Raw genomic sequence first — 84,180 nt, forward strand, 5'->3', positions numbered from 1 at the left:
GTTTTGCTATTCGTGAAGGTGGTCGTACTGTTGGTGCCGGTATCGTCTCTAAGATCATTGAATAAATAATGCTTGTTGAGTGCTTTGATTATTGAAGGCACTTTGTATAACAGGGAAATAAAGAGCATGAACAGTCAGAATATTCGCATTCGCTTGAAAGCGTTTGATCATAGAATTCTTGATACGTCGACGCGTGAGATCGTATCGACTGCTAAACGTACCGGTGCAAATGTCCGTGGTCCCATTCCGCTTCCGACGCGGATTGAGAAGTTTACGGTCAATCGTGGACCGCATATCGATAAGAAAAGTCGTGAGCAGTTTGAGATGCGAACACATAAGCGTCTTCTTGACATTGTTGATCCAACGCCGCAAACAGTGGATGCGCTTATGAAGCTCGATCTTTCTGCTGGTGTGGATGTAGAAATTAAGCTCTGAGGTTTGAGGACAGAAGGAACAGACCCGATGCGTTCAGGTGTAATAGCACAGAAGCTGGGCATGACCCGTATTTATAATGATGCTGGTGAGCATGTGCCGGTGACGGTACTTCGTTTGGAGAATTGTCAAGTCGTTGCTCAGCGTACAGTTGAAAAGAATGGTTATACTGCTGTTCAATTAGGTGTAGGCTTTGCTAAGGTTAAGAATACTTCACAAGCTCTTCGTGGACATTTTGCTAAGGCTTCTGTTGAGCCTAAAGCCAAAATAGCAGAGTTTCGTGTGAGTCCCGACAATCTTCTTGATGTTGGTACTGAGATTACAGTGGAACATTTTGTTCCAGGACAAAGAGTTGATGTGACTGGTACCAGTATTGGTAAGGGGTTTGCTGGTGTTATGAAACGACATAACTTTGGTGGACATCGTGCTTCTCATGGTAATTCGATTACACATCGTGCTCATGGTTCTACAGGGCAGTGCCAAGATCCTGGTAAAGTTTTTAAAGGTAAAAAAATGGCTGGCCATATGGGGCAAGTGCGTGTAACAACACAGAATATTGAAGTTATTTCCACTGATAGTGAGCGTGGTTTAATTTTAGTGCGTGGTGCTGTTTCTGGTTCTAAAGGTTCTTGGATTTTGATACGGGATGCTGTGAAGAAGCGTCTTCCTGATAATGCTCCAAAGCCTGCTGGTATTCGCCGTCTTGTGAAGGAGAAAGCGGAAATGGTTACTCCGGTGACGGAAACCTCTGAGGTTGAGGGAGCCTAATAATGGATCTTGTAATTAAAACTCTTGATGGTAATGAAGCTGGCAAATTAAAGGTTTCTGAAGCTATTTTTGATCTTGTTCCGCGTGAGGATATTTTGCAACGTGTTGTTCGTTGGCAGCTTGCACGTCGTCAGCAGGGAAGTCATCAATCCCAAGGTCGTTCTGATGTGTCGCGAACAGGGGCAAAAATGTTTAAACAGAAAGGAACTGGGCGTGCTCGACATTCATCTGCACGTGCACCGCAGTTTAGGGGTGGGGGTAAGGCACATGGACCGGTGGTTCGTAGCCATGCGCATGATCTTCCTAAAAAGATTCGTGCTCTTGGGTTACGTCTTGCTTTATCTGCAAAATTAAAAGCAAAAGATTTAATTATTGTGGATGAGTTGACTGTTAAGGATGCTAAAACGAAAATGCTTGTTTCTCATTTTTCTAAGCTTGGATTTAATAACGCTCTCTTGATTGATGGTAAAGAGATTGATATTAACTTTTTTCGTGCAGCCTCTAATATCCCTAATATTGACATTTTGCCTATTCAGGGAATTAATGTTTATGATATTTTGCGTCGCAGCAAACTTGTTTTATCAAAAGCAGCTGTTGAGGCTCTTGAGGAGCGTTTTAAATGACAGATCTTCGCCATTATGATATAATTATTAGTCCAGTTATTACTGAAAAGGCGACTATGATTTCTGAATATAATCAAGTTGCTTTTAATGTCGCGCCGAAAGCGACGAAGCCTGAGATTAAGGCTGCTATTGAAGCGCTTTTTAGCGTAAAAGTTAAAGCAGTTAACACGATAGTCCGTAAGGGTAAAGTGAAGCGTTTCAAAGGTATAGTTGGTCGGCAGAGTGATGTCAAAAAAGCGATCGTAACTCTGGCCAGTGGTCAGACTATCGACGTTTCGACAGGTCTTTAAGAGGCTCGGAGATAGGAATAATGGCACTTAAGCAGTTTAATCCAACGACACCTGGGCAGCGTCAGCTTGTTATTGTGGAACGTTCTTGTCTTTATAAGGGAAAACCTGTAAAGATGTTAACTGAAGGTTTGTCTTCAAAGGGTGGACGTAATAATCGCGGTCGTGTTACTGCTCGTTTTCAGGGTGGTGGACATAAACGTAGTTATCGGTTTGTCGACTTTAAGCGTCTTAAACGTGATGTTTCAGCAAAGGTTGAGCGTTTAGAATACGATCCTAATCGTACCGCTTTTATTGCTTTAATCCGCTATGAGGATGGGCAATTGAGTTATATTCTTGCACCACAGCGTCTTGGTGTTGGTGATTCTGTTATGGCTGGTTTAAATGTGGATGTTAAACCAGGTAATGCTATGCCTCTTGCTAATATGCCTGTAGGTACAATTATTCATAATGTTGAGATGAAGCCAGGGAAAGGCGGACAGATTGCACGTTCAGCAGGTGCTTATGCGCAGTTGGTTGGACGAGATCATGGTATGGCTATTCTTCGTTTAAATTCTGGTGAGCAGCGTTTGGTTCCGAGTAGCTGTTTTGCAACTGTTGGCGCTGTTTCAAATCCTGATCATGGGAATATTAATGATGGTAAGGCGGGGCGGTCACGTTGGCGTGGTAAACGTCCACATGTTCGTGGTGTTGCTATGAACCCCGTTGATCACCCACACGGTGGTGGTGAAGGTCGTACATCGGGGGGGCGCCATCCAGTTTCTCCCTGGGGTAAACCTACGAAAGGTAAGCGTACGCGCTCCAATAAAGCCACTGATAAATTTATTATGCGTACGCGTCATCAACGCAAGAAATGAGAAAGGTAGTCTGAGGTGGTTCGTTCAGTGTGGAAAGGTCCGTTTGTTGACGGCTATCTTCTTGGTAAAGCAGAGAAGGTACGTGCAAGTGGGCGCAACGAAGTTATAAAAATATGGAGTCGTCGCTCTACTATTTTACCGCAATTTGTTGGTTTAACTTTTGGTGTTTACAACGGTAATAAGCATATTCCTGTTTCTGTTTCTGAAGAGATGGTTGGGCATAAGTTTGGTGAGTTCGCTCCTACCCGGACTTATTATGGTCATGGTGCCGATAAGAAAGCGAAGAGGAAGTAGGAATGGGAAAAGCTAAAGTTTCGCGCCAGCTTAAAGATAATGAAGCAAGAGCTGTCACGCGGACAATTCGTGTTAGTCCGCAGAAGCTTAATTTAGTTGCTGCAATGATTCGTGGTAAAAGAGTTAATGTAGCGCTCGCTGATTTGATGTTTTCACGCAAGCGAATTGCTGCTACTGTGAAAAAAACGCTTGAATCAGCAATTGCAAATGCAGAAAATAACCACGATCTTGATATTGATTCGCTTGTTGTGGCGGAAGCTTATGTTGGTAAGTCGATAGTGATGAAGCGCTTTCATGTTCGTGGTCGAGGGCGTGCTAGTAGAATTGAACGTCCATTTTCGCATCTTACTGTTATTGTTCGTGAAGTTACCGAAAAAGTGGAGGCCGCGTAATGGGGCAGAAGATCAATCCAATAGGACTTCGTCTTGGTGTTAATCGGACTTGGGACTCTCGTTGGTATGCTGATAGTGGTGAATATGGGCGCCTTCTTCATGAAGATTTGAAAATTCGTTCATATGTGCTTGAGGAACTTAAACAGGCGGCTATTTCTAAGGTTGTTATTGAGCGTCCTCATAAAAAGTGTCGTATTACAATTCATTCTGCACGTCCTGGTTTGATTATTGGTAAAAAGGGTGCTGATATCGAAAAGCTTCGTCGTAAACTCTCAGAAATGACGGATGCTGAAACTTCATTGAATATTGTGGAGATTCGTAAACCGGAGATTGATGCGACAATTATTGCGCAATCAATTGCTCAACAGTTAGAGCGTCGTGTTGCTTTTCGTCGTGCAATGAAGCGTGCTGTTCAGTCTGCTATGCGTCTTGGTGCGGAAGGTATTCGTATCAATTGTTCTGGCCGTCTTGGTGGTGCTGAAATTGCTCGTATGGAATGGTATCGTGAAGGTCGTGTTCCACTTCATACCTTGCGTTCTGATGTTGATTACGGTACAGCAGAAGCTAAGACCGCTTATGGTATTTGTGGTATTAAAGTTTGGGTCTTTAAGGGTGAGATTCTTGAGCATGATCCGATGGCTTCAGAACGTCGTGCTACGGAAGCTGATCAATCTGGTTCTTCATCGAATCGTCGCCGCGAAAATGCTTAGTTTTTGAGATTGAACTAAAATTTGGAGTAGAGAACAATGTTGCAGCCAAAGCGCACAAAGTTCCGTAAACAGTTCAAAGGCCGTATTCACGGTTTTGCGAAGGGTGGTACGGATTTGAATTTCGGTGCCTACGGTTTGAAGGCTGTTGAGCCGGAGCGGGTTACTGCTCGTCAAATTGAAGCGGCGCGTCGTGCGATTACACGTTATATGAAGCGTTCTGGTCGTGTGTGGATTCGCATTTTTCCAGATCTTCCGGTTACATCTAAACCGACTGAAGTTCGTATGGGTAAAGGTAAGGGAAGTGTTGATTATTGGGCTGCACGTGTTGCTCCTGGGCGCGTCATGTTTGAGCTTGATGGAGTTCCGGAGGATGTTGCACGTGAAGCACTAAGATTGGGTGCTGCAAAGTTGCCTATAAAAACGCGTTTCATCCAGCGTATTGCTGAATAATGAGGTTATAAGCGATGAGAGCCACAGAATTACGGGCGCAAACGCTCGACCAAATGAAAGATGAATTGGCTAAGTTAAAGAAAGAGCAATTTAATTTGCGTTTTCAAAAAGCAACAGGTCAATTAGAAAAGACTGCGCGCGTTAGACAAGTTCGTCGTGATATTGCGCGTATTAAAACTTTTCTTCGTCAAAAGATAACTGAAAGTAAGTTTTAAGGAAATAAGAGATGCCTAAACGCGTTTTGCAGGGTGTTGTTATTAGCGACAAAAGTGATAAGACTGTTGTTGTCAAAGTTGAACGCCGTTATTCTCATCCGCTTCTTAAGAAGACTGTTCGGCAGTCTAAAAATTATAAAGCGCATGACGAAAACAACCAATTCAAGATTGGGGATCAAGTTTCTATTCAAGAATCTAGACCAATTTCGAAAGATAAATGTTGGATTGTTGTAAAAGACAATGTAGCGTAATGAGTTAAGCTTATTGTTTTAGAATTTAACAGTGTGGTTATCATTGATAAATTTGAAGGCGATAACTTTATCGTTATTTGGCAGGCAAATCCGAGTGTGTAAAAGATACAATCGGATATATGTGTTAAGAGAAGGTGGCCAGTCATGATTCAGATGCAAACAAACCTCGACGTTGCTGATAATTCTGGAGCGCGTCGTGTCATGTGCATCAAAGTGTTAGGCGGTTCAAAGCGGAAATATGCTTCGGTCGGTGACATTATTGTTGTTTCGGTTAAGGATGCAATTCCTCGTGGCCGTGTTAAAAAAGGTGATGTTATGAAAGCTGTTGTGGTTCGTACTGCTAAGGATATTCGTCGCGCAGATGGTAGTGTCATTCGTTTTGATAGTAATGCTGCGGTTTTAGTAGATAATAAAAAAGAGCCGATCGGTACTCGTATCTTTGGACCTGTTCCCCGTGAATTGCGTGGTAGGAATCATATGAAGATCATCTCGCTTGCTCCTGAAGTTCTGTAAGGAGTAAATGTTATGCAAAAGATTCGAAAAGGTGATAAAGTTGTTGTTTTGTCCGGTAAGGATAAAGGATGTAGTGGTGAAGTAATTAAGGTTAGTCCAAAAGAGAATAAGGCTTTTGTTCGTGGGATTAATATGATTAAACGTCATCAACGTCAAACGCAGAAGCAAGAAGCTGGAATTATTTCTAAAGAAGCTCCGATTCATCTGTCTAATTTGGCGATTGCTGATCCTAAAGATGGTAAGCCTACACGTGTAGGCTTTCGTATGAATGCAGATGGTAATAAAGTTCGTTTTGCCAAGCGTTCGGGAGAGTTGATTAATGGCTGAGGAAAGACAAATACCGCGTATGAAAGCGCATTATTTTGAAGTGATTCGTAAAGTGCTTCAAGAGAAGTTTAATTACAGAAATGTGATGCAAATTCCGCGGATTGATAAAGTTGTAATAAATATGGGGATAGGTGAAGCAACTGCTGATTCGAAGAAACCTTCCCTTGCCGCTGAGGATTTAGGGCTAATAACGGGTCAGAAGGCTGTTGTTACGCGTGCGCGTAATTCTATTGCGACCTTTAAGGTTCGTGAAGGAATGCCTCTTGGGGCTAAAGTTACATTGCGTAAAGATCGTATGTTTGAGTTTTTAGATCGTCTTGTGACGATTGCTCTTCCGCGGGTTCGTGACTTTCGTGGTTTAAATCCAAAGAGTTTTGATGGTCGTGGCAATTTTGCTATGGGTATTAAAGAACACATTGTGTTTCCAGAAATCAACTATGATAAAGTTGATCAAATTTGGGGTATGGATATTATCGTTTGTACGACAGCAAAAACGGATGATGAAGCTCGTGAGTTATTGCGTGCTTTTAATTTTCCTTTTCGTTCGTAACGGCAAACGTAGTGAGGTGAAATTATGGCCAAAGTAAGTGCCGTTGAAAAAAATAAGCGTCGTGAGGTGATGGTAAAGCGCTATGCTGCCCGTCGTGCACGTTTGAAAGCAATAGTTATGGATCAGAAGGTTTCTCTTGAAGAACGTTTTAAAGCTTCTGTTCAGTTGGCAGAGTTGCCGCGTAATTCTTCGAAAGTTCGTATTCGTAATCGCTGTGAGGTTTCAGGTCGTCCGAGGGCTTATTATCGTAAATTAAAAATGTCGCGAATTGCGTTGCGTGAGCTTGGCTCTATTGGCTATATTCCTGGTATTGTAAAGTCTAGTTGGTAAGAGGAGATTATTTAATGTCTATGTCAGATCCTCTTGGTGATATGCTAACACGTATTCGTAATGCACTTGGTCGTAAAAAAGGTAAAGTAGTTACTCCAGCTTCGAAGCTTCGTGCGCACGTTCTTGATGTTCTTCAGTCGGAAGGTTATATTCGCGGATATAATCGAATTGATTTAGGTGATGGGAAAGCTGAAATTGAAATCGAATTGAAGTATTTTGAAGGGCTGGCTGCTATTCGTGAGATTTCACGTGTATCAAAGCCAGGGCGTCGTGTGTATGTTTCTGCTAAGTCACTTCCTCAGGTGGCAAATGGCCTTGGTATTTCGATTTTATCGACTCCTAAAGGCGTCATGGCAGATCATGAGGCGCGTGAACAGAATGTTGGTGGAGAACTCCTTTGTCGTGTTTTCTAAGTTATGTCAAGAAAACGGAAGAAAAAGTAGGTTAGAACAATGTCTCGTATTGGAAAGAAACCCATTTCAATTCCTTCTGGAGTTACTGCTACTGTTGAAGGACAGCTGGTTAAGGCAAAAGGTCCAAAAGGTGAGCTGAGTTACGTCGTCAATGATGAAGTCTTAGTCAAACTTGAGGAGAATATCATATCAGTTATGCCGCGGGATCAGTCAAAAGATGCGCGTTCTAAATGGGGTATGTCGCGCTCAATGATTGAGAACATTTTTTGTGGTGTGAAAGATGGTTTTGAAAAGAGGTTGGAGATTAATGGAGTTGGTTATCGTGCTGCTTTGCAGGGTAAGGATGTTCAACTATCTCTGGGCTTTTCGCATGATGTGGTTTATAAAGTTCCGTCGGGTGTTACTGTGACTGTTCCTAAGCCAACGGAAATTGTTGTTTCTGGAATTGATAAACAGCAAGTTGGACAAGTTGCAGCGGAGATTCGTGAGTATCGTAAGCCTGAGCCTTATAAAGGTAAAGGTGTTAAGCATGCAGATGAACGTATCTTCCGTAAAGAAGGTAAAAAGAAATAAGGATTTTGTATTATGGTTTCATCTAAGGACATTATCCAACGTCGTGCAAGGCGTGTTCGTCGTAGAATTAAAATGGTTTCTCATGATCGTCCTCGGCTTAGTGTTTATCGTTCAAATCAGAACATTTATGCTCAAGTTATCGATGATTTGCGGGGATGTACACTTGTTTCAGCCTCTACTCTTGAAAGTGATTTGAAAAAATCGTTAAAGAGTGGTGCTGATAAAAAGGCGGCCTTTGCTGTTGGTAAGTTAATTGCTGAGCGTGCGAAGAAAGCGGGTGTTAATGAGGTGGTTTTTGATCGTGGAGCGTATGTGTACCATGGTCGCGTCAAAGCTTTAGCTGAAGCTGCTCGTGAAGGTGGTTTGAATTTCTAAAATTTCTTATTTATGAATGAGTAAGGAGAGTTTAGAGTATTTCGTTTAAGTTCTTCCAGTTTGATGAGGGACTTTGTTATCGTGCTTCCGGAAAAGAAAAAGGAATGAGGAATGGCACAAAAAGAACGTGGTGAGAGAGAAGAACGCGATAATGAATTTGTCGATAGGCTCGTTCATATCAATCGTGTTGCTAAAGTTGTAAAGGGTGGTCGGCGTTTTGGTTTTGCTGCTCTTGTTGTCGTTGGAGATCAAAAAGGGCGTGTGGGTTTTGGACATGGTAAAGCCCGTGAAGTTCCAGAAGCCGTTCGTAAAGCAACGGAATCTGCGAAACGTGGGATGATTTATGTTCCGCTTCGGTCTGGGCGTACATTGCATCATGATCTTGAAGGTCGTCACGGAGCTGGGCGTGTTTTGCTACGTTCGGCTTCTGCTGGTACTGGTATTATTGCTGGGGGACCGATGCGTGCTATTTTTGAAGCTCTTGGTATGCAGGATGTCGTTGCAAAATCACTAGGGTCGTCGAATCCTTATAACATGGTTCGTGCAACATTTGATGCATTGAAACATCAAATGCATCCTAGAGATATTGCTGCTCAACGTGGTATAAAGTATTCGACTTTGCAGGCGCGTCGTCGCCATTTAGTCGACCTAGAAGGGTAGTTTCTGAGATTATCAGAAAAGGAATTAGGAAATGGTTCAGAAAAAATCTCAGAGTGGTAAAACTGTGACGGTGGAACAAATTGGAAGCCCTATTCGAAACTCACAGATTCAGCGTGCAACCTTAAAGGGGCTTGGACTAAATAAAATGCGTCGTCGGCGCGTTTTAGATGATACACTTTGTGTGCGGGGTATGATTGCTCGGGTTCGGCATCTTGTTCGCGTTATAGATGAAGGTTAAGGGTTGCGGGAGTATTAGATATGAAACTCAATGAACTGCGTGATTGCGAAGGCGCAACAAAAAATCGTAAGCGTGTTGGGCGTGGTATTGGTTCCGGTACGGGTAAGACTGGTGGTCGTGGTGTAAAAGGGCAAAAGTCACGTTCTGGTGTTTCCCTTAATGGTTTTGAAGGTGGGCAAATGCCCATCTATCGTCGTTTGCCAAAACGTGGATTTAGGAATTTCTTTGCTAAAACCTACAATGAAGTTTCACTAGGACGTATTCAGTTGGCAGTTGATGCAGGTAAGTTGAATATTGAAAAGCCTGTTGATATGGTTTCTTTGAAAGAGGCTGGTATTATTCGTCGTGAAAAAGATGGGGTTCGTCTTCTTTCTGATGGTGATTTGAAGGCTAAGATTACCTTTCATGTTTCTGGTGCTTCACAAGCTGCTCGTGTTAAGATTGAAAAAGTGGGTGGCCAGGTTATTCTTCCTGATATTGCTCGATAATTTTTTGATATGAATAGAGACCTAAAGAAGAATAATATCTGTTTTGTGGGATCTTTTGTGGAGAATTGTTTAAGTTCTGCATTTGTTTGTGTATGCATATATGAATTTTAGGATTATACTTCTGTGATTTGAAGAACTGGAGTGTAAAGTGGAGACGTTTTATGGCATCAGCAGCAGAGCAATTTGCTTCCAATATAAATTTCGGCACCTTTTCGCGTGCAACTGAATTAAAGAAACGCATCTGGTTTACTCTGTTGGCGCTTCTTGTATATCGTTTTGGCACTTACATCTCTCTTCCAGGTATCAATATCGATGCTTTGCGGCAAACATTTGAACATCACGCGTCGGGTGTATTAGGACTCTTTAATATGTTTGCTGGAGGTGCCGTTGGGCGTATGGCTATTTTTGCGCTGGGTATCATGCCTTATATATCGGCATCTATTATTGTGCAATTGTTAACATCTATTATTCCTTCTTTGGAAACTCTTAAAAAAGAAGGGGATTTAGGTCGTAAGATTATCAATCAATATACGCGTTATGTAACAGTCGTATTGGCAATTCTACAAGCTTTTGGTATTGCGGTTGCGCTTGAAAGCGGTATAGGGTCGGGGCTTCAAATTGTTTTAGAACCAGGTCTTATGTTTCGTATTTCTTCTGTTATTACGCTTGTTGGCGGAACGATGTTTCTTATGTGGCTTGGCGAGCAAATTACGTCACGTGGTATTGGTAATGGGGTTTCTCTTATCATTTTTACAGGGATTGTAGCCAACTTTCCTTCTACTTTTGCTCAGCTTTTGACAGCTCATAGTCAGGCTGATTTATCAACTTTTCTTTTAATAGGAATCGTTCTTATTGCTGTTTTGGTTATTGGGCTTATTGTTTTTATAGAGCGTGCGCAACGGCGAATTCTTATCCAATACCCGAAACGTCAGGTCGGTAATCAAATGTTTCAAGGAGATATGTCGCATCTTCCTTTAAAATTGAATACTGCTGGTGTTATTCCACCTATTTTTGCTTCATCTTTATTATTATTACCTGCCACTATTAATAATTTTTCTGATAAAATGCCACAATGGGTTCAGGAGATTTCTTATGCTCTTGGTCATGGACAGCCACTTTATATGATTGTTTATGCATTTTTAATGGCGTTTTTTTGCTTTTTTTATACAGCTATTGTGTTTAATCCAAGTGATACTGCAGATCAGTTGAAAAAACATTCTGGTTTTATTCCAGGGATTCGTCCAGGTGAGCGTACAGCCGAATATATTGATTACGTTTTGACGCGTATTACTGTTGTGGGCGCTATTTATATTATCTTGGTTTGTTTGTTACCTGAATTTATGATATCTGCATTACAGGTTCCTTTTTATCTTGGGGGAACATCCTTGTTGATTGTTGTTACTGTTACACTTGATACGGTTGCTCAAATTCAGGGGCATCTTGTTGCCCACCAATATGAAGGGTTGATAAAAAAATCAAAACTTCGTGGAGGTAGAAGGAATCGATGAGAGTTATTCTTTTAGGTCCTCCTGGAGCGGGAAAAGGTACGCAAGCAAAAATGTTGACTGAGGAATATAACATTCCTCATTTATCAACAGGGGATATGTTGCGTGAGGTGATTGCCAAAGAAACGGAGATTGGTAAAAAAGCTAAAGCTATTATAAGTTCTGGTGCTTTGGTACCTGATAGTATTGTTAATCAAATCGTATCAGATCGGATTGATGAAGCTGATTGTGTAAACGGTTTTGTTTTGGATGGATATCCGCGAACTGTGGGGCAAGCAGAAGCGTTGCAACAGATACTGGATTTAAAAAATATGCGGCTTAATGCTGTTATTGAATTGTGTGTTGATGAAGACGTGTTGATTGAACGTATGAAGAAGCGCGTTGAGGAAACAATAGCGACTGGTGGACAGGTTCGTTTAGATGACAATCCTGTTGCTTTTGCAAAAAGATTAGTAGAATATCGTGAAAAAACAGCTCCCTTATCAAAATTTTATTCAGAGAGGGGAATGTTGAAGGTTATTGATGGAATGATTGGTGTTGCTGAAGTGACACGTATGATTAGAGGGTTTCTTTCATGAGATTTTTTTTTAGAAATAAATGAAAAGAGTTGACTTTTGAGATGAAATCTATCAAAAGTGAATTTAATTTATTTTAGTGAAATAATAGGATTCGGAAGAATTTTTTTTCTGAGTCTATTTTTTTCTGTAAAGTATATCAGGTATTTTATAACAATTTGTCAAAATAACTAAGGAGAGTAGGCGTGGCTCGTATTGCTGGCGTCAATATCCCGACAAATAAGCGTGTAATTATTGCGCTTCAATATATCCACGGGATTGGACCAAAATTTGCTCAAGAAATTATTGAAAGAGTTGGCATTCCTTTGGGGCGTCGTGTGCATGAGCTTTCAGATGCTGAGGTGCTGCAGATTCGTGAGGCAATAGATCAGGGGTATCAAGTTGAAGGTGATCTTCGTCGTGAGGTTGCTATGAATGTTAAGCGTTTGATGGATCTTGGTTGTTATCGAGGATTGCGTCATCGCCGGTCTTTGCCTGTCCGAGGACAGCGTACACATACGAATGCCCGTACACGTAAAGGTCCGGCTAAGGCAATCGCCGGTAAGAAGAAATAAGGGCCTTTGTGGGAGGTTTTTTATATATTCTTTTTCTTGTTTGATTTTTTTTGACAAGGAAAAAAGGTGGAGCTGCTGATGTTACGGCAGTGATGAGATCGTTGAAAGGGAAATTATGGCCAAGGAAGCCACACGTGTTCGTCGTCGCGAACGTAAAAATATTTCATCGGGTGTTGTGCATATTAATTCAACATTTAATAACACAATGATTACTATTACTGATGCTCAGGGTAATGCAATTGCTTGGTCATCTGCGGGAGCTCAGGGGTTTAAAGGTGCGCGTAAATCGACACCTTTTGCTGCTCAAGTTGCTGCGGAGGATTGTGCAAGAAAAGCGCAAGAGCATGGTATGCGTTCTTTGGAAGTTGAAGTTTGTGGACCTGGATCAGGGCGTGAATCTGCTTTACGTGCATTGCAATCTGTTGGTTTTGTCATTACTTCTATTCGCGATGTAACACCAATTCCTCATAATGGATGTCGTCCGCGGAAAAGGCGGCGTGTTTAATTGGGTGTTGTTTTTTGTTGTCGGAGATTTCTCTGATGTTCACATTGGTCGTTACGATTGAATGGTAACGGAACTAAAGAACGGGAATAAAAATATGATCCAGAAAAACTGGCAGGAACTTATTAAACCCAATAAGGTTGAATCATGTGCACATGATAATCCAAATATTATAAGTGTGATTGCTGAACCTCTTGAGCGTGGTTTTGGTTTAACGTTAGGAAATGCGCTTCGTCGCGTTTTGTTATCTTCGCTTCGTGGTGCTGCTATTACTGCTGTGCAGATTGACGGTGTTTTGCACGAATTTTCATCGATTCCAGGTGTGCGTGAGGATGTTACGGATATTATTCTGAATATAAAAGAAATTGCGCTTCGTATGGAAGAAGAAGGGCCTAAACGTGTCGTCGTTTATAAAGAGGGGCCTGGTGTCGTGAAAGCGGGAGATATCAGTACAGTTGGGGATATGGAAATTCTAAATCCAGATCATGTTATTTGTACTCTTGATGAAGAAGCTGAAATTCGTATGGAATTTATTGTCAACACAGGAAAGGGGTATGTGCCATCTGATCGTAATTGTGTTGATGATGCACGTATAGGGCTTATTCCAATTGATAGTCTTTATTCACCTATCCGTAAGGTATCTTATAAAGTAGAAAATACACGCGAAGGTCAAGTTCTCGATTATGATAAATTAACGCTCACGATTGAAACAAACGGTGCTGTTAATGGTGAGGATGCTGTTGCTTTTGCAGCACGCATTCTTCAGGATCAATTATCGTTATTTATTAACTTTGAAGAGCCACAGAAGGAGCCTGTTGAAGAGGCTGATTCTGAGCTTTCTTTTAATCCTGCACTTCTCAAAAAAGTGGATGAATTAGAACTTTCAGTTCGTTCGGCAAACTGTCTTAAGAATGATAATATTGTTTATATTGGTGATCTGATTCAAAAAACAGAATCTGAAATGCTTCGGACACCGAATTTTGGTCGCAAATCGTTGAATGAGATTAAAGAAGTTTTGGCGTGTATGGGTTTACATCTTGGGATGGAGATTCCTGCGTGGCCGCCTGAAAACATTGATGATCTTGCAAAACGTTATGAAGATCAATATTAAAATTAGAATTTAAGGAGAGGGCTTATGCGCCATAGTAAGTCAGGACGCAAGTTGAACCGTACTGCCAGTCACCGTAAAGCGATGTTTGCAAATATGGCAACTTCGTTGATCGAGCATGAGCAGATTGTGACAACGCTTCCAAAGGCTAAAGAAATTCGTCCTATTGTTGAAAAACTCGTTACTCTTGGTAAGCGTGGTGGTTTGCATGCGCGTCGGCAAGCTATTGCAGCACTTCGTGATGCAGGAAAGGTTGCAAAATTATTTGATACGCTTGCGCCACGTTATGCATCACGCAACGGTGGGTATTTGCGTATTATGAAAGCGGGGTTTCGTACCGGTGATAATGCGCCCATGGCTGTTATAGAATTTGTTGATCGTGATGTTGAAGCGAAGGGTGCTGGGGATCGTGCTCGCATGGAAGCTTCTGAGAATGAAAAGGGAACATCTTCGTAGAGTTTTTTATTCTGTTGGATTTTTAAAGGCCGCCTTGTCTTGGGCGGTTTTTTTGTGAGCATTTTTAAGTTTGTTTTAGTTGAGAAATAGGTGCAGAGAGAAAATTATAGAATATTGAATTATCTTATTTTTATAATATTTATCGTTCAAATAGGTTGTTTTTATTCTCTATTATGAAATATTAATAGAGGTCCTTAATTTGCGGGGATACGTTTTTTTATTCTATTAATCTTCAACAGAATGTGCTGATTTTATAAGGAGTGGATTATGAGGTATTCTTTTTGGGTGCGGATTTTTTTTGCAATTATGATGCAGATATCATTTGATCATGTATATGCTCATGTTCCTCAAACACAAACAGAAATCACTCTTTCATTTGCTCCTTTAGTTAAAAAGACAGTTCCATCTGTTGTAAATATTTATGCAGCTCGACAAATTAGAGCTCGATCACCTTTTGAAGGCGATCCATTTTTTGAGCAATTTTTTGGTCGTTTTCAAAATAAATTTCCTGTTCGTAAGCAATCGTCATTAGGATCAGGGGTGATTGTTGATGCACGTGGTTTGATCGTTACAAATTACCACGTCATTAAAGATGCAAGCGAAATTAAAGTGGCTTTTTCTGATGGACGGGAGTTTGAGAGTAAGGTCGTGCTCAAAGATGAAGCAACTGATATTGCAATTCTTGAAGTTAAGGAAAAAGATGCTCAATTTCCGGTTCTTTCTTTGGGAAATTCTGATACTGTTGAAGTTGGTGATCTTGTTCTTGCTATTGGTAATCCCTTTGGTGTTGGTCAAACAGTTACAAGTGGTATTGTTTCAGCGCAAGCGCGTACACGTGTTGGGATTTCTGATTTTGACTTTTTTATTCAAACAGACGCAGCCATTAATCCAGGGAATTCTGGTGGCGCTTTAATTGATATGAAAGGTCAGTTAATCGGAATTAATACGGCTATTTATTCGCGTTCCGGTGGTTCTGTAGGGATTGGTTTTGCTATTCCAGTTAATCTTGTAAAAGTGATGCTTGATACTGTTAAACGCGGTGGAAAATATTTTGTGCCGCCTTATATTGGGGCTTCTTTTCAAAATGTTACAGCTGATATTGCTGGTGGTTTAGGTTTAGAACGTCCCTATGGTGCTCTTATTGTTGAAGTTATCAAAGATAGTCCTGCTGAAAAAGCTGGATTGAAAGTAGGTGATGTTATTTTGAGTGTGCAGGGGGTACGCGTTGACAGTCCAGATAGTCTTGGTTATCGTTTGATGACAGCTGACGTTGAGCATAGTCTTGCCTTGGAATATTTACGAAGTGGAAAAACTTTAAAAACACAAATAACAGTTTCATCAATATCAGAAACTGCATTTTTAAAATCTGAAAAAATTACGGGTGACAGTCCTCTTGCTGGTGCTGAGGTGTTAGATTTAACACCGCAAAATAGTCGACGTTTTCATCTTCCTATATCTGCAAAAGGGGTTGTGATTACCAATCTTGAGGAAATGAGCAATGCAGCTGGAATTTTTCAGTCAGGAGATATTCTACGTGTTGTAAATGGCCATAAAATTCAAACAGTTCATCAGTTGAAAAAGGTTCTTATGCAAGGTCGCTCAAATATGTGGCAATTGGAATATGAACGTGATGGTATGTATATTCGCCAATTTATTCGTTGAGGTTTTTTTTGAAGAAAGATTTTTTTACTTCGTCGTTTGATTTTCAAGTTAATAAAAATCAGCCACTTGCAGAAAGAATGCGCCCTTGTTCTCTCAATGATGTTGTGGGACAAAAGCATTTGATTGGAGAGGATGGTTTGCTTTCACGTATGGCGGCAACAGGCTCAATTGGATCGATGATTTTTTGGGGACCTCCAGGGACGGGAAAAACGACCGTTGCACGTTTGTTAGCCCTTGAAACAAATTTCGCGTTTGAACAGGTTTCTGCTATTTTTACAGGAGTTTCTGAACTTAAAAAGATTTTTGAAGTTGCGCAGAGGCGTTTTATATCTGGGGATAAAACACTTCTCTTTGTTGATGAAATTCATCGGTTTAATCGTGCACAGCAGGATAGTTTTCTTTCTGTGATGGAAGAGGGTACTGTGGTACTTATAGGTGCAACAACCGAAAATCCTTCTTTTGAACTGAATGCTGCCCTTCTTTCGCGTGCACGTGTTTTAACATTTCTTTCTCATGATCATGAAAGTTTGGACATGCTTTTGAGGCGTGCTGAAGAAGTGGAGGGAAAAACTCTTCCCTTGGATAATGATGCCAGAGACGTTTTGATAGAGATGTCTGATGGTGATGCGCGGGTTGCGTTAACATTGGCAGAGGAAGTTTGGTCTATTGCGCCATTGGGAGAGATTCTTGATGTTGTTGCTTTGCAAAAAGTTATTCAGCGTCGTGCGCCTATTTATGATAAAGGACGAGATGGGCATTATAATCTCATTTCAGCGTTGCATAAATCCGTTCGTGGATCTGATCCTGATGCTGCGCTTTATTATTTGGCACGTATGTTGGATGCTGGTGAAGATCCTCTCTATATTGGGCGAAGATTGGTTCGTATGGCCGTTGAAGATATTGGTTTGGCGGATCCTCAAGCTCTTGTCATTTGTAATGCAGCAAAAGATGCCTATGATTATTTAGGATCACCAGAAGGAGAGTTGGCCTTGGCGCAAGCATGTCTTTATGTTGCAACTGCGCCAAAGTCAAATGCAGCATATCTTGCGTATAAAGCAGCACTGCGTTGTGCACGCAAAAATGGCTCTTTACCACCTCCTAAGCATATTCTTAATGCTCCTACGAAATTTATGAAGGAAGAAGGGTATGGAAGTGGTTATTGTTATGACCATGATGAACCAGATGCTTTTTCAGGACAAGAATATTTTCCCGAAAAACTTGGACGTCAGAGTTATTATAAACCAGTTGAGCGTGGTTTTGAGCGTGAAATTGTGAAACGTCTTGAGTGGTGGCAACAGTTGCGCAAAAAACGTAAAGATCAAAATAAAATTTGAGTTGAAATACGTTTTTTATTGATCTCTTATGTTATTGTATGAGAAATTTAGCTTATATTTTAAACAATTTATTGCATTGCTTGTAGAGATTTTTTTGATATCTTCAAAAGTGCATATTTTTTCAAATTTAAATATATCATTCAACTTTTAAGCTGCTTTATTTTTTTTGGTTTTATTAAATAATATATTGACTTATAATGATAATTGACTGTTTCGTAAGTTGAATGAAAGTTTCAAATACCGTAAATTTCTCTCATCCCAAGTCTGTTATTTGTTGAAGCAATCAAGTTATTCGCTTGCATGTTACAAGCAGGATTAGCGTGTGATAAAAACTGTACAAGAAAGGACTAAAAATCCCTCCTATGAATTGTCTCAAGTGCCGAGAGCTGTTGCAATATTGGAGGATGATAAATAGTGTGATGGTGCCGGCTTTCTCCTTCCATAGAGTAAAGATGGTGGCGCTTAAAGGGTTTTGTAGTATACCACATTCATAGGTGTTGTCACAAAATGAGCTTGGAAGTTTTGAGAGATGTTTCTTAAATCAAGTGCATGAATATGCAACACAATAGCGTTTTGTTCTTCGATGCAATAGGGTATGAGGTTGATTGATGATGCGTTTTTTGTGTGATCAATAGCGGGAGAATTCTTAGTCTCTCAAGTATTTAATCAAAGGGATAAGCAGAAGGGTTGTAGAACATTGTGTTTAAAATTAAATTGTTCCTTTTCTAGAGAGATATAAATATGTTAACTATGCTCCCATAGAGATATTACTTTATTGGAGTTTATTATGTGTCATAAGATAAGCAATGCCAATTCTTTATTGTGATGGTCATGAATGTTTATGGACATAATGTGGAGATAGGAATGGAAATAGTCTGTGAAACTCTAAACTCAAGCCTTTAGTTAAATTAAAAGTACAGTGTACACTAAAGTTTTAGGTTATTATGAATTCGGTCAAGGATATAATCGTGGATAAAACAAAAGCTCTCGATGCTGCTCTCTCACAAATTGAACGTTCTTTTGGTAAAGGCTCGATTATGCGTCTTGGGCAAAAAGAGCAGGTTGTTGAAATTGAAACAATTCCAACAGGGTCGTTATCCTTGGATATTGCTTTAGGGATTGGTGGATTACCGAAGGGGCGTATTGTTGAGATTTATGGACCAGAAAGTTCTGGGAAAACAACATTGGCTCTCCATGCTATTGCTGAGGCACAGAAAGGTGGTGGGATTTGTGCTTTTATTGATGCAGAGCATGCGCTTGATCCTATTTATGCGCGTAAGCTTGGTGTTGATTTAGAAAACTTGTTCATTTCTCAGCCAGATACCGGTGAACAGGCATTGGAAATTACAGAAACGTTGGTTCGTTCTGGTGCCGTTGATGTGCTTGTTGTGGATTCTGTCGCAGCTTTAACACCGCGAGCAGAAATTGACGGTGAAATGGGTGATGCTTTGCCCGGATTGCAAGCTCGGTTAATGAGTAAAGCGTTACGAAAATTAACCGCAGCAATTTTTCGCTCTAACTGTATGGTTGTTTTTATTAATCAAATTCGCATGAAAATTGGTGTGATGTTTGGTTCTCCTGAAACGACAACGGGTGGAAACGCTTTAAAGTTTTATGCTTCTGTTCGTTTAGATATTCGTCGCATTGGATCCATTAAAGATAGGGATTCAATCGTTGGTAATCAGACGCGCGTTAAAGTGGTGAAAAATAAATTGGCACCTCCATTCAAACAGGTTGAGTTTGATATTATTTATGGTGAAGGTATTTCCAAAGTAGGTGAATTGATTGATTTGGGTGTCAAGGTTGGTGTTGTGGAAAAATCTGGTGCATGGTTTTCTTATAATTCTCAGCGTTTAGGGCAGGGGCGTGAGAATGCAAAGCAGTTTTTACGTGAACATGTGGAAATAGCTACAGAGATTGAAGCAGCTTTGCGCCAAAATGCTGGTTTGATTGCGATTGAATTGTTAGAAAATGCAGGGTCAGAAAATATAGAAAGTGATGAAGCCATTTGATGGGGCGTTTTTTTCGTCTATAATTTTTTTCTTTAAGATTTTTCTGTTTTTTTGTTTGAGTTTTTAAATACGCAGTCATTTTTTTCTCAATTTTTTAAAACAAATATTCCATTTTTGATTAAATTGACTCCATGCGTGGCGAAGAGGATTTAATGAGGGGGGATTTTTCTTTTATGGTTTTGTGCTGTATTGAGCAGGTGTCAACATGAATAGTGTTAATAATATTCGGTCAACATTTTTGGATTATTTTCATCGTAATGGGCATAAAGTTCTTTCTTCTAGTCCGCTTGTTCCGCGGAATGATCCTACACTTATGTTTACAAATGCAGGGATGGTGCAGTTTAAAAATGTTTTTACTGGACTTGAACAACCTTCTTATACGCAGGCAACAACGGCACAAAAATGTGTTCGTGCGGGTGGAAAGCATAATGATCTTGATAATGTTGGTTATACGGCGCGCCATCATACATTTTTTGAAATGCTGGGTAATTTTTCTTTCGGTGATTATTTCAAAGAAGAAGCTATTTTTTTATCATGGAATCTTTTAACAAAGGAATTTTGCCTGCCAAAAGATAAATTGTTGGTGACAGTTTATCAGAGTGATGATGTTGCTGCTGAACTGTGGCGTAAAATTTCAGGTCTTCCAGATGAAAAAATTGTTCGTATTGCGACGGCTGATAATTTTTGGTCGATGGGAGAAACAGGTCCTTGTGGGCCTTGTTCGGAGATTTTTTATGATCATGGTGATGAAATATGGGGCGGTCCTCCTGGAAGTGCTAATGAAGATGGGGATCGCTTTATTGAGATTTGGAATCTTGTTTTTATGCAGTATGAGCAAGTTTCCAAGGAAGAACGTGTTAACTTACCTCACCCTTCTATTGATACAGGCATGGGATTAGAGCGTATTGCTGCTGTTTTACAGGGCGTTCATGATAATTATGACATTGATCTTTTTCGTGCATTAATTGCTGCATCAGAAGAAATTACAGGGATTGAGGCAAAGGGTGATTTTATTGCCAGCCATCGTGTCATTGCTGATCATCTTCGCTCATCTGCATTTTTGATTGCTGATGGTGTGCTTCCTTCTAATGAAGGAAGAGGATATGTTTTACGTCGTATTATGCGTCGTGCTATGCGTCATGCGCATCTTCTTGGTGCTAAAGAGCCCTTAATGTGGCGACTTTTGACTGCTTTAATTCGCGAAATGGGACAAGCTTATCCTGAGTTGACACGTGCTGAATCTTTGATTTCAGAAACTTTAAGGTTAGAAGAAATACGTTTTCGTAAAACGCTTGAACGAGGACTTGGTTTGTTGAACGAAGCAAGTACCGATCTTAAAGAAGGAGACTATTTGAATGGTGAAGTTGCTTTCAAACTTTATGATACCTATGGTTTTCCGCTTGATTTGACGCAAGATGTTCTTCGTCGTCGCGGAATATCTGTTGACGTTGGTGCTTTTGATAAAGCGATGGAACGCCAAAAAGAGGAAGCACGTGCCAATTGGTCTGGTTCTGGAGAAGCTGTAACAGAGAAAATCTGGTTTTCTGTTCGTGATCAAGTGGGGGCCACAGAGTTTTTAGGTTATGAAACTGAGACAGCGAAAGGTATTCTTACAGCTCTTGTATGTGATGGTAAAATTGTTGATCATATTTCTTCAGATCAGAAAGCTATGCTTGTTGTTAATCAGACACCTTTTTATGGTGAATCTGGTGGGCAAATTGGTGATAGCGGTATCATTTCTGGTGAAAATTTTATTTTTAAGGTGCATGATACCCAAAGAAAGGGTGATGGTGTTTTTATCCATATTGGGGAGGTGAAATCTGGTCAGGCATCGAGGTCTGATTGTGTAGAATTAACGGTTGATATTGTTCGTCGTAAGAAAATTCGTGCGAATCACTCTGCTACTCATTTGTTACACGAAGCTTTACGCCAAACATTGGGGGACCATGTTACACAAAAGGGTTCTCTTGTATCGCCAGATCGGTTGCGTTTTGATTTTTCCCATCCAAAATCCGTTTCACCAAAAGAGTTGAAAAAAATAGAAGATTTAGCCAATGAGATTATTTTGCAAAATAGTAAAGTAATAACGCGCCTCATGGCTGTAGATGATGCCATTTCTGAAGGAGCCATGGCATTGTTTGGTGAAAAATATGGTGATGAAGTTCGCGTTGTTTCTATGGGGGAGCCACTTGAACAGGAAAGATTAAAAAAGCGTTGGTCAATTGAGCTTTGTGGAGGGACACATGTGGAGCGAACAGGTGATATTGGTTTAATTCATATTGTTTCTGAAAGTTCTGTTTCAGCTGGAGTGCGGCGTATTGAAGCTTTAACAGGCAAAGAAGCACGTCTTTATCTTAGCCGCCAAGATGAACGTATTCATGAAATCGCTGATCTTTTAAAAACTTCTTCTGCTGGTGTGGAAGAACGGGTGCGAATTTTGCTTGATGATCGTCGTAAACTTGAAAAAGAATTGAATGATGTACGCAAGAAAATGATGTTGAGTGGTGGAATCACAGAAAGGAGCCAAGATGATATTATCATCATCAATGGGTTTTCTTTTACTGGACGCATTGTTAAAAATATTTTACCACGGGATCTTAAGGCGCTCGTCGATTCTGAGAAAAAACAAATTGGATCTGGAGTGGTTGCTTTTATTAGTGTCTCGGAGGATGGAAAAGGGAGTGCTGTTGTCGGCGTTACGGATGATTTAACGGATAAGTTAAATGCTGTAGATCTCGTTCGTATTCTTTCAGCGATGCTTGGTGGTAAAGGTGGAGGTGGCCGTTCTGATATGGCACAGGCTGGTGGTCCTGAGGGGAACAAAGCTGATGAGGCATTTGCGGCACTAAAAGATTTTCTTGAAAAAAATTAAATTAAATCATTCTGCATAGGTGTTTTTTACATTGTTATATTGGGTTGGCATCTATGTATCATGAATATCTGTCTGGTGTATTTCTGAAATGCAGATACAGCGTAATTGGGGGAAATACAATTGTAAAGATAAAGACAGTGTTTGTCTTTATCACCACTGTATCATTTGGCTTTATAGCTTCCAAGCGTTTTAGGAATCACCTTTTTAAGATAAGATAGACTATGCAGCACTTCATGCTTTGCTGTGTATTCTTTTACTAGGGAGACTAGTTATTGTGTTGCTCTTATAGATTTTTTGAAGAAACATCTCTTTTTATGAAAGGAATAGTACAAGATTTATTGCATACGATTATCCTTATAAAGTTAAAAGCTGTCATTATTCTATTAGTTTTCAAATGAATAAAATCTCTTTTCTTGAAAAGGCTTATAAAGAGTTGTTGTATCTTAGAGCTATTGTGTTGTTTTTATTTTGCTTGTTATGTACAAGAAAACAGTTTTTTGGTTTATTATTAAAAGGTTTTGAAAAGAATATTCTCCTATCTTTATAAATCTTTATTTCAAGTTATAAAGTAATGAATTATCAATATAAATCAAATGAATATCACATAAATCTAAAGATTTAGATTAATATCTAATTTATTTATGATAAAATTGCTTTAATGTATTGAATTATAATGATAATTTATCGTTTTATCTTTTGAATAAGAGCTACGAATATTCGTAGGGTTTTATTATTTCAAATTCTGTGTATGTTAAATTAATCAAAACCACTCATGAATGTCGTTGTGAAATGGGCTTAAGAGCATTGAAAAATGTTTCTTAAAAAAGTCATATGAATGTGCAAAACAATGATGTTCTGTTCTTTATGAGAGGACTATAAAGAACGTGATAAACAAAAGTGCAAAGCAATACATAATATTCATTATTTAAAAGATATTACTTTAGTTCGTTTTGAAATTCGTAAAGCTGAGTTAAAAGAAGACGGTAAAACTGGAAATTGTTTTTACCTTTACATTTTCCCTAAATGAGAATGTATACTCGTCAGTATGCACAGATATAGGAAAATATTTTTGTTCTAATCTAGTAAAATTGCAATAGCAGAGAAAATACTAAACTGTTTTAATATTTTTCTTAAATACCTAAAATGGATTGTGGCATTTTTAGAAATCTTTTTACTTGTATCATATATAAGAACTCTTATTGTATTGAAGAGGATTTTTTGGCTTGAAAAAGAGTATTAATTTTATGATGCTATGGCTTCATGTAAGGGGATAACATTTTCTCCTTCTCTTTCTGGTGGTTTGATTGTTAAACCACTTGCCTTTAAAAAATTAGAGAAACGTCCCCCTTTATCGATCAATTCTTGAAAGTTTCCTTTTTCCATTAAGTGACCATGATCCAGAAAGAGTATCACATCAGCATTGCGTACTGTTGAGAGGCGATGTGCTATAATAAAAGTAGTGCGGTTATGGCTTATGCAATCGAGAGCATCTTTGACACGTGCCTCTGTTTCAACATCAAGAGCGCTTGTTGCTTCATCTAGAATGAGAATAGGGGCATTTTTTAAAACAGCGCGTGCAATTGCTAGTCGTTGTTTTTCTCCACCTGATAATTGAGATCCTCGTTCGCCCACCATTGTGTTATAACAATCAGCTTTTTTTAGAATAAAATCGTGAGCTTCTGCTATTTTTGCTGCTTCATAAAGTTCTTCATTCGTTGCGCTCGCTTTTCCTATTGAAATATTGTCATGAATAGTACGGTTGAAAAGACCCGAGTCTTGAAATACTGTTGCTAGAGATTTGCGTAAAGATTCGCGATTGATTGAGCATATATTTATTCCATCAATGGAGATATGCCCAAGGGTAGGGTCGTATACGCGCTGCAACAGATTGATCAATGTTGTTTTTCCAGCCCCTGTTGGTCCTACAATCGCAACAGTTTGTCCTGCTTTAACTTCAAAGGAAATATCAAAAACACCTTGAGAAGAATTTGGGAATTGATAGGTCACGTGATGAAATTGTATGGCGCCTTTAACATTTTGGAGGGAAGGAAGATTTTGCGGTTCGTTAACATGAAAGGTTGAGTCTTCCATTTCAAAAAATTCTTGCAGTTTTGCTTGTGAGGATATTGCACAATTAATAAAATTGCTCATTTGGTCTAGGCGGCTAATCATGAGTTGTGCAAATCCAACAAAAGCAACGACTTCACCTACTCGTAATTGATCTTTTGCAACAAAAAAAGCTCCAAGGAGAAGAACACAAACGATTGAAATTGTTGAAGCCATTCGATTTAAGCCACTGGCGAGCGCCCACCAATTGAGAACAGGATTTTGTGCTTTAAGAAGAGCATTTGTATGTTGATGCAGTATGGAAGTTTCTTCTTTTATTCGGTTATAACTTTGTACAATGGAAACATTAGAGATTGAGTCACTGACATGTTTAAAAAGGTTATGATGATAGCATTCTACAGCGGCTTGTCCGTCTTTTGTTTTTCGCATCACTAAACGTGCAATTAATACATAAATGATGGCAAGCACAACCAAGACTATTGAAAGACGCCAATTCATATTAAACGCTATGGGGATGAGAACCAATAAGGCGACAAGCGTTGAGAGATGTTGGCGCATAAAATCAAGCCATATGGTTGACATGGAATCTATTGCGCGCAAAAGTGTATGGAGTGCGTTGGAAGTTCCACGTTGTTGATGCCAAATTAAAGGCATGGCAATGATACGTTCGAAAGATTCCGTTAAAACCGTTAAGCGGCGTCTATGGGCTAAGCGGTCAGCACCGCGAGCAACAAGGACATAAGCAATAATATGTGAAAGTCCAAAACAAACCCAAATGGCAAGAGTAGGGATGATAGCTGTTTTGTCTGTAATAGAATCAATAACTTGTCCAAATAAAATAGGTTCTGCAATAGTGATAATAGCTAATATAACATTAGCGGTACAGATTAAAAGGGATGCATTTTTTTCTCTATTTAGGTAAGTGAGAACACGTGCATAGGTTTTGAATAAGGACACGGTTAATTATCTCCATTCGCTATTAAGCGTAAAGGCTGTTGATTTTTACAACGCTTAGTTTTTAGCTAATAAAATTTGGACGTTAAGAAAAGGAAATTTTGGATACTAACTGTAATATGGTGTGATAAAACCAACTAAAATATGAATTTTTGTGTTTATAAAGGCGCAAAAATAGATCAATAAAATTATCAGGTAAGGGAATTTTCATGGCAGGCATAGAAATAAAAAAAGTTGAGGCAGATGAAAATGGAATGCGCTTAGATCGCTGGTTTAAAGTGCATTATCCAGGACTTGGTTTTGGAGCTTTGCAAAAATTGTTGCGTTCTGGTCAGATACGGGTTGATAGTGGACGTGTTAAAGCTGATACGCGTCTTTGTATAGGGCAAGCTGTTCGTATTCCACCTCTCCCTATTAATGACAAGGAGAGTCTTTCAATAACGGATAAAACACTTCGTGGGCAGGATGATGGGACCGTTTTGAAAAAAATGCTGCTTTATGAAGATCCAAAGGTATTTGTTTTTAATAAACCAGCTGGATTGGCTGTACAAGGAGGCTCTGGTTTAACACGTCATATGGATAGTATGCTTGAGGTATGGCGCAATAAAAAAGGTGAAAAGCCGCGTTTGGTTCATCGTCTTGATCGTGAGACGTCGGGTGTGCTTATTGTTGCGCGATCAAGGGGAGCTGCTCAGTCCTTAACTGCTGCTTTTAGAGCGCGAGAAACAAAAAAGACTTATTGGGCGTTGGTTCGGGGCGTGCCTAAAAAAAAGCAGGACAAAATTTCAACGTGGATGGTTAAGGAAATGACAGCACAAGGTGACAAAATGCGTGTTTGTGAACATGGGGAACCAGATTCATATCATGCGGTTTCTTACTATCGCGTTTTAGATACGCGAGGGCGGGCTCTTTCGTGGCTTGAAATGGAACCCTATACAGGGAGAACACATCAGCTTCGTGTGCATGCAGCCCATATGGATCATCCTATCATTGGCGATACAAAGTATTTTTTTTCTGATAGTAATTGGACATTACCAGGAGGAATTCAAAATCGTCTTCATCTTCATGCACGTCGTATTCGTATTCCGCATCCTTCAGGAGGAATATTGGACATTGTTGCACCTTTACCACCTCATATGGTCCAAAGTTTTAATCTTTTATCTTTTAATGAGAGTGATGCTGAAACCGACTAAACAAACTTCATTTGTTCTTTTTGATTGATACAAATTTTATCTATAAATTTGATAAGATGAATAGGGCATCATTTGAAGAAAGTTTTTGATAAGTCGATCGCTATGAGAAAATTGTGTTTTTGAGTGATGAAATTTTCGAATATCATGGCTTTCTTTCTACAGCTCTTTATCCATATTGATTGTATTGTTATTTTGGATATGATGTATCGTTTAATAATCTGAGTTTATGAAGCTGCTCCTTTGAATTATCTACAGAGGTCATATATTGGGGAGGCGTGTCTGTTGAGGGAGATGAGTTAGATAAAATCTGAAAGATATTTACTAAAATAGTGAAAGCAATTTTAGTTTTTTCATGGGGAATAATGGAGGCATTTTATAGTAATGCTGAGGGAAAGTAGCCTCTCAAAAAATTCCTGTTGTCAAGGATTTTTGTTTTGTTATCAATGTGGTTTGATATGCTTATAGTATAGACTTATGCTTTGTATCTTTGCTTACACAATGAAGCCTTCTTAGCAAAGCTCTCCTTTCAATGACCAATTATTTTTCTACTTACTTAGTTTATCCAAAAGATTATCTTTCATAAAAGAAGAAATAAGTTTTTAGTATCTTAATGCTTCATTGAAGTGAACTCATCACATTGAAAAAATATCTAGACAAAAAATTGGAGATAAAACGTCAGGCGCGTTTTATTGCTCTAAGGAGGGCTTGAACACTTTTGTTTTTTCTAGTGAACAAAAACAGATATTTATTATGGAAACATTCAAAGGGGGGATAAGTTGAAATGAGGAGTGACTGATGGGATCATTATTGATTGACGTTAATAACGTCTCAAAAATATATCGCAACATTGACAGAGGAATTGGTTTTAAAAACAAGGTCTTTTCTCTCTTCAAGCCGGTTTATACAAATCATCATGTGTTAAAAGACATGAGTTTCACCCTCTTTTCAGGGCAATCGTTAGCAATTCTTGGCCCTAACGGAGCGGGTAAATCGACACTGATTAAAATACTTTCTGGTATACAATACGCTGATGAGGGATGTGTTAAAGTCCTTGGTGTTGATCCTTATAAAGCGAAGAAAAATCTGTTCAAGTCTTTGGGTGTGGTCTTTGGTCATAAGAATTGTTTATGGTGGGATTTGCCCTTACGCTACAGTCTGGATATGGTTCAACCATTATATGGTCTTGAACGCGCCTCTTTTACCCGTGATCTTAAAGAGATCGCTGAGTTACTGGGCCTTGAGCATATTATGGATAAGCCAGTGCGGATGCTTAGTCTGGGTGAGAGAGTGAAAAGTGAATTGGCATTTAATCTCTCCTTTAGACCTAAACTGTTGTTTCTCGATGAGCCAAGTATTGGTCTTGATATTACATCTAAGCATGAAATCAGGGAGCTTCTTAAAAAACTGAAAAAGGAGCGTGGCACTGGATATATCATCACAAGTCATGATATGGGAGATATTGATGGATACGTCGATGATATTATTCTTTTGCATAAAGGAAAGAAACAGTTTCATGGTAATCTTCATGCGCTTAAAAATGTCATTCCTTCTTTGGTGAGAATGACGTTTTTTTGTGAACACATGGCTGTACCTTCAGCTGTTGTAGAAAAAATTGATGAGATTGCGTTGAAATTATCTACTTCTTTAAAAGATAAGCACTTTAACGCTGAAGAATGCTCGCTGGAGGTTTCGCTGCCCCGTGAGGATTTTGCGCGTTTTGTACGCGAAATTACAACCAAATTGAACTGTACGTTCTCTGTATCCACTCCCTCGCTTGAAGAGATGCTCCGTGTTAAATTTAAAGAATTTATCTAACCACTGCTTTGGTATGTTTCTTTTTGCCAAGAATGGATTACTCACTGTTCTAAGTGATAGAGCAATGTTTTTTACCGATATTATCATTGGGACACTTTCGCCATTTGTTATTCAACTTCTATTATGGAATGCACTTTTCTCTGATACGGGCAACACCATAAATGGCTTTAGCTTTTATGATATGATGTATTATTATGCTTTTGCTTTAGTCCTAGGTCGCTTAAATAATGGTTATAATGTGATTAAGTTTTTCTCTCATCATGTTAAAGAAGGCCAATTAGAAGTATATCTTACAAAGCCCTTTAGTTATATGACACAAATGCTTTTTACTTTTTTAGGGGAGAGTGTATTATATAGCATCCCATTATTGGCTCTTTTTATTGTTAAGCTTGTTTTATCCTATGAAAATATTCTGGGATTGGTCATCGCTTTTCTGTTCTTTTTTCTGGTTGTTATTCTATCACAATTGCTTTGTTTTTTACTCTCTTTTGGAATTGCCTTATTAAGCTTTTGGGTGATTGAGTACAATATATTACTCTCTTTCAGTATTCTCAGTTCAACGCTTCTAGGGGGTGTTCTTTTACCACCATCTTTTTGGCCGGTGTGGCTTATTCCACTTATGCAATTTAATCCTTATCGTTTCATGATATCAGCTCCTGCCGAGTTTTTTGCGACGCAAAATTTAGCGTTGTTTCAGCAGTTTATTTTCGGAAGTTTTACTTATATTTTGTGTTTTTTATGCTTAATTCATATTGCTTGGAATAAAGGGATGAAAGCATATAATGGAGCGGGTGGTTGAGATGAAAATAATCCTTCATTTTATCAGTCTGAATATTCGCCGACAGATTGTTTATGGTAAGAATTTGGCTGGGGAGTTTATTCTTTCTCTATGCTATTATTTTATTCAATTCGTATTTATTGATAGAATATCTTCTTTTTCAGGAAAGATCGGTAACTATAGCAGAGATGAAATCCATTTTATCTTTGTTGTCTTTGTTTTACTTGGAATATTTTTGAATATTTTTACTAATTCTATTGAAACGTTTTTTGAAAAAGTAGCGGATGGTAAAATTGAACCATACTTGATAAAGCCCGTTTCAATCTGGTTGTTGATGTTATTTGGTTGGTGTAAACCTCTTAATCTGATCAAGCTCTTTGTTCTTTATGTTAGTGCCTATTTATTTGTATCATTACCGAATATATCCGATCTTAAGCTAAGATGGATCTCTTTTATTGTTGCAATATTTTGTGTTTTTATCGTCAATATTTGTTTTTTCATGATGTTTAATTTTGTAACATTTATTATTAGCCGTAAGATGCCTGTCGAATATTTTCATGAAATGATTTACGAGCTTTCATTTGTACCAATAGGAATTTATCCTTTAAGCATCGTAAAATGGCTTTTGTTTATGCTTCCTATGGCTTTTTCTGCTTCCTTGCCTGTGTCATTGTTGCTTGGTAAAGGCGAATGGAATATTGGATATCTTCTGTTGAGCGCTTTTCTTTCCATGGTCATGACTTTCATAAGTTATAAGAAAACAATGCGTAAATTTAATGGATTAGGGGGATGAGATGAAAGTCAGCATGATTATAAAAATAAAAAATTGAGTGAAAATTCTATCGTACTGTAAAATATCGTTATTTATGCTGGCGGTATAAGGCATGTAAAATTTACACATGAGGATTTTTTATTAGACATATTCATGCATAAAATCGGTTGTATTTCTATAGCTATGAGCAAAGAATTTACAATAAAAATCAGAGAATTAAATTTCTTGGTTTTAGATTAGTTTGAGTTTAGATGGCTGCTTGATGACACAAGCCAATGGTAAGATGGTGTACAATATTAGTAGTGCTTTCTCATCCGAGCAAAATTTATTTTTGTTGCGTTTATAGTGCTAAAAAATTGTCAAAGATGGGTAATTTTTATATGTGCAAAATGTGGTTATTCGTGCGGATTTTGTTGGTACATTCAATATATTATTACGTGGATGAGTTTTTGCTTAAACAATAAGAAAATTGACAGAATAAAGCTTTTAAGTTGCCCGATAGAAAGCTAAGAGCTTCGCCAAACAACATAATAGCAATTATCAAGACAACAATCACATAGAGATTTTTCAGCATGCTGAGCAGTCAAAATTCAGTTAATAATTGCTTGGAAATAAAAGGATTCACCAATCCAAGCAGGCAAAAACGATGGTAACGCAACTGAGTTCAATAACATAATTAAATATATTTCTTTGTTGTACTTGTTAACTAATGGAATTATACCTAATTTTATTGTGAATTTCTTATTTTATGTTATGATTTTATTTAATATAAAGATAATTATTATGTAATATTTTAGTGTTATTATAAATATTATTATTTAATTAAATATATACAATATAAACATAATATATTTATATTATTTTAAAAAGTAATTAAATAAGATATTATTTTTTAAAAAATTATTTTCTATTTTTTTAATATTAATAAGCTCATTTTTCAATTTTTCTTAACAATGATAAGAGAAAAATGGAGTTTTACATCCTCTTTACAATAAATAAAAATGATACTTTAATCTGGTTTTGCTCTCTAAGCTTAGAGCTATACAAATGTTATTGCTTATCATTAATAAAACTAATGTGATTGATGGCGTAGAGATTACAAAGGGCTAATTTTTTTTGCATGTAATTCATATCTTTTACAAGACTTTAAAAATAACACAGAAAAAATGAGAGAGGAAGGAATAGTGAACAAGAGTGATAAGCTTTTTCATTTTCTAGTGTTATGATTACTTTTGTATTTTACGGTTCATTCATTGTATGTATGATCAATTCCAAAATTTTTATTTTAAGCTTATAGTGAATCTATATTTTAGTCTGTTATTGAAGTGTTGTCGTGATTGAGATTACAATATCACAGTAGTGAACACTCTGATTTAATAGAGAAGATTGTTTGCTAGCAAATAATCTATCCATATCAACGTTATTTAAATTTTTTTCCAAAATATATATCTATGTTAATTTTCGTGATTGATATCTTTTCTAAGATGAAAAGGGGCATGAGCTGATTTGAATATCCATAAATTTTTCGTATTAACTCAAAAAATATACGATCACATCATTTTACGGCTATTCTAGATTATCATTTTGATAAACTGAATAAGTATAGCGATGCGTCTTACAAATATTTGCAAAAATGCTTTTATTGGACATTATTAAATTTTTTATGATTTATATTTTTAATCATTTTATCTTGGTTAGAAAGAAGGTGTATTCATTTTTATTTCTCTATTTTATCTTAAAGTCGTGGAATTATATTAATGTTAGAAATTTATAATTGTGGAAGACAATGAACTTTATTAAAATTATTCCACGTTCTTGTAGAAACGCATGGCTGTGAAATCGTTGAAATGTGTAATAGCTTATGGCATTAGATTTGGCGCATTCACCAAAGTTATCCCTTATCTTACCTAATTTAGCTTTTTCAATCAAAGAGTTAAGCTGGTGCTTACGCTAATTGTAGCTGGGGCAAATATTTTTTCTCAATCTATCCTAAGGAAAAATTATTTTATAAAAATATTTATTTTACTATATTATACAAAAAAAATAAAAACATTATGTGTAACTAAAAAACAACATATTGATATTTTTATATATTATAAAATCATAATAATATTTATGATAATAAAGCTAAATTTATAATAAAAACAATAAAATAATTTTATTTTAATATATTTTTATCATTAAACTACATAATGTAAAGTACAAATAAAATAATTGACAATTATTAAATAAACATGTAACGGATATATTGTAAGTGTAATATAATATAAAAATAACAATTAAAATAAAATTATTAATTAAATTTTGTATTATATTTTTATTGTCAGAAGATAAATATACTTTATCGATAGATAACGGAATGTTTTCTATTTAGAGGGGGCGGTAAAGAAAATTTATTTTACTAAATATTGTAATTAGGTGGTTATGATGAAAATATTCAAGCATTGTATAGTATGTTTTGTTGCAGTAGCGATTTTCTTTTCACAGATTTTAAGAGCCAATGCTGATTCTTTAAATGGCAGATTTCAAAATGCTGGTTTTATTTCCGTAATGACACAGGAAAATAGAGTTATTAAAGCTGTTGATATGATTATTAGCCAGTTTGGAGGACAAGGGGCTGAGAAAAATGTCCAAAAAGTTGCGGGTTTAATGGGGTTGGAGACAGCGATTTTTGGTCTCATCGCATATCTTGTATATTTCTTTACTAGAAAGCCACCGAGTCCTAACAGAGAGACAGGTGGAAGAACATTCGATGCTTTTGCTCATAGTTCATGGGCTTTGAATTAAAAGATATTATCCTTGATAAACTTTGAATTATGCTGTTATTGAATGTTTTATATTAAATAAACCGTGATATTTAATCACGGTTTATTTATTTTTTTTAATCTTAATGACCTTGATAAGTTTATCCTTTTATATCATTAAGATATTGTTTTGTGGATGCCAGTATATGGTGCATTAAATTCAGCTAATCAGTTGCTTTTTAAATTTACTTAAATTTTTTTCTCTTCAAAATGCGCATTTGAGCTAAGTTTGTGGTTGATATTTTTTTTATGATGAAAACGCGAATGCATTAATTGAGATATCCATAAACTTTGTATATCAACTCAAAAAATACAAGGTCACACAATCTTACGACTATTTGTGGGTTTTATGTTGATGAACTGAATAAGTATAGCGATGCGTCTTACAAATATTTGCAAAAATGCTTTTATTGGAATCTTTTAATCTCTTTGTGGTTTACAATTCATTTTATCATTTTATCTTAAGCAAAGAGAATGTGGATTCATTTCTATTTCTCTATTTTATCTGAGAAGGGTGGAGTTATACGAATGTCAAAAAAAGTCATGATCGTGGAAGATAATGAGCTTAATATGAAGTTATTTCGCGATCTTGTAGAAGCGAGTGGTTATGAAACCGTTGAAACACGTAATGGTCTTATGGCATTAGATTTGGCGCGTTCATCAATGCCATCTCTTATCCTTGTGGATATCCAGTTGCCAGAGGTCTCTGGAATAGATGTTATTAAACAATTAAAAGAAGATGAAGAACTTCGATCAATCCCCGTTGTTGCTGTAACAGCTTTTGCTATGAAAGGCGATGAGGAGCGAATTCGTGCCAGTGGATGTGAAGAATATATGTCAAAGCCTATTTCTGTCCCTCATTTTATTACAATGGTAAAGCATTTCTTGGACTAAAGCTTGTTAAGTGATGATAGAAAAAATATTGAAAAGCTTATAAGATTGCTAAAGTTGTCGCGTAAATATTTTTGTGCTTTAGCACGTCGATATATTACAAGTTAGTAAAACAGATTTAAAAAATTGAAACTGAAGTTTTGAATTTTTTCGGTCTATTTTTCTTGCCTTTTATCTTAAGAGAAGAGGTTGTTTTGCATTCTTGTTTTTTCTAATCGGTATAGATTTGTTCCTACATTCATCTAAAAGTCTGTTTTAGCAGTTTAAAAAAGCCCCGTTTTTGTCCGAGGCTTTATGCATTGCAAAAATTGAAATTAACGCTTTGAGAATTGGAAAGAACGACGTGCTTTTGCTTTACCGTATTTTTTACGTTCAACAACACGACTATCACGGGTAAGAAACCCACCTTTTTTCAAGATTGAGCGAAGTTCTGGTTCGTAATAGGTTAAAGCTTTGGAAATGCCATGGCGCACTGCACCGGCTTGTCCAGAAAGACCACCGCCTGCAACGGTTGCAATAATATCAAACTGGGTATCCCTATTTGTTGCAACAATTGGTTGACGAAGAATCATTCTAAGAACAGGACGAGCAAAATATTTGTCAAATTCCTTATTGTTGATCGTGATTTTTCCAGAACCTGGTTTAATCCATACACGCGCAACAGCGTCTTTACGCTTTCCTGTTGCGTAAGCACGTCCTTGTGAATCAAGCTTCTGCACGTGAACAGGAACAACATTTTCATGTGTTTCTGTAATACTTGTTACTATGCTAAGCTCAGAAAGAGAATTAATTTCAGCCATAATCAAGCAATCCTTTTGTTTTTGCGGTTTAAAGCACCAACGTCAAGAGATTCAGGCTGTTGTGCTTCATGTGGATGTTGGCTTCCAGCGTAAACACGTAGATTCTTCAATTGACGGCGACCAAGGGGCCCTCGAGGAATCATGCGCTCTACTGCTTTTTCAATAACGCGTTCGGGAAAACGCCCCTCAAGAAGTTGACGTGCTGTACGTTGTTTGATTCCACCAATATAGCCGGTATGCCAATAATATTTTTTATCCGTATATTTTTTGCCAGTGAGAGCTATTTTATCTGCATTAATGACAATAACGTTGTCACCATCATCAACATGTGGGGTAAATGTAGCTTTATGTTTGCCACGTAAGCGGTTAGCAACAAATGTGGCAAGACGACCCAAAACAAGGTTTTCTGCGTCAATAATAACCCATTTTTTCACCACTTCAGTTGGCTTTTGTGAAAAAGTTGCCATAGAAGTATCCTTTATTAGAACCCTTTTAATATAAGGGAATTTTTACTGTTTTGCGTTGAAAATTGTTACCATAGCGAAATATTTAACGCATACTACTTGCTCTGATATAATGTCTTTTGATTGACGTCAAGAGAAAATAAAAACTTTATAAAACAACATGTTACAAGAAAGGTATTATAATACCCCATTAAAAGAAGTTTGTAGACCATTTAAACTTAAAATGAATGTTGCAAAAGACTATTTTATCTTTAACGCATGATTGTATTTTATCGTTCTTCATTATAAAATAAGAAATAATGCAGTGGTCTCGTTATTTTCTCAATGTTGAATCTTCTGCTTGTGGTCAAGCTTGGTTAGATGCCCTTGATATTCAAGGGATAAATAACGCGCGCGCTATTTCTCAAAAATTTGGCTTTCCAGATCAGTTAGCTCGAGTACTTTCAGCAAGAGATGTGGATGAAGCTGAGGCTGTTGCTTTTATTAATCCAACATTGCGTACGCTTATGCCTGATCCAGAAAGTTTTAGGGATATGCAATGCGCTGCAGAGCGCATTGTTAAGGCTCTTCTCAATCAAGAACAGGTTGCTGTGTTTGGTGATTATGATGTTGATGGTGCTTGTTCATCGGCACTCATAGCACGTTTTTTTCGTTATTTTGGTATTGAAGTCAAAATTTATATTCCTGATCGTATTGTTGAAGGCTATGGTCCGAATGAACAAGCAATGAGAATGCTTGTGCAAGAAGGCGCTCGGTTAATTATCACTGTTGATTGTGGCGCAAACAGTCCTGATGCCGTAAAAGCAGCGAGGCTTGCTGGTGCTGATGTTGTGATTTTAGATCATCATCAAATGTCAGAGATTCATCAAGAAGCTGTTGCTCTTGTCAATCCTAATCGTCCTGATGATTTTTCTAAACAGGGGCATTTATGTGCAGCTGGCGTTGTTTTTGTTACGTTAGCTTGGGTTCATCATTTGCTGCGGAAAAAACAATTCCAAGGACCGCTGCCTGATCTTTTAAGTATGCTTGATCTTGTTGCATTGGCAACCATATGTGATGTCGTTCCATTACAGGGGGTTAACCGTGCTTTTGTGTTAAAAGGGCTTCAAGTTGCTCGTTCTATGCATAATCTAGGAATAACAGCTTTAACAAAGGTTGCACGAATAGGGGAGCCGCTTAATAGTTTTCATTTAGGTTTTTTATTAGGTCCTAGAATTAATGCAGGAGGGCGCATTGGTGATCAAGCTTTGGGAGCACGTTTGCTTAGCTGTGAGAATAAAGATGAAGCGGACAGAATAGCAGAACAATTAGATCGGCTTAATCAAGAACGCCAAGAAATGGAGAATATTCAATTGGCACAAGCGGAATCCTATATTGCTTCTCTTTATCAAGGTCAAGAAACACCATTGTCACTTGTCATTTCTCATAAAGAATGGCATCCGGGGATTATTGGTATTCTTGCTTCCCGCCTCAAAGAGCGTTTTTTTTGTCCTGTTTTTGCTATTGCTTTGAAAGAAGATGGAAATGGCGTAGGGTCGGGACGCTCAATTAATGGTATAGATTTAGGAGCAATCGTTCGTGAAGCTGTTACACTCAATTTATTAGAAAAAGGAGGGGGGCATAGTATGGCAGCAGGAATTACAATTCAATCAACAAAAATTGAAATTTTTCGAAAATGGCTAGAAGAAAAAGTTTCTTTAATGGTTTCACAGTTGCGTGCAAAAAAATCTCTTAGTATAGATGGTTCTCTTTCTGCTTCTGGTGTTAATGAAGCGCTGTTTGAATTGCTTGAAAAAGCAGGGCCATTTGGGGCAGGGAATGCAACACCTGTTTTTGTTCTTCCCTCTCATAGACTGGTGAATCTATCTGAAGTTGGTAAAGGACATCTTCGCCTCATTGTATCTAATGTTGAAGGAAAAAAACTACAAGGAATAGCTTTTCGTGCTGTAGGGACATCGCTAGGTGATTTTCTTTTTGAAAATATTGGTGAAATGATTCATTTAGCTGGTCATCTTAGTTTGAATTATTGGAATGGAACGATCAATCCGCAACTGCGCGTGATTGACGCAGCTGCAGTGGTTTGAAAGGGATATTTTTTACATTAGATGTCTAGATTAGAAGCAAAAGTAGAATTTTCTTGTATGAAACGAAATCGTGCTTCTGGTTTTGTTCCCATGAGACTTTCTACAGTCTTTTTCGTTTCTTGCATTTCCACGGCATCAATAGAAACACGAAGCAATGTACGTTTTTGAGGATGCATAGTCGTTTCTTTAAGTTGTTCTGCGCGCATTTCACCCAGCCCTTTAAAACGCCCGATTTCGATTTTAGCTTTTCCAGTAAATTCAGTTTTGAGCAATTCATCCTTATGAATATCGTCACGAGCATAAGCAACTTTTCCTCCTTGCGATATTCTATAAAGGGGAGGGACGGCAAGATATAAATGTCCCTGATGAATAAGGTCAGGCATTTCTTGAAAGAAGAAGGTAATGAGCAGTGACGCAATATGAGCACCATCAACATCAGCATCTGTCATGATGATAATACGTTCATATCTGAGATCTTTTTCACGATACTTGGAGCGTGTTCCACATCCAAGAGCAAGGATCAGATCGCTAATTGTTTGGCTTGAGTTCATTTTTTCATGTGCAGCACTGGCGACATTTAAGATTTTACCACGAAGAGGTAAAATTGCTTGGTTTGCTCTATTTCTTGCTTGTTTAGCAGATCCTCCTGCAGAATCCCCTTCAACAATGAATAGTTCAGCACCCAAAGCATGGTTCTGGCTACAATCTGCAAGTTTACCGGGCAGACGTAATTTACGGACAGCAGTTTTTCGACTTATTTCTCTATCTTGGCGTCGTCTAACACGTTCTTCAGCACGTTCAATAACCCAATCGAGAAGTTTTGTTGCTTCTTGTGGGGAATTTGCTAACCAATGATCAAAAGGATCGCGGATTGCATTCTCAACGATACGCTGTGCTTCAATGGTTGCTAATCGATCTTTTGTTTGTCCAACAAATTCAGGGTTACTGATAAAGACTGAAAGTATTGCGGCTGTTGAAATCATAATATCGTCAGACGTAATAATCGTTGCGCGCTTGTTTCCTATTAACTCAGCGTAGGATTTCAATCCACGCAAAAGAGCTTGACGTAATCCTATTTCATGTGTTCCGCCTTCTCCTGTAGGAATCGTATTGCAATAAGATTGCACACAAGAATCACCACCATGCCAAGCGATAGCCCACTCAACGGAGCCATGGCCATTATTGTGTTGTGTTTTGCCAGAAAAAATTTCTGACGTTACTCGATATTCATCTTTTAGTGACGAAAGTAAATAGTCTTTAAGCCCATCGGGAAAATGAAAAACAGCTTTTTCAGGAATATTTTTTGCGCCTTCAAGTATGACGGGATCACAAGACCAGCGAATTTTTACGCCACCAAAAAGATAGGCTTTGGAGCATGTCATCTTATAGATTTTTTCTGGATCAAAAGCTGCTTTTTCACCAAAAATTTCATGATCAGGATGAAAACGAACGCGCGTACCACGACGATTATAAACATCTCCCAGATCTTCCAATCCAGATTGAGGAATACCGCGTGAGAAACGTTGGCGGTAAAGTTTTCGTTCTCGTGCAACTTCAACTTCCATATCATCAGAAAGAGCATTGACGACAGAAATTCCTACTCCATGAAGTCCACCTGCAGTTTGATAAGCCTTTCCATCAAATTTTCCCCCTGAGTGGAGTTGTGTCATAATAACTTCAAGAGTCGATTTCTCAGGCATTTGAGGATGATTTTCAACAGGAATACCGCGTCCATTATCTGTAACGGTTATATAACTGTTCCTATCTAATGAGACCTCAATAGAATCTGCATAACCCGCAACAGCTTCATCCATCGCGTTATCAATAATTTCGGCAAATAAATGATGAAGCGCTTTACTGTCTGTTCCACCAATATACATTCCAGGGCGTAAACGTACCGGCTCTAAACCCTCAAGAACTCGAATAGAGAGGGCATTATAGTCATCTTCTTGCGTATCTTTTGCACTTTTTCTTGAAATCATCGCGTTTGATTTCATTGGAGATTGCAGAGTGTTTTCTTTTGTATTTACCCGAGATTGGGCTTTATTTAAAACACTAAAAAGATCCTTTTTGTTATCGCTCATAGCGTTTAACTATCCACCTCATAAAATCAAATATTTATTAAAATAATTTTATGCCTGTTTTTTATTTAAAAATCAATGCACTTAGGAAACATCGATTGTTGGACCAAAAATTTTTTCAAAAGCGTGTTTGAGAGCAATATCAATATCATGCATTGCTACAGGGCAACCTAGATCAAGAAAGCTTGTTACACCGTGGTTTGTAATTCCACAAGGAACAATTCCTGAATAATGGGCTAAATTAGGATTAACATTGATAGAAACTCCATGAAAACTTATCCATTTGCGCACTCGAATGCCAATAGCTGCAATTTTATCTTCGGAAGAAAGATCATTTTGTTTTGATGGGCAATGAGACTGTTTAACCCAGACACCAACGCGATCTTCTCTGCGTTCGCCTTTAATATTAAAGTTGGCAAGCATCTGTATGATCCATTCTTCTAATGCACTAATGAAAGCACGAATGTCTTGTTTCCGGCGTTTAAGATCAAGCATGATATAAGCAATACGCTGTCCTGGACCGTGATATGTAAATTCACCTCCACGTCCTGCTTCATAAACAGGGAATAAATTAGGCGCCAAAAGATCTTTTTTATTTGCACTCGTTCCCGCTGTATAAAGGGAAGGGTGTTCGAGAAGCCAAACTTGTTCATGCGCAGTTTTTGCAAGAATTTTTTCTACACGTTCTTGCATATAACGCAGAGCTTCAGGATACTCAACTAGATGATCGCTTATTTTCCATTCGACGGGTGGATTTTCTAGAATTGCATTAAAATGATGTGATAAGTGATTACGATCTGTATGTTTCAATTCACATGTCATGGGTAATATTTATCTTGATGTTTGAGTTTGTATTGTAATCAATAAAAGTGATTACAGAGTAAGGTATAGAATTGTTGAATAAAAGAGAATACGTTCATAAAATTTTATCTTAAGAAGATTTGCTACGCTTAAAAATCCACGTTCCTTTTACCATCTTCCTGTTGCACCACCACCACCTGATGATCCACCACCACCCCTAAATCCCCCTCCACCTCGAGGACCACCGAACCTTCCACCAGGATATCTGCCACCGGCACTTAAGTTAAGAAACCAAGGTGTGAAGATGATCCCCAGCCAGAGATACTTTTGTGGACCCACTTTTTTACCAAAAATCATTGCAAGAATGGGCAAACCAACGACTATAAAGAGAATGAGAAACATAATTGCATTGATTACCATTTCTTCTTTTTCAGCTTGTTTACGTTGTTCTTCAACGATTTTAGCTTTTTCTTTGATGCGAAAAGTAAAATCAGAATCACTTTCTGTAATAACTTTGATAATTGTATCAACTGCTTCAGCAATTCCTTTTTGATAATTTCCTTCGCGAAAATTAGGAATCATGAAGCTATTAATAATGACAGAGGAAAGAGCATCTGTTAGCTCTCCTTCCAAACCATATCCAACTTCGATACGTGCTGTGCGTTCATTCGGTGCAATGACCAGTAATACACCATTATTGATCTTCTTTTGGCCTAATCCCCATGTACGAAAAAGAGAATTGCTGTACGTTTCTATATCGTTGCCCGAAAGAGTAGGGAGTGTTACAAGAACAATTTGATCTCCCGTTTTCTCTTCGAGTGCTGCCAGTTTTTTTGTCAAGTCTTCCTTGGTTGCATTATCGAGCAAATGAGCCACATCATTAACATAACCTGTTAAATGAGGAAATTTTATTTGCGAACAAGCGATACTTCCCAATGCAGCAACTAAATACAGAGAGCAGATAAAAGCCCATAATTTTGGAAATACAATACGTTGCAAAGAGTATCGAAATGATTTCATTAATTAAAATTAACCTTTGGTGTTTGTTGGCTATCAGTATCGGTGGTAAAAGTTGGCATAGGTTTAGCATCACGAAACCATAATTTTGCCCAAATCATCGTCGGCATTGTTTTGAGTGCAGTATTGTAGGCACGTACTGTTTCAATATAATCGCGGCGCGCAACGGAAATACGGTTTTCTGTTCCTTCTAATTGTGATTGAAGAGCAAGAAAGTTCTGGTTTGCTTTAAGATCCGGATAGTTTTCAACAACAGCCATAAGTCGCGAAAGTGCACTTGATAAATTTGCTTGATTTTTGAGATATTGCTGCATAACTTCTGGATTATTCAACATATCTGCATTAATGTTGACTTGCGTTGCTTTAGCACGTGCTTCAATTACATTTGTGAAAACGCTTTGTTCATGAGCTGCGTAAGCTTTAACTGTTTCTACAAGATTGGGGATGAGATCTGTACGACGTTGATATTGATTGAGCACTTCACTCCATGCTGCATGTGCTTTTTCTTCATTTGTTGGTATCGTATTAAATCCGCACCCACTTAAAAATGGCACTAACCATGCCAAAAAAATCACGATTGGAAATTTTTTTAATATTTTAAACATTGAAGAAGTTTGTACATTTAACATAAAGATGTCTCCACAGATATTTTATGTATTATATAGGGTTTATTTTATTGGTGGAAAGTATTTTGAACTTTATAAACAGGCGTATTTATCAATAAATTGATATCTCTATGCGTTTTAGGTACGCTTAAGTGACTTGTTGATATTAAAATAATCATAGTAATATAGATGTCATCTTATAAAAGTTCAATAATATTTATATCAATTATTATTACAGAAAATTATATTATTTTCGTAGGAGTTTTGGGTTTTGCAACGTGCAGATAAAAATTGGAAAAGAGAAAAATGTAAGTATTAATCTTATGGAAAGATAGAAGGTCAGGGCAGTTCTTATTTTCCTCCTTTAGAAGTTATGTTTAATACATTGGATAAAAAAGGCTTTTTAATTATGTATGGTAGTAATTGAGAAGGAGGGTGAAAGTCCTATGATAGAAAGTGTTCAGCGGCAAAGTGAAAAGTTTGATGGATTGGCTAATGATTATGATCGTCCTCGCTATCCCCTTACTTTATTTAAAACCATGCTCCATCCTTTTAAGAACAAAAAGCATTTGTCCATTGTGGATGTGGGTGCTGGGACAGGCATCGCATTAGAGGGAATTGTTAAATTTTTAGGAAATGAGCACCAATATCATGCTATCGATGTATCGGCAGATATGATTAAGCAGGGGCGAAAAAAATTTCCTACGGTGCAGTGGTATCAGGGCCGTGCCGAAGACCTATTGCCTCAAATTGGCGAGGTTGATCTTGTCATTGCAGCGCAAGCGTTTCAGTGGATGGATCGTCCCAAGTTGCTTTGTCTTGTGTCAGATCAACTTCGAGTCAATGGTGTCATGGCGGTTATTCAAAATAATCGTGATTTCAGGCATAGCGAATTTCTAGAGTCTTATGAGACATTGTTAGAGAAAATGAGTCCGAACTATTCTCGGTATTATCGTAATTTTGATTTTTTACAGGAAATGAGTGGTGGCTTTGGGGTAGATCCAGAAAAGATTTTTTTTCATACGCACAATTGGACGATGATGATCCCATCTGAAGCTTTTATTGGAATGAGCCGCTCTTCAACGCAAGTGCAACGCGCTATTGCTTGCTATGGGGAAGAATATTTGCGGCAATTAGTCGCATTGATAAAGAAATATGAAGTGCAAGGCAATTTGGAGCTTTTGTATCGAAGTGAGCTCTATATGTATGCAGGATAATCCGATATCGATGATTGCTTTTGCTTTTTTAGCACATCAGAGTAGGCGGTATTCAGGAAATTAACGCCTTATTAAGGCAGATTTTGAGGGGGATGCTTTTTCTTCAGCACTCAAATTGACATCTTATTATATCTGATTTTCATTGTTCACTTGATATGAGAGAGTTTAAATAGAAAATTTATGCAGTGCATTATAGTATCGAAGCGCTTTTTTTACTGCAGTTTAACAACAGATTATTTTATAAAATAAGAAGAGGTAGATTGAATAGAAATATTTGATAATTCTTTGTTTTTATGATTGTTTTTTGTTATTAAATGAGAGTGTTTTTAATAAATTTTGACAAAAACAACTGAAAAAGTACAAAAAATTATCATAATCAGAAATTTGTAGTAAAAAAGGTAATGGCTTGGAAGCACCTTTAAAAAACAACTCATTTTGAAATTATCTCTAAATTCAGATTCAATATAACAAAAAAGTAAAATATAAATATGTTATATGGAGCATTTCTCTTTTTTGAAGATATAATATAAAAACAATATGTTAATTAAAATTTTTGATATAAGAAAACTTCTTTTATTTTTATTTTAAATAACGAGTTAGGGCGAGTCTTGTGTGGTTTTATTGAAGATGTGTTTTTCAAGGTTTAATCTGGCGCTTTAAATACAATTTTAGAAGTCGCAAATAAGCTCAATTTCTTCTCTGTTGTGATGTGTTGAATAAGTTTTTTAATTTTCTATAGAGTTTGATTTTTGCAATCATGATAGATTGTGACAGCTATCTATTTAAGGTTTTTATAAGTTTAGTAAGAATAGCTTGATAATAAATCCATTGATTTTTTCATCTTTACGCTTCATAAAAGAATAAGCCTGCACCATCCACACTTTCATCTCCCAATGTTGCGACAGCTCTTGACACGGCTCATAAGAGGAGTAGTCCTTTTTTGTACAGTTTATCCATACGCCAATTTCGCTTATGACGTGCAAGCGAATGGTTTTGATTGATTCAACATACACAGATTTGGAATGAGAGAGTTTTAAGATATTCCGCTCTCTCATTCAATATGAATCATGCTAGATTATGATTATAAATTAAAGCTTTATCTATTTTTGAAATCCATGACTTGGTTGTGTTTGTCAATATTTCATTTTCATTTATCGTAAACTATTCTACTTTTGGATAATAACTCCATTGTAAGGAATACCTTTAAGAAAGCATTCTCGCTTTAAAGAGTCGTTATAGTTTTTTTTGTTTTATAGAAGGATCAATAATGCTAAACGTTATACTTTGATAAAAAAAGAAAGTAAATTATGACTATTATACTGAAACCGAGCGAGGTGACGCTTAGTGAGCTTGCAGCTATTTATTTTAATGGTGAAGTGAGTAAACTTCATAATGACACGCATTTAGCTATCGAGAAAGGGGCTCAACGCATTGCTGAAATTGCTGCTGGAAGTGAGCCTGTGTACGGTATTAATACTGGTTTTGGGAAGTTGGCTTCCATTAAAATTGATGCGGACGATGTCGCTGTTTTACAGAGAAACCTTATTTTGTCCCATTGTTGTGGGGTAGGAGAGCCTTTAGCTGAAAATATTGTGCGTTTGATAATGAGCTTAAAGCTTATCTCTTTAGGAAGAGGGGCTTCAGGAGTTCGTCTAGAATTGGTAAATTTGCTGGAAAATATGCTTGCAAAGGGCGTCATTCCTGTCATCCCTGAAAAAGGGTCTGTTGGTGCTTCAGGTGATCTAGCTCCACTTGCTCACATGGCGGCTGTTATGATGGGAGAAGGAGAAGCATTTTTTCAAAATATTCGTATGAGTGGGGCGGTTGCATTAGAGAAAGCGGGATTGTCCCCTATTATTTTAGAGGCAAAGGAAGGTCTAGCTCTTATTAATGGAACTCAAACATCAACAGCCCTTGCACTTGCTGGTCTTTTTCGAGGTTATCGGGCATTGTGTGGTGGATTGTTGGCAGGGGCTTTGACGACAGATGCTATCATGGGATCAACGGCGCCATTTCATCCTGATATCCATATTTTACGAGGACATTATGGGCAGATTGCTGTATCGAAAACATTAGAAAAGCTTGTAGAGGATTCAGAAATTCGTGCAGCACATTTACGGGGGGATGAGCGTGTACAAGATCCTTATTGTATACGTTGCCAGCCACAGGTCATGGGGGCATGTTTTGATATTTTGCTGGCAGCAGCAAAAACACTGATTATTGAAGCAAATGCTGTTACAGATAATCCATTGATTTTAAGGAATGGTGAAGTTGTATCAGGTGGGAATTTTCATGCTGAACCTGTAGCGTTTGCTGCTGATCAGATTGCTCTTGCTTTATGTGAAATAGGATCTATTTCTCAACGGCGTATTGCTCTTATGGTTGATCCAGCAGTTTCTTATGGACTTCCAGCTTTTTTAGCGCATAATGCGGGTCTTAATTCAGGTTTTATGATTGCTGAAGTAACAGCGGCAGCTTTAATGTCTGAAAATAAGCAAATGGCCCATCCTGCTTCCGTTGATTCAACCCCAACTTCTGCCAATCAAGAAGATCATGTTTCAATGGCTTGCCATGGAGCGCGTCGGTTATTGGTAATGAGCGAAAATCTTTTTACACTTATTGGCATTGAAACGCTTGTTGCAGCACAAGGAATTGAATATCGTGCACCTTTAAAAACAAGTACTTTTTTGCAATCCGTTATGGAATGTCTACGAAAAAATGTTGCTTCTCTTAAGGAAGATCGATATCTGGCTCCAGATCTTCATCAAGCACATATACTTGTGCGTGAAGGGCACTTATTATCTGTTTTACCAGAAACAATTTTTCCTTCATTAAGTTTTCAATAGTATTTGTTTGAAGGTCAATGCTGAAGGGCGGATATTGAATTTTAAAACTTTCTCATATGAAAATATAGAGGAGCGATACAATATTTGAATTATTTAATAAATCATATATTTATTACTGTATATATCTGATTTTTGTAGTTAACTAGATATTATGTTATTTTATAGAAACTATAAACTTAAAGCACCTATATTTTCTGATTTATATCAGAAATTTTAATATAAGTTAAATAATATCCACGAATTATATATTCGTGATATTATATTTCTATAAATATAAATATAAATATAAATATAAATTATAATATATGTATTGTATCGAGTAAAAATAAAAGTTTTATTTTATATTATTCTTATTTGTTAATACTTTATGAATTTTATAGTTCATTTTTGATATTTAAAATAAAAAAGGAGAAAGGAATGTTTAAAAGTGCTAAATTATGTGTTTCAATAACAGTTCTTTTTTTCTCTCAAATTCTTGAGATTCATGCAAATTTTAGGAGAGGTAGCTTTCCAGAGGAAGTTTTCATTATGATAGTGGCCCAAGAGAAAGAGCCTCTTATTTCAGCGAAAAACAAAGATTTTATTGCTATATCAGGGCAAATTCCCAGAGGTAAGGAGAACGCTATCATCGGACCAACAATCAAAGATGCTCTTTTTACCGTATATTTTTTTTTCATTGGAAAGCTTGTCGTTAAGGCAGCTGGAGTCCTTAAAAGATGGGTTGTAGATACACTTTCTCATACTTTTGAAAACTTGCGAGATTCGTATTATCATTAATTGAGCTATTCAATTGGCGTAAAAAGTTTTTTTATAAGCTCAAAGAGAGTTGGCTTAAAGTAACAAAAAATTAATTGTATGCATAGTTAATGTGTTTGTTATGAATTTTTAGGCTTCTATTTCAGTGCACTGAAATAGAAGCCTAAAAGTTTAGATTACATTAAGGTTAATTTTCTCTGTAAAAAACTAGAGAATACGAAATGAATTAAATGACAATTATGAAAAAATTCATTATCACTTTATTTGAATAAAATAATACGAAATTGTAGGCTATAAAAGCTGAATAATTCGCAATAAAAGTATTTTTTCATTGTTTAGAGCAAAGTGTTGGACTGGCTGGTCTTCGATGTTTTTTGAAATATATTTGTGAAAGAAACATGAGGCTTTATTTCTCATAGAGCTGTTATCGTGGTGTGGATTGTCAGCATTTCAAAAAGTAAGGAAAGAAATGGCAATAAATGAACTGAAAAGAGGGATGAGTAAGCGCCAAGTTATTTTTTTAGCTCTTGGTTCTGCTATTGGAACAGGTCTTTTTTATGGGTCTGCACAGGCAATTAAGCTTGCGGGTCCCAGTGTTTTGATTGCCTATTGTATTGCTGGTTTAGCTATTTTTATGGTTATGCGGGCTCTAGGAGAGATGATACTTCATAATCCATTGCCTGGTTCTTTTGCTCGTTATGCGGCAAATTACATATCACCATTAGCAGGTTTTTTAACGGGATGGACATATGTATTTGAGATGATTCTTGTTGGTTTGGCTGATATTACAGCTTTTGCGACTTATATGGGGTTTTGGTATCCTGATGTTGCTCCTTGGGTATGGGCACTGAGTATTACATTAATCATCACAGGTATTAATTTAGCGGCTGTAGAAGTCTATGGTGAACTAGAGTTTTGGCTATCTTCTATTAAAGTTATCGCTATCATTGCGATGATTATTTTAGGAATAGCAATTATTTTTTGGGGGTGGGGTGAAGGTGCAGATTTTTCTACCGTTACTGTTCATAATTTATGGAAAAATGGTGGACTTTTTCCCAATGGTTGGTTTGGTTTTTTAGCTTGCTTTAGTGTTGTTGTTTTTGCTTTTGGTGGCATAGAAATCATTGGCATGGCAGTTATGGAAGTTCAAAACCCTCATCAAACGATTTCAAAGGCAATTAATTCTACTCCAGTTCGTATTTTGCTTTTTTACGTCATGACGTTAGCTATTTTAATGTCTCTTTATCCTTGGAATGAGATTGGTCTCATGGATAGCCCTTTTGTATCCATTTTTGAAAATCTTGGGATTTCATATGCAGCAAATATTTTAAATATTGTTGTTGTTACAGCGGCTATTTCAGCAATGAATAGTGGAATGTATGGTGCTTGTCGTATGATCCATGGTTTATCGCAGGAAGGTTATGCTTTAAAAAAGTTTCAATATTTATCAAAAAACGGTATACCAGTTTTTGTTATTTTGATGATCTTCGGTATTTTTCTTCTTGGTGCTGTCCTTAATTATTTTTATCATGAAAAGCTTTTTTTTCTTATTGCTGCAATGGCAACATTTGCGACAGTTTTTGTTTGGATGATGATTCTACTTTCACAATTTTTTATGCGAATTAAGATGCCTAAAGAAGCTCAGAATGGTTTAAAATTTCCCATTCCATTTTGGCCAATAGGATCGATTTTTTCTATTTTATTTATGGTTTTTATTTTTATTCTCCTATGGTATTTTGATGAGACACGACCAGTTTTAATTATAGGTGTTATTTGGATTGCTTGGCTTGTTATTTGTTTCTATGCACTTAAACTTTATAATTTTAAGCAAAAGAAGCTGAATAAAATGTGAATAGAGAAAAAACTCAAAACAAATAGCTGATGTCATCAGGAGAACAGGTGTTTGATTGTTTTCTCTAAAGGTTAGAACAATCTAGATTGAAAAAATCTGCTCGTTATTATTTTGCTTTGGAAGTTTTTGTGAGCCATTGTTTACGGTAACGACAAAATCATATAAATATTAGGCGTTTTTTTGATGGTGAGCTGTGCCATCAATATAAGTCTTTCAGGTTAAAATGCCTAACAGTGCAAATAGATTTTACCAGATACATGATTATAGGCAGATATCTTTTTCTAAACGTATTAATGAAGTTCTGTTTCACGAAAGAAGTTATTGTAAGAATTGTTTTTTAGCTCTTTAAAAAATTGGTTGTTTAAATTTTGTTGTTTAGAAAATTACTATTGCTTTTAGAAGCGAAGATAAAGTTCTTTATGTATTTTTTCTCAAAGAGGATTGGCGTTGGTAGAAAATAGTGGATAACAAAGTTACATGAGGCATTGTATCATTGTTTTTACAAAAACTTTAATAAACAGCAGCAAGGTATTACAATAAAATCTCATAGAAGAGTAAATTAAAGAGAACAATGAACGTGTGACAGTTTTACGATTCTTATTGCTCTCACAAGAGGAAGGATCAAACTTATTTTTTTAATATTGATACAAGAGTAATTTTTATCACAAGTGGAGGCGGACAAAATGCACTCCGCAACTGTATTTCGGTGCAAAATTATTCGATATTACCATAAAAGGCGCTCAAGAACACTACAACCAGCAAAAAAATCATCGAAAAGTGGCTTTTTACACGAGAAATCTTCCAATAGCTCTGAACACACACAACAACAATTCTCTCTATCCTTGAGGCAACAGGCAATGTTGATATGGATGTACAATGAGATGTTACGATTATTGCTTCTCATCTGATTTCTGGTCAAGATATCAATGTAATGGGGGAAAGTATGACGATTGTTGGCATGACAGACCATCATAGCAGCCATTCACAGACGCATGAAACAGGTTTTGATGGGAATAAATTTGACTTTGTAAGCAGAATTATTGGCGGTAATGGCTATACCTACGAAACGATACCTGCTGGCAGTAACGTTTGGATAGAATGGTAGAGAGTGGCTACAAATCCCATAAATCCCCATACCTGTCTTGGAGATGCGGGTCCAAAATGCCAAAAATTTTATGGCACATCTCATTTAGAACAAAAGCCTTGAATTAGATCATGGAGTAAAAAATGAAACACATCGTAAAATTATTAAGTGCTGTAACTTTGTTAAGTATAGCTGGATGTCAGTTTAATAAGCCTCCTTCAGGATATTTGACTGCTTGGGAAAAACCAGGAGCAGATTTTACAGAGATAGGAAAAGGCTTGTTAGAATGTGGTATGCCAACTCCTTATGATGTCGATCCAGAAAACAGAAAGCAGAGCATCAATGCAAAAGCAACAACTTATGCTTGCATGCTTCAATCAGGTTTCCGCTATAAAGATGAAGAGGTAGCAAGAGCGGGTGGACCATGTTATACTTTTAGAGCTGAAAACTTGCCGATTTGTCGTTCAGGCGCTGTCATCCCGAGGCGCAGTGTCAAGAAGCGCTTGAACAGCCCTTTTTGTAAAAAATATAAAAATGCACCTGAATGCAAACCTTAAGTCTTGCTGTTTGTGACGATCACAATCCCTACCTTCATGTTTCTCATACCCGTACGCGGGGGGCTTAATTCAGCATGTCAATGCTATTTATTTATGGGTACCACAACTGTTGGCGCAATAATATAAAATATCTATTTTGGTTATAATCAAAATATTGATAATAATTATAAGCATATCGTTGATAGATAGATGATTTTAGTAATAATTTTACCGTATTTTTGATATAATAATTATGGCATAATCTTCGGAAAGATAAAAATAATATAGGTTGATAATGTTCATCATTGTTTTGGAAATAAAAAACAGCATGTAAAATAATTTATAGATTGTTTCGTAATATCAAAATTACTCAAGGATAGGAAAATGAAGCAGATTTTAAAATTATTAAGCGGGATAACCTTATTTGTTATGGCTGGATGCTACCCTGAGCAGCCTTCTCGAACAGCTGTAGATGCATGGGAAAAATCCGGTGCTGATCAGCTTGAGATCAAAAAAGCTCTGTTAGAATGTGGAATACAGCATCTTGATGGTCGTCTTGATACAGAAATAAGTACTGATGAGAAATTCAATGCTGAGGAGTCTGTGAATGCATGTATGATCCAAGCAGGTTTCCAAGATAAATTGGGAAGAATGAAGTGGTGTGAGAAATATAAAAATCTTCCAATTTGTCAGCCTGATGCAGTTATTCCTCAGCGAAGTGTCGAGAGGCGTTTGAATAGTCCTCATTGTGAAGAGCATAAAGAACAACCTGAATGTCAACCTTAAGTATTGAGGCTGCTGTAATCAAAAATCCTTCCATTCTTGTTTTTGTATGGGGGGTGGGATTGTTTCTTCAATATCTATATGCTAACAAAAGTCATCTTGCGTGTGAGTAAATATTAGAAGACTTATCAGTCTTTCTATCGTAAATATTGACGGAGGGGGAAATGAAAAAAACATTGAAATTATTGAGTGCTATAATTTTATTAAGCTCTGCTGGGTGTATTAGCAAACCTCCCCCATCGACGTTAGAATTATGGGAAAAGTCCGGTGTCAGTAAGTCTATGGTCCAACAAGCACTGTCAAAATGTGGTTGGAAACCAATCTACGCTTCTTCTGAAAATATGGATTCGCGTGCAAGTGATTTTGCAGCAGTTTATGAGTGCATGACTAAAGCAGGTTATCGGTACAAATTACAAGATTCAAAGGGAATCTATTTTTCATCAACGCCGCGAAGTGATTCATTTTTAGTCAATTTAATGGTAGCAGGGTATCAGCAGGTTATGGACAATGATACTTTTGGTGTAACCAATTCGACACAACAAGAGCGAGATTTGATGTTACGTTTTGAAAATGATAAAAAGCGCCAGAAAATAAAAAAAGCTTTGCACAAGTGATCATCAACAGTAGAACGTTAATTTTTAAAGCAATAATTAAATAAAAATATTAAACGGGAGAAGAGAGAAATATAGCTCTTTTGTCTCTAATGTAGTTATATTCATCAGCTACGAGATTGGCAATAGTGTTGTTGTCAGATGATGCTAGCGGAGGATAGTGAGTTGTTGTTTAGAGAAATTTATTCAATATAAAGAATGGCAAATAATAGCTTTGCTAAAATATCTTCTTTAACGATAATAAACAGATAGCTTTCATAGAGCTAATTTTGATGAAATTTTATTTTGGTGTTTTTTAAGTTCAGAATGGTGAGTGTTTTACTGTATTTTAGATTTTATCAAAAGATCTAAAATATTACATTTATTAATTCAAATCATTGATGATAGGGTATTAGGAGAAGTTTTTTATTTATTCAAATTTCTTTGTTAGATATCTAGCATTTTTAATATAGAAATTGTGTACATTAGCTTATACATTAGTGTGCAATTTCTTGTTTTTTTGTTGTAGTTGAAGAGATGATGCGGTTATAGATTTCGTATACTGTATCTTTTTGTGCTGTGTTTTATTAAAACGTTTTAATCGTTTAATCTTAAAAGTTATTCTCATTTTGTTGTATTTTTATTTTTTGGTGGTGAGATAAATTGAATATTATATCTCTTCAAAATTCGCATTTTTTCACGTTTTTTTAAGATTGGTTTTTTGGCCTTTTGTAATTGCAGTTTCCAGCGGTTTTTGAGATGCATTCTTTAAAGGGATTTTCATCCTAAATGGTATTTTTAAACTTTTTGTTCTTTCTTTACATAAAACACAAAACATATTATTGAATGCTGTAATTTATCATAAAAAATAAAATAATTTTGTTTGTTTTATTCTTGTTGTGTTTAATTTGTGGTTTATTTTTTTGCCAGCATTTTTTGTTTTTGTTGAAAAAAGAAAGTTTTGAAAAACAATGATAATCAAGGTATCTAACAATCACTTGTATTCGTGCGTTTTTACAGCAGCTATTTTTTCTTTTTTGTTAAATATAAATATTGAGGCACATTCTCATTCATATACATCACTGTCATGTGACAAAAACAAATTACCTTATGAATGCAGTGATGGTTCAAAGCATACAATTAGTGATAAAGTATATAAATTCACGGCGCCTGTTAAAGAAACGAATGGGGAGGATCGTTCTCTCATGTTACCTGCTGCTATAGTAGTGCAGGAGCCAAATACAGTTATTCAGGCAACGCGTGTAGAGGTTGAAGGGACTGCGGGTATAGAAGATATTTATGGTGTTTTTGTATCACGAGGGGGAAAAATTGTTTTGAGCGATTCAGCTTTTAAAAATGTATCAATAGGTCTTAAAGCTGATAATGGAATGATTGAGGTTGATCGTGGAACAATTGAGGCTTTTCAGATTGCTGCTTATGCAGAGAAGCGAGGAGCATCTATTACGTTAACGAATACAAAAATTAAAGTGGAAGGTTTGGGTATCGGTCAAGAGAGTGCTCTTTTCGTTAGGGCTGATGCGGGTATTCAGATGAAAAGTGGATTTATTGATGTGAATGATGCTGCTGCGCTTTATGTGGGGAGAGGGGGGAGTGCGACTTTAGATGGTGTTACCATTGCTTCAAAATATCAAAAAACAGAAGACAAAGAAAATACAAATGAAAAAATTACACCTACAGTTTTCAATGTAAAACATCAGGGTTCTGTTTATGTAAAAAATACGAATATTATTTCTACGGATGTTCATGTTTTAACAGTTGGACAAGATTCTAACACACCATCCAATAATGGCAGGGAAGGAAATATTTTAATTTCACGGGTTAATATTGAAGATTCAACAATTAAAGCAATAGGTAACAAACATGGTATGTATTTTGAGAGGGATGAGGAAAATGATGCGTATGAACAGGGGCTTGTCTTTTTGAAAAGGACGATTTTTGAGGTTCCAGATGGGACAGCTGTTCATAGCCATAACAGTCGTATTTATATTGGAGTAACAGAAGGTACAAAAATTTTTGGTGACTTATTATTAACAGCTGAAAAGGGGGGAAGTGTAGCGATTTTGGCTAATTCTTCTTCATTGATAGGAGGGACTCGTGTTGCCGATGATTCTATTGCTGAGCTTTATTTAACAGGGGGATCAAAATGGTTTTTGACAAAAAGAAGAGAGATCGATTTGCAAGTTGCAAACCGTACAAGTTCGTCTATTTCATTTGTGAAAGTTTCTGATAGTTTTATTGCTTTTGAGACTCCAATGTTTCAGGAGTATCAGACACTTCATATTGGGAAGGGAGAAAAAGAAGTTTATAGTGCGCAAGATAGGGCAGATATTTATCTCAATACGCATCTCAGTAGTGATGGTTTGCTCGATAATACAAAAACTGATCGGCTTTTAATACATGGTGATGTTTCTGGAAAAACAACAGTTTATGTGCAATTTGTTGCAGAAAATCAGGGTGAGATAGCAACCGGTGAAAATGCTCATAGTATTTCACTTATTCAGGTTTCTGGAAAAGCGGCAGAGGATTCTTTTCAGTTAAATCGTGCTTATATCGCATTAGAGGGTTTGCCTTACCAATATTATCTTCATGCTTATGGTCCAGCTTCTGCTCTTGGAAATGCACAAACTTCTCAAAGATTGGTTGAAGGAGATGGAGATTTTTGGGATTTCCGCCTTGAAAGTAAATATATTCAGCCTGCTTTAGAGGTGTCTGCTATTCCCCCTTCTGAGTTAAAGGTCAGAGAGGTTGTTCCACAAGTTCCGACCTATCTTTTGTTACCAAATGCGTTGTTTCATGTTGGGCTCATGGATATTAGTCATCAACAAAAGCAGTTGCAAGTTAGGCGGTCTATTCCTCGTAAATTATTAAAAGTTGAAGGGAACTTTGCTTTATCTGTCCACGGTTATGGTGGGAGTTATCGTTATGTCTCAGATCTTTCTACACTTAAATATGGGTACGATGGTCATGTTGATTATAACGCTATAAAAACAGATCTTTTGCTCAAAACAATAGAGCGTGCATATAGTACGACATCTTTTGGGATTATGGGAACCTATGGAAAACTTTCCTTACAACCTCATAATGTGGAACAAAGTCAAAAGAGTACATTTAATAAATGGTCATTTACGGCATATGCTAGTGTGAAACATTACACTGATTTTTACGTAGACGGTCTTTTATCTTATGGTTTGTTTAAAGGGGATGTGCTTACCTATGCTTGGGGTAAGACGGCGACATTAAAAGCAAAACCTCTCAACGTTTCTTTTTCTGCTGGTAAAGTGTCTATGATAGGACGTGAAGGTCTTATTTTTGATCCGCAATTTCAGCTTATTTATCAACATCTTCAATTTGATAAGTTTCGTGATATTGACGGATTTGATGTTGAGATGAAAAAAATAGATCAATGGTTTATGCGTGTTGGTGGGCGTTTAAGTAAAACATTTACAGCCTCTGAAAAGGATCGTATCATTTCTTTTTATGGCACTATTCATCTTGCTCATTGTTTTGATAAAGAACAATTTGTTCATTTTAAAGATGTTTTTCAGTTGAGTTCTTTTGGTTCTTCCTTAGAAGTTGGCTTGGGTGTCAATTCACAGTTTTCTTCTAAAGTTACACTTCACAGTGATCTTAGCTATCAGCATAGGTTAACCAAGGCTGGTTTTTCTGGAGTTCGTTTTTCTGGTGGATTGCGCTATCATTTTTAAGCAATCTTTTTAAAAATAATAAATGTGATTTTCGAAGTCTTGTTCTACTATCGGAATTAAAACCATTGTTTGTGCAGAATTTTTTAATAATGGTACCATGTGCTTTAATAAATATGAAAATATCATGTTGATTTATTTTTATCTACTATAGCATTTCTCAAATGTTTTAAAAAATTTGTCCATCTGATAAACAGATTAAAATGAGAAAATCCTACAATATCGGGGTTCTTATTCAATATGAATAAAGATAAATTATCATTATAAATCAATGTTTTGCCATATGATGCTTAAGGTGTCATCGAGCCATTTGTGGTAATTGCGTGCTTCTTCGTTTGAGTTATGAACAGAGAAAATAAAACCAGGATATCCACCAAATGCTGGTGGAGGTGGTGAAAGATGATTGGTTTCAAAGAAAATGATAGTTCTGGCGGTTTGAGGATGCTGTGCAACCTTATCTAGACCTAAAAATCCAGAAAACCGTCCATGACCACGAAGAGGAATAATATAATTTGCCGCCACTTTTTCAGCTGGGAGTATATCGGGAAGGTCTGGGGTTTGTTCAGCTAAAGCGGCATTCATACATAGTTTTGCAAATGAAATCCCTGTACCTTGCTCAACAATAAAATGGGAGACACCCGATCCACCTATACGAGCGCCAATCTCAATGATATAAGGTAAATTATGAGCATCTAGGCGTAGCTCTACATGGGCAGCACCTATATTTATACCAAGAGCTTTAACTCCAGAGCATGCAGCCTCACATAAAGCAATAATTAAAGGATCATCTATATCACAGCGTTGACGATAAATTGTTTCTTCAAACCATGGTCCCTCAGGCTGTCCCTTGTCTCCAATGGCCAGAACGTGTACACCTGCTGTATCAACAAAGCATTCTACGACAAACTCTTTTCCTGGCAAATACTGTTCTACTACTAAACCTACAGGTTTATTTTTATCATTAAAACGTGCCATGTCTTTATGCTGAACATTCCATACGGCTTTAATGAGATCAGGAAGTTCGGCGGAATTTTTAGCTAACATTACGCCTGTACTTGCCCATCCAGAGACGGGTTTAATAACGAGTGGATAATCCAAGGCTTGTGTTTGTGATAGGTCTTCTGGATGATCTATATAAAAGAATCCTGGTGTTCTTAAGCCTGCTTTAGCGAAAGCTTGACGCATGAGATATTTATTTCTGGTTAATGCTGCTACTTCTGGTTCAATACTTGGAGTATTGATTTTTTTTGCAGCCAAAGCTGTCCATAGGATGGCTTCTTCGCGAAGGGTCATAACCCCAGAAATATTGCGTTCTTTTGCTTCCGTTGCAAAAGTGTCTAGAGCTGCCTCTGGGTTATCAAAAACAGGAAGTTGCCAAGTTGAAGTTACTGCTGCGGGGTGTTGAGAGGGAACGCTTTCAGCGGTATCATAGATCATTACTAATTCGATATTAGCTGCTTGTGCTGCTTCAAATATAAATGGTAATTTTGCATTGCGCTGGCAAACTAACGCGAGTTTTTTCATTTTGTTTCCTCATTAAATTTGGAGTTTTGAGAATGGCGTTTATGTTGCCATGTAGATACCTTTGATGCATCTATAAATAAGAGTGTCATCCCTATAACAACTACAATCATAGCAATTATTTTGATCATATTGAGAGAAGGGCTCGAGCCGATTATCCATTCACATGCAATCACTGCAAAAGGGGATAATACGCCGATAGTGTTGGCGTATAATACGCCTCCTTCGGCTAAAACTTTTTGATATAATACGTAAACTGGTGCCGAGCAAACAGTTCCTAAAATCAATATTTTAAATATATCTTCTAACTTAAGATAGAAGAGTGGGGCAGGATCAAAAATAAATAATGGCATAAATGATGCTGCAGAAATTGTCGTGATCCAAGCCAGTGAGGTGAGCAAAGGTAGATTTTTAAGATAACGTTTAGACAATAAGCCATAAGCAGAATAAGAAAGTGCTGCTGTTAAAGCAAGAGCTATTCCTATTAGGTTGTATCCACCTTCTCCACTGTTTATATTGAATGCCACAGCTGCTACACTGACAATTATCACTCCACTAAACTTCAGCCATGAGAATTTAAGGACATTTGTCAATGCACCTAATATATAAGTAATTCCTGGAATAGTAGCGAGCACCATGGTTAAATCACTGGCTTTGAGCGATTTTAATGCACCAAAGCTGCATACAAAATACAGCGAAAATCCTAACACTGAGAGAATTAAAAAAGAAGGTATCATGGAAAGCAATGGTAGGGATCTGAAAACAGCTTTCTCACGAAATATTGCAATCAGCCATAAGGCAGCAGCGGTGGAAAACAACCTAAGTCCAACCGCATGCATGACGGGTATATTGCTAACCAAATTCTTAGATAATAACCAACTTATGGAAAACAATGCTAGAATGGCAAAAGTAAATAATAATAATCGTCCTTTTATAAAACTCAATGATTTAATCCTCTAATCACTCGCTGTGCATAATATGATGTTGAAAAATTAAATCGTGACTGTGAAGTTTGCGGCTTACCAAGATTATTTTGGATATAATCTTTAGCTCCTGCCAAATAAGCGTCATCATCTAATGCTTCAAGTGCTTCTATATCTGCTATCATCAATATTATTACTTTTTCAAGACGCTCCAAATCAAATTGAAGATAACCTTGATTTGTTTCAATCAATGCTTTGTTCCGCATCAATATTTCAAAAAGCAAGATCCCTGTACCAGCATCGAATGTCATATGCTGATCAGAATCTTTTGGATAACGAAATATGCGTTCTAATAGGATAAATTCAGTTATTTCTTTCCAAAATTTTGGATGATTTTGTAGCATAATACGCACTGTAATTAAATCAACTTTAGTTTCTTCTAGAAGACCTGTAAACCAATTTAATTTTATATACAGATTTTTATCCAATGGCCGCGGTCCGGTATGATGTGCATAGTCATGATAATAGCCCCACAAACAGCGAGCATCGTAAATGTCTTCTTTAGATAAGTTACGACTATGCAATTGACCGAACAGGAATTTACTATCTCGACCGAGTAAACGTTCAGCTTCCACAATTGTTTGCTTGTTGTAAATATCAAAGAATTTACTGAAAAAAAAACAAAGCAAATGCTTGCTTATCAATTTTTTGAGCAGCTGCTACAGATTCTGGGAATAGAACAATGCAATTGCCTTCTAAAAAACCTCTTGATGCTATTCCCATTTTTATACATTGAAAAGGTGATAGATAATTATTTGTATATTTTGAGGCGTCAGCAAGATAGGCCGTTTCATGACGATATCCTGTAACTAATTCCAGCCGGAATCCTTCTGGATCAGGTCCATTTGTTGCACGCATTGGAGCCAAGAAAAACAAGGGAGCATCTGGTAATGGGGCTTTGAAAGCAGCCAAAGTATTATCAAATTTAGGAGGGGTCGTTAAACCGCTGATTATCCACTGAAGAAGATCATCAGAAATGGTCGCTAAAAGTTTTGGAGATAATCCGTCAAGAATATTGGCATGGTGGTTCAGCAGAGTGATCAATTCATTGATCATATTATTATCTGCTGAAGTTGGTTCTTTAATGCTCCCATTTCGTTCTTGGCGCATACGGAATTTGTCTGCTAAGTTAACAATGGAAAGAAGCACTTCAGATTTTTTCATGATTAGTTGACTTTAGTGAGTGGAGCAAAAAGGCCATTGGCATTTGTTCAAAATTTTCGATAATATTCAGCTTATAGCGATTTGCCGCAACCGATGTTGTGATACAAGCATCTGCTTTTTCAGCCTTACAAAGAACGGCTGCATCAGCATTGCTGTTGGCAAATACTTTGTCATATTGATGAGCTACCAGAGATTGTGGGGCAGGATGAGTCGCTACGGTTTTAATTTCATCAGCGTTATTGCGTTTAGCTAAAACCATAGAGTGAGTAGGCATGATAAAGCTGTCAAATAATTGCATATCACCTAAACGGGTAAATATGAGTGTATGCAAATCAGGGTAAGCAGCACAGCTTAAGAGATATCCATCCTTTTTCTGAGCAAGTTCATTAAATGCTTCTTCAAGAGTTGCGTATAAGATAATACGGGATCTCGAGTCAGTGGACAAAATATTTTGATTGTGATTATCAAGCCACCACTGTGCTGCTGCTGCACAGTTAGTATCTGCAGGGCCAAGTGTATAGATAAAAGTATTATTTTCAGATTGCATGATCTCTATTCTTTTAATTATGCGACTAAATTTAAATTAGTGTGATATGATAGAGTATATCAAGAACAATGCGTTAAGTAATTTAGTGCTTTATAAAATAATGTATATATGAAAGAAAATTTACAATTATAATTTTGTCTGTTCATTATTCTATCATGCCGTAAAACAGCGTCTTTTAGGGGAGTAATTGAGCAGAAAAATTCTATGCAGGGTATTTATTGGATATGTTAGAGAATTATTGAAATGGTTAAGCGAAGGTGAATGACACGTAAACCGTACTGCTCTATCATTTTTTGGATGAGCAGCGTTTTTGAATCTGTTCATATTGATAATACTACTGTAGGTGAATAATAAGCAAATTGGTAAGGCGTGGACATCTTTGCCATAAAACTCAATATGTTTAGTTTCTTAATTAAGATAATACTTTTAGAAATTGTTTTACTATTATGATTGTATTAAATATATAAAAGGCAATCATCATTGTCTTGTTTGTAAAAGAAACATGAAATATAACTCTTAAGTTAGATTGAGATTGGCAAGATTTTTTTCTTCTTTGGAATCGTTAAGAAGGTCAGATTAAACCTTATTCAAGCTACAGAACCTAAAGAAACAGTCGTTTTTTTTTGAAAAGATCAGAGGTAAACAAATATGCGTGAGATTTTGGATCATGTTGATATGCCATTGAATAAGAAGAGTTCTGTTCAAAAGGTTCAAAATCTTTCATTCCAATCACACCCAAAACGGTTTTATAAGCAAGTGAAGATCGCTTGTGAGGAGGGCGGCTTTACGATTTTGTTGGATGAACGTCCTGTAAAAACGCCCGCAAGGCGTCATTTTCATGTGCCAACAGAAGTGTTTGCTGAATATGTTGCTCAGGAATTTGAGAACCAAAAGCACGTTGTTGATCCTGCAAAAATGCCGATGACGCGTTTGGTTAATACTGTTATTGATGGTATCGCTGATGATATGCAGGCGGTTTTTGAAGATTTATTGCGTTTCGTTGCAGGTGATATGATCTTTTATCGTGCACAAACACCTAAAGAGTTGTTGCAAAAACAATCTGAACAATGGGATCCTTTATTAGATTGGGCTGAAAAAAAACTAGGTGCAAGGTTTTATTTGACAGAAGGGCTGATGCATGTGGAACAATCACCAGAAGCACTTCAAGCAGTCAGTAATTATTTACGTAGAGTTGAGTCTGCTTATATGCTTGCTGCACTTCATATGATGACAACATTAACGGGATCTGCTCTCATTGCTCTTGCTGTTGCAGCGGGAAACATTGATGCTGACCATGCTTGGTCTATTGCCCATTTAGATGAAGATTGGATGATGGAGCAATGGGGAACGGATAAAGAAACAATGGTATGTCGTGCTCATAAAAAAGTTGAATTTAATGCTGCTGCTACAATTGTTACAACTTGTTTATAGGGGAAAATCTTTTATTTACGTGCATTCTTTTCGCTCAGAGTATTTTTGTGACTTTTTGAGGATTGGTTTTTACTTTATCAAGTCCAGGAAATAGTTCATTGGTTATGGTTAAGAGCGCTTCGTCATTGCCACGGATAAAATACCATTGGTTATCGTGAAGTAGGGCAATAATTTCAGTTTGAATAGAGCATTTTTTTCCATCATTTGTTGTGGTTACAAGCTCCACGGGTATAACAAAATAAGGGGTACCATTATCAAGGGTACCTTCACGTTTTTGTTTTTGATCAATGTTGATCGTTTCAATCTTGTAACTTTCTGCCAACCGTTCTATTTGGCTTTTCATGATTTGTAGAAATTGTGATTGGTTAAGATTTTTTTTGGCGGTTAAGCGGTTGATGACTTGGGGAGGAATAGCATTTAAGATGGCATTTGCATCGGCATTTTTAAGTGCTTTACTATAAGCAGATGTTGCTTTCTCAAGAGTTGTAAGTTTTTGGTTGGTTATTGTATGTGCTTTAGTTGTTGATGTGATAAAGACAATGCATAAAAGAACGGGAACGAGAAAACAAATTCGCGGCATTAGAAACCTTTGTTAATTCATTTGAAGAGATTCAACACATTATAAAGGAAAAGCGGACGAGCAAAAAGCCTCTTGCGCTTTTGCATGAGAAGAATATCCACAAAAATGGAGGCTTTTGCCTCCATTTTTAAAATCAAAAGAATGCGTATTGATTGTTTAAACAGAATAGTACATATCAAATTCAACAGGATGGGGTGTTGTTTCGTAACGCAAGACTTCTTGCATCTTTACTTGAATGAAGGAATTAATCTGATCATCATCAAAAACGTCGCCAGCTTTAAGAAATCCACGATCTTTGTCAAGTGCTTCAAGCGCTTCACGCAGGCTTCCTGAAACAGTAGGGATTTCTTTAAGTTCCTTTAAGGGAAGATCATAAAGATCTTTATCCATAGCATGTCCGGGATGAATTTTGTTTTTGATGCCATCAAGACCAGCCATTAAAAGGGCTGCAAATGCCAAATAGGGATTTGCTGTTGGGTCTGGAAAACGAACTTCTACGCGTTTTGAATTTGGTGAGGAGCTCATAGGAATACGGCAAGATGCAGAACGATTACGTGCTGAATAGGCAAGAAGAACAGGAGCTTCATAACCAGGAACCAAACGTTTATAGGAGTTTGTGGATGGGTTGGTAAAAGCATTTATTGCTTTTGCGTGCTTAATAACACCACCGATAAAAAACAAACATGTTTCTGATAGTCCAGCATATTCATTTCCTGCAAAAATGGGTTTGCCATCTTTCCAAATGGAAATGTGGACATGCATTCCAGAGCCGTTATCACCAAAAACTGGTTTTGGCATGAAGGTTGCTGTTTTCCCATAACTGTTTGCTATTTGATGTACAACATATTTAAAAATTTGCATCTTGTCAGCCTCGCGAACAAGTGTATCAAAACGAATACCCAATTCATGTTGGCCTGCTGCTACTTCGTGATGGTGTTTTTCGACCTGTACGCCCATATCCTTGAGTGCTGTGAGCATTTCAGAACGCATATCTTGGCAGGAATCAATCGGCGGAACAGGAAGGTAGCCTCCCTTTATTCGTGGGCGATGCCCTAGATTTCCTGTTTCATATTCCGTATCATCATTAGAGGGAAGTTCACTTGAATCGAGTTTAAACCCTGTGTTGTAAGGGTCCGTTTTATAGCGCACATCATCAAAGATAAAAAACTCTGCTTCTGGACCCACATTGATTGTATCTCCAATGTTTAAAGATTTCATATACACCTCAGCCCTTTTGGCGATAGAACGAGGATCTCTACGATAAAACTCACCAGAGACAGGATCAAGTACATCACAAAATATGACCAAAGTAGATTGAGCAAAAAAAGGATCAATATGTGCTGTTGCTGGATCTGGCATTAAAACCATGTCAGATTCATTAATTGTTTTCCAACCAGCAATTGAAGAACCATCAAACATGACACCATCACTAAAAGTATCCTCGCTGATCTCTGCGATATCCATTGTAATGTGATGCAATTTTCCTCGTGGATCAGTAAAACGTAAATCAACAAAACGGATTTCGTTGTCTGTAATCTGTTTGATAATATCTGATGCGGTTGTCATATTCAATTTCCTTAATATGGCGTTGAGGTGGATAAAAAAGTGAATTTTCCTGTTATTTATTAAAGGGCATCGATACCGGTTTCGTCTGTGCCTATACGAATTGCATCATCAATGGAAAAGACAAATATCTTTCCATCCCCTATATGTTTGGTTTGAGCTGCTTTACGTATTGCATCAACAGTTTGTTCCAGTTTTTCATCGGACACAACAATTTCAATCTTTACTTTAGGTAGAAAGTCAACAACATATTTCGTACCACGATAAAGTTCTGTATGTTCCCTTTGACGACCAAAACCTTTCGCTTCTGTTACTGTAATACCATGTAACCCAATTTTTTGAAGCGCTTCTTTCACTTCATCAAGTTTGAAAGGTTTTATAATGGCTTCAATTTTTTTCATGCTGAAATTATCTCCAACGTTATTTTGTCTTTTTAGACTGCATCACATTATATTGACAACTGTAAGATGTCCAACAGATACTTTGTGCACAAAAAGTCGAAAATAATGACACTCTATGCTCTGTTAGGAGAGTTTCTTTTGTAGAATACAGCCAAATACTGTTTTTTGGGAAAAAAACTTACAATTCTTATACAGAATTCAAATAATATAATAAAAGAGTTTTGTTTCTTTTTTATTAGATAATATCTTGACTTATAAGGATAATTAGACGCTCTCCACATTGAATGAGAAACTCTAATAGCGTAAGATTTTCTCATTTTAGATCTTTTTATCGTCAATCAATCAAAACGATACTTTTATATATCATAAATAGTTATGAGTGTGTGGATAACAACATTTGAAAAAAGAAATAAAATGCTTTTTATGAAAGCTTTCGATAATTAAAGGCTTTACAATATTAGGGAGTAGGGAAGACAAATATTGGAAAAGAGTGTGATGATGCCGATTCATAAATGTAAAGATGGTGGTGTATAATAATGAGTTTATCATTATAGCATTCATAGGAGCCGTTGTGAAATAGGCTTGAGAGCATTGAGAAATGTTTCTTTAAAACAGATGTGGGAATTGGCAACGCAAATATATTCCGTTTGGGGCGTTTTGTTCCTTCGTGAGGAATGTGATCTTCATTAAGGAACGCGATAAATAAAAGTGTGAAGCAATGGCAATCTTCATTATAAGATATTGCTGTGGATGCCTTGGAAAATCATAAAGATAAATTAAAAGGAAATGGAAATATAGAAATTTATTTATACCCTTAAAACTTCATATTCTTCCCAGTTTAGGTTGTCTGGTCGTTTCAGGTATAAACAAAACAGAGAATAAATACGCAATTATGTGCGCGTTCCTATTTGGCAATACGACAACTGAAACAGCTTATAAAGCGCTAAATTGTTTTTAGTCTTTGCTTCAAACGTGTTGCACCACTGGAATTAGGTGTTGGTTTACAGGTAATAATAAAAGTACAGGCTTTGTTAGTATGCTGTATTTTACAATAGAAAGCGTTTCTAAGAATTAGAATTATAGAGAGATGGGCGCAGTAAAACATGTTTTAGAAATTTTCCCGTATAGGAAGCGGGAACCTTAATGATGTCTTCAGGGCGTCCAATTGCAACAATTTCACCACCGCGATCTCCACCTTCTGGTCCTAAATCAATAATCCAGTCGGCTGTCTTTATAACATCAAGGTTATGTTCAATGACTATAACTGTGTTGCCTTGCTCGACTAGTTCGTGAAGCACTTCAAGAAGTTTGGAAATATCATGAAAATGTAAACCTGTTGTCGGTTCATCCAAAATATAGAGTGTACGTCCCGTTGTTTTACGAGAAAGTTCTTTCGCAAGTTTTACACGTTGTGCTTCCCCACCAGAAAGTGTGGTTGCTTGCTGTCCTACTTTTATGTAACCCAATCCTACTTTAATGAGAGTTTCCATTTTATTATGAATAGCGGGAATAGCTTGGAAAAATTCCTCTGCCTTTTCAATTGTCATATCCAAAATATCGGCTATAGACTGTCCTTTGAATTTTATTTCTAGTGTTTCTCGGTTATAGCGTTTTCCTTTACAGACATCGCAAGTAACATAGACATCCGGTAAAAAGTGCATTTCAATTTTGATGACTCCATCACCTTGACATGCTTCGCACCGTCCTCCTTTAACATTAAATGAAAAACGCCCAGCTTTGTAACCGCGGGCTTTTGATTCTGGAAGATCGGCAAACCACTCACGAATCGGTGTAAAAGCACCTGTATAGGTTGCGGGATTAGAGCGTGGGGTGCGTCCAATAGGAGACTGGTTGATATCGATGACTTTATCAAGAAATTCTAATCCTTCAATTTTGTCATAGCTGGCAGGGCTGTGATGAGAGCCCATGATATGATGTGATGCTGCTTTGAAAAGCGTTTCAATAAGAAATGTTGATTTTCCTCCTCCAGAAACACCAGTTATGCATGTGAAGATTCCAAGAGGAATATTCGCATTGATATTTTTGAGGTTATTGCCTTTGGCGCCGATGATTTTAAGTGTTTTCGTTTTTGATATTTTGCGTCGCTCTGTCGGCATTTTAACAGCCATTTTTCCTGAAAGGTATTGGCCTGTGAGAGAGGCTGAATTTTCTATAATTTCCTGCGGTGTTCCTTGCGCTATGATTTCTCCACCATGAACGCCTGCGGCAGGCCCCATATCGACAACATAGTCTGCTGTGAGAATAGCATCTTCATCATGTTCAACAACAATAACTGTATTGCCAAGATTACGCAAATGGCGCAGCATTTCCAACAGGCGTTCATTATCGCGTTGGTGTAAACCGATAGATGGTTCATCTAAAATATAAAGAACGCCTGTAAGACCAGAACCAATTTGGGATGCCAACCGAATGCGTTGGCTTTCTCCCCCTGAAAGCGTTCCTGAATTTCGAGACAAGGTAAGATATTCCAATCCTACATGATTTAAAAAAGCCAAGCGTTCACGAATTTCTTTTAAAATACGTACGGCGATATTACGTTGTTTTTTTGTGAGATATTGATGAACATTGGCAAACCAATCATCTGCCTTTAGAATAGAAAGATCTGATATTTGCCCAATATGCATTCCGTTTATTTTTACAGCAAGTGCCTCTGGTTTTAAACGATAACCGTGACAAGCTGGGCAGGGCGAAGAAGACATATAACGTTCGATTTCTTCTCGAGACCAAGCAGAATCGGTTTCTTTCCAGCGTCTCTCCATATTAGGGATGATTCCTTCAAAGGGTTGGGTAGTTTTATGCGAACCAGAATTATTTTTATAGATAAAAGAAATTTCATCTCTTTTTGTACCGTAGAGAATAGCCTGTTGTGCTTCATTAGAGAGTTCACACCATTGATCTGTGAGTTTGAAACCGTAAGCTTTTCCTAATGCTTCTAAGGTTTGTTTATAGTAAAGTGAATCTGACTTAGCCCAAGGGGCAATGGCGCCATTCTTGAGGGTAAGATTTTTATTGGGCACAATTTTCAGTGGATCCATTGCTTTTTTTATGCCCAGTCCATCGCAGAGAGGACAGGCGCCAAAAGGATTATTGAACGAAAAAAGGCGTGGTTCAATTTCAGGAATAGAAAAACCCGATACAGGGCAGGAAAACTTTTCTGAAAAAATGAGCCGTTTGTGTGTATCATTTTTTGATTTATGAGCAGATTCCTTTGTTGTTTCTTTTTGTGCTAAGGGTTGGTCTGCCATTTCAGCAATGGCAAGCCCATTTGCTAGCTGTAAACAGGTTTCTATACTATCAGCCAAGCGAGAGGTGATATCCTTCTGTACAACAATGCGGTCTACCACGACATCGATGTCGTGTTTATATTTTTTATCCAGAGGTGGAATATCAGGGATTTCATAAAACTTGCCATCAACTTTAGCGCGTTGAAATCCTCTTTTTAAAAGTTCTGTTAGCTCTTTTTTATATTCTCCCTTTCGTCCTCGCACCAAAGGGGCCATAATAAAAATTCGCGTTCCTTCTGGTAAGGCCATAATTTGATCCACCATTTGGCTTACTGTCTGGCTTTCAATAGGAAGTCCTGTCACAGGAGAATGAGGAATACCAATACGTGCAAAGAGAAGACGCATGTAATCGTGGATTTCAGTAACGGTACCTACTGTTGAACGAGGATTGCGACTGGTTGTTTTTTGTTCAATGGAGATAGCTGGAGAGAGACCGTCTATGCGGTCGACATCGGGTTTTTGCATGACTTCCAAAAATTGGCGTGCATAGGCTGAAAGGCTTTCGACATAGCGGCGTTGTCCTTCAGCGTAAATTGTATCAAACGCTAAGGATGATTTCCCTGATCCAGAAAGTCCTGTTATAACAATGAGTTTATCACGAGGCAGATCGAGATCAATATTTTTAAGATTATGCTCACGTGCACCGCGAATGGAGATATATTTTTGATGAGTCATACTTTATCCTTGGCATATGTGGCAAAAATTGAGCACCTAAAATGGAATAAAACTGTTTTTTTAGAATTATAATGTGTTTAACTGCTTTAATGCAAAAGGAAGGTATAAGTTTTGTGAAAAAAATACAAATGAGCAGCTTTTTATTCTCTCGTGGTGGAATAAACTATGCGTTTTTATCATCTTTTGTTATAATTACACTGAATACAATATTGGTAAAGGATAGCAATACCCATATTGATGGTCAATTGCGACATGTAAATTGAAGGTCAAGAGGGTTATAATTGTTATAGAACAGAGTATTTTACAAATTAAAATTTTGGAGTTTATGCGATGGCTGGTAGCCTTAATAAAGTTATTTTGATTGGTAATCTTGGTGCGGATCCTGAAATCCGCCGTTTGAATTCTGGTGATCAAGTGGCAAATCTGCGTATTGCTACTTCAGAAAGTTGGCGCGATCGGAATACAAATGAGCGAAAAGAACGCACTGAGTGGCATAGTATTGTTATTTTTAATGAAAACCTTGTCAAAGTTGCAGAGCAATATTTAAAAAAAGGCAGCAAAATTTATATTGAGGGGCAGTTACAGACACGAAAATGGCAAGATCAAAATGGAAATGATCGTTATACAACAGAGATTGTTTTGCAAAAGTACCGTGGCGAATTACAAATGCTTGATGGGCGGGGAGCTGCGAGCGGGGAGCAAGGAGCAAGTCAAGGGGGGAGTTATAGTGGTGGCTTTGCCGATAGTCACTCAAATCAGAGAAATGCTTTTGGTCAAAATAATAATCAATTGGGAGAAAGTTTTTCACACAAATTAGATGATGACGTCCCTTTTTAAGAGTCTTTAAATTGCAGTATTATGATCATTTTATGGTTTGCTTGTTTCAGATTTTTGAAGTTTAGCGAAGTGAAAATTGTTAATTATTATTGGTAATTTAAAATATAAATTAATAACGTCTTGAAAAATATTGTTAAATTTCTTTTTTGTCATGGGAGAGAAATTAGCATTTTTGTGTATTTTTCGCTATAAATAAAGTGAAATGATTCTTTTTTGAAAGTTTTGAAATTGTGACCGATCTTACTCCACACCCAGAACGTGATGTGCTAACCGGTATTGAACCAATCAGTATTATTGATGAAATGCAACGCTCCTATCTCGATTATGCGATGAGCGTGATTGTTTCACGTGCACTCCCTGATGTCCGTGATGGTCTTAAGCCTGTTCATCGACGTATCCTTCATGCTATGAATGAGATGGGGCTTTCTTTCAATAAGTCGTATCGTAAATCTGCTGGTGTTGTTGGTGAGGTTATGGGGAAATTTCATCCCCATGGTGATGCTTCAATTTACGATGCATTAGTGCGTATGGCGCAGGACTTTTCTTTAAGAAATCCATTAATTGATGGTCAGGGAAATTTTGGTTCCGTTGATGGTGATCCACCCGCGGCTATGCGCTATACTGAGTGTCGTTTAGAAAAAGTTTCAGAAGAACTTTTAGCTGATATTGATAAAGATACTGTTGATTTTCAGGATAATTACGATGGGCGTGAGCGTGAACCGGTTGTCTTGCCAGCGCGTTTTCCCAATCTTTTGGTTAATGGGTCAGGGGGGATTGCTGTGGGAATGGCAACCAATATTCCTCCCCATAATCTTGGTGAAGTCGTTGATGGTTGTATCGCTTTGATTGATAATCCCGATATCACACTCGATAAAATAATTGAAATTATTCCTGGTCCGGATTTTCCTACAGGGGGTATTATCCTTGGCCACTCTGGTGTTCGTGCAGCTTATGAAACAGGGCGTGGCTCAATCATTATGCGTGCTAAAGTTGAGATCGAAGAAATTCGCAGTGGTCGACAAGCAATTATTGTGAGTGAGATCCCTTATCAAGTTAATAAGGCCACAATGATTGAGAAGATGGCCGAATTGGTGCGCGATAAACGCATTGAGGGAATCTCTGATTTGCGTGACGAATCGGATCGTGATGGATATCGCGTTGTTATTGAGTTGAAAAAAGATGTTGTTGCGGAAGTTGTTTTAAACCAATTATATCGTTATACGCCGCTGCAAACTTCCTTTGGTTGTAATATGGTTGCTTTGAATGGGGGAAAACCCGAACAGATGACGTTGCTTGATATGCTTCGTGCATTTGTTTCTTTTCGGGAAGAAGTTGTCAGTCGGCGAACAAAATATCTTTTGCGTAAAGCGCGTGAGCGAGCACATGTTTTGGTTGGCCTTGCCCTTGCTGTTGCCAATATTGATGAAATTATAGCGCTTATTCGCAAAGCTCCTGATCCGCAGACAGCACGTGCACAGTTAATGGAGCGACGCTGGCCAGCGATGGATGTCGCGCCTTTGATTAAACTTATTGATGATCCTCGTCATATTATTCATGAGGATGGTACTTATAATCTTTCTGAAGAACAGGCGCGTGCTATTTTAGAATTGCGTTTGCAACGATTGACAGCCCTTGGGCGTGATGAAATCGCTGATGAATTGAATAAAATTGGCGTGGATATCGCTGACTATCTTGAGATCTTGGCATCACGCGTACGCATTATGTCTATTGTTAAGGATGAGTTGAGTGCTCTTCGTGAGGAATTTGCAACGCCGCGACGTACCGTATTTGGTTTTGGTAGCGCTGAGATGGAGAGTGAAGATCTGATCGCACCAGAGGATATGGTGGTAACGGTAAGCCATAGTGGCTATATTAAGCGTGTGCCTCTTAATACCTATCGTGCACAGCGACGTGGTGGTAAGGGGCGTTCTGGTATGTCCACGAAGGATGAGGATTTTGTAACGCGGTTGTTTGTTGCCAATACGCATACTCCGGTTCTTTTCTTTTCATCACGTGGGATTGTTTATAAGGAAAAAGTTTGGCGGCTGCCGCTGGGGACACCCCAATCGCGTGGGCGGGCTTTGATCAATATGCTTCCTTTACAACAAGGTGAGCGTATTACAACGATTATGCCTTTGCCTGAAGATGAAGCGAGCTGGAGTGCATTAGATATTATGTTTGCGACAACACGTGGAACTGTGCGTCGTAATAAATTATCAGATTTCGTTCAGGTTAATCGTAATGGTAAAATTGCGATGAAACTTGATGAAGAAGATGAAATTCTTTCTGTTGAAACCTGTACAGAACACGATGATGTTGTTCTAACAACAGCCAAAGGACAATGTATCCGTTTTCCAGTTGTTGATGTTCGGGTCTTTGCTGGGCGTAATTCTGTGGGAGTTCGTGGTATCAATTTAGCTAAAGGCGATAAAGTCATTTCGATGACAATTTTAGAGCATGTCGAGGCGACGTCCATTGAGCGTTCTGCTTATATTAAACGTGTAATGAATGAACGGCGTGCTTCTGGTGCAGATGCTGATGTTGAAGATGTTATAACTTTTGATGAAGAAGATGGGGGTGCTGAAACAGAGTTAACAGATGAACGTTATGCAGAACTTCATGCACGTGAACAAATGCTTTTGACAGTGAGTGAGTTTGGTTATGGTAAACGTTCTTCTTCCTATGAGTTCCGGATTTCGGGACGTGGCGGAAAGGGGATTCGCGCAACAGATCCATCTAAAACAGCTGAAATTGGTAAATTAGTAGCGGCTTTTCCGGTGAAGGCGCAAGATCAAATTATGTTGGTATCAGATGGGGGGCAGCTTATTCGTGTCCCTGTTGAGGGAATTCGTACTGCTGGGCGCTCAACTAAGGGAGTCACAATTTTTAATACAGCCAAAGGTGAAAGAGTCGTATCGGTTGAACGTATTTCTGAACCTGAAGATGATACGAGTTCATTAGATGATGAAGGTGAGAAGCATTCTGATACAGTTGATATGAGCGAAGAAAAATAATTTTTAAGAGGAAGGAGTAAAGTCATGAAAATTGCTCTTTACGCGGGTTCTTTTGATCCTCTTACAAATGGTCATCTTGATGTTTTGAAAGGGTGTTTTGTGTTAGCTGATAAGGTGGTCGTCGCTATAGGGATACAGGCTGACAAAAAAACACTCTTTAGCTTCGAAGAGCGTGTTGATTTCATTACGCAGGTAGGGAAAGACTTATTTGGTGCAGATTCTAATCGATTGCAGGTTCTTTCATTTAGCAACCTTCTCATTGAGAAGGCGCGTGAAGTTGGTGCTTCATTTCTCATTCGTGGATTGCGTGATGGTACTGATCTTGATTATGAAATGCAAATGGCAGGAATGAATGGTGTTATGGCTCCTGAATTGCAAACTGTTTTTTTGCCGGCAAGTGTTTCTGGGCGCGCGATAACTTCTACATTGGTACGCCAAATTGCCTCTATGGGAGGTGATGTGACACCATTTGTACCGCCCAATGTTGCACAAGCTTTAAGCTCGAAATACCAATCTTTTAGGGGAGAATAAGTGTGTCTCGTAGAATTTTTGCTGTTTTGATATGTGTGTTTTGTTTTTTTTCATTGTTCGCTGTCGCTGGTAATTCTAGCCCAGCAAATGACGCAAATCTTCTTATTTTATCTCTCAAAGATGGTGATGTCATTATTCGTCTGCGTCCTGACTTGGCGCCAAAACATATTGCGCAAATCAAAAGATTAACAGAGGAGGGGGCCTATAATAATGTTGTGTTTCATCGCGTTATTCCTAATTTCATGGCGCAAACTGGTGATGTAGAATTTGGAAAAAAAGGCAGTAGAGATTTTGATCTGAAACGCGTTGGTATGGGTGGCTCAAATTATCCCAATATACCGGCAGAGTTTTCAAAACAGCCGTTTAAGCGTGGTACAGTTGGGATGGCACGATCACAAGATCCGGATTCCGCGAATTCTCAATTCTTCATTTGTTTTGAGGATGCTGCTTTTTTAAACGGTCAGTATACGGTTGTTGGAGAGGTTATAAAGGGGATGGATGTTGTTGATAAAATAAAAAAAGGTACGACAAGTAATAATGGATCTGTAAAAAATCCTGATGTTATTAATGCTGCTACTTTACAAGTTGAGAAATGAATCAAGGGAGCTTTCCATATGGCTGAGAATAAAAATCCAGAGAATACTTTAATTCTTGAAACAACAAAGGGCAGAGTTGTTATTGAGCTTTTTGCTGATTTGGCACCTTGTCATGTTGCACGTATTAAAGAACTGGTACGGGAAGGTGCTTATGATAATGTTATTTTCCATCGCGTTATTGATGGTTTTATGGCGCAAACAGGGGATGTGCAATTTGGAAAGAAGGATAGTGAAAAATTCAATTTATCACGTGCTGGTATGGGGGGGGCAGAAAAACCAAATTTAACAGCAGAGTTTTCAAATCTTTCTCATAAGCGTGGTACAGTTTCTATGGCACGGAGTCAGAATCCAAATTCTGCTAACTCTCAGTTTTTTATTTGTTTTGCAGATGCTCCGTGGCTTGATCGTCAATATTCCATATGGGGGCAGGTTGTTGAAGGTATGGAAAATGTTGATAAAATTAAACGTGGTGAACCTGTTGCAGATCCAGATTCAATTACCAAAGCCATTATTGCTGCGGATGTAGAATAGTATAAACTATACTGATTTCAATTGTAAGTTTCTAAGAAAAAATACTCTTTTCTGATCAATAAAGGCACACGAAACTCTTTTGTAGTATCACGCTTACCTTTTATAATTTCGAGCTAAGCATTGTCCATATATTTTCTTCAATCGGATCTTCCTGAAGAATATAACGCAACGGATTTGTACAAACACCTGTCAGAATAAGAAAACGCAAAGTCTGTTGTATCATGGTTGTTGTTTGGCAAAGTGTTTTATAAAAAATTCGGCATTTCTCTTCAATCCATTGTCGGTCTTAATGGTTTTATGATGTTACTTTCTTAAGAGAGCGTGTGCTTTTGTTTCTGCTCGTAAATCAACATCCAATCCTAATGCAGAAGCATATTTGAAACACATGTTAAGACGGATAAGAGCTTTACTAGCTCATCCAGTTTTCCTAGCAAGGTGGAAAACCAGCGTTTATATATATTGGCGTAATCTTTAAAATAAGAAGACAGTTTAATCTTAGAAGAATATAAAAAGGCGCAGAAGTGAAACAAATGGCTAGTCTTGCCATCTCCTTTTTAATTCAACTTTACTTTTTTAAAAGTATCTAATGCAATATCTTTTAAATAATGAAGATTATGCATGGACTTACGCTTTTATTTTTCTCGTTTTTTAATAGAGGAATGCTCCAAACGGAATACACTTGTGTTGCGTATTTACGTGTTTTTTTAAGAAGCATTTCTTAGTACATATCAACGTTCACTTCCACGATGATATTCATGGCATGTATAGTTTTAAAGCTATAAATAGTATAAAATCTATTATGTACCACCTTCTTTAAAGCTTATGAAGGAGCAAGCGGGTACCATCATACGCTTTTTCAGCCTCTAATGTTACGATAGAGCTTTTGGTATTTGAGAATCTTTACAAAAAGCATTTTTAGTTTTTTAAAGTATTTTTATTTACACGTTAATTTCTTTTGTGAATTATCTCTAATGCCAAGAGCTATCTCAATATTGTGAGTGGATAAGTGATTATGCTCATTTGCGTTTTTATTAAGCGTGAGGATCGCTGTGCCCAGTAGATGAAAAATTTTTATCTGTAAAAGTTAAAGAATATGTAAGCTGTACAATGCGTTCAAAATTTTCTTCTATGGGTACAAAGTTACTGCTTATGGAAGTATGTGAAGATGAAATTATTGTGATAATAATTTTGCAGTTCTGTTAAGGATAAGCGTAGGTATTTTGAGGTATGGTATTACAAGGATTTTACTATTTTTTGGGAGCTAGATTATCACTTTTATTATGGTGGTTTCTTAACAAGAAATGTTCTTTTATCTCGTTTAATTTTTGATGCTGATTACAATATTGAGCGAATCAAAAATTAATTCATAAAGCTTTTGACAATGCTCGTAAGGGGATATCTTTTTTCTTTCTATAGAGATATGCATTGATGGAATCAAAAAGACGAGAGTTATGATAAAGACATTTCATTATAGAAAAATTGCTCAAGATGGGTATGCACGTCGAGGCGAAATTATAACGGGGCGAGGACGTGTTCGTACACCCGCATTTATGCCTGTTGGGACGGCAGGAACCGTTAAGGCTATGTATATGGATCAAATTCGTGATCTTGGTGCAGATATCATTTTGGGAAATACTTATCATTTAATGTTACGTCCAGGAGCTGAACGTGTTGCGCGTTTGGGAGGATTACATGAATTTTCACGCTGGAGCGGACCTATTTTAACCGATTCTGGTGGCTTTCAGGTTATGTCATTGGCGGGAATCCGTAAAATTACTGAACAAGGTGTGATTTTTCGCTCTTACATTAATGGAGCTTACTATGAAATGAGTCCAGAGCGTTCTATCGAAATTCAAGGACTTCTTGGTGCAGATATCCAGATGCAGTTGGATCAATGTATTGCATTACCCGCAACTGAAAAAGAAATGGAAGAAGCTATGGAACTTTCATTGCGGTGGGCGCAGCGTTGTAAAACAGCTTTTGGAGATCAGCCAGATAAAGCATTGTTTGGGATTGTTCAAGGTGGTGATAATATGAAACTGCGTGAACGTTCTGCTCAAGCATTAAAAGAAATCGATTTAAAAGGTTACGCTATTGGAGGGCTTGCTGTTGGTGAACCGCAGAGTGTTATGACAGCAGTATTGGATACTACTTGTCCGATTTTACCAGAGGATAAACCACGCTATCTTATGGGAGTAGGGACACCTGATGATATTTTACAAAGTGTTGCTCGTGGTGTTGATATGTTTGATTGTGTTATGCCGACGCGTGCAGGACGTCATGGTTTAGCTTTTACCCGCTTTGGTAGAATTAATTTGCGTAATGCGCGTTATGCAGAAGATCCACTTCCTCTTGATCCACAGTCACTTTGTCCAGCAGCACATGATTATAGTTGTGCTTATTTGCATCATTTGATTAAATCTGGTGAATCTCTTGGGGGGATGTTGTTGACTTGGAATAATCTTTTTTATTATCAACAACTTATGCAGGGAATTCGTGATGCCATTGAGGAAGGCTGTTATGCCGATTTTTGCGCTGAAACGCGTGCTCTATGGGCACAAGGACGCTAAAATATTAATCGTAATATAGCACCTCATTTTTTTATTGAATTTATTCTCACACTTACAAATTTAGCTAAAAAATGAAATTAGAAACATCTTCCAAAATTATAAAATTCCACTATCTTAGGATATAACAGTGCGGTTTTATAGGGCACATATTCTTTTTCTAATTACTAGATAAAAACAGAAACTGTTACTCCGGTACGCGCTACCTGATCCGGAGAAAAACAGTTTTTCTGTTTCTGATGACTGTTTACAGCAACAATGTTAATGAGGCGTTAGCGAACTCTTAAAGAAGTATGAAAATTGTATTTTTATGAGCTACTTTGTGTTTTTTATTACTAAAGGTAAAGAATGGATTATATACAATCGAACAGATAAATTTTTAGAAAATTAAAATAAAACTAAAATAAAATTACAACATTTAAAATGTTATAATTTTATTTTTTAAGTTTTTATATATAAATATTCTTTAAAATAGATTTATGTAATATTATTTATATAATAAAAATATAGATATTATGTCATAATAAATTAAATATTAATCACGGTAATTGTCATGTTTATAAAACATCAATAAACATACTTATACAAAATTTATTATATTTGTTTTTTGCTTTGTTTATAGAATTTATATGAAAATAATCATAATATATTTACGTGAATATTTTAATTTACAGATAGTGAGTTAGATATCTGATGCGATTCCTCTGTTAGATGAGGGAGGGGTAAAGATGTCTAAAAGAGGGTATTTAATAAATCTAGAAACCAAGCACTATTATCATGAGAATTTTTAAAAGACTCTATAATAATTTATAAGAATGGCCTAAAGTTGAAATTATAGCTTATCGATTTGGGGGATCTGTATTCAGGTAGCAAAATAAAGCAACAATAATTTTGGGGGAGAAGTTTTATCTTTGTATCAAGATAATGATGAGATATTATTCACTTGTTTGAAATGCATTCTTCGGCAAATTTTAGAATTATTTATAGGATATAGTATATCGTTGCAAAATAAAGTTTTCACTGTAAAATTACAATGGCTGAAAAGAGGAGACAAAGTTTATTATCTGGTAGATCTGATAGAAATAGGTGAATACGTCTATGATCTTGAGGTTTTCAAAGATTTTCCATTAAAGAATCTTACTTAAAACTCTATAAAATGCTTTATATATCAAAATATTTCTAAAACTTTATTGGGGACTATTGGGCATGCGTATAATAATGTTTTGAATTTTTGTTTGTGTGTATTACAGATATTTACAGTTAAAACTCCTATCCAGAAGTGATAGTATGAAGGATTTTTATCAAAAAAAGGTTCTTGCATTGGGAATTGATTCGAGAATACGGCGTTTAATAATTTTAGCTCTTGCCGTGGGGAGTTTTGCTATTGGTACTGCAGAGTTTGTCGCAATGGGGCTACTGCCAGAGATGGCACGAAGTTCCTATGTTGATATTCCTACCGCTGGTCAATATATTTCTGCTTATGCATTAGGAGTTGTGATTGGAGCACCTCTTTTAGCTGTGGCAACAGCTCAGGTATCACGCAAAACTGTTTTGATGGGATTAATGCTTTTTTATGCCTTAGCAAATATTGCTAGTGCCTTTTTTTCTGATTTTAGCATATTAGTAGTATTACGCTTTCTCAGTGGACTTCCCCATGGAATCTATTTTGGACTTGCGGCTATGGTTGCTTCTTCAATGGTAGAAATGAAAGAACGTTCTAAAGCTGTTGGATATGTTATGCTCGGCTTAACAATTGCAACCGTTTTGGGAGCACCCAGTGCTACTTGGATTGGTCAACTTATTGGTTGGCAGATTGCTTTTATCCTTGTGGGTATGATTGCTTTATTGTGTAGCTTGCTTATTTGGAATTTTTTTCCTTGTGATTCAAGTTTTCCAAAAACGAATCCTTTGCAAGAAATGGGTGTATTAAAGCAAAAGCAGGTGTGGCTTCTTTTGTTGATGGTGTCGGTGGGAGCGTCAGGATTATTTTCTGTTTTCACTTATATCAAGCCAACATTAATGCATATTTCTGGTGTTTCACTTGAGTGGGTACCATTTATTATGCCGTTAGTTGGATTGGGAATGGTGATAGGAAATCTCTTGGGGCCTAAATTAGCTGTTAAAATTGGCATTTCACCGATGATATTTTTCTCTATGCTTTGGAGCGTATTTGTTTTTTTTCTTTTTTTCTTTTTATCCTATGCTCCGTTAACAGCGGCAATAGGATGCTTTTTTGTTGGAACTTCTTTTGCTGCTATGCCTTCTATACAAACAAAAATTATGGATGTTGCACTACAGGGACAGATTTTGGCAGGAGCATTAATGCAGTCTGCTTTTAATATTGCCAACGCTCTTGGTGCTGAATCTGGAGCATTAGTTTTAAAATTGGGCTATAGTTATGAATATACAGCTGTTTTAGGAAGTGTTCTAACTTTGTGTGGATTAATGGTTTTTTGCATCTCATGGTATATGGAGAAGCATGCTTAATATTTTTCATTTTTTAAATGAAGAAGGAATTTTTATATTTATTTTTAGTTATTGGAATGTCCTGTTGGATTTTTCAATATGCAGTAAGAAATGCGCAGTGCTAATGGAATAGCAAGACAAAATAAAAGACCCATGAGCACTATAAGGAGAGTTTTTGCTGCTAAGATCATTCCTATTGTTCCTCCAGGATTAAAGAGGCCTGCAAGATTGGTGATGACTCCTGCTAGAGTTGCACTTAAGGCCGCTGAAAATAGTTGTACAGAGGTAAGGGATTCACTGGCACGGAGAGCATCTTCATCATTTGCACATTGTAAGATCCTTGTGAGCAAATGTGGCCATGCTATGCCCGCACTGATTCCAATAGAAAACAGTGCTAAGCAAATAATAAAAATATATTCAAGCGCGGAAACTTCTGTTGGGATGAGCCATAAAAGAATCATTATGCCTAACAGTTTTAATAGGGGCGAGTATACAATGATGTTGCGAATTTTTTTTGTGGAGAGACCAGCACTTGAGATGGCTCCACATGTCCACCCTAGGCTCATAAGTGCTGCTATATAACCAGCAATAAGTGGAGCTTGCCCATGAAGCTCTTGAAGAAAAAGTGGAAAATAAAGTTCTATACTGTATACGACTGTTGTCATAACGAGTATCAATGCGTAAACAGAAAAGATTTCAGAAGAGAAAGAAAAGGATTTGCGGGGCAACATAGGATGAGGGGTAGATGATTCGATTTTTGCTAGAACAAAGAGAAGACTAAGTCCGATAACTAATCCGCAAATTTTTGCTATTGTAGACTCCATAGCCCCTCCAACAGAAATAATAAAAATCAATAAGGTGAGTGTGAAAAGCTGGAGAAGAGGAAGAGGGGGTGTTGGAACATCGTTTTCATTCTTTTTTGGTAAAAATTTAAAGGCGATGAGTGAGAAAAATATAGCTAATACGCCAATGATCAAAAAGGATGCTCGCCATAGGCCATAATATACAGAAAGCCCCCCGATTGCTGGTCCTAACAAGGTTGATATTCCCCACATTCCAGAGATAATACTTAATGCATGTGACCATAAAGATGGGCTGAAAACAATCCGTACCATGGAATAGGATAGGGATAACAAAGAACCACTTCCAAATCCTTGAATAAAGCGTCCTATTAAAAACAATGGCATAGATGAAGAAATGCTGCACATAAAAGTGCCTAGGGTGAAGATAAGTCCAGAAATAACATACGCATTGCGAGGACCTAATTTCCCTAATATTTTTGTTGCAAGTGAAGTACCCACGAGTGAAGCTGTAATAAAGACAGTAGCCACCCAAGAATAATATATTTCACTGCCAATATGATTCATAAGAGAGGGTAAAATAGTAATAACAATATAAACGTTGGTAGCGTGTAACACAACTCCACCTGTAAACGTTAAAAAGCAAAGACCATTTTTACCCAATAAAAGCGCAGACCAGCCCTGTTTTTTCACTGTTGTTTGCTATTTAATAAAAATCTATCCTCTTTTTACTTATAAGGTACTTCTTTGAATTTGCCAAGAGAAATTCAAAGCTCTGTTTAGAGCTTTGAATTTTAATTTAAGTAATAACTTAATTGCCCATTGCTTTTTTGAGATTCTCATCAATTTTATCGAGGAAACCTGTTGTAGAAAGCCACTTTTGTTTAGGCCCAATCAAAAGTGCGAGATCTTTGGTCATAAAACCTTCTTCGACGGTTTTAATACAAACTTCTTCCAATGTCGTGGAAAAGTTTTTTAACTTCTCATTGTTATCTAGTTTAGCACGGTGCGCTAGTCCACGCGTCCATGCAAAAATAGATGCAATAGAGTTCGTTGATGTTTCTTCATTCTTTTGATGCTGACGATAATGGCGTGTTACAGTGCCGTGTGCTGCCTCTGCTTCAACAATTTTGCCGTCAGGTGTCATGAGAACAGAAGTCATGAGACCCAGAGAACCAAAGCCTTGGGCAACAATATCAGATTGGACATCACCATCATAGTTTTTACATGCCCATACGTATCCACCTGACCACTTTAATGCAGAAGCAACCATATCATCAATAAGACGGTGTTCGTAATATAATTTACGGTTTTCAAATTCAGTTTTAAATTCCGTATCGAATATTTCTTGAAAGATATCTTTAAAACGACCATCGTAAGTTTTTAGAATGGTATTTTTTGTTGAAAGATAAACTGGAACATTCCGTTGTAGTCCATAATTAAAGGATGCGCGGGCAAAATCACGAATTGACTCATCAAGGTTATACATAGCCATGGCAACCCCTGCGCTTGGAGCATCAAAAACATCATGTTCAATAACTTGATTATCATCACCGACAAATTTAATACTTAATTTCCCTTTTCCTGGAAATTTAAAATCTGTTGCCTTGTATTGATCACCAAAAGCGTGACGTCCGATAATAATTGGCTTTGTCCAGTTAGGAACAAGGCGAGGGACATTTTTACAGATAATGGGTTCGCGAAAAATGACTCCTCCTAAAATATTGCGGATTGTGCCATTAGGTGATTTCCACATTTTTTTTAGGTTAAATTCTTTAACGCGTGCCTCATCAGGTGTGATGGTTGCGCATTTTATACCAACCCCATATTTTTTGATAGCATTGGCAGAATCGATAGTTACCTGATCATTGGTTGCATCACGATTTACGACGGAAAGATCATAATATTTTAGATCAATGTCGAGGTAGGGATGGATTAATTTATCTTTGATATATTTCCAGATGATGCGGGTCATCTCATCCCCATCAAGTTCAACAACGGGGTTTTCTACTTTGATCTTTACCATTAGAAATCCTTTTTCTTTTAAGCGATACTACTTGTATAACACTTTCAAGTTTATAATGAAAAGTAAAAACAAGGGAAAAAAGCATTCAAATATGAGCTTTTAGAATATATTATCAATAGAGTGTAAAATTTTGTTGGAGGGTTTAATTTTTGAAAAGAAGTGATGTGTTTGCAAATCTATAATTATTCGATGATTGATGAAGAATCTGTTTAATAGATAAGGTAGTTAGATCACCGGGGGACAGGGATTATGCATTTTTATTATCAGAGATTTCATTTAATAAGTTGATCGTATTCTGAATTATAGTTTCTTGATTTGTTGTGTTAGGTGAATAAGAAACTATTTTTATATTGCTATTTCAATTCTAAGCTTATGGTCTGTTTGTTTATAAAAAGTTTAATGTGATAACAAAGGCACTGTAATTAGAAATGCTTCATATAAAATGCGTTTGAGATAAACTTCAATTTTGAAGGTTGAAAAAAACGTATAAATGATGCGGCTGGTTTTAATTTAAAAATTAACAGCATACGCAAGAATATGACTTATAAAATTACCGTATCGCGAGCTAGAATCTTCTAATTCTTATGTTTTATCGATTCTTATTGTTATTAACTATGCGCAGTAAAGCACTATCCTCGAAATGCAACAAAGAAATTAATCACCTAATGATTCTTGTATCCTTTTTACGAAGAGATTCCTTTTAAAATCTTATTCCCTCATTTTTATTTATGCATCCCTCATTTTTAAAAACACAAATAAAATGAATATATTACACATAGAAAAAAGAAACATGGTACGCCCAAGGGGCGGGTATAGAGTAAATAAAATCAAAGAATTATATAGAATATAAGGGAATTAATGAATTTTGATTCTATTACGTTTTTTTGTCTCTGCCCCTAACTTTTTTGGAGCTTTTTTATAGCTTCAAGAGCTAGTCTTTTACGATCTGCACTCTTTGTATAAAGGGATGCCATCTGATCTTCTGTCCAGCCAAAAATTGCTTTGAGTTGTGATACTGTTGCTCCAGAATTAGCTGCACGTGTTGCGGCTAATTTTCTTAATCCATGCGCCGATTTTTTAATGCCAGCCGCATTACAAGCGTCTCTAAATCCATTCCCAAAGCTTTCTTTGGTGAATTTTTGATTCACTTTACTACAGATAAATGTTTCTTCTCCAATAGGACCAGTTTCAAGCGTTTTAGCTAATTCCGGTAAAATGGGAAGAAAAACATCTGTTTGGAATTTACTTTTCTCTGTTTTGAGATGAATAATATTGTCTTTGACATCTTTCCAGCCAATGCGTACCGCATCACCACGACGCAAGCCCGTATATAAAAGAACATCAATCCAGACACGTTCATGGGTACCATGATGCCATCTTTGATAATATTTTTCGACATCTTCTTCTGTCCAAACAGGAAATCCCTCTTTGTTTTTGAGGGGGGGTCTTTTTATTCCTAAAGCTGGATTATTTTCCAAAAGACCTTGATCAATCGCCCAATTAAAAAGTCCATTAAGGGCTTTCAGAAAATTTCTAGCCATTGCTGGTGTTTCTTTACGCCGTTCAACACCGGCTATGATATGTTTCTTTTCAATTGCTTGGTATGGAATGTTTCCTATGGTATCACATACCTTCATAAGGATGAGTTCTTTTTGTTTTTGGGTGACTTTAGAAAGGTTATGCCAATTGGAGCTATTAAAATACTGTTTAAGGAGCCATGCGAATGAACCTTCGACTAGCTTACCAGTTTTTGATTTAGGAAGTATAAGCCCTTGTAACTCGGCAAGTGCGCTTTTGTAGTTGTCAACAAACTCTTGCGTTCCATAGGTACCGCGTATTCTAATATGTGGTCCATGACCAATACGTACATACCATACAATTTTGCCATGTTGAGTAATTTGTTTAACGAGATGAGGAGGACGTGGTTTAGGCATGGTATTTTACATCTTAGAGAGTGCGGTTTCGTAATATTCATTCTTTGACAAATCTAAAAGTTTGTCTGGGTGGCTAACTGAATTTGGTATTGGAATATCTGCTTTAAGATAGATAAGCAGTTCACCGGTAGGTTTGATTTCTATGAGTTCGCAACCTTGTTTTTTAGCTTCTCTTAAAGCGCGTGCAATGGCTGGTTGCGTTATAGCAGCTGGACGAGGCGCCATATCTTTTCTCCTTACATTGAGATGCAATTCACGTGTGGCGTGAATCACGCATTACTTGAAAGTGTTAGGAAGGGTGGGGGTGCTTGTAGATATGCGGGGAACAAAACACCCCCATAAGGTTAAGCAGCTTTTGTTGAGAGTTGTTTTATCTCTCGTTCTATCTCTGCTAAAAAGGTTTCAACAGCTTGATTGATCTGTTCAATTTGTTGATCATCACGGAGAACACGCTTGACTTTCATGCGTAAGTGAAAGAATTCCCCCGTAAAACGTGGGTCATAGCTTACGAAATCACACCATTTTCGTCCTGTACAAGCCATTTGGAATTGCATTTGTGCGTGATATTCTGGTTTGATTTCGTCACCTATACAAAAGCGCATATGTGTTACTGATCTCGGGCATTTGACTTCGATTAAACCGTCTTCTCCAATGAGACCATCGGGGCTAGCACCCGCCATTTCTATTGTGGGGTGTTGGATAAAGCCGCATTTTGTTATATCGGCATCATAAATGAAGCCATATTCTCTCAAGGCATCTTCTTCATGTTCGATACCCCATCTCATATCTTCAGTTTCATAATAGGGGCTTGTTTCGCCTGTTAAGCGCTCTGTTATGAGTTTGATTTTGTAGTCTTCATATTTGCTCGTAGGCAATCCTTTTGTAGTTTTATTGAGTATGTTGTAAATGTTTGATGCGGTGACTTTACCCAAGCGCGCTTGGAACCATTCTGCTGTTCTTTGTTCCATCTCACACCGCCGTTCTTTGTTCTTGTGGTGCATATTCTATATCTTGGACGTGAATATATTCGGCATCTTGTATAGGCGCCTCTATTTGCTTTTGTTGTAGGAAAGATTGTTCTTTTTCATGCTGTCTCTTTTGCAAAACATCCAAAATACTTTGTGCTACTTCATCAGGAAGATCTTCAAGCTTTTGGACTCGTCCATACTGAAGCACTTTTTCTTCTTCTGTTTGAGTGATGTTTATTAATTGTTTGATTTGCGTAAGCACATCATAAGAAACTAACTTCGTTTGTACGTTATGGTTTGTTTCATTGATACGTTTTGCTTCATCTTCTTCATAAATACCGGAAAGCCCGAAAGCATAGCGAGCACATTGTATAGTGGCTTTATGGCGCAACATACGTGCTGGATATTTTTGCCATGCTTCACTTTTTTCTTGTTCGCATTCTTTGCGATATTCGGTGACTTCGATAGGGTCTTTAATCCCTTTGAGACGAATAGCACATTTGATAGCAATGATATTCCCATCCTCATTGATTTGATCTTGAAAGGTCATGCCATCAAAGTCAGGATTTGATTTGATGATCTTTATCCAACCGTCGATAGAAACAACGGGTATGATGCCGCCGCCTTTTTTAGGGAGTGCATAGATTTCTTTTGTTAAAGGGTTAAGTCCATAAGTATTGGCAACAAAAAGAAAAACGGCAAATTCTGCATCAGTGATGACATTAGCATTTTTATATCCAATACAAGTTTTTATGATTGTTTCTCGAAATTCTTCAGCAGAAAATCCATATTTTTCTGCCATTTCTTTTAAAAAAGTAGAATTTTTCATCTTGATTTCCTACATTGCGCGCAATTCACCCGTGGCGTGAATCACGCTTGTGTTAAAAGTTGGTTTGTGTTGC

General features: G+C 37.2%; 78 protein-coding genes and 1 pseudogene. 56 read left to right on the forward strand and 23 right to left on the reverse strand.

Translation table 11 applies throughout. The annotated features are described in order from the left end of the window. The 32 genes and pseudogenes from ACFINR_RS04775 to alaS all read left to right on the forward strand — a co-directional run. Positions 1-65: pseudogene (locus tag ACFINR_RS04775) on the forward strand (elongation factor Tu); the annotation flags it as partial. Positions 66-126: 61 nt separating this feature from the next. Beyond that, positions 127-435, forward strand: a complete 309-nt coding sequence (rpsJ, locus tag ACFINR_RS04780; RefSeq protein ID WP_005773267.1) for a 30S ribosomal protein S10 — start codon at positions 127-129, stop codon at positions 433-435. Between the two features lie 27 nt (positions 436-462). After that, positions 463-1,200, forward strand: coding sequence for a 50S ribosomal protein L3 (gene rplC, locus ACFINR_RS04785; RefSeq protein WP_273791404.1), 738 nt, complete (start codon positions 463-465; stop codon positions 1,198-1,200). 2 nt (positions 1,201-1,202) lie between these two features. After that, a complete protein-coding gene (rplD, locus tag ACFINR_RS04790) occupies positions 1,203-1,823 on the forward strand; it encodes a 50S ribosomal protein L4 (RefSeq protein ID WP_375613145.1) in 621 nt (206 codons plus the stop codon). Continuing rightward, positions 1,820-2,113 (forward strand): 50S ribosomal protein L23, encoded by a 294-nt coding sequence (locus tag ACFINR_RS04795; RefSeq protein ID WP_273723987.1) that lies wholly within the window; start codon positions 1,820-1,822, stop codon positions 2,111-2,113. Before rplD ends, ACFINR_RS04795 begins: the two co-directional genes overlap by 4 nt. A 20-nt stretch (positions 2,114-2,133) precedes the next feature. Beyond that, a complete protein-coding gene (gene rplB / locus ACFINR_RS04800; RefSeq protein ID WP_375611474.1) occupies positions 2,134-2,967 on the forward strand; it encodes a 50S ribosomal protein L2 in 834 nt (277 codons plus the stop codon). Positions 2,968-2,982: 15 nt separating this feature from the next. Beyond that, the gene (gene rpsS, locus ACFINR_RS04805; RefSeq protein WP_004855734.1) at positions 2,983-3,261 is read left to right on the forward strand and encodes a 30S ribosomal protein S19; all 279 of its coding nucleotides are present in this window, start codon (positions 2,983-2,985) and stop codon (positions 3,259-3,261) included. A 2-nt stretch (positions 3,262-3,263) separates the two neighbouring features. Beyond that, on the forward strand, positions 3,264-3,653 hold the full coding sequence (rplV, locus tag ACFINR_RS04810) for a 50S ribosomal protein L22 (RefSeq protein ID WP_273791407.1): 390 nt from the start codon (positions 3,264-3,266) through the stop codon (positions 3,651-3,653). After that, on the forward strand, positions 3,653-4,363 hold the full coding sequence (gene rpsC, locus ACFINR_RS04815) for a 30S ribosomal protein S3 (RefSeq protein ID WP_273791408.1): 711 nt from the start codon (positions 3,653-3,655) through the stop codon (positions 4,361-4,363). Before rplV ends, rpsC begins: the two co-directional genes overlap by 1 nt. 36 nt (positions 4,364-4,399) lie before the next feature. Then, complete coding sequence (gene rplP / locus ACFINR_RS04820; RefSeq protein WP_375611475.1) at positions 4,400-4,813, forward strand: 50S ribosomal protein L16; 414 nt, start codon at positions 4,400-4,402, stop codon at positions 4,811-4,813. Positions 4,814-4,827: 14 nt separating this feature from the next. Beyond that, complete coding sequence (gene rpmC / locus ACFINR_RS04825) at positions 4,828-5,028, forward strand: 50S ribosomal protein L29 (protein ID WP_375652792.1); 201 nt, start codon at positions 4,828-4,830, stop codon at positions 5,026-5,028. An 11-nt stretch (positions 5,029-5,039) separates the two neighbouring features. Then, the gene (gene rpsQ, locus ACFINR_RS04830; protein ID WP_012231991.1) at positions 5,040-5,279 is read left to right on the forward strand and encodes a 30S ribosomal protein S17; all 240 of its coding nucleotides are present in this window, start codon (positions 5,040-5,042) and stop codon (positions 5,277-5,279) included. A 144-nt stretch (positions 5,280-5,423) separates the two neighbouring features. After that, entirely contained in the window at positions 5,424-5,792 is a 369-nt protein-coding gene (gene rplN / locus ACFINR_RS04835) for a 50S ribosomal protein L14 (protein ID WP_004855715.1), read from the forward strand. A gap of 12 nt (positions 5,793-5,804) precedes the next feature. Continuing rightward, complete coding sequence (rplX, locus tag ACFINR_RS04840; RefSeq protein WP_015856579.1) at positions 5,805-6,119, forward strand: 50S ribosomal protein L24; 315 nt, start codon at positions 5,805-5,807, stop codon at positions 6,117-6,119. After that, complete coding sequence (gene rplE / locus ACFINR_RS04845; RefSeq protein WP_375613143.1) at positions 6,112-6,669, forward strand: 50S ribosomal protein L5; 558 nt, start codon at positions 6,112-6,114, stop codon at positions 6,667-6,669. The genes rplX and rplE overlap by 8 nt, the downstream gene beginning before the upstream one ends. 24 nt (positions 6,670-6,693) lie before the next feature. Continuing rightward, positions 6,694-6,999 carry a 30S ribosomal protein S14 gene (gene rpsN / locus ACFINR_RS04850; protein ID WP_273791412.1) on the forward strand — a complete coding sequence of 102 codons (306 nt, stop codon included), beginning with the start codon at positions 6,694-6,696 and terminating at the stop codon, positions 6,997-6,999. A gap of 14 nt (positions 7,000-7,013) precedes the next feature. Next, positions 7,014-7,412 (forward strand): 30S ribosomal protein S8, encoded by a 399-nt coding sequence (rpsH, locus tag ACFINR_RS04855; RefSeq protein ID WP_375613142.1) that lies wholly within the window; start codon positions 7,014-7,016, stop codon positions 7,410-7,412. 39 nt (positions 7,413-7,451) lie between these two features. Continuing rightward, entirely contained in the window at positions 7,452-7,985 is a 534-nt protein-coding gene (gene rplF, locus ACFINR_RS04860) for a 50S ribosomal protein L6 (protein WP_375621436.1), read from the forward strand. 12 nt (positions 7,986-7,997) lie between these two features. Further along, positions 7,998-8,360: a 50S ribosomal protein L18 gene (gene rplR, locus ACFINR_RS04865; RefSeq protein WP_273791414.1), complete on the forward strand. Its 363-nt coding sequence runs from the start codon at positions 7,998-8,000 to the stop codon at positions 8,358-8,360. A 111-nt stretch (positions 8,361-8,471) separates the two neighbouring features. Continuing rightward, the gene (gene rpsE, locus ACFINR_RS04870; protein ID WP_015856574.1) at positions 8,472-9,020 is read left to right on the forward strand and encodes a 30S ribosomal protein S5; all 549 of its coding nucleotides are present in this window, start codon (positions 8,472-8,474) and stop codon (positions 9,018-9,020) included. A 31-nt stretch (positions 9,021-9,051) separates the two neighbouring features. Next, a complete protein-coding gene (gene rpmD, locus ACFINR_RS04875; RefSeq protein WP_375611481.1) occupies positions 9,052-9,258 on the forward strand; it encodes a 50S ribosomal protein L30 in 207 nt (68 codons plus the stop codon). A 20-nt stretch (positions 9,259-9,278) separates the two neighbouring features. Then, positions 9,279-9,746 (forward strand): 50S ribosomal protein L15, encoded by a 468-nt coding sequence (rplO, locus tag ACFINR_RS04880; protein WP_375613141.1) that lies wholly within the window; start codon positions 9,279-9,281, stop codon positions 9,744-9,746. Between the two features lie 161 nt (positions 9,747-9,907). Continuing rightward, on the forward strand, positions 9,908-11,254 hold the full coding sequence (secY, locus tag ACFINR_RS04885; protein ID WP_375611483.1) for a preprotein translocase subunit SecY: 1,347 nt from the start codon (positions 9,908-9,910) through the stop codon (positions 11,252-11,254). Beyond that, on the forward strand, positions 11,251-11,829 hold the full coding sequence (locus tag ACFINR_RS04890) for an adenylate kinase (protein ID WP_375652797.1): 579 nt from the start codon (positions 11,251-11,253) through the stop codon (positions 11,827-11,829). The genes secY and ACFINR_RS04890 overlap by 4 nt, the downstream gene beginning before the upstream one ends. A gap of 182 nt (positions 11,830-12,011) precedes the next feature. Beyond that, the gene (gene rpsM / locus ACFINR_RS04895; RefSeq protein ID WP_026500557.1) at positions 12,012-12,380 is read left to right on the forward strand and encodes a 30S ribosomal protein S13; all 369 of its coding nucleotides are present in this window, start codon (positions 12,012-12,014) and stop codon (positions 12,378-12,380) included. A gap of 115 nt (positions 12,381-12,495) precedes the next feature. Beyond that, positions 12,496-12,885 (forward strand): 30S ribosomal protein S11, encoded by a 390-nt coding sequence (rpsK, locus tag ACFINR_RS04900; protein WP_007347762.1) that lies wholly within the window; start codon positions 12,496-12,498, stop codon positions 12,883-12,885. 94 nt (positions 12,886-12,979) lie between these two features. Continuing rightward, entirely contained in the window at positions 12,980-13,993 is a 1,014-nt protein-coding gene (locus tag ACFINR_RS04905; protein ID WP_375611485.1) for a DNA-directed RNA polymerase subunit alpha, read from the forward strand. 24 nt (positions 13,994-14,017) lie between these two features. Next, entirely contained in the window at positions 14,018-14,446 is a 429-nt protein-coding gene (gene rplQ / locus ACFINR_RS04910; protein WP_273791421.1) for a 50S ribosomal protein L17, read from the forward strand. Positions 14,447-14,713: 267 nt separating this feature from the next. Beyond that, positions 14,714-16,108 (forward strand): DegQ family serine endoprotease, encoded by a 1,395-nt coding sequence (locus ACFINR_RS04915; protein WP_375652801.1) that lies wholly within the window; start codon positions 14,714-14,716, stop codon positions 16,106-16,108. An 8-nt stretch (positions 16,109-16,116) separates the two neighbouring features. Beyond that, positions 16,117-17,442 (forward strand): replication-associated recombination protein A, encoded by a 1,326-nt coding sequence (locus ACFINR_RS04920; protein ID WP_375613137.1) that lies wholly within the window; start codon positions 16,117-16,119, stop codon positions 17,440-17,442. Between the two features lie 968 nt (positions 17,443-18,410). Further along, complete coding sequence (gene recA / locus ACFINR_RS04925; protein ID WP_273791424.1) at positions 18,411-19,454, forward strand: recombinase RecA; 1,044 nt, start codon at positions 18,411-18,413, stop codon at positions 19,452-19,454. 205 nt (positions 19,455-19,659) lie between these two features. Then, positions 19,660-22,326 carry an alanine--tRNA ligase gene (gene alaS / locus ACFINR_RS04930; protein WP_375652804.1) on the forward strand — a complete coding sequence of 889 codons (2,667 nt, stop codon included), beginning with the start codon at positions 19,660-19,662 and terminating at the stop codon, positions 22,324-22,326. A 1,242-nt stretch (positions 22,327-23,568) separates the two neighbouring features. Here the strand turns inward: alaS and ACFINR_RS04935 are convergent. Beyond that, positions 23,569-25,350: a glucan ABC transporter ATP-binding protein/ permease gene (locus ACFINR_RS04935; RefSeq protein ID WP_375652809.1), complete on the reverse strand. Its 1,782-nt coding sequence runs from the start codon at positions 25,348-25,350 to the stop codon at positions 23,569-23,571. A gap of 206 nt (positions 25,351-25,556) precedes the next feature. On the opposite strand from ACFINR_RS04935, the gene ACFINR_RS04940 reads away from it, so the two are divergent. From ACFINR_RS04940 to ACFINR_RS04965, 6 genes are all read left to right on the forward strand, one after another. Beyond that, positions 25,557-26,540 (forward strand): RluA family pseudouridine synthase, encoded by a 984-nt coding sequence (locus ACFINR_RS04940; protein WP_375613134.1) that lies wholly within the window; start codon positions 25,557-25,559, stop codon positions 26,538-26,540. Between the two features lie 795 nt (positions 26,541-27,335). Continuing rightward, positions 27,336-28,355 carry an ATP-binding cassette domain-containing protein gene (locus tag ACFINR_RS04945; RefSeq protein WP_375652812.1) on the forward strand — a complete coding sequence of 340 codons (1,020 nt, stop codon included), beginning with the start codon at positions 27,336-27,338 and terminating at the stop codon, positions 28,353-28,355. Further along, positions 28,330-29,154, forward strand: a complete 825-nt coding sequence (locus tag ACFINR_RS04950) for an ABC-2 family transporter protein (RefSeq protein ID WP_375652816.1) — start codon at positions 28,330-28,332, stop codon at positions 29,152-29,154. Before ACFINR_RS04945 ends, ACFINR_RS04950 begins: the two co-directional genes overlap by 26 nt. Then, positions 29,138-29,926 (forward strand): ABC-2 family transporter protein, encoded by a 789-nt coding sequence (locus ACFINR_RS04955; protein ID WP_375652820.1) that lies wholly within the window; start codon positions 29,138-29,140, stop codon positions 29,924-29,926. The genes ACFINR_RS04950 and ACFINR_RS04955 overlap by 17 nt, the downstream gene beginning before the upstream one ends. A 2,406-nt stretch (positions 29,927-32,332) precedes the next feature. Continuing rightward, positions 32,333-32,692, forward strand: a complete 360-nt coding sequence (locus ACFINR_RS04960; protein WP_375613153.1) for a hypothetical protein — start codon at positions 32,333-32,335, stop codon at positions 32,690-32,692. Between the two features lie 545 nt (positions 32,693-33,237). Further along, entirely contained in the window at positions 33,238-33,603 is a 366-nt protein-coding gene (locus ACFINR_RS04965; protein ID WP_273724078.1) for a response regulator, read from the forward strand. A gap of 311 nt (positions 33,604-33,914) precedes the next feature. On the opposite strand, the gene rpsI is transcribed toward ACFINR_RS04965, so the two are convergent. Together rpsI and rplM are read right to left on the reverse strand one after the other, a co-directional pair. Beyond that, on the reverse strand, positions 33,915-34,400 hold the full coding sequence (gene rpsI, locus ACFINR_RS04970; RefSeq protein ID WP_015856545.1) for a 30S ribosomal protein S9: 486 nt from the start codon (positions 34,398-34,400) through the stop codon (positions 33,915-33,917). Positions 34,401-34,402: 2 nt separating this feature from the next. After that, the gene (gene rplM, locus ACFINR_RS04975) at positions 34,403-34,867 is read right to left on the reverse strand and encodes a 50S ribosomal protein L13 (RefSeq protein ID WP_015856544.1); all 465 of its coding nucleotides are present in this window, start codon (positions 34,865-34,867) and stop codon (positions 34,403-34,405) included. A gap of 296 nt (positions 34,868-35,163) precedes the next feature. Here rplM and recJ point away from each other — a divergent pair, with 296 nt between their 5' ends. After that, positions 35,164-36,948: a single-stranded-DNA-specific exonuclease RecJ gene (gene recJ, locus ACFINR_RS04980; protein WP_375652825.1), complete on the forward strand. Its 1,785-nt coding sequence runs from the start codon at positions 35,164-35,166 to the stop codon at positions 36,946-36,948. Between the two features lie 17 nt (positions 36,949-36,965). On the opposite strand, the gene parE is transcribed toward recJ, so the two are convergent. The 4 genes from parE to ACFINR_RS05000 all read right to left on the reverse strand — a co-directional run bounded on the left by parE (position 36,966) and on the right by ACFINR_RS05000 (position 41,476). Continuing rightward, on the reverse strand, positions 36,966-39,032 hold the full coding sequence (parE, locus tag ACFINR_RS04985; protein WP_375613129.1) for a DNA topoisomerase IV subunit B: 2,067 nt from the start codon (positions 39,030-39,032) through the stop codon (positions 36,966-36,968). 81 nt (positions 39,033-39,113) lie between these two features. Then, positions 39,114-39,851: a lipoyl(octanoyl) transferase LipB gene (gene lipB / locus ACFINR_RS04990; RefSeq protein WP_375613128.1), complete on the reverse strand. Its 738-nt coding sequence runs from the start codon at positions 39,849-39,851 to the stop codon at positions 39,114-39,116. A gap of 147 nt (positions 39,852-39,998) precedes the next feature. Continuing rightward, complete coding sequence (locus tag ACFINR_RS04995; protein ID WP_375629027.1) at positions 39,999-40,850, reverse strand: TPM domain-containing protein; 852 nt, start codon at positions 40,848-40,850, stop codon at positions 39,999-40,001. Beyond that, positions 40,850-41,476 (reverse strand): LemA family protein, encoded by a 627-nt coding sequence (locus ACFINR_RS05000; RefSeq protein ID WP_375652832.1) that lies wholly within the window; start codon positions 41,474-41,476, stop codon positions 40,850-40,852. The genes ACFINR_RS04995 and ACFINR_RS05000 overlap by 1 nt, the downstream gene beginning before the upstream one ends. Before the next feature lie 422 nt (positions 41,477-41,898). Here ACFINR_RS05000 and ACFINR_RS05005 point away from each other — a divergent pair, with 422 nt between their 5' ends. The 9 genes from ACFINR_RS05005 (at position 41,899) to ACFINR_RS05045 (ending at position 54,841) form a co-directional block, all read left to right on the forward strand. Next, positions 41,899-42,669, forward strand: a complete 771-nt coding sequence (locus ACFINR_RS05005; RefSeq protein WP_375652835.1) for a class I SAM-dependent methyltransferase — start codon at positions 41,899-41,901, stop codon at positions 42,667-42,669. Positions 42,670-43,976: 1,307 nt separating this feature from the next. Then, entirely contained in the window at positions 43,977-45,515 is a 1,539-nt protein-coding gene (hutH, locus tag ACFINR_RS05010) for a histidine ammonia-lyase (RefSeq protein WP_375629031.1), read from the forward strand. Between the two features lie 387 nt (positions 45,516-45,902). Next, the gene (locus tag ACFINR_RS05015; RefSeq protein WP_375632399.1) at positions 45,903-46,292 is read left to right on the forward strand and encodes a hypothetical protein; all 390 of its coding nucleotides are present in this window, start codon (positions 45,903-45,905) and stop codon (positions 46,290-46,292) included. 448 nt (positions 46,293-46,740) lie between these two features. Then, positions 46,741-48,123, forward strand: a complete 1,383-nt coding sequence (locus ACFINR_RS05020; protein WP_375613124.1) for an amino acid permease — start codon at positions 46,741-46,743, stop codon at positions 48,121-48,123. Between the two features lie 943 nt (positions 48,124-49,066). Further along, a complete protein-coding gene (locus ACFINR_RS05025; RefSeq protein WP_375613123.1) occupies positions 49,067-49,228 on the forward strand; it encodes a hypothetical protein in 162 nt (53 codons plus the stop codon). Between the two features lie 122 nt (positions 49,229-49,350). Beyond that, positions 49,351-49,764 carry a hypothetical protein gene (locus ACFINR_RS05030; protein ID WP_375613122.1) on the forward strand — a complete coding sequence of 138 codons (414 nt, stop codon included), beginning with the start codon at positions 49,351-49,353 and terminating at the stop codon, positions 49,762-49,764. Positions 49,765-50,127: 363 nt separating this feature from the next. Further along, on the forward strand, positions 50,128-50,529 hold the full coding sequence (locus ACFINR_RS05035) for a hypothetical protein (protein WP_375652841.1): 402 nt from the start codon (positions 50,128-50,130) through the stop codon (positions 50,527-50,529). Between the two features lie 161 nt (positions 50,530-50,690). Beyond that, positions 50,691-51,140 (forward strand): hypothetical protein, encoded by a 450-nt coding sequence (locus tag ACFINR_RS05040; protein ID WP_375632396.1) that lies wholly within the window; start codon positions 50,691-50,693, stop codon positions 51,138-51,140. A gap of 947 nt (positions 51,141-52,087) precedes the next feature. Beyond that, positions 52,088-54,841, forward strand: a complete 2,754-nt coding sequence (locus tag ACFINR_RS05045) for an autotransporter outer membrane beta-barrel domain-containing protein (protein WP_375652845.1) — start codon at positions 52,088-52,090, stop codon at positions 54,839-54,841. Positions 54,842-55,099: 258 nt separating this feature from the next. On the opposite strand, the gene ACFINR_RS05050 is transcribed toward ACFINR_RS05045, so the two are convergent. From ACFINR_RS05050 to ACFINR_RS05070, 5 genes are read right to left on the reverse strand one after another with little or no spacing between them, the layout of a single operon-like run. Continuing rightward, on the reverse strand, positions 55,100-56,362 hold the full coding sequence (locus tag ACFINR_RS05050) for an acetyl-CoA carboxylase biotin carboxylase subunit family protein (protein WP_375652849.1): 1,263 nt from the start codon (positions 56,360-56,362) through the stop codon (positions 55,100-55,102). Then, positions 56,359-57,303 carry a DMT family transporter gene (locus tag ACFINR_RS05055; protein WP_375652852.1) on the reverse strand — a complete coding sequence of 315 codons (945 nt, stop codon included), beginning with the start codon at positions 57,301-57,303 and terminating at the stop codon, positions 56,359-56,361. The genes ACFINR_RS05050 and ACFINR_RS05055 overlap by 4 nt, the downstream gene beginning before the upstream one ends. Next, positions 57,300-57,917, reverse strand: a complete 618-nt coding sequence (locus ACFINR_RS05060; RefSeq protein ID WP_375652856.1) for a DUF6421 family protein — start codon at positions 57,915-57,917, stop codon at positions 57,300-57,302. The genes ACFINR_RS05055 and ACFINR_RS05060 overlap by 4 nt, the downstream gene beginning before the upstream one ends. Positions 57,918-57,948: 31 nt before the next feature. Further along, on the reverse strand, positions 57,949-58,506 hold the full coding sequence (locus ACFINR_RS05065; RefSeq protein ID WP_375613115.1) for a hypothetical protein: 558 nt from the start codon (positions 58,504-58,506) through the stop codon (positions 57,949-57,951). Then, positions 58,493-59,053 (reverse strand): prephenate dehydratase domain-containing protein, encoded by a 561-nt coding sequence (locus ACFINR_RS05070; protein WP_375613114.1) that lies wholly within the window; start codon positions 59,051-59,053, stop codon positions 58,493-58,495. Before ACFINR_RS05070 ends, ACFINR_RS05065 begins: the two co-directional genes overlap by 14 nt. Positions 59,054-59,701: 648 nt before the next feature. On the opposite strand from ACFINR_RS05070, the gene ACFINR_RS05075 reads away from it, so the two are divergent. After that, positions 59,702-60,484, forward strand: a complete 783-nt coding sequence (locus ACFINR_RS05075; protein ID WP_375613113.1) for an ATP12 family chaperone protein — start codon at positions 59,702-59,704, stop codon at positions 60,482-60,484. Between the two features lie 34 nt (positions 60,485-60,518). Here ACFINR_RS05075 and ACFINR_RS05080 read toward each other — a convergent pair whose 3' ends face one another. The 4 genes from ACFINR_RS05080 to uvrA all read right to left on the reverse strand — a co-directional run bounded on the left by ACFINR_RS05080 (position 60,519) and on the right by uvrA (position 67,008). Continuing rightward, positions 60,519-61,064, reverse strand: coding sequence for a hypothetical protein (locus ACFINR_RS05080; protein ID WP_375652860.1), 546 nt, complete (start codon positions 61,062-61,064; stop codon positions 60,519-60,521). A 156-nt stretch (positions 61,065-61,220) separates the two neighbouring features. Next, on the reverse strand, positions 61,221-62,630 hold the full coding sequence (gene glnA, locus ACFINR_RS05085) for a type I glutamate--ammonia ligase (RefSeq protein ID WP_375611514.1): 1,410 nt from the start codon (positions 62,628-62,630) through the stop codon (positions 61,221-61,223). Between the two features lie 59 nt (positions 62,631-62,689). Next, positions 62,690-63,028, reverse strand: a complete 339-nt coding sequence (locus ACFINR_RS05090) for a P-II family nitrogen regulator (protein ID WP_015856528.1) — start codon at positions 63,026-63,028, stop codon at positions 62,690-62,692. 1,064 nt (positions 63,029-64,092) lie between these two features. Beyond that, positions 64,093-67,008, reverse strand: coding sequence for an excinuclease ABC subunit UvrA (gene uvrA, locus ACFINR_RS05095; protein WP_375652864.1), 2,916 nt, complete (start codon positions 67,006-67,008; stop codon positions 64,093-64,095). A 330-nt stretch (positions 67,009-67,338) separates the two neighbouring features. Between uvrA and ssb the strand changes: the two genes are divergently transcribed. The 5 genes from ssb (at position 67,339) to ACFINR_RS05120 (ending at position 72,517) form a co-directional block, all read left to right on the forward strand. Then, positions 67,339-67,845 carry a single-stranded DNA-binding protein gene (gene ssb, locus ACFINR_RS05100; RefSeq protein ID WP_375611516.1) on the forward strand — a complete coding sequence of 169 codons (507 nt, stop codon included), beginning with the start codon at positions 67,339-67,341 and terminating at the stop codon, positions 67,843-67,845. Between the two features lie 230 nt (positions 67,846-68,075). Then, entirely contained in the window at positions 68,076-70,859 is a 2,784-nt protein-coding gene (gene gyrA, locus ACFINR_RS05105) for a DNA gyrase subunit A (protein WP_375629047.1), read from the forward strand. A 24-nt stretch (positions 70,860-70,883) separates the two neighbouring features. Next, positions 70,884-71,390 carry a pantetheine-phosphate adenylyltransferase gene (gene coaD / locus ACFINR_RS05110; protein ID WP_375611518.1) on the forward strand — a complete coding sequence of 169 codons (507 nt, stop codon included), beginning with the start codon at positions 70,884-70,886 and terminating at the stop codon, positions 71,388-71,390. 2 nt (positions 71,391-71,392) lie between these two features. Further along, positions 71,393-71,986 carry a peptidylprolyl isomerase gene (locus tag ACFINR_RS05115; RefSeq protein WP_375645830.1) on the forward strand — a complete coding sequence of 198 codons (594 nt, stop codon included), beginning with the start codon at positions 71,393-71,395 and terminating at the stop codon, positions 71,984-71,986. 18 nt (positions 71,987-72,004) lie between these two features. Further along, complete coding sequence (locus ACFINR_RS05120; RefSeq protein ID WP_375611520.1) at positions 72,005-72,517, forward strand: peptidylprolyl isomerase; 513 nt, start codon at positions 72,005-72,007, stop codon at positions 72,515-72,517. 100 nt (positions 72,518-72,617) lie between these two features. Here the strand turns inward: ACFINR_RS05120 and ACFINR_RS05125 are convergent, their stop codons facing one another. Further along, positions 72,618-72,740 carry a hypothetical protein gene (locus ACFINR_RS05125; RefSeq protein ID WP_375652867.1) on the reverse strand — a complete coding sequence of 41 codons (123 nt, stop codon included), beginning with the start codon at positions 72,738-72,740 and terminating at the stop codon, positions 72,618-72,620. 1,228 nt (positions 72,741-73,968) lie between these two features. Between ACFINR_RS05125 and tgt the strand changes: the two genes are divergently transcribed. Together tgt and ACFINR_RS05135 are read left to right on the forward strand one after the other, a co-directional pair. Next, positions 73,969-75,087: a tRNA guanosine(34) transglycosylase Tgt gene (gene tgt / locus ACFINR_RS05130; protein WP_375652872.1), complete on the forward strand. Its 1,119-nt coding sequence runs from the start codon at positions 73,969-73,971 to the stop codon at positions 75,085-75,087. 1,284 nt (positions 75,088-76,371) lie between these two features. Then, positions 76,372-77,571, forward strand: coding sequence for an MFS transporter (locus tag ACFINR_RS05135; RefSeq protein WP_375652876.1), 1,200 nt, complete (start codon positions 76,372-76,374; stop codon positions 77,569-77,571). Between the two features lie 44 nt (positions 77,572-77,615). On the opposite strand, the gene ACFINR_RS05140 is transcribed toward ACFINR_RS05135, so the two are convergent. The 6 genes from ACFINR_RS05140 to ACFINR_RS05165 all read right to left on the reverse strand — a co-directional run bounded on the left by ACFINR_RS05140 (position 77,616) and on the right by ACFINR_RS05165 (position 84,107). Then, positions 77,616-79,043 (reverse strand): MFS transporter, encoded by a 1,428-nt coding sequence (locus ACFINR_RS05140; RefSeq protein ID WP_375652880.1) that lies wholly within the window; start codon positions 79,041-79,043, stop codon positions 77,616-77,618. 118 nt (positions 79,044-79,161) lie between these two features. Next, complete coding sequence (locus ACFINR_RS05145) at positions 79,162-80,376, reverse strand: NADP-dependent isocitrate dehydrogenase (protein WP_375613103.1); 1,215 nt, start codon at positions 80,374-80,376, stop codon at positions 79,162-79,164. 896 nt (positions 80,377-81,272) lie between these two features. Further along, on the reverse strand, positions 81,273-82,310 hold the full coding sequence (locus ACFINR_RS05150) for a tyrosine-type recombinase/integrase (protein ID WP_375652883.1): 1,038 nt from the start codon (positions 82,308-82,310) through the stop codon (positions 81,273-81,275). Positions 82,311-82,316: 6 nt separating this feature from the next. Then, positions 82,317-82,535: a hypothetical protein gene (locus ACFINR_RS05155; RefSeq protein ID WP_375630827.1), complete on the reverse strand. Its 219-nt coding sequence runs from the start codon at positions 82,533-82,535 to the stop codon at positions 82,317-82,319. 119 nt (positions 82,536-82,654) lie between these two features. After that, a complete protein-coding gene (locus tag ACFINR_RS05160) occupies positions 82,655-83,278 on the reverse strand; it encodes a lambda exonuclease family protein (RefSeq protein WP_375652887.1) in 624 nt (207 codons plus the stop codon). A 1-nt stretch (position 83,279) separates the two neighbouring features. Beyond that, positions 83,280-84,107: a recombinase RecT gene (locus tag ACFINR_RS05165; protein ID WP_375652890.1), complete on the reverse strand. Its 828-nt coding sequence runs from the start codon at positions 84,105-84,107 to the stop codon at positions 83,280-83,282. Between the last annotated feature and the right edge of the window lie 73 nt (positions 84,108-84,180).

This window comes from Bartonella sp. AP19HLJMH (assembly GCF_042196245.1).
Classification (GTDB): Bacteria; Pseudomonadota; Alphaproteobacteria; order Rhizobiales; family Rhizobiaceae; genus Bartonella.

Bases quoted from the DNA above. Each gene is read 5' to 3' on its own strand.
- ACFINR_RS04955 (WP_375652820.1), top strand. From the start codon at position 29,138: ATGGAGCGGGTGGTTGAGATGAAAATAATCCTTCATTTTATCAGTCTG.
- rpmD (WP_375611481.1), top strand. From the start codon at position 9,052: ATGGTTCAGAAAAAATCTCAGAGTGGTAAAACTGTGACGGTGGAACAA.
- rpsI (WP_015856545.1), bottom strand. From the start codon at position 34,400: ATGGCTGAAATTAATTCTCTTTCTGAGCTTAGCATAGTAACAAGTATT.
- ACFINR_RS05075 (WP_375613113.1), top strand. From the start codon at position 59,702: ATGCGTGAGATTTTGGATCATGTTGATATGCCATTGAATAAGAAGAGT.
- ACFINR_RS05165 (WP_375652890.1), bottom strand. From the start codon at position 84,107: ATGAAAAATTCTACTTTTTTAAAAGAAATGGCAGAAAAATATGGATTT.
- alaS (WP_375652804.1), top strand. From the start codon at position 19,660: ATGAATAGTGTTAATAATATTCGGTCAACATTTTTGGATTATTTTCAT.
- rplN (WP_004855715.1), top strand. From the start codon at position 5,424: ATGATTCAGATGCAAACAAACCTCGACGTTGCTGATAATTCTGGAGCG.
- rplC (WP_273791404.1), top strand. From the start codon at position 463: ATGCGTTCAGGTGTAATAGCACAGAAGCTGGGCATGACCCGTATTTAT.
- ACFINR_RS04960 (WP_375613153.1), top strand. From the start codon at position 32,333: ATGAAAATATTCAAGCATTGTATAGTATGTTTTGTTGCAGTAGCGATT.
- rplQ (WP_273791421.1), top strand. From the start codon at position 14,018: ATGCGCCATAGTAAGTCAGGACGCAAGTTGAACCGTACTGCCAGTCAC.
- ACFINR_RS05160 (WP_375652887.1), bottom strand. From the start codon at position 83,278: ATGGAACAAAGAACAGCAGAATGGTTCCAAGCGCGCTTGGGTAAAGTC.
- rpmC (WP_375652792.1), top strand. From the start codon at position 4,828: ATGAGAGCCACAGAATTACGGGCGCAAACGCTCGACCAAATGAAAGAT.
- ACFINR_RS04940 (WP_375613134.1), top strand. From the start codon at position 25,557: ATGGCAGGCATAGAAATAAAAAAAGTTGAGGCAGATGAAAATGGAATG.
- ACFINR_RS05000 (WP_375652832.1), bottom strand. From the start codon at position 41,476: ATGTTAAATGTACAAACTTCTTCAATGTTTAAAATATTAAAAAAATTT.
- ACFINR_RS05135 (WP_375652876.1), top strand. From the start codon at position 76,372: ATGAAGGATTTTTATCAAAAAAAGGTTCTTGCATTGGGAATTGATTCG.
- rpsH (WP_375613142.1), top strand. From the start codon at position 7,014: ATGTCTATGTCAGATCCTCTTGGTGATATGCTAACACGTATTCGTAAT.
- rplB (WP_375611474.1), top strand. From the start codon at position 2,134: ATGGCACTTAAGCAGTTTAATCCAACGACACCTGGGCAGCGTCAGCTT.
- ACFINR_RS05020 (WP_375613124.1), top strand. From the start codon at position 46,741: ATGGCAATAAATGAACTGAAAAGAGGGATGAGTAAGCGCCAAGTTATT.
- ACFINR_RS05155 (WP_375630827.1), bottom strand. From the start codon at position 82,535: ATGGCGCCTCGTCCAGCTGCTATAACGCAACCAGCCATTGCACGCGCT.
- ACFINR_RS04890 (WP_375652797.1), top strand. From the start codon at position 11,251: ATGAGAGTTATTCTTTTAGGTCCTCCTGGAGCGGGAAAAGGTACGCAA.
- rplO (WP_375613141.1), top strand. From the start codon at position 9,279: ATGAAACTCAATGAACTGCGTGATTGCGAAGGCGCAACAAAAAATCGT.
- lipB (WP_375613128.1), bottom strand. From the start codon at position 39,851: ATGACATGTGAATTGAAACATACAGATCGTAATCACTTATCACATCAT.
- rplE (WP_375613143.1), top strand. From the start codon at position 6,112: ATGGCTGAGGAAAGACAAATACCGCGTATGAAAGCGCATTATTTTGAA.
- rplX (WP_015856579.1), top strand. From the start codon at position 5,805: ATGCAAAAGATTCGAAAAGGTGATAAAGTTGTTGTTTTGTCCGGTAAG.
- ACFINR_RS04965 (WP_273724078.1), top strand. From the start codon at position 33,238: ATGTCAAAAAAAGTCATGATCGTGGAAGATAATGAGCTTAATATGAAG.
- recJ (WP_375652825.1), top strand. From the start codon at position 35,164: ATGCAGTGGTCTCGTTATTTTCTCAATGTTGAATCTTCTGCTTGTGGT.
- rpsC (WP_273791408.1), top strand. From the start codon at position 3,653: ATGGGGCAGAAGATCAATCCAATAGGACTTCGTCTTGGTGTTAATCGG.
- ACFINR_RS05050 (WP_375652849.1), bottom strand. From the start codon at position 56,362: ATGAAAAAACTCGCGTTAGTTTGCCAGCGCAATGCAAAATTACCATTT.
- ACFINR_RS04795 (WP_273723987.1), top strand. From the start codon at position 1,820: ATGACAGATCTTCGCCATTATGATATAATTATTAGTCCAGTTATTACT.
- ACFINR_RS05040 (WP_375632396.1), top strand. From the start codon at position 50,691: ATGAAAAAAACATTGAAATTATTGAGTGCTATAATTTTATTAAGCTCT.
- ACFINR_RS05070 (WP_375613114.1), bottom strand. From the start codon at position 59,053: ATGCAATCTGAAAATAATACTTTTATCTATACACTTGGCCCTGCAGAT.
- glnA (WP_375611514.1), bottom strand. From the start codon at position 62,630: ATGACAACCGCATCAGATATTATCAAACAGATTACAGACAACGAAATC.
- ACFINR_RS05005 (WP_375652835.1), top strand. From the start codon at position 41,899: ATGATAGAAAGTGTTCAGCGGCAAAGTGAAAAGTTTGATGGATTGGCT.
- ACFINR_RS05080 (WP_375652860.1), bottom strand. From the start codon at position 61,064: ATGCCGCGAATTTGTTTTCTCGTTCCCGTTCTTTTATGCATTGTCTTT.
- ACFINR_RS04995 (WP_375629027.1), bottom strand. From the start codon at position 40,850: ATGAAATCATTTCGATACTCTTTGCAACGTATTGTATTTCCAAAATTA.
- secY (WP_375611483.1), top strand. From the start codon at position 9,908: ATGGCATCAGCAGCAGAGCAATTTGCTTCCAATATAAATTTCGGCACC.
- ACFINR_RS05025 (WP_375613123.1), top strand. From the start codon at position 49,067: ATGACGATTGTTGGCATGACAGACCATCATAGCAGCCATTCACAGACG.
- ACFINR_RS05065 (WP_375613115.1), bottom strand. From the start codon at position 58,506: ATGAAAAAATCTGAAGTGCTTCTTTCCATTGTTAACTTAGCAGACAAA.
- ACFINR_RS04945 (WP_375652812.1), top strand. From the start codon at position 27,336: ATGGGATCATTATTGATTGACGTTAATAACGTCTCAAAAATATATCGC.
- rplP (WP_375611475.1), top strand. From the start codon at position 4,400: ATGTTGCAGCCAAAGCGCACAAAGTTCCGTAAACAGTTCAAAGGCCGT.
- rplV (WP_273791407.1), top strand. From the start codon at position 3,264: ATGGGAAAAGCTAAAGTTTCGCGCCAGCTTAAAGATAATGAAGCAAGA.
- ACFINR_RS04915 (WP_375652801.1), top strand. From the start codon at position 14,714: ATGAGGTATTCTTTTTGGGTGCGGATTTTTTTTGCAATTATGATGCAG.
- rplD (WP_375613145.1), top strand. From the start codon at position 1,203: ATGGATCTTGTAATTAAAACTCTTGATGGTAATGAAGCTGGCAAATTA.
- ACFINR_RS05035 (WP_375652841.1), top strand. From the start codon at position 50,128: ATGAAGCAGATTTTAAAATTATTAAGCGGGATAACCTTATTTGTTATG.
- rpsQ (WP_012231991.1), top strand. From the start codon at position 5,040: ATGCCTAAACGCGTTTTGCAGGGTGTTGTTATTAGCGACAAAAGTGAT.
- rpsK (WP_007347762.1), top strand. From the start codon at position 12,496: ATGGCCAAGGAAGCCACACGTGTTCGTCGTCGCGAACGTAAAAATATT.
- ACFINR_RS05030 (WP_375613122.1), top strand. From the start codon at position 49,351: ATGAAACACATCGTAAAATTATTAAGTGCTGTAACTTTGTTAAGTATA.
- ACFINR_RS04905 (WP_375611485.1), top strand. From the start codon at position 12,980: ATGATCCAGAAAAACTGGCAGGAACTTATTAAACCCAATAAGGTTGAA.
- ssb (WP_375611516.1), top strand. From the start codon at position 67,339: ATGGCTGGTAGCCTTAATAAAGTTATTTTGATTGGTAATCTTGGTGCG.
- uvrA (WP_375652864.1), bottom strand. From the start codon at position 67,008: ATGACTCATCAAAAATATATCTCCATTCGCGGTGCACGTGAGCATAAT.
- ACFINR_RS05120 (WP_375611520.1), top strand. From the start codon at position 72,005: ATGGCTGAGAATAAAAATCCAGAGAATACTTTAATTCTTGAAACAACA.
- tgt (WP_375652872.1), top strand. From the start codon at position 73,969: ATGATAAAGACATTTCATTATAGAAAAATTGCTCAAGATGGGTATGCA.
- rplR (WP_273791414.1), top strand. From the start codon at position 7,998: ATGGTTTCATCTAAGGACATTATCCAACGTCGTGCAAGGCGTGTTCGT.
- ACFINR_RS05045 (WP_375652845.1), top strand. From the start codon at position 52,088: ATGATAATCAAGGTATCTAACAATCACTTGTATTCGTGCGTTTTTACA.
- rplM (WP_015856544.1), bottom strand. From the start codon at position 34,867: ATGGCAACTTTTTCACAAAAGCCAACTGAAGTGGTGAAAAAATGGGTT.
- ACFINR_RS05145 (WP_375613103.1), bottom strand. From the start codon at position 80,376: ATGGTAAAGATCAAAGTAGAAAACCCCGTTGTTGAACTTGATGGGGAT.
- hutH (WP_375629031.1), top strand. From the start codon at position 43,977: ATGACTATTATACTGAAACCGAGCGAGGTGACGCTTAGTGAGCTTGCA.
- ACFINR_RS05150 (WP_375652883.1), bottom strand. From the start codon at position 82,310: ATGCCTAAACCACGTCCTCCTCATCTCGTTAAACAAATTACTCAACAT.
- rpsN (WP_273791412.1), top strand. From the start codon at position 6,694: ATGGCCAAAGTAAGTGCCGTTGAAAAAAATAAGCGTCGTGAGGTGATG.
- rplF (WP_375621436.1), top strand. From the start codon at position 7,452: ATGTCTCGTATTGGAAAGAAACCCATTTCAATTCCTTCTGGAGTTACT.
- ACFINR_RS05125 (WP_375652867.1), bottom strand. From the start codon at position 72,740: ATGATACAACAGACTTTGCGTTTTCTTATTCTGACAGGTGTTTGTACA.
- rpsJ (WP_005773267.1), top strand. From the start codon at position 127: ATGAACAGTCAGAATATTCGCATTCGCTTGAAAGCGTTTGATCATAGA.
- rpsE (WP_015856574.1), top strand. From the start codon at position 8,472: ATGGCACAAAAAGAACGTGGTGAGAGAGAAGAACGCGATAATGAATTT.
- coaD (WP_375611518.1), top strand. From the start codon at position 70,884: ATGAAAATTGCTCTTTACGCGGGTTCTTTTGATCCTCTTACAAATGGT.
- parE (WP_375613129.1), bottom strand. From the start codon at position 39,032: ATGAGCGATAACAAAAAGGATCTTTTTAGTGTTTTAAATAAAGCCCAA.
- ACFINR_RS05090 (WP_015856528.1), bottom strand. From the start codon at position 63,028: ATGAAAAAAATTGAAGCCATTATAAAACCTTTCAAACTTGATGAAGTG.